Source organism: Sphaerisporangium sp. NPDC051017 (genome assembly GCF_040683095.1).
GTDB lineage: Bacteria > Actinomycetota > Actinomycetes > Streptosporangiales > Streptosporangiaceae > Sphaerisporangium.
The window spans coordinates 1-115,343 of sequence record NZ_JBFBCI010000017.1; the positions used below are offsets into that span (position 1 = coordinate 1).

The 115,343-nt window shown below is 70.6% G+C and carries 97 protein-coding genes and 1 tRNA gene (1 of these 98 running past the window's edge); 50 read left to right on the forward strand and 48 right to left on the reverse strand.

The window, feature by feature from the left end; genetic code table 11:
- Window positions 1–502: 502 nt before the first annotated feature.
- The gene (locus tag AB0M95_RS16255) at window positions 503–1,465 is read right to left on the reverse strand and encodes a LacI family DNA-binding transcriptional regulator (protein ID WP_363764579.1); all 963 of its coding nucleotides are present in this window, start codon (window positions 1,463–1,465) and stop codon (window positions 503–505) included.
- A 220-nt stretch (window positions 1,466–1,685) separates the two neighbouring features.
- On the opposite strand from AB0M95_RS16255, the gene AB0M95_RS16260 reads away from it, so the two are divergent.
- The 4 genes from AB0M95_RS16260 (at window position 1,686) to AB0M95_RS16275 (ending at window position 6,331) form a co-directional block, all read left to right on the forward strand.
- Entirely contained in the window at window positions 1,686–2,462 is a 777-nt protein-coding gene (locus AB0M95_RS16260) for a glucosamine-6-phosphate deaminase (protein WP_363764864.1), read from the forward strand.
- Window positions 2,452–3,600 carry an amidohydrolase family protein gene (locus AB0M95_RS16265; RefSeq protein WP_363764583.1) on the forward strand — a complete coding sequence of 383 codons (1,149 nt, stop codon included), beginning with the start codon at window positions 2,452–2,454 and terminating at the stop codon, window positions 3,598–3,600. The genes AB0M95_RS16260 and AB0M95_RS16265 overlap by 11 nt, the downstream gene beginning before the upstream one ends.
- 71 nt (window positions 3,601–3,671) lie before the next feature.
- On the forward strand, window positions 3,672–4,880 hold the full coding sequence (gene manD / locus AB0M95_RS16270) for a D-mannonate dehydratase ManD (RefSeq protein WP_363764586.1): 1,209 nt from the start codon (window positions 3,672–3,674) through the stop codon (window positions 4,878–4,880).
- Entirely contained in the window at window positions 4,877–6,331 is a 1,455-nt protein-coding gene (locus AB0M95_RS16275) for a mannitol dehydrogenase family protein (RefSeq protein WP_363764589.1), read from the forward strand. The genes manD and AB0M95_RS16275 overlap by 4 nt, the downstream gene beginning before the upstream one ends.
- Before the next feature lie 250 nt (window positions 6,332–6,581).
- Here AB0M95_RS16275 and AB0M95_RS16280 read toward each other — a convergent pair whose 3' ends face one another.
- Entirely contained in the window at window positions 6,582–7,784 is a 1,203-nt protein-coding gene (locus AB0M95_RS16280; RefSeq protein WP_363764592.1) for a type II toxin-antitoxin system HipA family toxin, read from the reverse strand.
- The gene (locus AB0M95_RS16285; protein WP_363764595.1) at window positions 7,774–9,381 is read right to left on the reverse strand and encodes a DUF262 domain-containing protein; all 1,608 of its coding nucleotides are present in this window, start codon (window positions 9,379–9,381) and stop codon (window positions 7,774–7,776) included. The genes AB0M95_RS16280 and AB0M95_RS16285 overlap by 11 nt, the downstream gene beginning before the upstream one ends.
- A gap of 335 nt (window positions 9,382–9,716) precedes the next feature.
- Here AB0M95_RS16285 and AB0M95_RS16290 point away from each other — a divergent pair, with 335 nt between their 5' ends.
- Genes AB0M95_RS16290 through AB0M95_RS16300 form a run of 3 tightly spaced genes read left to right on the forward strand, consistent with a single transcriptional unit; the run spans window position 9,717 to window position 12,516 of the window.
- On the forward strand, window positions 9,717–10,679 hold the full coding sequence (locus AB0M95_RS16290; protein WP_363764598.1) for a sulfotransferase: 963 nt from the start codon (window positions 9,717–9,719) through the stop codon (window positions 10,677–10,679).
- Window positions 10,676–11,719 (forward strand): glycosyltransferase family 2 protein, encoded by a 1,044-nt coding sequence (locus AB0M95_RS16295; protein ID WP_363764601.1) that lies wholly within the window; start codon window positions 10,676–10,678, stop codon window positions 11,717–11,719. Before AB0M95_RS16290 ends, AB0M95_RS16295 begins: the two co-directional genes overlap by 4 nt.
- The gene (locus AB0M95_RS16300; RefSeq protein ID WP_363764604.1) at window positions 11,719–12,516 is read left to right on the forward strand and encodes a WecB/TagA/CpsF family glycosyltransferase; all 798 of its coding nucleotides are present in this window, start codon (window positions 11,719–11,721) and stop codon (window positions 12,514–12,516) included. Before AB0M95_RS16295 ends, AB0M95_RS16300 begins: the two co-directional genes overlap by 1 nt.
- Before the next feature lie 30 nt (window positions 12,517–12,546).
- Here AB0M95_RS16300 and AB0M95_RS16305 read toward each other — a convergent pair whose 3' ends face one another.
- From AB0M95_RS16305 to AB0M95_RS16330, 6 genes are read right to left on the reverse strand one after another with little or no spacing between them, the layout of a single operon-like run.
- Window positions 12,547–13,683, reverse strand: a complete 1,137-nt coding sequence (locus AB0M95_RS16305) for a sulfotransferase (RefSeq protein WP_363764607.1) — start codon at window positions 13,681–13,683, stop codon at window positions 12,547–12,549.
- Window positions 13,680–15,266, reverse strand: a complete 1,587-nt coding sequence (locus AB0M95_RS16310; protein WP_363764610.1) for a lipopolysaccharide biosynthesis protein — start codon at window positions 15,264–15,266, stop codon at window positions 13,680–13,682. The genes AB0M95_RS16305 and AB0M95_RS16310 overlap by 4 nt, the downstream gene beginning before the upstream one ends.
- Before the next feature lie 29 nt (window positions 15,267–15,295).
- Complete coding sequence (locus AB0M95_RS16315) at window positions 15,296–16,153, reverse strand: sulfotransferase domain-containing protein (protein WP_363764613.1); 858 nt, start codon at window positions 16,151–16,153, stop codon at window positions 15,296–15,298.
- Complete coding sequence (locus AB0M95_RS16320; protein WP_363764616.1) at window positions 16,150–17,286, reverse strand: hypothetical protein; 1,137 nt, start codon at window positions 17,284–17,286, stop codon at window positions 16,150–16,152. The genes AB0M95_RS16315 and AB0M95_RS16320 overlap by 4 nt, the downstream gene beginning before the upstream one ends.
- Window positions 17,283–18,815: a hypothetical protein gene (locus tag AB0M95_RS16325; RefSeq protein ID WP_363764619.1), complete on the reverse strand. Its 1,533-nt coding sequence runs from the start codon at window positions 18,813–18,815 to the stop codon at window positions 17,283–17,285. The genes AB0M95_RS16320 and AB0M95_RS16325 overlap by 4 nt, the downstream gene beginning before the upstream one ends.
- Window positions 18,812–20,089, reverse strand: a complete 1,278-nt coding sequence (locus AB0M95_RS16330; protein WP_363764622.1) for a Wzz/FepE/Etk N-terminal domain-containing protein — start codon at window positions 20,087–20,089, stop codon at window positions 18,812–18,814. The genes AB0M95_RS16325 and AB0M95_RS16330 overlap by 4 nt, the downstream gene beginning before the upstream one ends.
- Before the next feature lie 324 nt (window positions 20,090–20,413).
- Between AB0M95_RS16330 and AB0M95_RS16335 the strand changes: the two genes are divergently transcribed.
- Complete coding sequence (locus tag AB0M95_RS16335; RefSeq protein WP_363764867.1) at window positions 20,414–21,481, forward strand: glycosyl hydrolase; 1,068 nt, start codon at window positions 20,414–20,416, stop codon at window positions 21,479–21,481.
- A gap of 49 nt (window positions 21,482–21,530) precedes the next feature.
- Here AB0M95_RS16335 and cysC read toward each other — a convergent pair whose 3' ends face one another.
- Together cysC and AB0M95_RS16345 are read right to left on the reverse strand one after the other, a co-directional pair.
- Complete coding sequence (gene cysC, locus AB0M95_RS16340) at window positions 21,531–22,790, reverse strand: adenylyl-sulfate kinase (protein WP_363764625.1); 1,260 nt, start codon at window positions 22,788–22,790, stop codon at window positions 21,531–21,533.
- A gap of 111 nt (window positions 22,791–22,901) precedes the next feature.
- On the reverse strand, window positions 22,902–23,633 hold the full coding sequence (locus AB0M95_RS16345) for a class I SAM-dependent methyltransferase (RefSeq protein ID WP_363764628.1): 732 nt from the start codon (window positions 23,631–23,633) through the stop codon (window positions 22,902–22,904).
- A gap of 387 nt (window positions 23,634–24,020) precedes the next feature.
- Between AB0M95_RS16345 and mfd the strand changes: the two genes are divergently transcribed.
- The 13 genes from mfd (at window position 24,021) to AB0M95_RS16410 (ending at window position 39,347) form a co-directional block, all read left to right on the forward strand.
- Window positions 24,021–27,596 (forward strand): transcription-repair coupling factor, encoded by a 3,576-nt coding sequence (gene mfd / locus AB0M95_RS16350; protein WP_363764631.1) that lies wholly within the window; start codon window positions 24,021–24,023, stop codon window positions 27,594–27,596.
- Window positions 27,597–27,670: 74 nt separating this feature from the next.
- Window positions 27,671–28,345 (forward strand): SurA N-terminal domain-containing protein, encoded by a 675-nt coding sequence (locus tag AB0M95_RS16355; RefSeq protein WP_363764634.1) that lies wholly within the window; start codon window positions 27,671–27,673, stop codon window positions 28,343–28,345.
- Entirely contained in the window at window positions 28,342–29,316 is a 975-nt protein-coding gene (locus tag AB0M95_RS16360) for a MazG family protein (protein ID WP_363764637.1), read from the forward strand. Before AB0M95_RS16355 ends, AB0M95_RS16360 begins: the two co-directional genes overlap by 4 nt.
- A 253-nt stretch (window positions 29,317–29,569) precedes the next feature.
- On the forward strand, window positions 29,570–30,847 hold the full coding sequence (gene eno / locus AB0M95_RS16365) for a phosphopyruvate hydratase (RefSeq protein WP_358519122.1): 1,278 nt from the start codon (window positions 29,570–29,572) through the stop codon (window positions 30,845–30,847).
- A gap of 57 nt (window positions 30,848–30,904) precedes the next feature.
- The gene (locus AB0M95_RS16370; protein ID WP_358519124.1) at window positions 30,905–31,321 is read left to right on the forward strand and encodes a septum formation initiator family protein; all 417 of its coding nucleotides are present in this window, start codon (window positions 30,905–30,907) and stop codon (window positions 31,319–31,321) included.
- Between the two features lie 129 nt (window positions 31,322–31,450).
- Window positions 31,451–32,017: a DUF501 domain-containing protein gene (locus tag AB0M95_RS16375; RefSeq protein WP_363764641.1), complete on the forward strand. Its 567-nt coding sequence runs from the start codon at window positions 31,451–31,453 to the stop codon at window positions 32,015–32,017.
- Window positions 32,014–32,949, forward strand: a complete 936-nt coding sequence (locus AB0M95_RS16380) for a Ppx/GppA phosphatase family protein (protein ID WP_363764644.1) — start codon at window positions 32,014–32,016, stop codon at window positions 32,947–32,949. Before AB0M95_RS16375 ends, AB0M95_RS16380 begins: the two co-directional genes overlap by 4 nt.
- 206 nt (window positions 32,950–33,155) lie before the next feature.
- Window positions 33,156–34,739 (forward strand): alkaline phosphatase PhoX, encoded by a 1,584-nt coding sequence (locus AB0M95_RS16385; RefSeq protein WP_363764647.1) that lies wholly within the window; start codon window positions 33,156–33,158, stop codon window positions 34,737–34,739.
- A gap of 120 nt (window positions 34,740–34,859) precedes the next feature.
- Complete coding sequence (locus tag AB0M95_RS16390) at window positions 34,860–35,654, forward strand: uracil-DNA glycosylase (RefSeq protein ID WP_363764650.1); 795 nt, start codon at window positions 34,860–34,862, stop codon at window positions 35,652–35,654.
- Between the two features lie 198 nt (window positions 35,655–35,852).
- A complete protein-coding gene (locus AB0M95_RS16395) occupies window positions 35,853–37,172 on the forward strand; it encodes an NAD(P)/FAD-dependent oxidoreductase (RefSeq protein ID WP_363764653.1) in 1,320 nt (439 codons plus the stop codon).
- A gap of 239 nt (window positions 37,173–37,411) precedes the next feature.
- Window positions 37,412–37,484 (forward strand) — tRNA-Leu (locus tag AB0M95_RS16400).
- A gap of 646 nt (window positions 37,485–38,130) precedes the next feature.
- Window positions 38,131–38,916: a Bax inhibitor-1/YccA family protein gene (locus AB0M95_RS16405; RefSeq protein ID WP_363764656.1), complete on the forward strand. Its 786-nt coding sequence runs from the start codon at window positions 38,131–38,133 to the stop codon at window positions 38,914–38,916.
- 197 nt (window positions 38,917–39,113) lie between these two features.
- Window positions 39,114–39,347, forward strand: coding sequence for a DUF4287 domain-containing protein (locus AB0M95_RS16410; protein WP_358519139.1), 234 nt, complete (start codon window positions 39,114–39,116; stop codon window positions 39,345–39,347).
- A 147-nt stretch (window positions 39,348–39,494) separates the two neighbouring features.
- Here the strand turns inward: AB0M95_RS16410 and AB0M95_RS16415 are convergent, their stop codons facing one another.
- The 3 genes from AB0M95_RS16415 to AB0M95_RS16425 form a co-directional block, all read right to left on the reverse strand.
- Complete coding sequence (locus tag AB0M95_RS16415; RefSeq protein WP_363764659.1) at window positions 39,495–40,715, reverse strand: acetyl-CoA C-acetyltransferase; 1,221 nt, start codon at window positions 40,713–40,715, stop codon at window positions 39,495–39,497.
- A gap of 156 nt (window positions 40,716–40,871) precedes the next feature.
- A complete protein-coding gene (locus AB0M95_RS16420; protein WP_363764662.1) occupies window positions 40,872–42,251 on the reverse strand; it encodes a PQQ-binding-like beta-propeller repeat protein in 1,380 nt (459 codons plus the stop codon).
- A gap of 506 nt (window positions 42,252–42,757) precedes the next feature.
- Window positions 42,758–43,324, reverse strand: coding sequence for a GDSL-type esterase/lipase family protein (locus tag AB0M95_RS16425; RefSeq protein ID WP_363764665.1), 567 nt, complete (start codon window positions 43,322–43,324; stop codon window positions 42,758–42,760).
- A gap of 302 nt (window positions 43,325–43,626) precedes the next feature.
- Here AB0M95_RS16425 and AB0M95_RS16430 point away from each other — a divergent pair, with 302 nt between their 5' ends.
- Complete coding sequence (locus AB0M95_RS16430) at window positions 43,627–45,003, forward strand: cystathionine beta-synthase (protein ID WP_363764668.1); 1,377 nt, start codon at window positions 43,627–43,629, stop codon at window positions 45,001–45,003.
- Here the strand turns inward: AB0M95_RS16430 and AB0M95_RS16435 are convergent.
- Both AB0M95_RS16435 and AB0M95_RS16440 read right to left on the reverse strand, forming a co-directional pair.
- Window positions 45,000–46,181 (reverse strand): histidine kinase, encoded by a 1,182-nt coding sequence (locus AB0M95_RS16435; protein ID WP_363764671.1) that lies wholly within the window; start codon window positions 46,179–46,181, stop codon window positions 45,000–45,002. The two genes, AB0M95_RS16430 and AB0M95_RS16435, sit on opposite strands and share 4 nt — an antisense overlap.
- A gap of 249 nt (window positions 46,182–46,430) precedes the next feature.
- Window positions 46,431–47,702 carry an MMPL family transporter gene (locus tag AB0M95_RS16440; RefSeq protein ID WP_363764674.1) on the reverse strand — a complete coding sequence of 424 codons (1,272 nt, stop codon included), beginning with the start codon at window positions 47,700–47,702 and terminating at the stop codon, window positions 46,431–46,433.
- Window positions 47,703–47,924: 222 nt separating this feature from the next.
- On the opposite strand from AB0M95_RS16440, the gene AB0M95_RS16445 reads away from it, so the two are divergent.
- Window positions 47,925–49,067: a cystathionine gamma-synthase gene (locus tag AB0M95_RS16445; RefSeq protein ID WP_363764677.1), complete on the forward strand. Its 1,143-nt coding sequence runs from the start codon at window positions 47,925–47,927 to the stop codon at window positions 49,065–49,067.
- Window positions 49,068–49,089: 22 nt separating this feature from the next.
- Here AB0M95_RS16445 and AB0M95_RS16450 read toward each other — a convergent pair whose 3' ends face one another.
- From AB0M95_RS16450 to AB0M95_RS16465, 4 genes are all read right to left on the reverse strand, one after another.
- Complete coding sequence (locus tag AB0M95_RS16450) at window positions 49,090–49,521, reverse strand: hypothetical protein (RefSeq protein ID WP_363764680.1); 432 nt, start codon at window positions 49,519–49,521, stop codon at window positions 49,090–49,092.
- A gap of 63 nt (window positions 49,522–49,584) precedes the next feature.
- Window positions 49,585–49,746: a hypothetical protein gene (locus AB0M95_RS16455; RefSeq protein ID WP_363764683.1), complete on the reverse strand. Its 162-nt coding sequence runs from the start codon at window positions 49,744–49,746 to the stop codon at window positions 49,585–49,587.
- 227 nt (window positions 49,747–49,973) lie between these two features.
- Window positions 49,974–51,923, reverse strand: a complete 1,950-nt coding sequence (locus tag AB0M95_RS16460) for a hypothetical protein (RefSeq protein WP_363764686.1) — start codon at window positions 51,921–51,923, stop codon at window positions 49,974–49,976.
- Between the two features lie 111 nt (window positions 51,924–52,034).
- Window positions 52,035–53,504 carry a sigma 54-interacting transcriptional regulator gene (locus AB0M95_RS16465; RefSeq protein ID WP_363764689.1) on the reverse strand — a complete coding sequence of 490 codons (1,470 nt, stop codon included), beginning with the start codon at window positions 53,502–53,504 and terminating at the stop codon, window positions 52,035–52,037.
- A 172-nt stretch (window positions 53,505–53,676) separates the two neighbouring features.
- Here AB0M95_RS16465 and AB0M95_RS16470 point away from each other — a divergent pair, with 172 nt between their 5' ends.
- The 5 genes from AB0M95_RS16470 to AB0M95_RS16490 all read left to right on the forward strand — a co-directional run bounded on the left by AB0M95_RS16470 (window position 53,677) and on the right by AB0M95_RS16490 (window position 58,481).
- A complete protein-coding gene (locus AB0M95_RS16470) occupies window positions 53,677–54,888 on the forward strand; it encodes an FIST N-terminal domain-containing protein (RefSeq protein ID WP_363764692.1) in 1,212 nt (403 codons plus the stop codon).
- Window positions 54,889–55,119: 231 nt separating this feature from the next.
- The gene (locus tag AB0M95_RS16475; protein WP_363764695.1) at window positions 55,120–56,328 is read left to right on the forward strand and encodes an ROK family protein; all 1,209 of its coding nucleotides are present in this window, start codon (window positions 55,120–55,122) and stop codon (window positions 56,326–56,328) included.
- Window positions 56,329–56,667: 339 nt separating this feature from the next.
- Entirely contained in the window at window positions 56,668–57,081 is a 414-nt protein-coding gene (locus tag AB0M95_RS16480) for a ribonuclease domain-containing protein (protein WP_363764698.1), read from the forward strand.
- Window positions 57,082–57,089: 8 nt separating this feature from the next.
- Window positions 57,090–57,497 carry a barstar family protein gene (locus AB0M95_RS16485; RefSeq protein WP_358519175.1) on the forward strand — a complete coding sequence of 136 codons (408 nt, stop codon included), beginning with the start codon at window positions 57,090–57,092 and terminating at the stop codon, window positions 57,495–57,497.
- Window positions 57,498–57,620: 123 nt separating this feature from the next.
- Window positions 57,621–58,481 (forward strand): hypothetical protein, encoded by an 861-nt coding sequence (locus AB0M95_RS16490; protein ID WP_363764701.1) that lies wholly within the window; start codon window positions 57,621–57,623, stop codon window positions 58,479–58,481.
- Here AB0M95_RS16490 and AB0M95_RS16495 read toward each other — a convergent pair.
- Window positions 58,459–58,914 carry a DUF488 domain-containing protein gene (locus AB0M95_RS16495; RefSeq protein ID WP_363764704.1) on the reverse strand — a complete coding sequence of 152 codons (456 nt, stop codon included), beginning with the start codon at window positions 58,912–58,914 and terminating at the stop codon, window positions 58,459–58,461. The genes AB0M95_RS16490 and AB0M95_RS16495 overlap by 23 nt on opposite strands.
- Window positions 58,915–59,164: 250 nt before the next feature.
- Between AB0M95_RS16495 and ilvA the strand changes: the two genes are divergently transcribed.
- Window positions 59,165–60,379, forward strand: a complete 1,215-nt coding sequence (gene ilvA / locus AB0M95_RS16500; protein ID WP_363764706.1) for a threonine ammonia-lyase — start codon at window positions 59,165–59,167, stop codon at window positions 60,377–60,379.
- Between the two features lie 76 nt (window positions 60,380–60,455).
- Here the strand turns inward: ilvA and AB0M95_RS16505 are convergent, their stop codons facing one another.
- Genes AB0M95_RS16505 through AB0M95_RS16515 form a run of 3 tightly spaced genes read right to left on the reverse strand, consistent with a single transcriptional unit; the run spans window position 60,456 to window position 63,269 of the window.
- Window positions 60,456–61,514 (reverse strand): UDP-N-acetylmuramate dehydrogenase, encoded by a 1,059-nt coding sequence (locus AB0M95_RS16505; protein WP_363764709.1) that lies wholly within the window; start codon window positions 61,512–61,514, stop codon window positions 60,456–60,458.
- A gap of 16 nt (window positions 61,515–61,530) precedes the next feature.
- On the reverse strand, window positions 61,531–62,565 hold the full coding sequence (locus AB0M95_RS16510; protein WP_363764711.1) for a serine hydrolase domain-containing protein: 1,035 nt from the start codon (window positions 62,563–62,565) through the stop codon (window positions 61,531–61,533).
- Between the two features lie 2 nt (window positions 62,566–62,567).
- Entirely contained in the window at window positions 62,568–63,269 is a 702-nt protein-coding gene (locus AB0M95_RS16515; protein ID WP_363764714.1) for a hypothetical protein, read from the reverse strand.
- On the opposite strand from AB0M95_RS16515, the gene AB0M95_RS16520 reads away from it, so the two are divergent.
- Window positions 63,262–63,861, forward strand: a complete 600-nt coding sequence (locus AB0M95_RS16520) for a hypothetical protein (RefSeq protein ID WP_363764717.1) — start codon at window positions 63,262–63,264, stop codon at window positions 63,859–63,861. The genes AB0M95_RS16515 and AB0M95_RS16520 overlap by 8 nt on opposite strands.
- A gap of 25 nt (window positions 63,862–63,886) precedes the next feature.
- Here the strand turns inward: AB0M95_RS16520 and AB0M95_RS16525 are convergent, their stop codons facing one another.
- From AB0M95_RS16525 to AB0M95_RS16535, 3 genes are read right to left on the reverse strand one after another with little or no spacing between them, the layout of a single operon-like run.
- On the reverse strand, window positions 63,887–64,069 hold the full coding sequence (locus tag AB0M95_RS16525) for a DUF397 domain-containing protein (RefSeq protein ID WP_363764720.1): 183 nt from the start codon (window positions 64,067–64,069) through the stop codon (window positions 63,887–63,889).
- A gap of 15 nt (window positions 64,070–64,084) precedes the next feature.
- Window positions 64,085–64,282 (reverse strand): DUF397 domain-containing protein, encoded by a 198-nt coding sequence (locus AB0M95_RS16530; RefSeq protein ID WP_363764723.1) that lies wholly within the window; start codon window positions 64,280–64,282, stop codon window positions 64,085–64,087.
- 11 nt (window positions 64,283–64,293) lie between these two features.
- Entirely contained in the window at window positions 64,294–64,851 is a 558-nt protein-coding gene (locus tag AB0M95_RS16535) for a DUF5753 domain-containing protein (protein WP_363764870.1), read from the reverse strand.
- Window positions 64,852–65,478: 627 nt separating this feature from the next.
- On the opposite strand from AB0M95_RS16535, the gene AB0M95_RS16540 reads away from it, so the two are divergent.
- On the forward strand, window positions 65,479–65,886 hold the full coding sequence (locus AB0M95_RS16540; RefSeq protein ID WP_363764726.1) for an ATP-binding protein: 408 nt from the start codon (window positions 65,479–65,481) through the stop codon (window positions 65,884–65,886).
- Between the two features lie 25 nt (window positions 65,887–65,911).
- Here the strand turns inward: AB0M95_RS16540 and AB0M95_RS16545 are convergent, their stop codons facing one another.
- The 3 genes from AB0M95_RS16545 to hppD are packed head-to-tail and all read right to left on the reverse strand — an operon-like array spanning window position 65,912 to window position 69,074.
- Window positions 65,912–67,372, reverse strand: coding sequence for a M1 family metallopeptidase (locus AB0M95_RS16545; protein WP_363764729.1), 1,461 nt, complete (start codon window positions 67,370–67,372; stop codon window positions 65,912–65,914).
- 32 nt (window positions 67,373–67,404) lie between these two features.
- Window positions 67,405–67,944 (reverse strand): RDD family protein, encoded by a 540-nt coding sequence (locus AB0M95_RS16550; RefSeq protein ID WP_363764732.1) that lies wholly within the window; start codon window positions 67,942–67,944, stop codon window positions 67,405–67,407.
- A gap of 56 nt (window positions 67,945–68,000) precedes the next feature.
- The gene (hppD, locus tag AB0M95_RS16555) at window positions 68,001–69,074 is read right to left on the reverse strand and encodes a 4-hydroxyphenylpyruvate dioxygenase (protein ID WP_363764735.1); all 1,074 of its coding nucleotides are present in this window, start codon (window positions 69,072–69,074) and stop codon (window positions 68,001–68,003) included.
- A gap of 130 nt (window positions 69,075–69,204) precedes the next feature.
- Here hppD and AB0M95_RS16560 point away from each other — a divergent pair, with 130 nt between their 5' ends.
- Both AB0M95_RS16560 and AB0M95_RS16565 read left to right on the forward strand, forming a co-directional pair.
- Window positions 69,205–69,684 carry an Lrp/AsnC family transcriptional regulator gene (locus AB0M95_RS16560; protein WP_363764737.1) on the forward strand — a complete coding sequence of 160 codons (480 nt, stop codon included), beginning with the start codon at window positions 69,205–69,207 and terminating at the stop codon, window positions 69,682–69,684.
- A gap of 339 nt (window positions 69,685–70,023) precedes the next feature.
- A complete protein-coding gene (locus AB0M95_RS16565) occupies window positions 70,024–72,111 on the forward strand; it encodes a transglycosylase domain-containing protein (protein WP_363764740.1) in 2,088 nt (695 codons plus the stop codon).
- Between the two features lie 76 nt (window positions 72,112–72,187).
- Here AB0M95_RS16565 and AB0M95_RS16570 read toward each other — a convergent pair whose 3' ends face one another.
- From AB0M95_RS16570 to AB0M95_RS16600, 7 genes are all read right to left on the reverse strand, one after another.
- Complete coding sequence (locus AB0M95_RS16570) at window positions 72,188–74,158, reverse strand: thioredoxin domain-containing protein (protein ID WP_363764743.1); 1,971 nt, start codon at window positions 74,156–74,158, stop codon at window positions 72,188–72,190.
- Window positions 74,159–74,811: 653 nt separating this feature from the next.
- On the reverse strand, window positions 74,812–75,354 hold the full coding sequence (locus tag AB0M95_RS16575) for an HNH endonuclease (protein ID WP_363764746.1): 543 nt from the start codon (window positions 75,352–75,354) through the stop codon (window positions 74,812–74,814).
- Window positions 75,355–75,448: 94 nt separating this feature from the next.
- Window positions 75,449–76,834, reverse strand: a complete 1,386-nt coding sequence (locus tag AB0M95_RS16580) for an AAA family ATPase (RefSeq protein WP_363764749.1) — start codon at window positions 76,832–76,834, stop codon at window positions 75,449–75,451.
- Window positions 76,835–77,043: 209 nt separating this feature from the next.
- Window positions 77,044–77,517: a deaminase gene (locus AB0M95_RS16585; RefSeq protein WP_363764873.1), complete on the reverse strand. Its 474-nt coding sequence runs from the start codon at window positions 77,515–77,517 to the stop codon at window positions 77,044–77,046.
- A gap of 11 nt (window positions 77,518–77,528) precedes the next feature.
- Window positions 77,529–78,227 (reverse strand): dihydrofolate reductase family protein, encoded by a 699-nt coding sequence (locus tag AB0M95_RS16590; protein WP_363764752.1) that lies wholly within the window; start codon window positions 78,225–78,227, stop codon window positions 77,529–77,531.
- 584 nt (window positions 78,228–78,811) lie between these two features.
- Window positions 78,812–83,191: an HAD-IC family P-type ATPase gene (locus AB0M95_RS16595; protein ID WP_363764755.1), complete on the reverse strand. Its 4,380-nt coding sequence runs from the start codon at window positions 83,189–83,191 to the stop codon at window positions 78,812–78,814.
- Window positions 83,192–83,276: 85 nt separating this feature from the next.
- The gene (locus AB0M95_RS16600; RefSeq protein ID WP_363764758.1) at window positions 83,277–83,894 is read right to left on the reverse strand and encodes a hypothetical protein; all 618 of its coding nucleotides are present in this window, start codon (window positions 83,892–83,894) and stop codon (window positions 83,277–83,279) included.
- A gap of 170 nt (window positions 83,895–84,064) precedes the next feature.
- On the opposite strand from AB0M95_RS16600, the gene AB0M95_RS16605 reads away from it, so the two are divergent.
- Entirely contained in the window at window positions 84,065–85,231 is a 1,167-nt protein-coding gene (locus AB0M95_RS16605) for a hypothetical protein (protein ID WP_363764761.1), read from the forward strand.
- Window positions 85,232–85,279: 48 nt separating this feature from the next.
- Here the strand turns inward: AB0M95_RS16605 and AB0M95_RS16610 are convergent, their stop codons facing one another.
- The 3 genes from AB0M95_RS16610 to mca are packed head-to-tail and all read right to left on the reverse strand — an operon-like array spanning window position 85,280 to window position 86,845.
- Window positions 85,280–85,654, reverse strand: a complete 375-nt coding sequence (locus tag AB0M95_RS16610; protein ID WP_358519814.1) for a GNAT family N-acetyltransferase — start codon at window positions 85,652–85,654, stop codon at window positions 85,280–85,282.
- The gene (locus AB0M95_RS16615) at window positions 85,651–85,914 is read right to left on the reverse strand and encodes a hypothetical protein (RefSeq protein ID WP_363764880.1); all 264 of its coding nucleotides are present in this window, start codon (window positions 85,912–85,914) and stop codon (window positions 85,651–85,653) included. Before AB0M95_RS16615 ends, AB0M95_RS16610 begins: the two co-directional genes overlap by 4 nt.
- Window positions 85,915–85,960: 46 nt before the next feature.
- On the reverse strand, window positions 85,961–86,845 hold the full coding sequence (gene mca / locus AB0M95_RS16620; protein WP_363764764.1) for a mycothiol conjugate amidase Mca: 885 nt from the start codon (window positions 86,843–86,845) through the stop codon (window positions 85,961–85,963).
- A gap of 132 nt (window positions 86,846–86,977) precedes the next feature.
- On the opposite strand from mca, the gene AB0M95_RS16625 reads away from it, so the two are divergent.
- From AB0M95_RS16625 to AB0M95_RS16635, 3 genes are all read left to right on the forward strand, one after another.
- Window positions 86,978–87,415, forward strand: a complete 438-nt coding sequence (locus tag AB0M95_RS16625) for a DUF4307 domain-containing protein (RefSeq protein ID WP_363764767.1) — start codon at window positions 86,978–86,980, stop codon at window positions 87,413–87,415.
- 90 nt (window positions 87,416–87,505) lie between these two features.
- Window positions 87,506–88,006, forward strand: a complete 501-nt coding sequence (gene greA, locus AB0M95_RS16630) for a transcription elongation factor GreA (protein WP_358519226.1) — start codon at window positions 87,506–87,508, stop codon at window positions 88,004–88,006.
- A gap of 224 nt (window positions 88,007–88,230) precedes the next feature.
- Window positions 88,231–89,559, forward strand: coding sequence for a C40 family peptidase (locus AB0M95_RS16635; protein WP_363764770.1), 1,329 nt, complete (start codon window positions 88,231–88,233; stop codon window positions 89,557–89,559).
- Between the two features lie 18 nt (window positions 89,560–89,577).
- Here the strand turns inward: AB0M95_RS16635 and AB0M95_RS16640 are convergent, their stop codons facing one another.
- On the reverse strand, window positions 89,578–90,180 hold the full coding sequence (locus AB0M95_RS16640) for a TetR family transcriptional regulator (protein ID WP_363764773.1): 603 nt from the start codon (window positions 90,178–90,180) through the stop codon (window positions 89,578–89,580).
- 64 nt (window positions 90,181–90,244) lie between these two features.
- Between AB0M95_RS16640 and AB0M95_RS16645 the strand changes: the two genes are divergently transcribed.
- From AB0M95_RS16645 to AB0M95_RS16660, 4 genes are all read left to right on the forward strand, one after another.
- Window positions 90,245–90,823, forward strand: a complete 579-nt coding sequence (locus AB0M95_RS16645) for a hypothetical protein (RefSeq protein ID WP_363764775.1) — start codon at window positions 90,245–90,247, stop codon at window positions 90,821–90,823.
- Window positions 90,824–91,192: 369 nt separating this feature from the next.
- Window positions 91,193–93,004, forward strand: coding sequence for a phosphoenolpyruvate carboxykinase (GTP) (locus AB0M95_RS16650; protein ID WP_363764778.1), 1,812 nt, complete (start codon window positions 91,193–91,195; stop codon window positions 93,002–93,004).
- Window positions 93,005–93,347: 343 nt separating this feature from the next.
- A complete protein-coding gene (locus tag AB0M95_RS16655) occupies window positions 93,348–94,109 on the forward strand; it encodes an isoprenyl transferase (protein WP_358519236.1) in 762 nt (253 codons plus the stop codon).
- Window positions 94,110–94,409: 300 nt separating this feature from the next.
- Window positions 94,410–95,681, forward strand: coding sequence for a PhoH family protein (locus AB0M95_RS16660; protein WP_358519816.1), 1,272 nt, complete (start codon window positions 94,410–94,412; stop codon window positions 95,679–95,681).
- Window positions 95,682–95,696: 15 nt separating this feature from the next.
- On the opposite strand, the gene AB0M95_RS16665 is transcribed toward AB0M95_RS16660, so the two are convergent.
- From AB0M95_RS16665 to AB0M95_RS16675, 3 genes are read right to left on the reverse strand one after another with little or no spacing between them, the layout of a single operon-like run.
- Window positions 95,697–96,251 (reverse strand): hypothetical protein, encoded by a 555-nt coding sequence (locus AB0M95_RS16665; RefSeq protein WP_363764782.1) that lies wholly within the window; start codon window positions 96,249–96,251, stop codon window positions 95,697–95,699.
- A complete protein-coding gene (locus AB0M95_RS16670; protein WP_363764785.1) occupies window positions 96,248–97,681 on the reverse strand; it encodes an ATP-binding protein in 1,434 nt (477 codons plus the stop codon). The genes AB0M95_RS16665 and AB0M95_RS16670 overlap by 4 nt, the downstream gene beginning before the upstream one ends.
- Complete coding sequence (locus AB0M95_RS16675) at window positions 97,678–98,352, reverse strand: response regulator transcription factor (RefSeq protein ID WP_363764787.1); 675 nt, start codon at window positions 98,350–98,352, stop codon at window positions 97,678–97,680. The genes AB0M95_RS16670 and AB0M95_RS16675 overlap by 4 nt, the downstream gene beginning before the upstream one ends.
- 304 nt (window positions 98,353–98,656) lie before the next feature.
- Between AB0M95_RS16675 and AB0M95_RS16680 the strand changes: the two genes are divergently transcribed.
- Window positions 98,657–99,376: a lytic transglycosylase domain-containing protein gene (locus AB0M95_RS16680; RefSeq protein WP_363764790.1), complete on the forward strand. Its 720-nt coding sequence runs from the start codon at window positions 98,657–98,659 to the stop codon at window positions 99,374–99,376.
- A gap of 126 nt (window positions 99,377–99,502) precedes the next feature.
- Window positions 99,503–101,500, forward strand: a complete 1,998-nt coding sequence (locus AB0M95_RS16685) for a glycosyltransferase family 2 protein (protein WP_363764793.1) — start codon at window positions 99,503–99,505, stop codon at window positions 101,498–101,500.
- Here the strand turns inward: AB0M95_RS16685 and AB0M95_RS16690 are convergent.
- From AB0M95_RS16690 to AB0M95_RS16705, 4 genes are all read right to left on the reverse strand, one after another.
- Window positions 101,473–102,909, reverse strand: coding sequence for a class II fumarate hydratase (locus AB0M95_RS16690; protein WP_363764796.1), 1,437 nt, complete (start codon window positions 102,907–102,909; stop codon window positions 101,473–101,475). The genes AB0M95_RS16685 and AB0M95_RS16690 overlap by 28 nt on opposite strands.
- Before the next feature lie 115 nt (window positions 102,910–103,024).
- Window positions 103,025–106,027, reverse strand: a complete 3,003-nt coding sequence (locus AB0M95_RS16695) for a protein kinase (protein WP_363764799.1) — start codon at window positions 106,025–106,027, stop codon at window positions 103,025–103,027.
- Between the two features lie 42 nt (window positions 106,028–106,069).
- Window positions 106,070–107,308: a protein kinase gene (locus tag AB0M95_RS16700; protein WP_363764802.1), complete on the reverse strand. Its 1,239-nt coding sequence runs from the start codon at window positions 107,306–107,308 to the stop codon at window positions 106,070–106,072.
- Window positions 107,309–107,388: 80 nt separating this feature from the next.
- Window positions 107,389–109,044 carry a fumarate hydratase gene (locus AB0M95_RS16705; protein ID WP_363764804.1) on the reverse strand — a complete coding sequence of 552 codons (1,656 nt, stop codon included), beginning with the start codon at window positions 109,042–109,044 and terminating at the stop codon, window positions 107,389–107,391.
- Between the two features lie 255 nt (window positions 109,045–109,299).
- Here AB0M95_RS16705 and AB0M95_RS16710 point away from each other — a divergent pair, with 255 nt between their 5' ends.
- The 7 genes from AB0M95_RS16710 to iolD all read left to right on the forward strand — a co-directional run.
- Window positions 109,300–109,611: a hypothetical protein gene (locus AB0M95_RS16710; protein WP_363764807.1), complete on the forward strand. Its 312-nt coding sequence runs from the start codon at window positions 109,300–109,302 to the stop codon at window positions 109,609–109,611.
- A 180-nt stretch (window positions 109,612–109,791) separates the two neighbouring features.
- Window positions 109,792–110,775 carry a Gfo/Idh/MocA family oxidoreductase gene (locus tag AB0M95_RS16715; RefSeq protein ID WP_363764810.1) on the forward strand — a complete coding sequence of 328 codons (984 nt, stop codon included), beginning with the start codon at window positions 109,792–109,794 and terminating at the stop codon, window positions 110,773–110,775.
- 11 nt (window positions 110,776–110,786) lie between these two features.
- Window positions 110,787–111,677 carry a TIM barrel protein gene (locus AB0M95_RS16720; protein WP_363764877.1) on the forward strand — a complete coding sequence of 297 codons (891 nt, stop codon included), beginning with the start codon at window positions 110,787–110,789 and terminating at the stop codon, window positions 111,675–111,677.
- Window positions 111,674–112,645: a 5-dehydro-2-deoxygluconokinase gene (iolC, locus tag AB0M95_RS16725; protein WP_363764813.1), complete on the forward strand. Its 972-nt coding sequence runs from the start codon at window positions 111,674–111,676 to the stop codon at window positions 112,643–112,645. The genes AB0M95_RS16720 and iolC overlap by 4 nt, the downstream gene beginning before the upstream one ends.
- Window positions 112,638–113,522, forward strand: a complete 885-nt coding sequence (locus tag AB0M95_RS16730) for a deoxyribose-phosphate aldolase (RefSeq protein WP_363764816.1) — start codon at window positions 112,638–112,640, stop codon at window positions 113,520–113,522. The genes iolC and AB0M95_RS16730 overlap by 8 nt, the downstream gene beginning before the upstream one ends.
- On the forward strand, window positions 113,522–114,367 hold the full coding sequence (gene iolB / locus AB0M95_RS16735; protein ID WP_363764819.1) for a 5-deoxy-glucuronate isomerase: 846 nt from the start codon (window positions 113,522–113,524) through the stop codon (window positions 114,365–114,367). The genes AB0M95_RS16730 and iolB overlap by 1 nt, the downstream gene beginning before the upstream one ends.
- A 4-nt stretch (window positions 114,368–114,371) precedes the next feature.
- A protein-coding gene (iolD, locus tag AB0M95_RS16740) for a 3D-(3,5/4)-trihydroxycyclohexane-1,2-dione acylhydrolase (decyclizing) (RefSeq protein ID WP_363764822.1) crosses the window boundary here: on the forward strand, window positions 114,372–115,343 show its 5' portion. Its footprint extends 870 nt past the window's final position; the window shows 972 of its 1,842 coding nt (coding positions 1–972); its start codon is at window positions 114,372–114,374; its stop codon lies beyond the right edge, outside the window.

Here is a 115,343-nt window from a genome sequence, read left to right on the forward strand (position 1 = left end):
TACGCGTCCGCGGCGTATACTTGGGTACAGAACGCCAGCCGAAGTGTTCGTCGAGATGCTCTCCGAACTTGCTTCCACCGCTTGAGACCGCCCACCAGACGGCAAAGAACCGGAGCCGATGGATCGGCTTCTTTGGTCAGCCGTCGGGCGGAATGGATTCTCTTTTCGCCTGCCCGTCGCCGGGTGAGCGCACATGGGCGGCGCGTCGGATGCACGGATCCACTGGGCGTGCCGTCATTCAAAGCCGAGTGGCATTGTCACCGCGGCGCAGATCTCGAACACGCCCTCCTCTCGGGGGAGTACGGCCTAGGCGCGGGGACGGAATACGGGCTTACGGCGGCGCGGGGAGCCGACCGCGGCGCCAGGGGTCTCGATCATGCGCGACATTGAATCGTGCAACCGGTTGTACGTCAAGGTTCGCGTAGTTCGTCCTGGCATGTCCTATGGGGGGTCCAGCAGCGGTGCCCGGCTGGCGTCCAGATGCCCGGGAGGCGGTGGGGCGTCAGGCCCGCTGTGCGGTGGTGGCGCGGACGACCAGCGAGGTGTCCAGGAGAACACGTACGTCCGCGGCCGCGCTCGTGCCCGCGATCAGGCGCTGCGCCAGGAGATCGACCGCCGTGGCGCCCGCCTCGGCGGCGCGGGCCGAGACCGTGGTCAGCGGCGGATAGGTCTGGGCGGCCATGACGTCGTCACAACCGACGACGCTGAAGTCCTGCGGGACCGAGACCTGGCGCTCGGTGAGGCCGGCCATGACACCCTGTGCGAGAAGGTCGTCGAAGGCGATGACGGCGGTGGCGCCGGATTCGAGCAGACCGGACGCCGCCTGCCTCCCGGCGTCGTAGCTGGGAATGAGGCCTGGGAGTATGACGGGCTTGACGCCCAGGCGCTCGCACGCGCGTCTGAAGGCCTTCTTCCGCTGCGTATTCGCCCAGGACCGGGTGGGTCCGCCCAGGTAGGCGACCTGCCTGTGCTGGAGCTGGGCGAGATGCTCCATCGCCTGGGTCACGCCGACCGACGTGTCGATGAGGACACGGGGGATACCCGGCAGGTCCCGGTTGACCAGCACGATCGGGCGGCGTTTGGCGTGCTCGCCGATCTGGGCGTTGGTCATCCGGCTCGCCGCGAGAATGAACCCGTCGACCTGGAGCGCGAGCTTTCCGGTCAGCATGTCCTCACGCGCCGGGTCCTCGGCCGAATTGCCGAGCAGGAGGGCCATTCCCGCGGCCTCGGCCCGCTCGGCGGCCGAGCCGATCAAGGGCGGGAAGAACGGGTTGGCGATGTCGGGCACGATCGCCGCCAAAAGCCCGTGCCGCCCGGTCGACAGGGCCTGGGCCACCGGGTTGGGCACGTAGCCGAGCTCGCGCGCGGCCTCCTGGACGCGGTTGACGGTGTCGGGGCGAAGGACCCTGGGGTTGCTGAAGGCGCGCGAGACGGTCGAACGGGAGACGCCCGCGAGTTTTGCCACGTTGGTGATCGTCGGCGCTGCGTTTCCGGACTCGGATCCGGTGGCGCGGGGAGGCATGGGGCGCAGCCTACCCATGCAACACCTCGCAAATGCAAGGTGATCAAGACATTGACGTACAACCGGTTGCACGGTTACATGACGCTCTCCGGGGACCTCCCGGGCTCTGATCTTCTGTGCCGCTCCGCGTGGAGCGGTGCTCTTCTGGCAGGAACGGTTCGTGATGCTCAGTCCCACCTCTGCCCTCAACATCCGCGTCAAGGATGATCCGATCATGGCGGGCAGGGCCGCGGCCGCGGAAGCCGCGGAGGCCCTCCGGCGAGCTCAGGCGGCGCAGGGCTCGGCGCGTGTCGTGTTCGCCGCCGCGCCCAGCCAGCGGCACCTCCTGGAGGCACTGGCCCTTGAGGAAGGGATCGACTGGTCCCGAGTGACGGCCTTTCACATGGACGAGTACATCGGCTTGGATCCGGGCGCGCCGCAGCGCTTCGGCAACTGGCTGCGGACCGCGTTCTTCGATCGTGTTCCCCTGGAGGCGGTGCATCTCATCGACCCCGATCCCGCACCCGAGGCCGCGGCCGGCGCCTACGCCCGGCTGCTGGCCGAAGGGCCGATCGACCTGGTGTGCCTGGGGATCGGGGTCAACGGGCATCTGGCCTTCAACGACCCGCCGGTGGCCGATCTCGACGACCCGCAGGAGGTGAAGGTCGTGGAACTCGACGAGATCTGCCGTCGCCAGCAGGTCGACGACGGCGGTTTTCCGGACCTCGACCAGGTGCCCCGCCGGGCGATCACGCTGACCATACCCCGCCTGCTCGCGGCCGATCGGCTGGTCGCCGTGGTGTCCGGCAAGTACAAGAGCGAGGCCGTCCGGCGCACCCTCTACGATCCCATCGGCCCCGCCTGCCCCGCGACGGCACTGCGAACCCACCCCCGGTGCACGCTCTACCTGGACGCCGACGCCGCCAGTCTGCTCCCCTCGGGAGAGAGCGATGAGGGCTGAGCGAAGCCTGAGCGGGCGGGACCCTGCCACCGGACGTCCGATGACCGTCACCGTCCGGGACGGCCTGATCTCCGCTGTCGAGGACGGCCCGAGGGGGGAGGGTCACTGGATCTCCGCGGGGCTGGTGGACCTCCAGGTCAACGGATTCGGCGGGCACGACCTCAACGCCCCCGGGCTGACCGCCGAGACCGTGATCGGCCTGGCCCGATCCCTCCAGCGCCAAGGTGTCACCACCTTCCTGCCCACGCTGATCACCGCGGAGCACGAGAAGATCAGCCACGCGCTCACCGTGATCGCGGAGGCGCGCCGGACCGATCCGCTCGCCGCCCACGCCATCCCCTACGTCCATCTGGAGGGCCCGCACATCTCCCCGCAGGAAGGCCCCCGGGGAGTGCACGACGAGCGCAACATCCGCCCGCCGTCGCCGGTCGAGTTCGACGCCTGGCAGAACGCCTGCGGCGGTCTGGTCGGTATGGTCACTCTGTCCCCGCACTACCCGGGCTCGACCACCTACATCGCCGAGCTGGTCTCCCGCGGTGTTCACGTGGCGATCGGTCACACGCACGCCGACCCCGAGCAGATTCACGCGGCGGCACGGGCCGGAGCCCGGCTCAGCACCCATCTGGGAAACGGTGCCCACGCGGTCCTGCCGCGGCACCCGAACTACCTATGGAGCCAGCTCGCCGACGACGACCTGACCGCCTGCCTGATCGCCGACGGACACCACCTGCCGCCGGACACCCTCACCGTCATGATCCGCGCCAAGGGGCTGGACCGCTCCATCCTGGTCTCGGACGCCGTCGCCGTCGCGGGTCTGCCGCCCGGTCGGTACCGGACGCCGGTCGGCGGCAGCGTCGAACTGCACGACGACGGCCGTCTGGTCGCCGCCGGAATCCCCTACCTGGCCGGAGCCGCGCGTTCCCTCGCCGACGGGGTCGCCCACACGGTGCGGGCCACCGGGCTGAGCCTCGCGCAGGCCCTGCGCCTGGCCACCGTCCAGCCCGGGAGGTTCGCCGGAGGCCGCGGACGGCTCGAGGTCGGGCAGCCCGCCGACCTCATCCGCTTCACCCACGCTCCGGGGGACCGCGAACTCGGAATCGACACCGTCTGGGTCGCGGGTCAGGACACGCCCGGCTGAACGATCCCCGCGCACCACATCGATCACAGACACGGCGCTCACGTACCCGACCGTCCAACATCCGGAGAACCATGAAGATCACCGAGGCGCGCGTCATCGTCACCTGCCCCGACCGCAACTTCGTCACCCTCAAGATCGTCACCGACGACGGGCTGACCGGCGTCGGGGACGCCACCCTCAACGGCCGCGAACTCGCCGTCGCCGCCTACCTCACCGACCATGTCGTGCCGCTTCTCATCGGCCGGGACGCCGCACGCATCGAGGACATCTGGCAGTACCTGTACCGCGGCGCCTACTGGCGGCGCGGGCCGGTGACCATGAGCGCGATCGCCGCCGTCGACACCGCGTTGTGGGACATCAAGGGCAAGGCCGCCGGGATGCCCGTCTACCAGTTGCTCGGCGGCCGCTCACGGGAGGGCGTCACGGTCTACGGCCATGCCAACGCCGAGACGGTCGACGGAATCCTGGAGGAAGTCGCCCACTACACCGCCCTCGGCTACCGGGCCGTCCGCGTGCAGACGGGCGTCCCCGGCCTGGCCTCCACCTACGGCGTCAGCGCCGACCGCATGTTCTACGAACCCGCCGACGCCGCACTGCCCACCGAGAACGTATGGTCCACTCCTCGCTATCTCGACCACGTCCCCGGGGTCTTCCAGCGGGTCCGCGAGGAGTTCGGCCCGCCCCTGCGGCTCCTGCACGACGTTCACCACAGGCTCACCCCGATCGAGGCGGCGCGGCTGGGCCAGAGCCTGGAGCCCTACCACCTGACCTGGATGGAGGACCCCGTCCCCGCGGAACTCCAGGAGGGATTCCGGCTGATCCGCCGGCACACCACCACCCCCATCGCCGTCGGCGAGGTCTTCAACACCATCTGGGACTGCAAACGACTCATCGACGAGCAGCTGATCGACTACATCCGCGCCACCGTCGTGCACGCGGGCGGCATCACCCACCTGCGCAGGATCTTCGACTACGCCGCGATCCACCACGTCCGCAGCGGCTCGCACGGCGCGACGGACCGGTCGCCGGTCTGCATGGCCGCGGCCCTGCACCTGGACGTCAGCATCCCCAACTTCGGGCTTCAGGAGTACATGCGGCACACCGAGGCGACCGACGCCGTCTTCCCGCACACCTACCGGTTCGCCGACGGCTACCTTCACCCCTCCGAAGAACCGGGCCTGGGCGTCGACATCGACGAGGAGCTCGCCGCCCGCCACCCCTACCGGCCCGCACAACTTCCCATCAACCGGCTTGAGGACGGCACGGTGCACAACTGGTGAAACGACTCAGCCTCTCCACCCTGGCGGCACTCCCCTCCGGGACGGACCTTCGCCTGCCGGACTACGACGCCGCCGATCTGCGGGTCGGGATCGTGCACCTGGGGCTGGGCGCCTTCCACCGCGCCCACCAGGCGATCTACACCGAGGACGGCCTCAGCGGCGAGAACTGGGGAATCTGCGCCTACACCCAGCGGTCGGACGCCGCGGCCGCCGCGCTGGCACCGCAAGACGGCCTGTACACCCTCATCGAACGCGGCCCCGCCCCGGCTCCGCCGCGCATCGTGGGTTCCCTGCGCGAAGCGCGGTCGGGGCCCAGCGATCCGGTGCCCGTCCCCGAGCGCATCGCCGACCCCGCCGTCCGCGTCGTCACCCTCACCGTGACGGAGAAGGGGTACCGGCTGGCCCCGACCGGCCGCCTCGACCACCAGGACCTCCAGACGGTCAGAGACGCCGCCCGCTTCGGCCTGCCAGACCATCGGTACGTCACTGTGGCCGGGCAACTGGTCGCCGGACTGCGGCTTCGCCGCGACAGGGGCTCAGGCCCGATCACCGTCGTGTCCTGCGACAATCTGCCCGCCAACGGCCAGGCCGTCCACACCATCGTCCACGATTTCTGCGCCCTGCTGCCCGGCGGGGACACCCTGCCGCAGTGGATCGAGGACAACGTCGCGTTCCCGTCGACCGTGGTCGACCGCATCGTCCCCGCCGCGACGGACGCCGACCACGCCGACGCCTGTCGTGTCACCGGTCTCGACGACAAGGCCACCGTCGTCTGCGAACCCCACCGCCAGTGGGTCATCGAGGACCGCTTCGCCGCGCCCCGGCCCGCCTGGGAGAAGGCCGGGGCGACCCTCACCGGCGATGTGCGTCCCTACGAGGCGGTCAAGCTCCGAATGCTGAACGCCGCCCACTCCACCATCGCCTACCTCGGAGCGCTCGCCGGCCACACGACCATCGCCGAAGCGGTCCAGGACCCTCCCATCGCGCACGCCGCGGCCCACCTGATGGCGGTCGACGCCGCGCCGACCCTGACTCCTCCGCCGGCCCTCGACCTGACCGCCTACCAGGACGACGTCCTGCGCCGCTTCGCCAATCCCGCCTTGGGGCACACGACCGCGCAGGTCGCGGCCGACGGCTCGGCGAAGCTGCCCATCCGCCTGCTCGGCACGATGGTGGACCGCCTCGACGCGGGCGAAGAACCCTCCTGGGCCGCGCTCGCCGTCGCCGCCTGGATGGTCTACATGGCCCGCCGCACCGACCGGCACGGCCGTCCGCTCACCGTCCGCGACCCGCTGGCGAGCGAGTTCGCCCGCACCGAGGCGCTGCTGTCCCGGCCGCCCGCTCTGGTCGAGGCGTTCCTGTCGCATCGTGGAGTGTTCCCCGAACGACTCCACGACGACAAGACCCTGCGAGACCTACTGATCCACCACACACGGCGCCTTCTCTCCTGACCCGGCACCAGATCGACGACGACGAACACCAGGAGCTCTGACGGATGAGTGACGCTCCCTCATGAACGCTCTGCCTGACCACCCCACGATGAGCGTGGCCCGGGACGCGAAGGCCCTCGGCGCTGCGTGTTCTTTGTCGGAGCGGGCGATCACGATCGTCGCGTCCAGGTCCACCGGGATCAGGGCGTCGTCCGCCCCGGGGGCGCGTTCGCCGGCGAGTGTCCACGCCCTGGCCCGGGCCGCGGCGCGGTCAGCGGCGGGTGCTCGTGATCAAGGGGAGGGAGCTGAGGCGGTGGTCCATGTGGTCGGCCACGAAAGAGGGGACCGGTAGGTCGCGTTTGGCTTGGGGCCAGGTGTCGAGCAATGCCGCGACGGTATCGGTGACGACCTGCGTCACCTGATCCACGTCGAGGCGTGCGCGTTGTGCGAGGTTGCGGAAGTTGTTCATCGTGATCAGCTTGGCGATCCGTCCGCCGTTCACCGGAAAGGCCAGTTCTTCGGCCCTGAACTCGTCATAGGACGAAACGGACACGAAGTCGTACGCCGGTGACAACCGGGTCGAGCGCCCGTTGGGATAGCGCAGCGTCCAGTTCTTGAGGTGTGCGTCCAGGTTGCCGATCACGACGATCATGGTCAGTCTGCGCACATATTCCTCGATGTCCTGTGGGCAGACGGCGTTGATGAATCGTGCCAGGCCGGTGTAGGTGGCTCTGTCGTACTTCGTGTCCACGGAGACCTCCCGGACCTGGGCGAAGTCCTCCTGATGGACACGCCCTTCCGGCAGCCGGTCGAATCGTCGGACGGCGAACGCCATCTCCTCTGCGGAGATCAGTCCGTTGGGCAGGCCGGAGAGCTCCGCTCCGGCGAGGAGCTCGATGTCGGGTACATCGACGCCGACCAGCTTCGCCCAGCCGAGCATGGAGTACTCATTGACGGGAACCTCAGGGAATCGCCGATCGGGGAGCTTGACGATCCAGTCCCCGCCCTGCCCTGACATCGGCAGGACCAGGCCCTTGCCCTCCCACCTCATGGAGAACTTGGCCTGTACACCTGCCAGCGAGAACCGTACTCTACCCAGGCTGTCGCGATCGGCTCCTTCAGCCAGCTCCGGGATGGTGGAGGTGTCGGATTCCGGCACGACACGGACGGCTCCGGGCAGATCTTCGCCCAGGAAATTGAGCACCTGGAAATCGTGCGGGTTGGATCGGCCGAGCTCGCGGCCGATCAGACCGCGCAGTCCACTACCGGGCTCGGGGAGTAGGTTGGCGAACCACTCTGGTATCGAACCGCTCGCGGTCCTGCGCTTCTCCGGGTTTACCTCAAAGCCTTGTCCCAGGATGGGGTGAATCGGCTCGATGTCGTCGTAGTCGAACCATGTGTTCCCGTCGAGGTAGCCGAGCGTGCCCACCCGGCGGTTCCCGAGGAAGACCCCGGCGGTCGCTCTATTGGTCAAGATCGTCGTCCTCGTCGAACAGAGCCGTCAGATCCGGCCCATCGCGGAAGCCGAAGAGCGCCTGACTCTGGACGTGGTCGGCTATGACCTTTCGAACGATCGCGGCGCGTCTTTCCAAGAATTGTGACTCGTGGCCGGAACGCAGCAATTCCATGGCTTCGGGGTCGAGGCAGTGGCTGGCCAGTACCCGCTCGTCGAACTTGTACCCGAACAAGAGGGAGAGGTCGGCATGATCGTGGGGTGGGTGGACGATGCGGTTCGCGATGCCTTTCCCCAGGTCGCTGGAGTCGTTGAGTATCGCCACCAGGGGAGCGCCTGCTTCGAGCAATTGAGCGGCGTCGATCGGCTCGCCGACATAGTCACCGTACACGGAAATGCGCCGCGGGCTCCGGGACAGCAGGCCAAGAACATTGACCTTCGCCTGCGCGCGGTTCAGGCGCGTCTGAGAAAGGTCGGGTCTCCATGGGGATGCCGGCGGGAGAAGGTCGAGAAGCCTTCCCGCGCTGGCGGAGGGATCAGTGTGGATCGCTCCCGCGCCTTGCCGCACACCGACGGTGTTGCCCTGGGGAGCCACGCCGAGAACAGCGCCTCGCCAGATCCATCTGCGGAGCAGTTCGGCGGCTCTGCCCTCCGGCGGGCCGAACGTCGCCATGAACCTCGCCAGCACCGGTATGAACAGGGAGTACGGAAGCAGTTTGCTGTGAGGGATATGGGCTTCGTCGCGGAGGAAGTCGATCACATGTCCGAGCGCCGCCTCGGTGTCGACGAAGCTCTGATGCCGGTCCTGGTCGTCTTCGAACTCCTCGCGGAAATCGCGGTCCACCTTCGGATCGCGGATCGCCAGGAGGCTCTGCATGAGGATCTGCTCGGACAGTTCACCGAACCCGAACGTTCTGACGCTCGTGGCCAGTGTGCGAAGGTCGCTGGGCTTCTGTTCGGTGGAGATCGAGTGCAACGCGTTGAACACTTCCGCACTCTTGAGTGGTTTGCCGAAGGTGTTCATACGATCGAAGATGTCACGCAAGGCGTTCTCGTCGTCACCGGTGACGACGTACATGGGGATCTTGTAGTCGCGTATCGCGGCGACCACTCGATCGGCCAGCGCGATCTGGTCATCGCTCAGATGCGGCCGGTCGCGAATCCAGGAGTTCGTTCTGGCGGTACTCAGGAGGAGGGCCATGGGCAACTGGTCGATCTCGGAGTGGGCGCGGCGCGGCAAGGACACGAATTTTCCGCTGCTCAGGTCAAAGTAGATTCGGAAACGCGGATCGACCGTGTCCTCGGTGGCGGTCAGCGCGGCGACCAGGCTGGTGATCCGCTGCTGCCCGTCCACGACCCAGAAAGCATCGCCGAGGGCAGGGGCCTCGATGTTCAAATGCCCGATGACGACCGTTCCGACGTCTGCGGGGCGCTGCCAGACCAGGAGATTCCCGATCGGATAGCCGCGCAGGATGCTGTCGAACAGTTCGGTGACGTCCCTTCGTTCCCACCTGTAGGAGCGTTGGAACGACGGCATTCGTATCTTTCCCTGCAATGCGAACTCGACCAGTTCGCTCGGGAGCACGCTGTCGACTTTTGGTCGGGTCACCGCCGCCATGCCGTCCTCCTCACGTCCGCTCGCCCTTCGTGGTGGACTTCCGCGACCGCCGAGCACCTGTTCGTCCTGATCGATGCTGATGTGAGAGGTTCGAACGCCTCGACATCGTCGGTGGTAAGGGAGTCGCCGACCATAATTCCGCCTGGAGGCGACTGTACCGGGGTGGCCCTGCTGATGCCGCACGGTGGATGGGCCCTCGACGGTCCGCGCGGTGCGGGCGCCGGTGAGGTGTGTAGATCCTTTACTGTTTTCACACCTGGCGATTACTCTCCGCGCTAGCGTCGACACATTCCGTGTTGGTGTTCCGTTGGGGGTCCGGGCCGGTGGGTGTTCGCGTGGTCTTCATAGGCGGGCTGGGGCGCAGTGGCACCACATTGCTGGAGCGGCTGCTGGGAGAGGTACCGGGGGTGGCGCCGCTCGGGGAGGTGGTCCATCTCTGGGAACGCGGCGTCATCGGCAAGGAGCCGTGCGGCTGCGGGGAGCCCTTCACGTCGTGTCCCTTTTGGCGCAGGGTGGGCATCCGCGCGTTCGGCGGCTGGTCGACGGGCCTGGCCGACCGCGTTCTGACGCTGCGGCGGCGCGTCGACCGCACCCGGCACATCCCGGCCCTCGCGGCCCGCCGGTGCCGGGTCGGGCTCAGCGGTTACACGCGGGCGTACTCGCGGGTGTACGAGGCGGCGGCGCAGGTCGCGGGCGGTCGTGTGGTCGTCGACTCCAGTAAGCACGCCTCTCTCGCGTTCTGCCTGCGTACGTCCCCAGTGGTCGATATGAGCGTGGTCCACGTGGTACGCGACCCGCGCGCGGTGGCGTACTCGTGGCGTAAGCAGATCACCCGGCCCGAGGACGGCACGCCGATGACGCGGTGGCCGCCCCTGTGGACGGCCGTCCACTGGTTGGTGCAGAACCTCGCGTTCGAGCTGCTGGCCCGGCGCGGCGGCACCGTCATCCGGGTCCGGTACGAGGACCTGATGGCCGACCCGCCCGCCGTGATGCAGGCGTTGCTGGCCAGGCTGGGGCTCGGCGGCGTGGAGCTGACCTTCCTTAGGCCGGGGGTGGCCGAGCTGTCGGTCGCCCACACGTGCGCGGGCAACCCCATGCGCTTCGCGGCAGGGCCGCTGGAGCTGTCCCGGGACGACAACTGGTGCGACCGCCAGCCCCGCCTGCACCGCTGGCTCGTCACCGCGCTGACCTGGCCGTTGATGCTCCAGTACGGCTACCGCCCGCGCGACCGCCGCACGCCCGAGAGCGCCTGCGCTCCGTGGCTCACGGCCGGCGTCGCCGCGCAGGAGTGCCGATGAGCGGGTTCACGGTGCCGACGTCCGGGAAGGATCCCGTGGTCGTTGCCCTGGGTGAAGACCGCGATGCCGGGTGCGTCGGCCGACGTGGCACGCCGCCGTCCCCGGACGGTCCTGGGGTGACTCCGGTCGTCGGTGTGGTGGTGCCGACCCGGGGAGACCGGCCTCAGCAGCTTCGGGCCGCGTTGCGGGCGGCGCTCGCGCAGGATTGCCGTGGCGGCGTGGACGCGGTCGTGGTGGTCGACGGTGGTGACGTCGCGGCGGTGACGGCGCAGGTGGCGGTGCAGGTGGCGGAGGTCGCCGCGCAGTGGCCTGGCCGGGTGCGCATCCTGGCGAACCGGCTCACCCCCGGCCTGCCCGGCGCGCGCAACACCGGCATCGCCGCCCTCCGCACGCCGATGGTCGCCTTCTGCGACGACGACGACGTGTGGCTGCCGGGCAAGCTGAGCGCCCAGCTCGCCGCCCTCGCGGCCGATCCGGAGGCCGAGTTCGCCGCCTGCGCCATCGAGGTCGAGTACGGCGCCCGCCGCGCCGTCCGTCTCGCCGGTACCGGGCGCGTCACCGTCCGGCACCTCACCCGCTCCCGCATGATGATGGTCCATTCCTCGACGTTCCTGTTCAGGCGCGGCTCGATCTGGCCGGACGAGAGCGCGCCCGGCGGGCAGAACGAGGACTGGGACCTCGCGCTGCGCGCCGCCGCCCGCCGTCCGATCGTCTACGTGGACCGGCCGCTGGTCCGCGTCCGCTGGGGCGGTTCCGCGTACGTCAGCCGCTGGGCCGACCGCATCGCCGGTCTCGAATGGATGCTCGCCCGCCACGCGTGCCTGGCCGCCGACCGGCGCGGCGCCGCGCGGGTCTACGGCCAGCTCGCCTTCTGCAACGCGGCACTCGGCCGCCGCCGTGAGGCCGGTCGGTGGGCCCTGCGCGCGTTCGCCGCCCGCTGGGGCGAGCCGCGCGTGCCGATCGCGCTGGCGGTGGCGCTCGGACTCGTACCCGCGCGTGCCGTGCTGAGCGCGCTGCACACCCGGGGGCACGGAATCTGATGACTTCGCAGGCTTTGGTCGACAGGTCCCGCGTCGTGATCGCGGGCCTCACGGTGGACGCGCTCACCGAGGACGAGGTGGTGCGCCACGTCGTCGCCGCCGCGCGGCGTGGGCAGGGCGGCCACGTGGTCACCCCCAACGTCGACATCTGCCGGGCCTGTGCCCGCGACCCGGAGATTCGGGCCATCGTGGCGGGCGCCGACCTCGCCGTCCCCGACGGCATGCCCCTGGTCTGGGCCTCCAAGCTGCTGGGCACGCCGGTTCCCGCGCGCATCACGGGTGCCGACCTGATCTGGTCGCTGTCGGAGGCCGCCGCGGCCAACGGGTTGTCGATCTACTTGCTGGGCGGGCCGCCGGGAATCCCGTGCAAGGCGGCCGAGGCGCTGAGCGCCCGCTACCCGGGCCTGCGCGTTGCGGGTGGCGCCGCCCCGCCGTACGGGTTCGAGAAGTCAGCCGAAGGGCTCGCGGCGGTGCGGCAGGCGCTCCTCGACGCCGACCCGGACGTGGTGTTCGTGGGTCTCGGCTTTCCCAAGCAGGACCGGCTGATCGGGTTGCTGCGGGCCGAACTGCCAGGGGCCTGGTTCGTCGGCTGTGGTGGCGCGATCTCGTTCGCGGCGGGCGTGGTGCGACGGGCGCCGCTGTGGATGCGGCGCGCGGGGCTGGAGTGGCTGTACCGCCTGTCCGCCGAGCCGGGCCGCCTCGCACGCCGGTACCTCGTGGACGATCTTCCGTTCGCGTTACGGCTGCTCGCGATTTGTCTGGTGAAGAGGCTTCTACGGCGGTGGCTCGGTTCGTAGCGCTGTGGTGGCGTAGGTTCGCCGGGTTGTTCAGCGTGCCATGGCGTCAGGCTCTTCGTCACGCCAGTGCGTGGTGAGTTCGACGATCTGGGCGATCTGGTCGGGGGTGAGCCGGTCGCGGTGGCCGACGAGGGCCTCGGCCGGGCCCATGGGACGGTACGCGGTGCGCGACAGGCCGGTCCACGTGAACGCCCGAACGACGGCGCGATCGCGGGTCCGCGCGTGGTCCGGGCCGTGGTCCGGCGGGCTCTTTGGGATGGCACTCGCGGGCGCGGGCACACCTCTGGGCGTCCGTCGCGCTGTGGGCGCGGATGATCGGCCGATCGTCCTTTCCGCTCGGGACGACCAGGTCAGGCCGCACCAGGCGTACAGGTCGCGGTAGCGGGCCACCGGGTCGGTGACGAGGTCTTCGTACGAGACCAGCCGGACGCCGGGGTGGCGTTCGGCGAGGGTTTCGGCGGTGGCCCGGGCGACGCTCCACAGCGCGCAGGTCGTGGCGAGGGTGTCGTCGGAGCCGGCCAGGGAACGCAGCGCTCGTACGTCCGGGTGGTCGCGGACCAGTAGCGGCTGGCGTAGCAGCTCGCCCAGGTCGACGCGCCAGCCGAGGCGCTGCCAGCTCGCCACGAGGGACACCGGGTCGCGGACCATCAGGACGACGCGGCAGCCGAGCCGTTCGGCGAACCATCCCGCCGAGAACAGGGCGAAGGGGTCGTCCAGCAGTGCGCGGCGGCCCCGTATCCGGCCGAGGGCGAAGGCGGAGGCGTTCTTCGCCAGGCGCGCCAGGTCGCGGGGACGGTGGTTGCGGCGCAGTTCGGCGGCGTACCTGTAGCGCAGGGCCACGGTGTCGGTGAACGCGCCCAGCCACGGGTGCTCGTCATCGGGGCAGATGTACTGGAACCTGTGGCGGACGTCGGCGTTCAGCACACCCGGGGAGCGACCTGGGGGGCGCTGCGGGTTGAGCGGCTCGTTGACGTACACCGCCTCGCCGCCCGCCGCGAGCATCTTCCCGGCCCAGCTCGTCCCGCTTCTTGGCAGCCCGGTCACGAGAATGGGCGCCTGGTCGGCAGAGGCCGAGTGCCGTGGACGCGTCCGGTCGGTGGGATCCGGGTGCCTTGTGCTCGCCTGGCCGGCGGTGGTGCTCGTCCGGTACGCGGGGGCGTCGCTCATGAGGTCGTCTCGGCTTCTTGTGGGATGGAGCTGGGGGGAGCCGAGGTGCTGTGGACGAGCCGTAGGTGCCGTGCTCCCGTGGTGTTCTGGGGAGCACGGCCTGGCGGCCCGCTGCGCCACGGGCGGAGCGACGGCAGGCTGTGAGGGCCGAAAGGGCGCAAACCGTACGTGCGGGAGATCTGGAACAGCGGGAGGAGGTTCTTGGCGAGCACCCCGGCCGACCAGCCGAGTGCGGCGCCGAGCGCTCCGTGCGACGGGACGAGGACGACGTCCAGGGTGATGGTCACCGTGATCGCGGTGAGCATGTTGGCCATGCTGGAGGCGGTGTGCCCGGCGGCGGTCAGGACGACGTCCACCATGCCGCAGGCCGTCGCCACCATCATCGTCACGCCCAGGACGACCGCCACCCCCGCGCCGCCGCCGTATCCGTCCCCGAACAGTCCGAGCAGCCACGGCGAGAGCAGGGCGTATCCCAGCCAGACCGGCCATGTGAGCACGACCAGCCAGATCGTGGCCGTCTGGTACAACCTGCGCGCCACGGGCAGGTCGCCGTCCGCCATGGCACGGATCAGGCGAGGCTGGGCCGCCTGGGCGAGGCCCTGGTTGACGAGCTGGCCGACCACTTTGAAGCGGGTCGCGGCGGTGTAGACGGCGGCCTCGGCCGGGCCGGCGAGCAGGGCCACGACGACGACGTCGAGCCGCTGGAACACGGCCTGCACGGCCCCACCGAACGCGCGCGGACCTGTGTAGCGCCAGAACTCGGACGCGGCACCGCGGGCCCGGCCGGCGCCGTCCTCGGAGGGGGGTGCGGTGTTGAGGTGGAGGGTGCCGCGGCCCTTGGTAGGAGGCACGGTGCTGCGAAGACGAACGGCGTCGACCCGGGGGCTGGTCGTGCCGGCTTGGAGATCGGGCGTCGATCCTTTTCGGTGCTTGGCCGTGGTTCTAGAGGTGTACGGTGCCCGGTGGCCTAGCCAGAGGGCGGAGAGGAGCAGGACCAGGAAGGCGGGGGCGGACCAGGCGGCCGGGAGTGCCCACGCCCGTCCGGCCGCCGCTCCCGTCATGACGACGGCCCCGACGAGGAGGAGCTGCGCTGCGGGTTGCAGGATTCCGCTGAGCAGCGTCGTGGGCCGCATCGTGCCGAAGCCGCGCGTGGCGGACACCAGCACGTCGGCGCAGACGATGACCGGGAGCGCGAGGGCGAGCGTGCGCAGGATCGTCGCGATCGTCTCCGGGGACGGGCCGGTGAGCGCGACAAGTCCGGCGACTGTGCCCGCGCCGAGATACACGAGAACGGCCGCGACGAGAGAGAGGACGACCACCGGGGTCAGGGCTGGCCGGAGGAATCGGGAAATATCGCGATAGCGCTCCCCTCGCGTCCGGGCGATGAAGTAGATCAAGCCGTTCCCGGCGTCCAGGCGCAGGATCCCCGCGACCATCAGGCACAGCGACGTCGTCGTGAACATCACGCCCGCCGACGCGGCGTCCAGTCCTCGGGCGAGCACGACCACAAGCAGCATCTGCGACCCGGCGCTGACCACCGCTCCGGCCAGCCCGGCGAGACCTCCCTTCGCCAGCGCGCCCACACCGCCGTCCTTTGTGGGTGGGCGCTGTATTAGCGGCGCCATGTGGGGGTGTCTCCTAGCCAGTCGCGGAGTTTGTGGTCCCACGGGAGGAAGTGGTCGGACAGGCTCCTTCTCAGTGAGTCGGGCATTGTGGTGGGGCGCGGGCGGGCGTTGTGGCGTTCGAAGACGGGGTCGCCGAGGCGGGGGAGCCCGAGGAACTCCAGGACCTGGTCGTATACCGGCTCAGGCGTGGTGAAGAAGCGTCCGCTGTCGATCACGAGGATGCGGCGGCGGCCGACCACGGACTCCAGCCGCGCGAGCTGTTCGGCGTACTGCCCTCGGGTGACGTACGCGTGGTGGCGGTGGGCGGTGCTCCGCGCGTACGGTTCCGCGCACAGCCGCTCGATCTCTCCTTCCAGCCGCGCCGGCTCCAGCTCGACGGCGCGCTCGAACGACGGCTCCGTCTCGAATCCGCGCGCGAGCTCGTGGGCGTGGGCCGAGTACGCCCGTTCGACCGGGTCGCGGACCAGCACGATCATCTTCGCCCCGGGCAGGTCACGCGCCATGCGGTACGGGGACAGCGGATGGAACAGGTAGTAGGGAGACGACTCGAAGGCGAGCGGTCGCGTGCCGTACCTGCGCTCCAGCCGGTAGGCGGTGGTTTTGAGGGGGAAATGCGCGCGGTACCAGGAAAGCCCCTTCTCGTATGCGATGTCGAAGTAGTGGACACCCTTGCGCAGCACGGGTTTGAGGACGAGTGGGTGCTGGGCCAGCGCCCGGTACAGGGACGTCGTGCCGCAGCGCTGCGCTCCGACGATCAGGAAGCACGGCAGCAGGCGGCCGCCCACGGTGAGCCGCCCGGCGGTGTGGGACACGGCGTGCGCGGAGCGTTTGACGGTGGGGTTCATGTCAGGACCTCCTGCAGGTCGACGAGGGGGGACAGCCACCGTGACGGCGGGCCGAGGGGGTGGTGGCCGTCCCGCTCGTGACGGTCGGCCAGGGTGATCAGGTAGCGGACGGCCGTCTCGCGGGCCTGGGCCGCTGACAGGCCGTACGGCGCGAGCGTGGGCAGGGCCTGGGCGAGGCACGCGGCGGCGGCGACATCGGGGGGCATGCGTCGTAGCGCGCGCTGGAAGAAGTGGTGGACCGCGTCGAACCCCAGCGGCACCCCGCTGCCGAACCGCTCCCAGTCCCACACGAGCAGTCGCCCGTCGGGGGAGGGAGCGATGTTCCAGGGCGAGAAGTCCCCATGCCAGCAGTGACCACCGATCAGATTCGCTCGGGTGATCGTCGTGTCGAAGGGCTCGGGTCGGACGGTCGTCGTGTTGAGAGGTTCCGTGCGGGTGGTCGCTGTGGCGGAGCCTGCTGGGTGGGGGGGTGCCGTGGCGGGAGGGGCGTGGAGGCCCAGGCCGGCGATTTCCAGGACGGCCTGGGTGAGGAGAGGGCGGGGAACGCGGTGGAGGCGGCGGATCGGGAGGGGGGAGAGGGCCAGGACCTCCAGGCCGTTCCAGGTGTCGTGGTGGAGGAGCGTGGGGGCGACCACCGTCTTCAGCGGGGTGGCCGCGAGCAGGGCGAGGGTCATGGCCTCGTGGCGGACGAGGGCGCGGGCGGGGTCCGTGTCGCCGATCTTGACGAAGGCGAGGCACTCGCCCGTGGACGCGTGGACCTCCAGGACGGGCTTGCGGTTCGCGCGCCGGGCCGGCCGGACGTGCAGGACGATCCCGACACGTTGCCCGAAGACTTCGCTCAGATGGCCCTCGATCGTGCCGGGACCGCCGGGCAGGCGGCGGCGTCCGGGCAGCCATCGCGACCGTGGGACGAGGCGCCGCGGCAGGAACCGGCTCGGCGTCAGCGCGTACACGGTCTCAGCGGTCGCAGCGGCGCCGCCGCACGTTGAGCCGGTGCCGCCGGATGCGCGGGGCCTGTCCGGGGTGCCGGTGTCGCCGTTCGGGCCGGGGTTCCGGGGGACGGTGTTCACGGGCGGGTAGAGCAGGGTGATCACCTCGTCGAGGTAGCGGAGGCGGGCATGGCGGTCTCTCATGGGTTCACCGCCGGGGCCTGTATGGGGAGGGTCGGCCGGCCGGTCATCGGCATTCCGTCCTCGAAGACCGGTGTGGCGCCCGCAGAGAGCGGCGTGCCGTCGTCGGGGATCGGTCTGCCGTTCCCCGAGAGCGGTGTGCCGTCCCCGCGGGCTGGTCCGGTGTTTCCAGGGATCAGGGTGCCGTCCCCGGGGGCCGGTCTGGCGTCGTCGTAGGCGGCGGCCGGGGGTGGGGGGTGAGCGTTGCGCCAGAGGAGGGCGTAGGAGATCAAGTACAGGCCGAGGGCCGTGACCAGTCCGTCGTAGATGAACATGTAGAGCAGTACGAGGATCATCACGAGCGTCCCCGCCTGCCCGATCGGTGTGCGGTCGTGGCGGAAGCGGCGGATGGCGCCCGCGAAGAACCCGATGTACAGCGCCGCGCCCGTGAAGCCCTGCGTGATCAGCAGCAGCCACAGTTGCCCGTCGCTGCCGAGCGGCGGGTGCCCGCACTCGGCGCACCAGTCGGTCTTGCCGGTGGTGATGGTCTGGTAGCTGCCGTACGCGTTGCGGGTGTTGCCGTACCCGATGAACGGCGAGTGGGTGGCGGCTTCCATGGTGGCCGTGACGGTGAAGGCGCGGATGCGGTTGCTGTGTGGTTTGTCCAGGCGCTGGGACACGATGTCGGTCAGCGGCCCGGCGGCGAGGACGAGCGCCCCGCACGCCAGGCCCGCGCCGACGAGGAAGCCCCGGCGCGGGCGCACGCGCACGACCACGTAGGCCGCCGAGAGGGCGAGCCCGGCCCACAGCCCCCGGTTGAGCGAATACACGATGGGGATCGCCGAGACCGCGACGACCGCGACGCACACCGCCCGCCGCGCGGGCCCGCCCCACGTCCACCAGCCGACCACGAACCAGATGAGCAGCACCGACAGGTTGCCGCCCCAGGCGTTGGCCCATTCGAAGGGGGCCTCGGGACGCGGCGCCGCGTGCCCGAGGACGTGCTGGATCTGCGCCGCCGTCGGATGGATCAGGTTGCGCACGTAGGAGTTGCCGCTGATCCAGGACGGCAGGATCGACTCGACGGGCGAGGTGAACTCGAAGCGCGGCGCGAGGACGCCGAGCAGCCCGCCCGCGACGGTGGTGAGGAACAGCACGCCGAGCATGCCCACCAGTGCCCGCTGCGGCAGTTCGCGTTCGGTGAGGTTGCCGAGGTAGAGCACCATGACGACCAGCGCGAGGTACAGGGTGAGCCGCATGGCGTACCCGAGGACGCGGCCGGTGCCGAGCTCGCCGTACGTGCCGGGGGGCGTCTCGCCGAGCATGAGGGCGCTCACCAGGTACCCGGCGATGATCAGCATCCACAGCCCCATGCCCTTCGGGACCGTGATCGGGCGGCGCCGCCAGAGGACGACCGCCATCGGGCCGGCGACGACGATGATCGACAGCCCGCCGAACCCGAGCGCCCACCAGACCGGGTAGCCGACGAGGAACGCGGCGATGGGCCAGGCGGCGGGCGCGGGCAGCCGGATGAGGCCCCGGCGAGGGGTCACGAGGCCCGGACGGTGGAATCGGGCGGGTTGCGGCGGCCGAGCCCCGGACGGGTGCCGCCGGGCGTGGCGGTGGCCGACAACAGGATCACCCCGAGCGGCGAGACCTCGGTGCGTCGTAACTGGCGGACGGCCTGCGCGAGCTGCTTGGAGCGCGCCGCGCGGCTCTCGACGACAAGCAGGGCGGCGTCCGCACGAGCCGCCTGGTCGGTGCGCACCCAGATGGGGGCGAGGCCGGTGAGCGCCAGGCGCAGATCGTCGGCGATGGGCTCGGGGTCCACGCCGGGGGTCGCGCCGCGCACGAGCAGTTCGCCGCCGTCGCGCAGGTGCCGGGCGACGGCCACGGCCAGTTCGCGCAGCTCGCGGGCGTTCCCGGCCTTGGCGAGTACGGGCAGGCCGGTGAGCCGTTCGATGTCGGCGGCCGTCCTGAGCCGGGTGTCGAGGCGGTCGCGGAGCATGGCCGCCCCGGTGCCGGCGAGCAGCCCGAGGAACAGCCCGCTGCCGAGGTAGAGCGGCGGGCGGGGCTGGGTGGGGGACGCGGGCGGGCGGGCGTCGCTGATGACGCTGCCGGGTGTGACGGCGACGGTCTTGAGCGCGTCGTACTTGAGGGTGAGCGCGTAGACCTGCCTGCTCAGGACGTTCTGCCGCTGGGCGGCGATGGTGCGCGCGGCCGAGCCGGGCGTCGTGCGGGGCAGCCCGGCGACGGTGGCCGCGAGCGCGGAGTCGACCTGGCGGAGTTTGCCGGACAGGGCCTTGAGCTGGGCGTCGATGGCGTGCTTGGCCGCCGACTCCCGGTTGGCGAGGTACCCCTTGGCGAACGCCTGCGCCCCGGCGGCGGCGGTGACCGGGTCCCCGGCGGTGTACGACACCGCCAGCACCGCCGAGTTGGGCGGGACGGTGACGGTGACACGCTCGCGGAGCGCCTCGGGGTCGCCGGCCTTGAGCGTGCGCGCGGCCCGCGCGGCGACGACGGCGGACCGGGCGATCTGGGCCTCGGTGTCGAGGTTGAGCGGCTCGCGCTGGCGCTGGGTGGTCTGGTTGGTCTGGTCCTGCACGCCGGTCGGGGAGACGAGGATCTCGGCGGTGGCGGTGTAGGACGCGGGGGACAGGGCGAGCGCGATGCCGCCGAGGCACAGGCCGGCGAGCAGGAACCCGGCGAGTGTGACGCGCCGGCGCAGCAGCATCGCCCAGAAGTCGGCGGGCTCGCGGCCGGGCGCCGGGCCTGGGACGCCGTGGACGCCGTGGACGCCGTGGACTGAGGACGCCGGGTGGCTCATGGAAGCGGCAGACCTCTCGGTGCGGGGTCGTTCATACGTATCGGGGGTTTTCGCGGCGTTTCGGCGGCCATGGAAAAGCGCCGCCAGGCCGGGAACGGATCCAGAGAACTATAGGCACAACCCAAGATTTCTCGATCGCATACGAGTGTTTTCGTGGACGACGGCCCGGCGTGCAACCCCAATATGCGGATATGTCACTCCAGGCGATGTCGCAGCTCAGAGGAGAGGGGGCGAGTTTCCGGCCGATCGGTCGCCTTTAGTGGGAAGGTGAATACCAGCCTTCTGGGGAAACGATTAAAGGGAGGTTTGGTCGTCTTGCGTAGAGTGGCGGGAATATGGTTTTTCGGCATCGGGCTCGCCGCCGGATGCGGCTTGATCGTCTACGCCGTGGCGTCGGTGAGACCATCGGAGCGGACCGTCGCGAGTGACCGTGCGCCCGGCACCGAGATGCCCGTCCCGACCGGCGCCCCCGGCTGCGTGGCCACGGCCAAGCTGATCCCGAGCTGCGGCGCGTGGTGGGGCGTCGCGCCCGACGTCTTCGGCGGCAGGCCGCCCACCGAGGCCATCGCCGCCGCCGAGCAGCGCATGGGACGCCGGGCCGACATCGTCCACGTGTACCACCGGGGCTGGGACCCGTTCCCCACCCCCCAGGAACTGCGCATCGCCAGGAAACGGCTGCTGCTGATCAACTGGAAGCCCTCCGTGCGCCGCACCTGGGCCGAGATCGCCTCCGGGGCGATCGACGACCGCATCGACCGCATCGCCGCGACGATCCGGCACAGGCTTCCCCGACGATTCTTCCTGACCATCCACCACGAGCCGGAGAACGACGTACGCGAGCAGCCCGGGTCGGGCATGACCGCCGAGGACTACGCCGCGATGTACCGCCACGTCGTGCTGCGCCTGCGCGACCAGGGCGTGCGCAACGCCGTCACGGTCATGACGTACATGGGCGCGCCCAACTGGGCCGCCAAGCCGTGGTTCGAACGGCTCTACCCCGGCGACGACGTGGTCGACTGGATCGGCCTCGACCCCTACGCCGACCACCGCGTGAACGACTTCGCCAACCTCGTGGACAAGAGGCGGGACGACCACGCCGACTGGCCCGGCTTCTACCGCTGGACGCAACAGCGGTTCCCCGGCAAGCCGATCATGATGGCCGAGTGGGGCGCGTTCGAGCGGCACGGCGACCCGGGGTTCAAGGTGTCGTTCTTCAACTCGGTCCGCCGGCAGATCCGGGGATACCCGCAGATCAAGGCACTGGTCTACTTCGACTCACCGATCGCGCCGCGCGGCGACACCCGCTTCGACTCCACCGTCGCCGCCGGGCGCGCCTTCGCCGAACTGGCCCGCGCCCCCTACTTCAGCTCGACTCCCGTCCCGGACCACTGACCTGTTCGGGACCCGCCGTGCCGGAGGCGCGGCCATAGGCGCTGCGAGGTCAGCGCACCCAGCCGCCGGAGGTGAGCAGGCCCAGCACCGAGTCCACAGCGCGGTCGACGGACATGCCGGTGGTGTCCAGCGTCAGGTCGGCGTCGTCGGGCTCCTCGTAGGGGTCCGAGATGCCGGTGAACGCCGGGATCACCCCCGCTCGCGCCTTGGCGTACAGCCCCTTGCGGTCGCGTCGCTCGCACTCGGCGAGCGGCGTGGAGACGTGGACCAGGATGAAGTCGCCGCCGACCGCCTCCACCATGTGCCGCACCTCGTCGCGGGTCGCCGCGTACGGGGCGATCGGCGCGCAGATGGCCAGCCCGCCGTGCCGGGCGACCTCGGCGGCGACGAAGCCGATCCTGCGGATGTTGAGGTCGCGGTCCTGCTTGGAGAACGTCAGCCCCGCCGACAGCAGCCGCCGCACGACGTCGCCGTCCAGGTAGGTGACCGTACGACCGCCGCGTTCGAGCAGGGTGTCGTGCAGACCCCGGGCGATCGTCGACTTGCCCGACCCCGACAGGCCGGTGAAGAAGACCACGACGCCGCGCCGGTGCGGCGGACCGGGCAGCGTAACGGGCTCGGGGTCGGCCATGTGCTCGTGGGCCCCGAACGCGGCGGCGACGTGCTCGCGCAGCTCCAGGTCGATCTCGGGCTCGCGCGGCGCGAGGGGGACGACGGCGACGGCGGTGCCCTTCGGCAGGGCGTCACGGGCCTTGAGCGCCGCGCGCACCACGGCCGGGCCGCCCTCGCCGAAGGCCAGCGGCAGCAGCAGGATCGCCGCGTCCAGCTCGCGGGCGGTCGCGGTGATCTCGTCCAGGTCGTCCAGCGGGCCGCGCATCGTCACGGCCAGCACGGGACGCTCGCCCAGCTCGGCGCGGACCTCGGCGGGGGCGCGGCGCAGGCGGGCGAAGGGGCCGTGCTCGGGCGCGCCCAGCGAGGTGACGGGGCCCGCCACCAGGCCGTCGGCGGTGCGCTCGGTCACCTTCACCACGGCGACGGCGGCGCCCTCGGGGTCGCGCAGCGTGAGCTCCTGGCCGGCCGAGACCGGATGATCGGACGGCACGGTGAGCGTGACCGCGTCGGGCCAGGGCGTGCCGTCGGTGAGCCGCCCGTTCTCGACGACCGACGCGAGGTCGGCCGAGCCGAGGAAGCCGGTCAGCGGGGCGAAGGCCCCGGACAGCAGCAACTCCAGGTCGGCGAGCTCGTGGGCGTCAGGCACCCACTCCAGGACCGGTTCGGCGCCGGCCGTCGTCTGCTCCGCGTTTGCCACAGGGCTCAGGATATTGGCGCGCCACGGCCGCCACGGCCACGGAAGGCATGGCGCGGTCGCCGCCGGCGCGTCCAAGGGGCGCCGGGCCGCTCAGATCAGGGAGGCTTGGCCTCAGATCAGGCGGGCGAAGTGGTTCTGTGGTTTGCGGATCACCAGCGTGATCTCGTCCCGCGTGGCGGGCAGCCGGTCGCCGGAGAGGCGGGCGACCAGCTTGCACGCAGCGCGGGCCAGCCTGGCGTGCGGGCCGCGCAGCGCGGGCCCCGACATCCCGGAATAATCCTCGGCGATCATGAGCCCGCGCATCAGGCAGTAGGAGTGGATGCCCTCGCGGGAGGCGACCTGCTCGTAGATCGCCGGCAGCGGGCCGACCGCGCCCGCCGGGGCGAACCTCGGCCACAGCAGCCTGCGGAACCAGGAGGGCAGGGCGCGGTCGCAGAAGCCGTACGCCGAGGCGCGGTCGCGCATTCTGATCAGCAGCAGGCCGCCGGGGCGCAGCGCGTTGACCATGCGGTCGAGCACGAGCTCGGTGTGCCGCACCCGTTCCAGCAGGAAAGCGGCGTGGACGACGTCGAACGTGCGGGGCAGCAGGGGCGCGGCGCGCAGGTCGCCGAGGAACCGCGCGTCCAGGTCGGAGCGGCGCTCCGTCGAGGCGCGCAGCACGGGCAGGTCTTCGTCGATGCCGGTGACGCGGGTCTCGATGCGCTCCAGATCGATGCCGCCGCCCCGGCCGCACCCGGCGACCAGGATGTCCAGGCGCCGGCCGAGCTGTTCCGTTCTCAGCTCGCGGATCCGGAGGCTGAACACGTCCCCTTGGGTGGCGGGCCACCATCGAACCTCTGACATGTCACTCAGGGTAGTCATTGAAACCCTTTCTGTAGTGGATTTACTTTACGAAGCGGCCACCCCGGGCCAGGGGAGGCCCGCCGCGTCCGGGGCCGTAACCGTCCGGACGGCAACCGGCAAGATCACCTTTATCGGACGGACGGGTGGTTCCCGGCATGAAGGCGCCCGGGGGAAGTAGCCTTGAGGTTGACCCCGGCGACTCGACGAACCGGGGTCGCGCGCGTCGTCGTATAGTGCACAGGGCACCCGGGTGGGTCGTCATGGGTGCCGTCTGTGGCGACCTGCTCAAGTGCGGTGCGCGAGGTGGGTCGCCGTGTGGGGTGTTCGAGTCGAGCGTCGTCCCCGGGCGAACGAGTAGGCGGGCCTGACCACGTGGGGGCATTTCTGATGAGTCTTTCCGGACTGCTCGACCTTGTCATCGCCGAACCTCAGCTCGCCGGGGCGCTGGACCGCTCCGGCGAGGACGTCAACCTGATCGCTCCGCCGGCCCTGCGTCCCTTCGCGGTCGCCGCGCTGGCCCGGCGGCGTCCCGTGCTGGCCGTCACGGCCACCGGGCGCGAGGCCGAAGACCTCGCCGCCGCCCTGACCGGCCTGGTGGGGGACGACGCCATCGCGGTCTTCCCCGCCTGGGAGACGCTGCCCCACGAGCGGCTGTCCCCCCGCAGCGACACCGTGGGCCAGCGCCTGGCCGTGCTGCGCAGACTCGCCCACCCCGTCCCCGGCGACCCGGCCGCAGGCCCGCTGAGCGTGGTCGTGGCGCCGATCCGCGCCCTGCTCCAGCCGCTCGTGACCGGTCTCGGCGACCTGACCCCCGTGCGGCTGCGCTCCGGCGACGACGCCGACCTGGAGGAGGTCGTCGAGCGGCTGGTCGCCAACGGCTACCACCGGGTCGACATGGTGGAGAAGCGCGGCGAGGTCGCGGTGCGCGGCGGCCTGCTGGACGTGTTCCCGCCCACCGAGGAACACCCGCTGCGGCTGGAGTTCTGGGGCGACACGATCGAGGAGATCCGCTGGTTCAAGGTCGCCGACCAGCGCTCGCTCGAGGTCGCCGAGGGCGGCCTGTTCGCCGCGCCCTGCCGCGAACTGCTGCTCACCGACGAGGTCCGCGCACGTGCCCGCGAGCTGGGCGAGGAGCACCCGGCGCTGAAGGAGATCCTCGACCAGCTCGCCGAGGGCATCCCCGTCGAGGGCATGGAGGCGTTCGCGCCCGTCCTGGTCGACGGCATGGACCTGCTGCTCGACCACCTGCCCGCCCGCGCGTCGATCTTCGTCTGCGATCCCGAGCGCATCCGCGGCCGCGCGGTCGAGCTCGTCCACACCAGCCAGGAGTTCCTGGAGGCGTCGTGGATCAACGCCGCCGCCGGGGGCGAGGCCCCGATCGACCTCGGCGCCGCGGCCTTCCGTGACCTGTCCGAAGTGCGCCGCCACGCCCGCGAGCTCGGCCAGCCCTGGTGGACGCTCGCGCCGTTCGCCGCCACCGACCAGGGCGGTGGGCAGGAGGCCCACCCGGCCGCGCCCGGCCCCGGCGACGAGTTGTACGGCGGCAGCGAGGTCATCGAACTGTCCGCCCGTGAGGCCCAGTCCTACCGCGGAGACACCCAGCGGGCGCTCGCCGACATCAAGGGCTGGCTCGGGGAGGGGCGCGCCGTCGTGCTGCTCAGCGAGGGCCACGGCCCCGCCGAGCGCATCGTCGAGCTGCTCAAGGGCGTGGACGTCGCCGCCCGGCTGGTCCCGTCGCTGGACTCCGCCCCCGGCAGGGACGTCGTGCACGTCACCACCGGCCGCGTCGAGCACGGCTTCGTCGGCGACTCGGTGGCCGTCCTCACCCACCTGGACCTGGTCGGGCAGAAGGCCTCGACCAAGGACATGCGCCGCCTGCCGTCCCGCCGCAGGAACATGGTCGACCCGCTCCAGCTCAAGGTCGGCGACCACGTCGTGCACGCCCAGCACGGCGTGGGCCGGTACGTCGAGATGGTGCAGCGCTCGGTGCAGGGCGCCACGCGCGAGTACCTGGTGATCGAGTACGCCAAGGGCGACCGGCTGTACGTCCCGACCGACCAGCTCGACGAGGTAACCCGGTACGTCGGCGGCGAGTCGCCCACGCTCAACCGCATGGGCGGCGCCGACTGGGCCAAGGCCAAGTCCCGGGCGCGCAAGGCCGTCAAGGAGATCGCGGGCGAGCTGATCCGCCTCTACAGCGCCCGCATGGCCTCGCCCGGCCACGCCTTCGCCGCCGACACCCCCTGGCAGCGCGAGATGGAGGACGCCTTCCCCTACGCCGAGACCGGCGACCAGCTCGAGGCCATCGACGAGGTCAAGCGCGACATGGAGCGCGCCGTCCCCATGGACCGGCTGATCTGCGGCGACGTCGGCTACGGCAAGACCGAGATCGCGGTGCGGGCCGCGTTCAAGGCCGTGCAGGACGGCAAACAGGTCGCCGTGCTCGTGCCGACCACGCTGCTCGTCCAGCAGCACCTGTCGACCTTCGGCGAGCGGTTCGCGAGCTTCCCCGTCGCGGTCAAGCCGGTGTCGCGCTTCCAGACAGACGGCGAGATCAAGGCGACGCTGGAAGGGGTCAAGGACGGCGCGGTCGACATCGTGATCGGCACGCACCGCCTGCTCAACCCCGACATCCGGTTCAAGCATCTCGGCCTGATCATCATCGACGAGGAGCAGCGCTTCGGCGTCGAGCACAAAGAGGCCATGAAGCACATGCGCACGCAGGTCGACGTGCTCGCCATGTCGGCGACGCCGATCCCGCGCACGCTGGAGATGGGCCTCACCGGCATCCGCGAGATGTCCACCATCCTCACCCCGCCGGAGGAGCGGCACCCGATCCTCACCTTCGTCGGCCCCTACGACGAGAAGCAGATCGCGGCGGCCGTGCGGCGCGAGCTGATGCGCGACGGCCAGGTGTTCTTCGTCCACAACCGCGTGTCGTCCATCAACCGGGTGGCCGGGCGGCTGCGCGAGCTGGTCCCCGAGTCCAGGGTCGCGGTGGCGCACGGGCAGATGAACGAGCAGCAGCTCGAGAAGATCATGGTGGGCTTCTGGGAGCGCGAGTTCGACGTGCTCGTCAGCACCACGATCGTCGAGTCCGGCCTGGACATCCCCAACGCCAACACGCTGATCGTCGACCGCGCCGACAACTACGGCCTCTCGCAGCTCCACCAGCTCCGCGGCCGGGTCGGGCGCGGACGCGAGCGCGGGTACGCGTACTTCCTGTACCCGCCGGAGGCGCCGCTCACCGAGACCGCGCACGAGCGCCTCGCCACCATCGCCCAGCACACCGAGATGGGCGCCGGCATGTACGTCGCGATGAAGGACCTGGAGATCCGCGGCGCCGGCAACATCCTCGGCGCCGAGCAGTCCGGCCACATCGCCGGGGTGGGTTTCGACCTGTACGTCCGCATGATGGCCGAGGCCGTGCAGGAGCAGAAGGCCAAGCTGTCCGGCGAGGAGGTCACCGAGGAGCGCGCCGACGTCAAGGTCGAGCTGCCGGTCAACGCGCACATCCCGCACGACTACGTCACCTCCGAGCGGCTGCGGCTGGAGGCCTACAAGCGGCTCGCCGCGGTCGCCTCCGACGACGACATCGCCGCGGTCCGCGAGGAGCTCGTCGACCGGTACGGACGCCCGCCGCAGGAGGTCGACAACCTGCTGGAGGTCGCCCGCTTCCGCGTCCACGCGCGCCGGGCCTCGCTGACCGACGTCGCCCTCCAGGGCCAGCACATCCGGTTCGCCCCGGTGAGGCTGAAGGAGTCGCAGCAGGTCCGTCTCGACCGGCTCTACCCCAAGTCGGTCTACAAGGTGGCCGCCGAGACGCTGCTGGTGCCCGTGCCGAAGACCAAGCCGATGGGCGGCCGTCCGTTGCGCGACCTCGAACTGCTCACCTGGTGCACCGACCTGGTCGAGGCCATGTTCCTGGAGCCCGCCAGGGCCGCGGCCGCCGGCAAACGATAGACAGGCGTGGCTCCGTGACGAGACGGTCGCCTGGTTTGAGTAGAGTAGCCCCGCGTCTGCTGAAGGGACCGCTAGTGAAGTCGATTCGTGTGCGCGCTCTGCTGGCCGTCGCGGCCGCCGCGCTGACCTGCGTCGTGCTGACCTCCTGCTCGTCGCCCGTGAGTCTCGGCTCGGCGGCGACCGTCGGCGACCAGCGCATCAGCTCCAGCGAGCTGAACACCCAGATCGCGGAGTACCAGGCGGCGCTGAAGAAGGCCAAGATCTCCGAGGAACAGCTTCAGATCCCCTCGGTGCCGCGCGCGATCCTCCTCCAGCTCGTCTACTTCCGCCAGTTCGAGCAGTTCGCCCAGCGCAACAACATCGTCGTCACCGACGGAGACGTCGACAAGTTCATCACCGAGCAGGGCGGCATGCAGCAGATCGGCCCGGCGGCGCTCAGCAAGGGCGTCCCGCCGTCCGAGACCCGCGAGTGGATCCGCGCGGCCATCGTCTACCAGAAGGGCCTGGAGCGCTTCGGCGCCAACCTGACCGACCAGGCGTCGGTGCAGCAGGCCCAGCTCAAGCTGTTCGGGCAGATGGACACGGTCCCGGTCAAGATCTCCCCGCGCTACGGCACCTGGGACACCCAGCGTGGCCTGGTCGAGGAGGCCCGGTTCGGCAAGCCCGCCGCCGGCGCCGACGCGGCAGCCCCGCAGGACCCGTCCCAGCAGCAGGCCCCCGACCAGTCGGACCCCGCGGCCGGCCAGTGACGCTCGTCGTCGTCACGACCTCGCCCCGGGTGGCGCCGGGGCTGCTGAGCGGGCGGGCGTGGGCGGTCCTCGGGTCGGGGCGGGTGCTCACCGGTTCCGCCGGCCACCCGCTGCTGCCCTACCTCGCCGAAGAGGACATCCCGGTCGAGGTCGTGACGCCCGACCCGGTGGCGCTCGCGCGCGAGAGCCTGGACGCCACGATCATCTGGCTCGCCGCGCAGGACGGCGACGAGCCGTTCATGCGCGCCGTCGGCCGCGCCGCGCTCGACATGCCCGAGCCGCCGGTCATCGAGTTGGTCCCCGGCTCCTACGACCTGCCGGGCGCGCGGTTCGTGGACATGGTCACCGTCATGGACCGCCTGCGGCGCGAGTGCCCGTGGGACGCGCGGCAGACCCACGAGTCGCTGGTGCCCTACCTCCTGGAGGAGGCCTACGAGGTCCTGGAGACCATCGAGGAGGGCGACCACGCCGCCCTGCGTGAGGAGCTCGGCGACCTGCTCTTCCAGGTGGTCTTCCATTCCCGCCTCGCCCAGGAGCGTTCCGGGGAGGACGGTGGCTTCGACGTCGACGATGTGATCCAGGACCTCGTCGACAAGCTGGTCCGTCGCCATCCGCACGTGTTCGCCGGGACCGTGGTGGAGGGCGCCGAGGAGGTCAACGCCAACTGGGACGCGATCAAGGCCGCCGAGCGCGCGGCGAAGGGCCGCGAGTCGTTGCTCGACGGCGTCCCCATGGGCCAGCCCGCGCTGTCCCTCGCCCTCGGGCTGCAGAGCCGCGCCGAGCGGGCGGGCGTCCCCGACAGCCTTTCGCGGGCGGTCGGGCAGGGCATCGGCCGTGAGCTGTTCGACCTCGTACGCCGCGCCCGCGCCGCCGGCCTCGACCCGGAGGCCGAACTACGCGCCGCCGCCCGCGACTACCGCGACCGCGTCCGCGCCTGGGAACGCTCCGCGAAGCCCGGCGAAAAAGCCTGACAGATTCGGGACGCCCCGAACCCGCCGCTCCGCAACGCCCGCCATCCCGGTTCGGGGCGCGGCGGTGTTCTGGAGTCCTCAGGCGCAAGAACGCCGCCTAAAGGGGCGTCCCGAACCCGCCGTGCCGGAGGCGCGGCCATAAGTACAGCCCGATAGGCTCGGGTGGCAAACCGTCCGCTACCACATCGCGCAACGACGGCGCGGTGAAGGGTTCCGGGGGCCCGACCCCGGGCTGACAATCTAGGAGCGCTTCGTGGCTGCCATCGAGGCCATCACCGCCCGCGAGATCCTCGACTCCCGGGGCAACCCGACGGTCGAGGTCGAGATCCTGCTCGACGACTACAGCACCGGCCGCGCCGCGGTCCCGAGCGGTGCGTCCACCGGCCAGTTCGAGGCCGTGGAGCTGCGGGACGGCGACGAGCGCTACGGCGGCAAGGGCGCCCAGAAGGCCGTGCTCAACGTCACCGACGAGATCGCCGAGGAGCTCATCGGCTACGACGCCGAAGAGCAGCGCCTCGTCGACCAGGCCATGATCGACCTCGACGGCACCCCCAACAAGAGCCGTCTCGGCGCCAACGCCATCCTCGGCGTCTCCCTCGCCCTGGCCAAGGCGGCCGCCGACAGCGCCGACCTCCCGCTGTTCCGCTACGTCGGCGGGCCGAACGCCCACGTGCTGCCGGTGCCGATGATGAACATCCTCAACGGTGGCGCGCACGCCGACAGCAATGTCGACATCCAGGAGTTCATGATCGCGCCGATCGGCGCGTCCACGTTCTCCGAGGCCGTGCGCGTCGGCGCCGAGACCTACCAGGCGCTCAAGAGCGTGCTCAAGCAGAAGGGCTACTCCACCGGCCTCGGCGACGAGGGCGGCTTCGCGCCCAGCCTGCCGAGCAACCGCGACGCCCTCGACCTGATCCTCGTCGCCATCGAGAAGGCCGGGTACACCCCGGGTGAGGACATCGCGCTCGCGCTCGACGTCGCGGCCACCGAGTTCCACTCCGGCGGCGTGTACACCCTGGACGGCAAGGGCAACTCCTCCGACGAGCTGATCGCCTTCTACGAGGACCTGGTCCGCTCCTACCCGCTGGTCTCCATCGAGGACCCGCTGGACGAGGAGGATTGGGAGGGCTGGAAGGCCATCACCGCCGCCCTCGGCGGCAAGGTGCAGCTCGTCGGCGACGACCTGTTCGTCACCAACCCCGAGCGCCTTGAGCGCGGCATCCGCGAGGGCGCCGCGAACGCGCTGCTGGTCAAGGTCAACCAGATCGGCACGCTGTCGGAGACGCTGGACGCGGTCGACCTCGCCCACCGCAACGGCTACCGCTGCATGATGAGCCACCGCTCCGGCGAGACCGAGGACACCACGATCGCCGACCTCGCCGTCGCCACCAACTGCGGCCAGATCAAGACCGGCGCCCCGGCCCGCTCGGACCGCGTCGCCAAGTACAACCAGCTCCTGCGCATCGAGGAACTGCTGGACGATGTCGCCCGCTACGCGGGTCGCGGAGCTTTTCCGCGCTTCCAGAGCTAGTTTTCTCCGTACGGCTTGCGCGGATATGCGCGCAAGCCGTACGGACCTGGGAGGAGCATGAGGAAACGACCGCAGCTGACGGGCAGGGCCGCGATCCTCGCGGTCGTGGTGTGCGCGATCGCCATGAGCCTCGCCTATCCCGTCCGCGAGTACGTCGCCCAGCGGCGCCAGATCGCCCAGCTCGAGCAGCAGCAGGCCCAGGCCCTGAAGGATCTTCAGGAGCTCGACGAGCGCGGCAGGATGCTCGCCGACCCGGCGTACATCGCGCGGCAGGCCAAGGCCCGGCTGCACTTCTGCGAGGTGGGCGAGAAGTGCATCGTCCTGCGCGACGCCTCGAAGAAGGCGCAGCGTCCGAAGCCCGGCGCGGCCCCCGCGGCGACGCCTCCCTGGTACCAGACCCTGTGGGAGTCGGTGGAGGCCGCCGACCGCGGCACCGGCCGCCGCGCCGAGCCTTCGCGCACCCCGGCCCCGTAGGGCGCCCGGACCGCGCCGGGCCACGTATCGTCTCAGGGGGCCCGGCGCGACGAGCCGAGGCGCCGGGGAACGTCCGTGAAGACCGCGCCGGGAGATCCCGGGCGGGGGAATGCTGGGGAGCAGCCGACGATGGTGGATCCGGCCGACGTGGCCGTGGTGGAGCAGCAGCTCGGCAGGCCGCCGAGGGGTGTGCGGGCCGTGGCGCACCGCTGCCCGTGCGGGCTGCCGGACGTCGTGGAGACCACTCCCCGGCTGCCGGACGGCTCGCCCTTCCCGACGCTCTTCTATCTGACCTGCCCGAAGGCGGCTTCGGCCATCGGCACGCTGGAGTCGTCCGGCGTGATGAAGCGCATGCAGGCCCGCCTCGCCGAGGATCCTGCCCTGGCCGAGGCGTACGCGCGTGCCCACGCCGGGTACGTCGAGCGGCGCGACAAGGCCGCCTCCGAGGACGGCGTCGAGCCTCTGCCCCGCGGCATGCAGAGCGCGGGCGGCATGCCCGACCGCGTGAAGTGCCTGCACGCCCTGGTGGGCCACGAGCTGGCCATGCCGGGCTCCAACCCCTTCGGCCGCGAGGCCCTCGACGCCCTGCCCGACTGGTGGTGCGACGGCCCGTGCGTCCAGTCGGGCACACCAGTCCCAGGGGCCACTCCAGAGGGCGCCCCCGCGGCCCCCAGAACCCCCCAGGAGGACGTATGACGCGCGTCGCGGCCATCGACTGCGGGACCAACTCCGTACGTCTCCTGATCGCCGACATCGACGACGGCGCCGCGCCGGTCGACGTCGAGCGGCGCATGGAGATCGTCCGCCTCGGCGAGGGCGTCGACCGCACCGGGCGGCTGGCCCCCGAGGCGCTGGAGCGCACGTTCACCGCCATGCGCGGCTACGCCAAGCTGATCGAGGACCACGGCGCCGCGCGGGTGCGCGTGGTCGCCACCAGTGCCACCCGTGACGCCGCCAACCGCGACGACTTCACCACCGGGGTCCGCGACATCTTCGGCGTCGACCCCGAGGTCGTCACCGGCGCGGAGGAGGCCCACCTGTCCTTCCTCGGCGCCACCACCGGGCTCACCGGCGCCACCACCGGGCTCACCGGCGTCGAGCACCCCGTGCTGGTCGTGGACATCGGCGGCGGTTCGACCGAGTTCGTCCTCGGCTCCTCCGACGTCGACAGCGCCCTGTCGGTCGACATCGGCTGTGTCCGCATGACCGAGCGCCACCTGGCCTCCGGCGCGACCCCCGAGGCCGTGGCGGCGGCCGTCGCCGACATCGAGGCCGCCCTCGACCGCGTCGCCGAGGCGGTCCCCGTGGGCCGCGCGCGTACGCTGATCGGCCTCGCCGGCTCGGTCACCACCGTCGCCGGCATCGCCCTCGACCTGCCCGCCTACGACCCGGCCCGCATCCACGGCGCCAGGATCGCGACCGCCCGCGTCCACGAGGTCTCCCAGCGCCTGCTCGCCATGACGCACGACGAGCGCGCGGCGATCTCCGTCATGCACCCGGGGCGGGTCGACGTCATCGGCGCCGGCGCCCTCATCCTGGACCGCATCCTCGCCCGCCACGCCTTCCCCGAGGTCCTGGTGAGCGAGCACGACATCCTCGACGGCATCGCCCGGAGCCTTCTCGGCTGAGCTCCAGCAGTTGAAGGCCCAAGCGGGCCCGGGTAAGTGGTCCCCGGCACACGGGTCACGCCGTCCGCAGGGGGGAAGGCGGGCGGGGCAGCTGTTCGCGTGTTGTTCGCCCCGTGAGCGAGTGACGGTTCAAAGGGCAGGGCGCGCCACCTCTAGGTTCTCAGAGCCGGACCGGCAGATCTTGAACGATGACCGAAGGAAACACCGTGCCCTCTCGCGTACGTACCGTCTTTGTGGGAGCGACCGCCGTGGTCGCCTCCCTGGCCCTGCCAACCGCGAGCTTTGCCGACCACGACCATGACCGGGACAAGAAGTCCTCCGTTTCGACGGGTCCCACCACGACCGTCTCGCCATACGTCCTTCCCGTCGCGAACGGCGTCAGCGTCACCTCGCTCCTGACCGTCGGGGACAAGCCGGCGGGCAATGGTTACCGGATGGTCGGCATCCCCGACGGCCTCGGGGCCTACCGGAGCGGCCGTGACCTGACCGTCTACATGAACCAGGAACTCGGCGCGACCTCCGGCATCGTTCGGGCGCACGGCCAGAAGGGCGCCTTCGTCTCCAAGCTGCGGATCGACGCGCGCACCGGCGCGGTCAAGAGCGGCTCCGACCTGATCACGTCCGTCAAGTACTGGGACTACCCCGGCCAGACGTGGGGGAGCGCCCCCGTGGCTCCGGCGGGTGCGGCCGCGGGCACGCATGTCGCCGCCTTCAACCGCTTCTGCTCCGGCGCGCTCACCGACCCGGGCCAGCTGTTCAACCGGCGGACCGGCAAGGGTTACTACGGCCGCGTCTACTTCGCCAACGAGGAGGGCGGCGACGAGAGCCGCGCCTTCGGCGTCACCGCGGACGGCCAGGCCGTCCAGCTTCCGCGCCTCGGCCTGTTCTCCTGGGAGAACACCCTGGCCGCGGAGAACAAGACCGACACCACCCTCGTGCTCGGGAACGAGGACGGCGGCTCGGGTCAGATCCGCGTCTACGCCGGGCGCAAGCAGTCTTCCGGCTCCCCGGTGGAGAAGGCCGGCCTGACCAACGGCACGCTGGGCGTCATCGACGTGGCGAGTCACGCGGTGGCCACCGACGCCGAGTTCCGCGCCAAGTACGGCAAGAACGCCCCGGTCAAGGTGACGGTCAACCAGCTCGACTGGACCGTGAACGGCAAGCAGCAGAACATCGACGCCGAGAAGGCGGGCCTGAGCCTCAACCGCATCGAGGACGGCGCCTTCGACCCGAACCGCCCCAACGACTACTACTTCGTGACGACCGCGGGCGGCGACTCCACTCCGGCCCAGGCCGGGGTGCCGCGCAACGGCGGTGGCCTGTGGCGGCTGCGGTTCGCCGACATCGAGCGTCCGGAGAAGGGCGGCACGCTGACCCTGCTGCTCGACGGCAGCGAGGCGCCGTACCTGAACATGCCCGACAACATTGCGATCGACCACGAGGGCAACCTGCTCCTGCAGGAGGACCCGGGCAACAACCCGCACATCTCTCGGGTGCTGGCGTACCGGATCAAGGACGGCGCTCTCGGCGTCCTCGCTCAGTTCGACCCCAAGCGCTTCGCCCCGAACGCCGACCCCGCTTCGTTCCTGACCACGGACGAGGAGTCGAGCGGCATCATCGACGCCAGCGACCTGCTCGGTGAGGGCACGTTCCTCCTCGACGCGCAGGTGCACACCGCCAAGGGCCTCGCTGCGGGCACCGGTCCGGGCACCGTCGAGGAGTACGTCGAGAACGGCCAGCTGCTGACCCTGACCGTGAAGTCATGGAAGTCGGTCTACGCCGCCAAGTGACGAAACGAACGGCCCTTCCCGGCATCGCCCGGGGAGGGCCGTTCCCCATTGCCGGAGTCCCGGCTCGTCGTGGCCGTGCATGGTGTGCGGGCAGCGCGCGGAGCTGGCACGATCGGACGTATGAGTCACGTTCCCCCTGGTAGTGGATGGCCGGGCGACCCGGCCACGCCGGAAACGCCTGTGGCGGCCGGGCCCGAGGACGTTCGGGGGCTGGCCCGCGAGAGCCGTGATCTCGGGGAGCTCACCGCGAGGCAGTCGGTGTGCCGGGCGTGCCCGCGGCTGGTGGAGTGGCGCGAGGAGGTCGCGGACGTCAAGCGCCGGGCGTTCGCCGGCGAGACGTACTGGGGACGGCCCGTCGCGGGGTGGGGGGACGACAAGCCGCGCGTCCTGATCGTCGGGCTGGCCCCGGCGGCGCACGGCGGCAACCGCACCGGGCGGGTGTTCACCGGCGACCGCAGCGGCGACTGGCTGTTCGCGTCCCTGTACCGCACGGGACTGGCGGCCCAGCCCACCAGCACGCACGCGGCCGACGGCCAGCGGCTGATCGGCGCGCGCCTGGTCGCCGCCGTCCGCTGCGCCCCGCCGGCCAACAAGCCGACGATCGAGGAGCGCGCCACGTGCTTCCCGTGGCTGGCCCGCGAGCTTGAGCTGGTCGCCGACCCGCTGCGCGTGATCGTCGCCCTGGGCGGCTACGCCTGGCAGGCCGTCTGGCCCGCGCTGAAGGCCGCCGCGTACACCCTTCCCAGCCGCAGGCCGCCCTTCGGCCACGGGGTGGAGGTCGAGATCGCCTACGACGGGACGCCGATCCGCCTCATCGGCTGCTACCACCCGAGCCAGCAGAACACCTTCACCGGCCGCGTCACCGACCAGATGCTGGACGCGATCTTCGCCAGGGCCGCCGAGCTGGGAGGGTAGGGCGGTGCGCCGCCCGGCCGTGGGTGAAGTGCGGCACTAGAGGAAAGTTTCACGGAACTTCACCGGCGAAACCTGGGCGATGTGCGCCTTCCAGGAAAAATCTTGGTTCTGCGCAATTATCCGATTGGCGCTGAGACCTCCTCGTGACGTAAGATTGTGAATGGTTTCACAAGCGACCATGCGCAAAGGGGCACTTACGTGGACCACAAGGCGAAGCACATCCTCATCGTCGGTGGAGGGTACGTCGGTCTCTACACGGGCCTGCGGCTCCAGCGCGGCCTGCGCAAGGAGCTCGCGTCCGGCAGCGTCCGCATCACGGTCATCGACCCGCAGTCCTACATGACCTACCAGCCCTTCCTCCCGGAGGCCGCGGCGGGCAACCTGTCCCCGCGCCACGTCGTCACGCCGCTGCGCCGGGTCCTCCCCAAGGTCCGCATCCTCAACGGCAAGGTCACCAAGGTCCATCACGAGAACAAGACCGCGACGTTCGTCCCGAACTCGGGCCCGAGCGAGGAGATCGCGTACGACGTCATCGTCATGGCGGCCGGGTCGATCTCCCGTACGCTGCCCATCCCGGGCCTCGCGGACGCCGCGATCGGCTTCAAGACGGTCGGCGAGGCCATCGCGCTGCGCAACCGCGTCCTGGCCCTGTTCGACCGGGCCGACTCGACCGAGGACGAGCAGGTGCGCCGCCGCGCGCTGACGTTCGTCGTCGTGGGCGCGGGGTTCGCGGGCGTGGAGGCGCTGGCCGAGCTTGAGGACATGGGCAGGGACGCGGTGAAGTACTACGACTCGCTCAGCGAGAAGGACCTGCGCTGGGTGCTCGTCGAGGCGAGCGACCGCATCCTGCCGGAGGTCGGCCCCGAGATGGGCCGGTGGACGCTGGAGGAACTGCGCGAGCGCGGCATCGAGGTCAAGATGGAGACGCTGCTGAAGTCCTGCGTGGGCGGCAACGTGGTGCTCTCCGACGGCGAGGAGTTCGAGTCGGCCACGATCGTCTGGACGGCCGGCGTCAAGCCGAGCCCGGTCGTGAACGCCGGTGACCTGCCGCTGGACGAGCGCGGGCGCGTCAAGACCTCGACCAAGCTGACCGTCGTGGGCGTCAAGGACGCCTTCGCGGCCGGAGACGTCGCGGGGGTGCCCGACATGACCAACCCCGGCCAGTACTGCGCGCCCAACGCCCAGCACGCCGTCCGCCAGGCCAAGGTGCTGGCCGACAACATCGTCCGTGGCATCCGGGGGCTCCCGCTCGAGGACTACCGCCACAAGTACGCGGGGTCGGTCGCGGGGCTCGGCCTGTACAAGGGCGTCGCGAACGTCTACGGGGTCAAGCTTCATGGATTGCCTGCGTGGTTCATGCACCGGACCTACCATCTGTCCCGGGTGCCTACGTTGAACCGCAAGGTCCGCGTGGTCGCCGACTGGACCCTCGCCCTCTTCTTCAAGCGGGAGACCGTCTCGCTGGGCGAGATCGAGTCGCCTCGCGAGCAGTTCAAGGCGGCCGCCGCCACAGGCTGACGGCCTCACGGTTCCGGTACGGCTCGCGCCTGCACGACTCGGGCGCGGGCCGTACTGTTCTGTGGAGGGATAACGAAGGTGACGCGGTGAATTCTGGCGAGTTGAGCGGTCTGTTGTTCATTGCCCGAGTCGCGAGGGCGCGGGGCGTATACGGTTATCTTGCGCAGTACGGAAGGAAGAGCAGAGACGTGGGCTCTGACCCGTTACGCAAGTGTGGTCCGTTACGTATGATTTACGGCGCCCCCGTAGCCCAATGGCAGAGGCAAACCCCTTAAAAGGGTTCCAGTGTGGGTTCGAGTCCCACCGGGGGCACCCCTGCCGACTATATGAAACACCCCTGATGGCAGTAACGCTCCCGAAGAGCTATATCCTTGTCGGTTTGGCGCTCGCCACGGGACATTCTGGGTAAGCCCCGAAACCCCTCAAGAGGCGGACCGCTTCCCCTCCGCCATGAATCGTTACCATTCCGTGCCGTCTCGCCGTTATCGGTTCCCGGCCCCCGCCGAGCCGCTCTCCGGCCCTACGGCGGCTCCCGCCGGCGAACGACCGCCGGGCGGTTCGGAACCGCAAACGACTTCTGGAGCGTATAGCCCGAAAGAACCGGTTTTCCGAAGAACGTAACGTAACAAGCCTCCTTATCCCCGCGAATCTCGCCACGCGTACACCGCGTCCCCTAGCATCCGCCCCCGCCCGAATCCCGCGGCGGGGCGCCAGGCCCGCCGCTTCCCGTCGGGCCTCCGCCGCAGGTGATCGAAACGCAATGTTCGGGGCGGAACTCGGGTGCGGGGCCGGTCGTTGTACCCGTTGCCGCTGGAGGTCGGTGTGTGCCGAAGTCCGGGGGCGATTCGCGCCAGGGTCTCTCCTGGCGCAATGACGGATGTAAAGCTATGCGCTACAGGCGGCACTCCCTGTGAGGCTCGACCGAACAGGCTGATCGCAGGTCGCAGTGGAGGCAGTGATGCAGAGCAGGAACCCGGTTCTCAGCAAACTGGGCCGAAACAACCAGTCCGGGGCAGGCCACGGCGTGAGCCCGCAGTACCTGCAGGACATGTACAACGCCCCGTCGTACGCACCGCCCACCGCGACGCGGCCGATGACGATCGACGACGTCGTCGTCCGGGGGTTCATCACCCTCGGCACGCTGGTGGTGGCGGCCGCGGCGGCCTGGTACCTCAACCTCGGCTGGGGCGTCGCCGCGCCCGCCGCGATCGTGGGACTGGTCCTCGGCCTGATCGTCTCGTTCCGCCAGAGCACGAACCCCGCGCTGATCCTCGGATACTCCGTCGCCTACGGCATCGCCATCGGCGTGATCAGCAAGATGTACAACTATCTGTACGAAGGCATCGTGTTCCAGGCGGTGCTCGGCACGATGGTGGCCTTCGCGGGCGTCCTCGCGGTGTACGCGCTCAAGGTCTTCCGGCCCACACCGAAGTTCACCAAGTTCGTCGTCGCGGCGGGCTTCGCCGCGGTCGGCCTGATGCTGCTGAACTGGATCGTCAGCATCTTCACCCACGGCGGCCTCGGGCTGCGCAGCGACAGCCCCATCGGCTGGATCTTCAGCGTCGCGATGATCCTGCTCGGCTGCTTCTTCCTGCTCCTCGACTTCGACTCGATCGAGCAGGGCGTCCGCGCCGGCGTCCCCGAGAAGTACTCCTGGCTGATGGCCTTCGGCCTCACGGTGAGCCTCGTCTGGCTGTACCTGGAGATCCTCCGCTTCATCAGCTATTTCTTCAACAACGACTAAGGATTTCGGTCAGGACGTCCCGCCGCCGGGCGGCGGGGCGTCGATCCCTCCGGCATGCTCACCTGAGCTTTGGGTAAGCCCACAGAACGCCACCAACGATCTACCTCGTGTAAGGGAAGCCTGGCCATTAGGGTCTTGCCATCGCGGGGCTGGTGATGCAGTGTCTAGCAAAAGAGGCTTCACTCATGGAGGTGCCCATGTCGTTGAACCACTCACCGGAGACGCAGAACAAGCTGATTGCCAGGGTTCCGGACATCACCGGACGCGCACTCCCAGAGTGGTTCCAAGCCATCGACAACGGCCCGGCGTTCCTTCGTTGTGACGAGCGGGCCAACTGGCTCGCCGACGAGCACGGGCTGACCCATGGCTACGCGGCCGCGATCGTCATCGAGCACGAGCGGCAGCGCCGTTCGCGTATGGGCTACATGTAAGCCCCTACGCCCACCCATGTGCGCCCACGTCAGCACACGACGTGGGCGCACATGTCGTGAGGGCCGGATCATCATGAAGACATGGATCTCGACAAGGCCCGTGACTTCATCCGGAACAACCACCCACGTTCAGCATGATCTGGGCGATCATCTGAGCCGCTCCAGCACCATGGCCATGCCCTGGCCGCCGCCCACGCACATCGTCTCCAGGCCGATCGACTTGTCGTGGAAACGCAGGCTGTTGATCAGCGTGGAGGTGATCCGGGCGCCCGTCATGCCGAACGGGTGCCCGACGGCGATGGCGCCTCCGTTGACGTTCAGCCGGTCCAGGTCGATCCCGAGCCCCTGGTAGGACGGGATGACCTGCGCGGCGAAGGCCTCGTTGATCTCGACCAGATCGACGTCGCCGATCGCCATCCCGGCCCGTCCGAGCGCCTGCCGGCTCGCCTCGACGGGCCCGAGGCCCATGATCTCGGGTGAGAGGCCGGTCACGCCGGTCGACACGATGCGCGCCAGGGGCGTGATGCCCAGCTCCGCGGCCTTCACGTCGCTCATCACGATCAGCGCGGCGGCGCCGTCGTTCAGCGGGCAGCAGTTGCCCGCGGTGACGGTGCCGTCGGGCCGGAAGACCGGCTTGAGCCGCGAGACCGCCTCGTAGGTCGTGCCGGCCCTCGGCCCGTCGTCCTTGCCGACGACCGTCCCGTCGGGCAGCGTGACCGGGGTGATGTCCTGCTCCCAGAAGCCGTTCGCGAGGGCCTTCTCGGCGAGGTTCTGCGACCGGACGCCGAACTCGTCCTGCTCCTGACGGGTCACGCCCTTCAACTCGGCGACGTTCTCGGCGGTCTGGCCCATGGCGATGTAGACGTCGGGCAGCAGGCCCTTCTGGCGAGGGTCGCGCCACTCGGGGCCGCCGCCCTCGGCCCGCTTGTCGGTGCGCCCCTTGGCGTCCAGGAACAGCGGGTTGGTGGTCTCGGGCAGGGTGTCGGAGTTGCCCTTGGTGAAGCGCGAGACCATCTCGACGCCCGCCGAGATGAAGATGTCCCCTTCGCCCGCCTTGATGGCGTGGAAGGCCATGCGCGTGGTCTGCAGCGACGACGAGCAGTAGCGCGTGACCGTCGTGCCCGGCACGCCGTCGAGGCCGAGCAGCACCGCCACCACGCGGGCCATGTTGAAGCCCTGCTCGCCGCCCGGCAGGCCGCAGCCCAGCATCAGGTCGTCGACGTCGTTCGGGTCGAGCTGGGGCACCTTGTCGAGCGCGGCCTTGATCATCTGAACGGTCAGGTCGTCGGGACGGATCTCCTTCAGCGACCCCTTGAAGGCTCGGCCGATGGGCGAACGTGCGGTCGCGACGATGACTGCCTCGGGCATGTGGCTCTCCTGAGTTCGTGGCCGGGCGGGGCTCCCACTGCGGAGGTTACCGCGCGGTAGGCCGGATGCCACGTCACGGGGGCCTAGAAACAGAACTATGTACGGTAAAGAGGGCCCCGGCGCGCGACCGCGGGCCCTCGGCCGCCGGAGCGGCGGTCAGCCGTACATGCCAGGGGCGGTGGCCTTCGCGTCCTCAACGGCGTTCAGCGCGCCCTTCTCGTCCCGCCAGAGGCGCCAGCCGTCCTGGCCGCCGGTGAACCACACGGGCGGCGCGCCGGACCCGGGCACGCGCTTGCCGGTCGCCAGGTCGAACTCGCACAGCGACGCCACCGAGTAGAAGCCGCCGGGAGTGCCGGCGAGCGGCAGCGGCTTGGGGTCGGTGACGCAGAACGACCAGCCGCGCCGCCCGCCCACGGGGGTGGGCCGGCCCGAGGGCAGCTCGAACGCGGCCCCGGACGCGCCGGGCTTGAGGAAGTCGAGCCGCGCCATGTCGCCGGGGAAGGCCAGCCACCAGCCCGTGCCGGGCACCTGGTCGGCGGTGATCTGGCCGAGCACCCGGCCGGACACCGGGTCGAGCCGGGCGAATCCGCCGTACTGCCCCCGCTCGTCCACCGGGCGGACCACCGGGGCGTACCCGGGGCTGCCGCTCGGGTACACGCGGACCACCGACGGCCGGAGCCAGTTGACCGTGCCGTCCGCGAGGGCGACCGAGAACAGGCCGAAGGACGACGCCTTCTTCTTGCCGGGAGGGGTGTACGGCGCGACGTACCCGACCAGGTCGCCGCCGGACGCGCCGAAGGCCCAGCCGCCGGACAGGTCGACGCCGGGGCTGAGCGCCTGCTCGACGGGGAGCCGCCAGGCGGGCTTGCCCGTCTTCACGTCGTGCGAGGCGAGGACGGGGTGCGTGGCGAGGTGGAGCATGACGACCTTTGAGGAGTCGGACCATTCGACCTCGGCGATGCCGGGCACCTTCCACAGCACCGCGCCGGTGAGCGGGTCGAGCACGACCATGCGCGCCGAGGCCAGCGCGGTGTTCTCCGACAGGCACAGGCGGCCGCCACAGGGCTGCGGGCCGAAGGTCGAGTGCACCGGACGGGTCCAGAGTTGGCGCCCGGTGCGCGCGTCACGGGCGACGAGCGTGGCGTTCCACGTGCGGCCCTTGCCGCCGGGCCCGGCCGGGGCGACCGCGGCGACGACCGCCTGGCCGGGGGTGGTCTGGCCTGGGTTGGTCTGTACGGCGGCGGGTGGCTGCACCCCCATGCCGGGCAGCCGGCCCGCGATCTCCGCCGGGTGCGCCCACAGCTTCTTCCCGCTGCTCAGGTCGAGGGCCGCGGTCTCCAGCGAGCCGTCCGGCGTCATGGAGGTGACGGTGGCCACGCCCGCGGCCACGGCGGCTCGGCTGACGGCGTTGACCTCGGCGTTGCGCCAGGTGCGATGGGTCTCCTCGGTGGCCGCCTTGCTGGTGGAGCAGCCGGTGAGGGCGAGCACCCCGGCGAGCGCCAAGGCCGGTTTCGTGAGGGGCCGGAACACGGGCATTGCACTCCAATGTGGGCAGAGTGACGACTCTGCCGCGGAGGGTGACCGTCATCAGGCGGTACGAGGCATGGCCCCCGGCCGGCGGCGAAGGATCGCGGCCCATCTTCCCTGGGGGCCGGTCGCGCGGCCGGCGACGCGGGTCGCGGTGACCTCGGTGCCGGGCTCCTCCGCGGCGATGGCCGCCGCGAGGTAAATCGATTGGGATGCCTCGCCGCGCTCGGATTGAGGCTCGGGCCACAACCCCAACGCGGCGCAAGACGCTAACGGACTGTTGGTAGCGTCTCTGATTGGCTTAGCGATCCTGTGCGTTACACAGAATCAAGGCACAACGAGCTGCCCGGTATTCACCAATCGTCTTCGTGCCCTGGTGCCGGCAACTGGAGCCGCCGGCCCGTCGAGCACGTCCCTCCGGACGCTGACCGGCCAGGCCTGCACAGCCTGACCGGGGAGGGTGCCCGACGTCGCCTGGGCGCCGGGCGTGCTGGTAACAGCATGCCACGACATGACTACGATTCGCTAATCGAATCAGAAAGCCTGCGCACCGCCGTCTTCAGATGCCCTACGGCCAGGGGGGGCTTGGTCTGGGTGGTCACGTCGTTCGCGCCGACGAAGATGACCGCGATGTCGGGGTCGGTGCGCAGGGCGCGGTCCACCTGGAAGGGCAGGTCCGCGGAGACCGCCCCGGAGCGCCCGAAGACGCTCAGCCGCACGGGCCGCTCGGCCACCGCCGCGAGGCCGCCGGCCAGCTGCACGGCGGGCGTGGTGTTCGGGTCGGTCATGCCGAGGCCCACCGACGTCGAGTCGCCCAGCATCACCATGTTGATCGGGTTGATCGGCTCGGCCGGGTTGATCGGCTCGGCCGTCCCCTCGGAGGCCCACGTGCCGTAGAGCCCGTCGGCGTCCGGCCCGTCCATGCCGTGCGGGCGCCCGACCATCTTGCGCGCGAGCAGCGCCTCGGCCATGAGCAGGCCGTACACGGCCGCTCCCAGCGCGGTCGCGCCTCCGCCTCCGAGCGCGGCCGCGGTCGCGATCCGGCGGGCCGCCTGAGCGGTCCCCGGCGTCCAGATCACCATGCCCGCTGTTCCCTTCTTTGGTCAGTATTTTACGTCGTTGTTTGGTTCCGTCCTGGTTTCAGGGGGTGCAGTGACCACGGCTTACGTGGTTCCTGGCTGGTTTTCTGGGTTGCCGCCTGTTTTGAGCACTATGATCGCGGCGGCACCGGTACGCGTGGGGCGCGACTCGCGGACGCCTGTCCCTTGAGGCGGTGGTCGTGACGGTACGGTGAGTAGTTGAACACGCTGGACGACCACCTGACCCCCTCGGAACTCCGGCATCGGTAAGCTGACAAAGCTCGGTAAATGAGGTGTTATTCCCGGTGCGCGTACACGATTCGCTGATCGAGCTGATGGGCAACACTCCGCTCGTCCGGCTGCGCAAGGTCACCGCCGGCGTGCCGGGTCAGGTTCTGGCCAAAGTGGAATATTTCAACCCCGGCGGCTCGGTGAAGGACCGCATCGCGCTGCGCATGGTGGAGGCGGCGGAACGCTCGGGCGCGCTGCGCCCCGGCGGCACGATCGTGGAGCCCACCTCGGGGAACACGGGCGTCGGCCTCGCGATCGTCGCCCAGGACAGGGGCTACCGTTGCCTGTTCGTGGTGCCGGACAAGGTCGCGCAGGACAAGATCGCGGTGCTGCGGGCGTACGGCGCCGAGGTCGTCGTCTGCCCGACGGCGGTGGCGCCCGACCACCCCGAGTCCTACTACTCGGTCTCCGACCGGCTGGCCCGCGAGATCCCGAACGCCTGGAAGCCCGACCAGTACTCCAACCCGGAGAACCCGGCGAGTCACTACCACTCGACGGGGCCCGAGATCTGGGAGCAGACCGAGGGACGCATCACCCACTTCGTCGCCGGCGTCGGCACGGGCGGCACGATCAGCGGCACCGGGCGCTACCTCAAGGAGGTCTCCGGTGGGCGCGTGCAGGTCATCGGCGCCGACCCGGAGGGCTCGGTCTACTCCGGCGGGTCCGGGCGTCCGTACCTGGTCGAGGGGGTCGGCGAGGACATCTGGCCCGCCACCTACGACACCACGGTCGCCGACCGCGTGATCGCGGTCTCCGACAAGGATTCCTTCGGCATGACCCGCCGCCTGGCCCGCGAGGAGGCGCTGCTCGTCGGCGGCTCGTGCGGCATGGCGGTCGTGGCGGCGCTCCGGGTGGCCGCCGAGGCCGGTCCCGACGCCGTCATCGTCGTCCTCCTCCCGGACGGCGGGCGCGGCTACCTGTCCAAGATCTTCAACGACGACTGGATGGCCGACTACGGTTTCCTCACCAGCCCGAGCGAGGAAGGGCTGGTCCGAGACGTGCTCGGCCGCAAGACGGCCGGCCTGCCCGAGTTCGTCCACGCCCATCCGCACGAGTCGGTGAGCACGGCCATCGCCATCATGCGCGAGTACAGCGTGTCGCAGCTCCCGGTCATGAAGGAGGAGCCGCCGGTGATGGCGGCCGAGGTCGTCGGCTCGATCGTCGAGCGCGACCTGCTGGAGGGCCTCTACCGCGGCAAGGTCTCCGGCGAGGACCCGATCCAGGACCACATGTCCGCGCCGCTGCCGATGATCGGCGCCGGCGAGCCGCTCTCGGTGGCGATCGAGGCCCTGGAGAAGGCCGACGCCACGGTCGTCCTGGACGACGGCAAGCCCGTCGGCCTGGTCACCCGCCAGGACCTCCTCGCCTACCTCGCCAGCGGCGCCGCCTAGAGGGGCGGCCCGAACCGCCGTGGCGAAGGCGCGGCCATGAGCACAGGGAACCAGGCGCGTACTTCCCAGGCGCCGTCCGGGGCGGGGCCGGCGAACATCCGGCCGCCCACGGCGGTGACCCGCTCGCTCATGCCCACCAGCCCGAACCCGCCGCCGAGCCGTGAGAAGCGCGGGTCCGAGCCCGACCGGTGGTTGCGTACGCGCAGCACGGCCCCGCCCTCGGCGTGTCTGAGGTCGGCCTGCACCCAGCGGGCGCCCGGGGCGTGCCTGCGGACGTTGGTCAGGGACTCCTGCAGGACGCGGTGCAGGGTGGTGAGCACCTCCGGGGCCAGTGACGCCTCGCTGACGCCCTGGGCGATGTCGAAGGCGACCTGCGGCCCTCCGGCGGCGAAGCGCTCGACCAGCAGGCGCAGGTCGTTGAACGTGACCCCGGGGTTGCGCGCCGCGTCGTCCTCGGCGCGCAGCACGCCGACCAGCCGGCGCATGGACGTCAGCGCCTCCGACCCGGCCCCGGCGATCGCGTCCAGTGCGGGCACGACGGCGTCGGGCCGCTGCGCCGCGACGGTCCTGGCCGCCTGGGCCTGGACGACGATGCCGGTGATGTGGTGGGCGGCGAGATCGTGCAGCTCCCTGGCCAGTTCCAGGCGTTCGGCCCTGCGGACGGCGTGGACGGTCTGCTCGCGGCGTTCGACCTGGTAGCGCAGGTAGCTGCCGATGCCCATCGCGACGGCCCAGAGGACGAACAGCATGAATCCCCACAAGACGGCCATGTTGTCGGGCGTGCGCAGGCCGCTGTTCAACTGCAGGGTGAACATCGACAGCACCGTGAGGACGACGGCGGTCCGCAGCGGGCGCACCCAGCGCAGGACGCCGACGGTCAGCAGCAGCAGGGCGCCGCTCTCGGCGAAGCCGGGGGAGCCGCGCCACCGGAGCGCGAACATGACGATCGAGACGGCCACCGAGATGGCCATCAGCAGCACGACCCCCTGGACGCGGAACCGCCGCCGCCACAGGTAGGCGCCGATGCCGACCAGCCCGATCAGGGGGACGGCGACCTGTCCGTAGCGCAGCAAGGCGGCGAGCGCGAAGTCGGCGAGCAGGAGCACCACGAGCCAGCAGACCAGCGCGATCTCGCTGATCCGCTGGATCCACCAGACGATCCGGGGGGCGTCCCTCACGGACATCGAGCGTAAACCGGACGGCGGACTACGGGATCGGCCATTCGGACGATCGGCCGATGGTCATCTCGAACTTCCTGGTGAGGCGCGACGGGTATCGCGGCGGCGATGCTGGATCGTGAATGGAGGGGAAATGACTGTCTTCGGTGTGATCCTGCTCATCCTCGGCGTGTGCTCGTTCGCCCTTCTGGCCCTGGCCGACCCCGTGCTCCTCTCGCGCGTCGGCCGCGGGGGGACGGGCGAGGACCTCTAGCGCCTCCCGGCCACGCCCGCCGCGTCCACTGCGTCCACCGGGTCCACCGGCTCCGGGGAGGGGGCCGGTGCCGGCCTCGTGGCCTCCGGGGCGGTGTCCGGCCACCACGCCCGCCCGCCCAGCGTCGCGGCCAGCCCCGGGACGATGACCAGCGCCAGCCCCGCGCCCCCGGCCGCCAGGCACAGGCCTGACAGGACGCCCGAGCCGCCCGCGGTCAGCGTTCCCGCGGCCAGCAGGGCGGCCAGGGCGGGCGGGCCCGCGTACTTGACCGCGAGCGCCGAGCCGGTCCGCGGGTCGCGACCGGCACGGGTGGCGGCGCGCACCCTGGCCAGGACGAGCACCGCCGACGCGACGCTCGTCACCAGGGAGAACATGAACACGGCGAGCTGCCGGCCCGGGTCGGCGGCGGCCGTCCCCGCGGCCCACGCGACCAGCAACCCGCCGGTGGTCACGTAGATCGGGGCGACGAGGCTCCGGAGCACGAGCGCGAGCACCAGCGCGACCAGCACCCCGGCGACCGCCATCACCGTGAAGGGCAGCGGCTCGGGCTCCAGCACCGGCCCGGTCGCCCCCATCGCGAGGATCAGCGCCGCCGTCACGGCCGTCCACGCGCCCGGCCGGGCGACGACGGCCCGTCCCAGCCGCGCGAGGGCGGTCGGCGGCCCCGTACGGCGCCGCCCAGGCCACGCCAGGGAGCCGCCCAGCACAGCCAGGACCGCCGGCACGAGGGTGAGGACGACCAGCATCTGGACCGCCGAGGTCAGCGCCAGGGACGGCCCGAGGCCGCGAGGCAGGGCGCCGAGGGGGAGGGCGGCGCAGGCGGCCATCCAGGCGGCCCCGGAGGTGGCGACGACCGCCCCCACCTGTTCGAGGGCGGTGACGACGGCCCGCGCGGGCGGCTCGGCCGCGTGCAGGCGTTCCCGGACGCGGTGGGCCAGCATCGTGGCGGACCCGGCGGCGGTGCCGTAGGCGAACACATCGGGGGCCGGGGGCAGGCCGAGGCCGATGAGCAGCCCGGCGGACAGGCAGTGGACGGCGACCGCCGCGAGCACGGCCGTGAGCGCCGCGGCCGGGGATCTGAGTACGACGATCAGGACGAGGAGCGCCAGGACCGTCCCCGCCGCTCCTCCGGGGCCGACGGGCAGGGGCCCGTAACCGCCGGGAAGGGCCTCGGGCCAGGTGACCAGCGCGGCGGCGAGCACCGCGAGCCAGGTGGCGAGCACCCAGCCGGCGCGGCGGGTGGTGAGCCCGCCGATGACGTCGAGCATCGTCTTGGTCCCGTCGTCGGCCGTCGCGGGCGGAAGCCGCCTTGACGTCCCCGACCGCGGCGATCATGTCCGTTTCATGACCGGTACGTTCACCACGATGACTCGACAATAAGGATGTTCCGCCCTCCTGCCATCGGACGATCGGCCGATCCAGGGCTCGTTCTTCCGCCGTAGGGGACCGAGCAGGGGCTCCTCCTCAGGATGGGGCGATAGCGTGGGTGCATGATAGAAGGTTTCGAGACATTGGCCGTTCACGCAGGCCAGGAGGCCGATCCGCATACCGGCGCGGTGGTGCCCCCGATCTACGCCGTGTCCACCTACAAGCAGGACGGCGTCGGCGGGCTACGGGCGGGTTATGAGTACAGCCGCTCGGCCAACCCGACCAGGACCGCGCTGGAGGAATGCCTGGCCGCCATCGAGGGCGGCACGCGCGGCCTGGCGTTCGCCTCCGGCCTCGCCGCCGAGGACACCGTGCTGCGCGCGGTCTGCGCCCCCGGCGACCACGTCATCATCCCGGACGACGCCTACGGCGGCACCTACCGCCTGTTCGCCCAGGTGCTCTCGCGCTGGGGCCTGCTCTTCGACCCGGTCCCGCTGCACGACCTGGACGCGGTGCGCGCCGCCGTCCGTCCCGAGACCAAGGCCATCTGGGTCGAGACGCCCACCAACCCGCTGCTCGGCATCGCCGACATCGAGGCGCTGGCCTCGATCGCCCAGCAAGCGGGGGCGCTGCTGATCGTGGACAACACCTTCGCCTCGCCCTACCTCCAGCAGCCGCTGGCGCTCGGCGCCGACATCGTCGTCCACTCGACCACCAAGTACGTCGGCGGGCACTCCGACGTGGTGGGCGGCGCGTTGGTGGTCCGGGACCGCGACTTCGGCGAACGCCTCGCCTACCACCAGAACGCGATGGGAGCCGTCGCCGGGCCGTTCGACGCCTGGCTGACGCTGCGGGGCGTCAAGACGCTGGCCCTGCGCATGGAGCGCCACTGCGACAACGCCGAGCGCGTCGTCGACCTGCTGCTGTCGCACCCGCGGGTCACCGAGGTGCTCTACCCCGGGCTGCCGGGCCACCCGGGCCACGAGATCGCGGCCAAGCAGATGCGGCGCTTCGGCGGCATGGTGTCGTTCCGGGTCGCCGGCGGCGAGGAGGAAGCCGTGCGGGTGTGCGACCGCACCAAGCTGTTCACGCTGGGCGAGTCGCTCGGCGGCGTCGAGTCGCTGATCGAGCACCCGGGGCGCATGACCCACGCCTCGGTGGCGGGCTCCGCGCTGGAGGTGCCGTCCGACCTGGTGCGCCTGTCGGTGGGCATCGAGACGATCGGCGACCTGCTGGCCGACCTCACCGAGGCGCTGCGCGACTAGCGGCCGCCGTCGCGTCCCGGGCTCAGGGGTTGAACCAGACCATGAGCACGAGGATCACCAGCCAGATCAGTGCCGTGATCGACGAGAGCGTGGCGATCCTGCCGGTCTGCACCTTGGCGTCGTCCTCGGGGGTCTCGCTCGACAGCACGCGTACGGCGGTGCGCTGGTCGCGTTCGATCATGACCAGCAGCACCGCCGCCACGATGAAGAGCGTCATCGAGACGGACAGGTAGGGCTTGGCCAGGGCGCTGCGGCCCAGGGCGATCCCGAACAGGAACACCGCGAGCGTCAGGACGCCGAAGACGCGCGTGGTGCGGTGCAGGTGCCGGAGCACGCCGACGTCCCGGGCGCGGATGTAGCGCGGCGTGAAGCTGGTGGCGACGGTCACCGGGCCGATCGCGAAGATCGCGAAGCCGATGTGCAGCCATAGCAGAAGCTTGTCCAGGAACGACATGCCGCCGAGGCTATCGCCTGGGTGATCAGCCAGGGAACGGTCTCGGCCCAACCGCGGGCAATCTCACGACCGGGGGACGTCGGGCCTGCCCATGGCGGACTCGGTGATCTCGTCCGCCTCGTCCTGCTTGGTCGGGTTTTGCGCGTTGAATCGGTTGTTCACGGTGAGCTCGAACATCGTGACGGTGAGGACCATCACGAGGAGGAGAGCGACCGCCGCGATCATGGCACCCTCCTTTCACGACAGGCGAAACGGTGGAACCGCCTCAGGGGGGCCGTCGTCGGCATACTGCCAATAAATATCCTCGGCGCTTGCATTTGAATAGGCAACCGATTAACGGTCGGCGGGCGCCTCGGAATGCCAGTGATTCCATCGTTCCCGGCACGCCGCAACGATAAGGGTGATTGTCCGCAAATCCGGCGTTGAGCAGGGCGGGGGCAGGGGCGGTGGCCTCAGCGGGCGCGGCGGGACCGCAGGAAGTCGCTGACGACGTACTCGCCCAGCCGGTCGGCGCTCGGCGAGAACACGCGCCCGCCGTTGCGCCGGGCGACCTCGTCCACGAACTCCTTCAGGCGTTCGTCGGTGGCCAGCATGAAGACGTTGATCGTGGCCCGGCGCCGGGTCATCTTGTCGACCTCGGAGAGCGTCAGCTCCAGCGTCTCGCGGGACGGCGGCCACTCGAACCAGTAGCGGCCGTTGCGGGTCAGGTGGGCGGTCGGCTCGCCGTCGGTGACGACGATCACCACGGGCTCGAAGTCCGGGTGCCGGTCCAGGTGGCGTCCGGCGATGAGCAGGGCGTGGTGCAGGTTGGTGCCCTGGACCATGTCCCATTCGAGGCTCGCCAGCTCCTCGGCCTGGAGCACCCGGGCGTAGTTGGAGAAACCGATGATCTGCACGGCGTCCCCAGGGAACTTCGAGGCCACCAGCGCCTGGAGCGCCAGCGCGGTCTGCTTGGCGGGCGCCCAGGTCTGGCGCAGCGCCATCGAGTACGACAGGTCGACCAGCAGGCACACTGCCGCCGCGGTCCGGCGCTCGGTCTCGGCCACCTCGAAGTCGTCCACCGACAGCGACACCCGGTCGCCCGCGCCGCCGCGCCGCACGCCGTTGACCAGCGTGCGGACGACGTCGATGGGCTGCTCGTCGCCGAACCGCCACGGGCGCGAGGAGCCCGTCAGCTCCCCGGCCGCGCCCGCGTCCCGCTGGTCGTGGTCGCCCCTGCGCCCGGCGTCCAGGGAGTCGAAGACCCGCCGCAGGGCGGTCTCGCCGAGCCGGCGCACGGCCTTGGGGGTGAGCTCCAGCTTGCCGCGCTGGCGGCGCAGGTAGCCCTGGCGCTCCAGCTCGCGCTCGATCTGCCTGAGGGCCTCCAGGTCGTCCACGGCGGACCGGCCGAGGGCACGGCGGATCGCCGCCTCGTCCACGTCGTCCAGCCGGGCCCCGGGGTAGTCCTGCTGGAGGGCCGCCTCCAGGTCGTTCAGGTCGGCGAGCTCCTCCAGGGCGGTCACGGCGTCGCCCATGCCGAGGCCCTGCTCGCCGTCCATGCGCTCGGAGGAGTCCCAGTTGAGGTCGGGGCGGCGGGCGTACAGGGACTGGCTGAGGCGGGCCATCTGCTCGGCGAGGCCCGCGTCCTGGAGGGTCTGGTCGATCAGCGCCTGCAGTTCGGCGCGCTGCTCGGGGGTCATGGAGGCGAGCATCCGCTGGGCGGCGGCGGCGCGGCGGGCGAGAATATCGATGAGTTCATCGAGGTTACGGGGATTTTCCGGAAAGAAATCCCGGTATTTCTCCATGAACTGCTCGAAATCATTTTGGGTGTGCTCGCCGCGCGCGTCCCGGTCGAGCATGTCGTTCAAATCCGACATCATCTGCCGAACCCGGTTCATCGCCTCCGGGTCTGGATTCGCCAGGGCTTCGCGCATGCCGCGGAACCGGCTGTCGAGCACCTCCCGGCGCAGCAGATCACGCAGTTCCTCGAACGTCTGCCGCGCCGCCGCCGAGCGCCACTCGTACGAGCCGAGCCGCTGGACGGCGCTCGCCGTGTCGGACGGCACCGAGTCCAGCTCGACCTCGCGCAGCCGCGCCTCGTCGGAGGGGTCGGGGAACAGCTCGGCGCGCTCCTGGCCGATGGCCTTGTCGAGCAGCGCGCGGGCGCGGTCGAGCGTGCCGGAGAGATTGCCCCGCTCGGACAGCTCGCGGCGGCGCCTGCGCACCTCGCGCAGCAGCTCGTCCAGCCCGCGCCGGTCCGGGGCGCCGGGCAGGCCGCGCCGGAGCAGATCACGAAGGGAGTCGAGGGGGGTGGAGCCCTGCAGGATCGCGTCGCCCATCTCGTCGAGCGCGGCGCGTACGTCGTACGGCGGTGCCAGCGGATCGGGTCCGTCGTGGTACTCGCCGTATCGGTATCCGCTCATCACTTGGCAGCCTAATCGTCAGATGTCCGATGTGCGATGAAGTGACCGATCCAGGGAACGCCTCGCGGGACGGCGTACCGAAGCCGGCACGCCGCCCGCGGGAAACGCGCCTCAGGTGCGGTAGACGGCCCCGCCGTCCACCTCGTCCTTGGACAGGCGCCGCATCAGGAAGAGGCCCTCCAGGGCGAACTCCAGCGCCGCGGCGGCGTGCCCCGGAGACTCGTCGCCCTCGCCCATGCCCACCGCGGACATGATCTTGGCGAGGCCGTTGACCTGGCCGATCCGCTGGAGCAGGTCGGTCGCGGTGGTCAGCTCGCCGGACTCGATCTGGACGCCCTCGGTGAACTTGTCCAGCAGCGCGGACAGGTCCATGCCCCCGAGCGTGCCCCGGAAGGTCTCGGCGACGGCCCGGCGCAGCAGGTGGGCGAGCACCTCGACCTCGCGGCCCTCCTCGCTGACCTCGAACTCGACCTTGCCGCGCAGGGTCGGGACGACGGCCGGAAGGTCGGCCACCCGGGTCACCGGACGCTCCTCGCCGGTGATCGCGGCCCGCCGTACGGCCGAGGCGGCGGCGGTCTCGGCGGCGGCGATGGCGAAGCGCGCCGAGACGCCCGAGCGCGAGTCCACCGCCGTGGACTCCCGGACCAGGCGGGTGAAGCGGGCGATGACCTCCACGATGTGGTCGGGGAGCTCGGCGCTCAGGCCCGCGCCGTCCTCGGTGGCGAGGGGGAGCCCGTTCTGGACCTTCCAGTTGAGGGCGGCCTCCTGGCGGATGAGGTCGAGCTCGTCCTCCAGCGTGATCGGGTAGTGGGTGCGGATCTCGGCCCCGAAGCGGTCCTTGAGCGGGGTGATGATCCGTCCGCGGTTGGTGTAGTCCTCGGGGTTGGCGCTGGCGATCAGCAGCACGTCCAGGGGCAGCCGCAGGTTGTAGCCGCGCACCTGGATGTCGCGCTCCTCCAGCACGTTGAGCAGGGAGACCTGGATGCGCTCGGCCAGGTCGGGCAGCTCGTTGACCGAGAAGACGCCGCGGTTGGTGCGCGGCACGAGGCCGTAGTGCACCGTCTCCGGGTCGCCGAGCGTGCGGCCCTCCGCGATCTTGATCGGGTCGACGTCGCCGATCAGGTCGCCGACGGAGGTGTCCGGCGTGGCGAGCTTCTCGCCGTACCGGTCCTCCCGGTGCCTCCAGGCGACCTCCAGGTCCTCGCCCCGCTCGGCCGCGAGCTTGACGCAGCGGACGCACGCCGGCGCGTACGGGTGGTCGTTGATCTCACACCCCTCGATCACGGGCGTCCACTCCTCGAGCAGGCCGGTGATCGTGCGGATCAGGCGCGTCTTGCCTTGGCCGCGCTCGCCGAGCAGCACCAGGTCGTGTCCCGCCAGCAGGGCCCGCTCAAGATGGGGGAGCACGGTCTCGTCGAATCCGACGATGCCCGGGAATCTGGGCTCGCCTGCGCGTAACCTGGCGAGCAGGTTCTCGCGGATCTCCGCCTTGACCGTGCGATAGGTGTGTCCACTTTCGCGCAGGTCACGCAGTGTGCGGGCCTGCGGGGTCTCACTTCGCGGTGTGGGCGATTCATGCACGGGAACGAGACTACGTCGCGGGGGAAGCTTGTGGCAGCTTATACACATTTCGGATCTTGACCATTGTGTGACGCTACGCGCGCGTCGTTACTCCCGTAGTGGGGAGAATCCGGCCAAGAGGGTCAAAACCCAGCGACACACAACGACTCGCGCGGAAGGGGAGGCGAGGCGTGTGGCAGTGCTGACGAGCCGGTTCGCGGACGGTCTCGCCGTGGGCTCCGACCTGGAAGCCGTCGCCGAGCAGGCGGTGCGCCAGGCGCTCTCCGGCCTGTCGGGTCCGCCGGACCTGGTGTGTTTCTTCATCTGCGGAGAGGACCCCGACGAGGTCTCCCGCGCCGGGCTGCGGGCCATGCGCATGGCGCCCGGGGCCCAGGTCATCGGGTGCAGCGCCACCGGCGTGATCGGCGATAGCCAGGGCGTCGAGCACACCTCGGCGGTCAGCGCCTGGGCGGCCAGCCTGGACGGCGCCCGCGTGACGACGTTCGTCCTGGAAACCCTGCGCATGGAGGACCGGTTCGTGATCATCGGTCTTCCCGACCGCGATCCGGATGACCGGGTGGCGATCCTGCTCGCCGACCCGTACAGCTTCCCCACCGACGCCTTCGTCGAGCACTCCTCCGACGTCCTCGGCGACCTGCCCCTGGTCGGAGGGCTCGCCAACGGCATGCGCGGCCAGGGCTCGGTCCGCCTGTTCGCCGGCGGCGAGATGTACACCGAGGGGGCGATCGGCGTCATGCTGAGCGGGCCCGTCAACGTGAGCACCGTCGTCAGCCAGGGCTGCCGCCCGATCGGCCCCACCATGGTCGTCACCCGCTCCGAAGACAACCTGCTGCTCGAACTCGCCGGCCAGCCCGCGCTCGCCCGCCTGGAGGACATCGTCAGCGGGCTCGACGAGGACGACCGGGAACTGGTCGCCTCCGGGCTGCAGATCGGCATCGCCATGGACGAGTACGCCGAGAGCCACGAGCGGGGCGACTTCCTGATCCGCGGCATCCTCGGCATCGACCCCGAACGCGAGGCCGTGGCCGTGGGCGACGTGCTCGACATCGGCCAGAGCGTCCGCTTCCAGGTCCGCGACGCCGCCGCGGCCGACGAGGACCTGTACGAGCTGCTCGACGCGCACGTCGAGGAGCGCGGGCGCATCGACGGGGCGCTGCTGTTCTCCTGCAACGGCCGGGGCGCCGCCATGTTCGGCAGCCCCGACCACGACGCGCTCGCGCTGCACGACACGCTCGGCCCGATCGGCATGGCCGGGTTCTTCGCGGCCGGCGAGGTCGGCCCGGTCGCCGGCCACAACCACGTCCACGGCTTCTCGGCGTCCATCCTGGTCTTCTCCAGCGGCCCGGACGGCCCCGGCGGCGAAAGGGCCGCGCGCCGCGTCTGACGCCCTGACGGTGCCGGGTTCGACGCCTTGATGACGCCGGGTCCCGTCGATGGTGCCAGGTCCGATTGATGGTGCCAGGTCCGGCGCCGTGACGCCCTGAGGGCGCGAGGGCCTGACGCCCTGGTGACCGCCGTGCTCGCCCGGCGTGTGATCCTGTACATCGCGGGCGCGCGGGTCCCGCGACGGAGTAACGGACGTTCCCGCTCCGGACGTCTGGGAGGCAGGGCTCAGGTGACGTACGACGCGGCGCACGGCGCGGGGATCACACGGAACGCGGACCCGGCGGACGGGTCCGGCGCGGTGCTGGCGGTCGACATCGGCGGGACGAAGTTCGCCGCCGCCCTGGTCGGCCCCACCGGGCAGATCATCGTGGCCGATCGCGTCGCCACCCCGCCCGGCGGCGACGCCGAGGCCCTGTGGGAGGCCCTGGCCGCGCTGGTGGACTCCGTCGTCCGGCGCGTGCCCGGCGCCGATCCGATCGGCGTGGGAATCGGCTGCGGCGGTCCGATGAGCTGGCCCGACGGCCACGTGTCCCCGCTCAACATGCCCGGATGGCGCCGCTTCCCGCTGCGCGACCGACTCGCCGCGCGCTTTCCCGGCGTCCCGGTGCGCATCCACAACGACGCGATCTGCATGGCCGCCGCCGAGCACTGGCGCGGAGCGGGCCGGGGCAGCGACAACATGCTCGGCATGGTCGTCTCGACGGGCGTCGGCGGCGGCCTCATCCTGGGCGGCCGCCTGATCGACGGCGGCACGGGCAACGCCGGGCACATCGGACACGTCATGGTGGACCCGGACGGCCCGGCCTGCGAGTGCGGCGGCCGCGGCTGCCTGGAGGCCATCAGCCGCGGCCCCGGCCTCGCCTCCTGGGCCCTCACCCAGGGCTGGATCCCGGGCTCCGGCACGGAACCCGCAGGGCCGGACGCGGCACTGGAAACGGTCACGACGCCCGGCGTGGGGGCGGCAGCGGTCGCGACGCCGGGCGTGGGGGCGGCAGCGGCCGGGACACCGCGGGTGGGGTCTGACGGGGGAGCGACGCCGGGTGTGGCGTCCGAGGGGGTGGGCGCGCCCCGAGGGCCGGTGGCCGGAGGGCTGTACGTCGAGGCGGCGCGGGCCAGCGGCCGTCAGCTCGCCCTCGACGCCGCCGCGGGCGACCCGATCGCGCGAAGCGCCTTCACCCGGGCCGGCCGCGCGCTCGGCATCGCCGTCGCCTCGGCGACCCACCTGTGCGACCTGGACCTCGTCACCATCGGCGGCGGCCTGTCCCAGGCGGGCCCGCTGCTGTTCGAGCCGCTGGAGCAGGCCCTGCGCGCGCACGTCCGCATGGAGTTCGCCGCCCGCGTCCGCGTCGTCCCCGCCGCCCTCGGCCAGGACGCCGGCCTGATCGGCGCCGCCGCCCTGATCCTCGCCGAGGACCACTACTGGACCGGCCCCGCCTGAGACCTTGTGCCGCAGGCGCCGGGACCAGGCGCCTCCGACGTCGCCAGGCCGATGTTCGGCTACTGGTCGCGGTCCGTGCGGTTCACGGCAGGGACGGCCGGCCCTCTCCCGAGGGCGATCCGTGCCGGCGGTCGCGCGCCGCCGGTCGGACACGCTGGACGCCTTATCACGGGGGCGAACGGGGTGGAATGGGCTAGTTGTGCCATGCATCCTAATTGGGCCGATTTATACCGTCATGCTGTGAAAAGTTCACCGGAGCTTTGGCGGTCTTTGCCTTTATCTGACCCGATTTGAGCGGAGATCCTGACGAGTGTCGTAACACCCCCGCAAGGAGGCTTCGTGCACACCCTGCAACGCCCCCGGCTCGCCTGGCCCGCGCGGCTCACCGTCCTGCTCGCCACCCTCATGTCCCTGACCTTCGTGGCGGGCGTCACCCCCGCCGACGCGGCGGTCTACAGCTCCTGCACCATCTCCCGCTGCTCCGACGCCCGCTACGCCGCGAGCGTCTGGTCGAGCAAGGGCTACCCGACCACCGCCGGCTGGTACACCTGGCCCGACGGCCGGTACAACTACACTGGCGGCACCTTCCAGAACCGGGAGGGTCAGCTTCCCGCCAGCGGCACCTACAACGAGTACGACGTGTACTCGCGGGCGCGCGGCGCCGCGCGTGACGCGTACCGCATCGTCGTGAACCGCAGCACCGGCGCGGTCTGGTTCTCCCCGAACCACTACACCGACTTCTACAGGCTCTAGGAACTTCCATGACATCCGCCGCACGTCCACTGCCGCACTGGCTGACGGTGTCCACCGCCCCGGCGCCCGCCGCCGGGGATCCCGGCCGGGGTCACGGCGACGTCGTGGACGGGCGCGCGTGTCGCACCCGCGCCGCCTTCTTCGAGGAGGCGGCGCGGGCTCTGCGCCTGCCCGGCTACTTCGGCCGCAACTGGGACGCCCTGGCCGACTCCTTCCGCGACCTGACCACCGCCGGCAAGGTCGCCCTGGTCATCGACCACGCCGAAGACCTCCTCGCCGACGAACCCCCCGCCCAGCTAGCCACCCTCCTCGACATCCTCGCCGAATCCGCCCAAACCGGCCTAACCACAACCCTCCACACCACCCCCGACGCCCAACCAACCCTCCACACCCGCCTCACCGCCGCCTTCAACTGACCAGACCCCTGCTCCGCGCCTCAACGATGCTGACTGGCCGTCCGCGCATGGAGCTGCGGTCAAGAGGTCGTAAAGCTAGTCTTTCTGAGTCGGCAATACAGGTGGTGTGTTGAAGGGGTGACGGTGGCGCAGCATTCCCTTTTCGGCCCGGATTTTGGAACGATCCAGCCCAAACCCGTTGATTCCCGGTATCAGCGCCTGAGAGTCCTGATCACGGTGAAGGCTGCGCCGAACCCCTCCGAAACATACGGCGAGACCGTGTGTGTCGCGGCCCTGAGTCTTGATCTCGGCAGCCCAGGCTGGATCCGACTTTATCCGATCAATTTTCGCGAACTGGACAGTGACTCCCGATTCAAGAAGTACGACATCGTCACCGTGGAGGCGAAGCCCAACACCAGCGACCCGCGGTCGGAAAGCTGGCGTCCGCGAGCGGATAGTTTCGTCGTGGAGAGGCACATCAAGGATTGGGACCGTCGCATGTCCTATGTCGATGACTATGTCGAGGGCTCGATGTGCGCTCTGATCGACGCGGCCCGAGAACGGCCGGGTGCACGCTCGCTCGCAGCGATCCGTCCCAAGGAGGTTCTCGGGCTCGACATCAAGCCTCACCCGGGGTGGACTCAGGATGAGCAGGCGAAGATCACTCGATACGTACAGCAACTCGATATCTTGGACTCCGCGCCTCTTACCGCTCTTCAAGCACCCAGATTCAAGGCGTGGTACCGCTATCGATGTCACTCGGCCAGGTGCCCCACGCATCGGCAGGGCATCTATGACTGGGAGATCGTCGCCCTGCAGCGCAGGTTCAACGACCAAGACGATGCGAGCGTCGAGCGCGTGATCCGTGAGAAATTCTGGGATCTGATGTGTTCACGGGACCGTGACACGATCTTCTACGTTGGCAACCAGCAAGCCCACCCGCGCAGCTTCATCATCCTCGGCGTCGTCTACCCAAGGCGTGCTAAGCCGAGATCTGGTAGCTGAATCGCTCGCGAACCGCCTCCAGCACCAACTGGCGGTGGCAGCGGTGTTCTTCGGCCTCGAAGCACATGACGGCCACCATGTGCCGCTGGGTGGCAAGGGCGACGCGCTCCAGGCACTCGCGGGCATCGCTGCCGTCCAGCGACTGGGCATAGACGTCGCGAGCGTCCCTGAGCTCGTCGGAGGTGCCCCCGAAGCCCGCCCGGTTCCACTTCGGGTTGCCCAGCTCTCGCATGTGTTCGTAAACGATCCCCGCATCCGCCAGTGCTGTGGACAGCGCCGTCTTGCTGAAGCCGCGCTTACGTGAGATCGGGTTGAGGCGTACGTCGATCAGCATCGTCACCCCCAGGTGACGCAGTCGCCGGACGAAGCCTTCGAGGTCAGAGCCTTCGTAGCCGACACCCGTGATTCCGCCTCGCTGATCAATCTTCAACATGATCTGCACTCTCTCACGTCAGGTAGCGGCCGTCATGTCGTTCACAGGAGGTGCCGGCGGTCGCCCGCACCTTCGAAACTGGCGCAGGTCCGCACGGATGTCGAATCGATCTCGCGCATGGGCGGAGATGTCGACCGGATGGGGATATGGCGGCTTATGTAAAGGCAGGCCCGGGAAGGCCCTCTCGCGGGGGACGAGTGGGGGTGGCCCGGTGGCGGCGGTTGATTTGAGGGAGTGGGAGACTTCGGGCATGGCACGCCCTGAGGTGACCTACGACGACGTGGTCGCCGCACGTGAGTTGCTGGACGGCGTGATCGTCCAGACACCGCTGTTGCATTCCCGGCTTCTGTCGGAGATGGTCGGCGGTCCGGTCTACCTCAAGTGCGAGAACCTCCAGCGGGCGGGCTCGTTCAAAATACGCGGCGCCTATGTCCGGATCGCCCGGCTCAGCGAGGAGGAGCGGTCGCGCGGGGTCGTGGCCGCGAGTGCGGGCAACCACGCGCAGGGGGTCGCCCTGGCGTCCGGGCTGCTCGGATGCAAGGCGATGGTCTTCATGCCGCACGGCGCGCCGCTGCCCAAGGTGGAGGCCACACGCGCGTACGGCGCCGACGTGATCTTCGCCGGGTCCACGGTGGACGAGGCGCTGGCCGCCGCGCGGCAGCACGCCGAGGAGACGGGGGCGATCTTCATCCACCCGTTCGACCACCCCGACGTCGTGGCGGGACAGGGCACGGTCGGGCTGGAGATCCTGGAGCAGCTCCCCGAGGTCGGCACGATCACGGCGGCCGTGGGCGGCGGCGGGCTCGCCGCCGGGGTCGCGCTCGCGGTGAAGTCGATGCGTCCGGGGGTGAGGATCGTCGGCGTGCAGGCCGAGCGGGCCGCCGCGTACCCGGCCTCGCTCGCCGCCGGGCACCCCGTGCTGGTGGAGCCGACCTCGACCATGGCGGACGGCATCGCGGTCGGCCGTCCCGGCGACATCACCTTCGAGATGATCCACTACCTGGTCGACAGCGTGGTCACCGTCTCGGAGGAGTCGCTGTCGCGGGCCCTGCTGCTCTGCCTGGAGCGGACGAAGCTCGTGGTCGAGCCCGCGGGCGTGGCCGGGGTCGCGGCCCTGCTGGAGCTGCCCCGCGCCTTCGAGCCGCCCGTGGTGGTGGTGCTCTCGGGCGGCAACATCGACCCGCTCCTGCTCTCGCGCGTCCTGCGCCACGGCCTGTCGGTCGCCGGGCGCTACCTCGCGTTCAGGATCCGCCTGCCCGACCGCCCCGGCGCCCTGGCCACGCTGCTCGCCCGCCTCGCCGATCTCGGCGCCAACGTCCTGGACGTCGGCCACGAACGCGTGAACCCACGCCTGCACCTGGACGAGGCCGAGGTCCTGCTCCACCTGGAGACCCGCGGCCCCGTCCACTGCGACGAGGTCCTCGCAGGCCTCCGCCGCTTCGGCTACAAACTGATCTTCAACTAGATCCTTGGCTTGGCGGATGTGAGGGGCATATAGCCGCGTTCGAGATCACGACTGTTATCCGTCCAGTAGTGGGCGGTCACGCCCAGTCGGCGCTGCTGTGCACAGGTTGTGAATCGAAGCCGAGCATTACTGGCTCAGGACGCAGGCGGATGCCGGTCGCGGTATGCACCTCAGTGGCCAGTGTTCGCAGTGCGGCAGCGAAGCCCGAGGCGGTGGCACGCTCGCGCGCCGTGAGGGTCAAGGTCCGGTGAGTGGAACAGTACACGCCGGCCGCGAGGCGGCACCCTGGGCGATACCCCGCCTGCTCGAGGAGCCACCCCGCGCTGGCACGTTGAACGCCGTGCAGGTCGCGCATCACGGGGCCGCCCGCAGCATGGATCGCCGCTGCCTGGTGGGCGCTGACAGGTGGGTTGAGGAAGACCGAGCCCGCCTGCCGCGAGTCTGGGCCGGTTTTCGGAAGGAGGAGGCCGCGGGCACGCCGGTTGGCGAGAACTCCCTCAGCCGCTTCGGCCAGTGAGGGTCGGGTGCCAAGGGGAACGCCGAGTTCTTCGGCGAGGTGGCGGTAGGCCACGGGGGCAGCGATTGCGCTGAGGCGAAGCCGCAGGGTCACAGTGAGGATGGTCCATCGCCATGGCTGGGTCTTGAAGACGCTCGTGCGGTAGCCGAAAGCACAGGCAGCTGGGAGCAGCCGGGTAGTCGTGTGCGACTGCCAGTCATAGGCGGTGATCTGGGTTAGTACATCCGATATCTGCTGACCGTAGGCGCCGCTGTTCTGGATGGGGGCGGCGCCAGTGGTTCCGGGAATGCCGCCGAGGTATTCGATCCCCGACAGGCCCTCGGCCACCGTGTAGTCGACAAGAGCGGATAGCGGCTCGCCCGCTTGGGCGGTGACCTCCACATCGCCGCCGGCGGTGAGGTGGGCCGTGATACCCCGGGTCGCCATGAGGATCACCAAGCCTGCGAGTCCCGCATCGGCGGCCAGAATGTTGCTGCCGCCGCCGAGCAGGTGCGGCCGTACGGACTCACGGTGAATGGCGTGGGCGAGATCGGGCCACGCGGTGGGATCTGTGTGGGTGAGCAGCGCTCCGGCGGGGCCGCCGAGGCGCAATGTGGTGTGGTTGGCCAGCGCACCCATCTGGGTTCCTTCGAGGTCAAGTGGCGGCAATGATTTTAAGGGCGAGTGCTCGCAGCGGGGCGATCCTCGTACGAGCGGTCCCGTGATAGACGGCGTTGGTGCAGATGACCAGGTAACGACCCGTCTCCGGAGCCAGGTAGAGGCTCGTGCCGGTGAAGCCGTGGTGATAGGCGATTTGGCCGCCCCCGGCCAAGATCCACGACAGCCCGCGTTCAAGGCCCGGCTCGATCGTGGCCTGTGGAATCAGGCTCACCCGTAGCCAACCCCCCAAACTGGAGGCGGAATCTGTGTACGCGGTGAGCAGATGTACGGCGTAGGTGGCCAGGTCCGCACCGCTGGAGAAAACGCCAGCGTGCCCCGCAACGCCGCCCAGCAGCGCGGCGTTGTCGTCGTGCGCGGCGCCCCAAATGCGCGGGGCGCCAGGGATGCGTTCTTCGGTCGGCGCGACCTGCGGCGTGCGGGCGATGGGCCCAAAGGTGGTGAACGGCATGCCGAGGGAGTTCCACAGATCGTCGGTGATCTCGTCCAGTCGCCGCCCGTTGACGTGTGCCAGGGCCAAGCCGAGCAAGATATAACCACGATTGATATACCGGTGAGCGCCGGGGGCATCTTCGAGTGGTTCGCGGCACAGGAGTTCGTAGAGCGGCGCGTCCGCGTCGCGATACTGGTCCAGACGGGTGGAGGCTCGCAAGCCTGACGTGTGTGCGAGTAGTTGACGCAGGGTCGCTTCACCGCTGGGCGCTTCGCCGTTCATCGCGGGCAGGGCGTTGCGGATGGGGGCGTCAAGATCAAGCAAGCCGAATTCGAGAGCAGACCCGATCAGGGGCCACGTTGCGACGACCTTCGTCAATGAGGCGATGTCGTATCTGGTGTGCTCGGTAGGCGTGAGGTCGCCGAGTTCGGGCGCTACTGCGCCAGCCGTTAGGACGTGCCGGTCCCCGGCGGCCGTTCCGTAGACCACGACACCGCCGGGAGTGGCGCCGAGAGCGACCACCTGGTGCAACATCTCGGCGAGCCGAGCCGTGTCGTCGGCCGTGAACGGTAGGGACATCTTTAAGCCTCCGCGTCGGTGGTGATGTCGGCGCCCAGCGCGACGAGGTTGGCCAACAACCGGCCATAGCCGCGCCGCAAGTGGTACACCCCCCGGATCGTAGAGGTCCCCTCCGCCGCCAGGGCGGCGATCAACAGCGCCGTCACAGCCCGGATGTCGGCGGCCTCCACCTGGGCGGCGGTGAGGCGTACGGGGCCACGCACGTGGATCGTCGGGCCAGTTGAGGAGATGTCCGCGCCAAAGGCACGTAGCCCCGTGACGTGGGTATCGCGGCGGGGATAGACGCGCTCGCTGATCAGCGAGGTGCCGTGCGCCTGGGTGAGCATCGCCGCCAGTTGCGGAGCGGTGTCGGTGGGCAGACCCGGATGCGGCCCCGTCGCGGCCGTCACCGCCCTCAGTGGGCCGTGCGGGACGGCTCGAACGCCTGCGTTGAAGTCGTCGCCGAGCATGATCCCCGCCTCTTGAAGGACATGGGTGAGGCCCTGGGGCAGGTCGCTGACCATGATGCCGTTCAGGTGGATGGTGCCGCCGGTCGTCGCGGCGGCCGTGATCATGGTCGCCGCCTCGATTCGGTCACCCGCGATGGTGAAGCCGCCACCCCCGATCCGGTCACTTCCGGTCACATGCAAGCCCTGCTTGTAGTCGCCGCCGTACGGGTCCGAAGTGGTCGGGCACGACGGCTTCATCATGCGGTCCATGGCCATGCAGGCACTCAAGCTCGGCCACCACGAGCAGTGTCGTGTTCTGGCCGAGACCGCTTTGAGTCGTGCGCAGGGCAAGGTGGACGCCCAGACCGAGGCTCTCTTCCGCGTCGTTCATGCTCATGCCTTGGCGAAAACCGGTCGGCGGCCTGCGGCGGTGGCCGAGGCCGATCGGGTGCGCTCCTTGCTCTACGCCGATCAGGGAAATGAAATGCAATTCTGGGCCCTTGCCTGGGGGCCGCCCGCCGGATCGGTGTTCTCTCGGGCTGCGAAAGTCTTCGAGGCACTTGGCGACCATCGGACTGCGGCCGAGCACTACGCGCGGGCCGCAGCCTCCCGGCCCGCCGGCACCTACGCGCGCATCATCGCCCTGGACCTGGTCGCCGAAGCCGAGATGCAGTTCAAGCAGGGCGGTATCGAGCAGGCCTGCGCCACCTGGGGCCGTGCCATGGACCACATGGAGGGCGTGCACTCCGTCCGTACCCGCAAGGCGGTCAAGAACATGCGGCGGGACCTGGCTCGTTTCCGGCGCCGTGGCGCGCGTTGCGCCCAGGAGCTTGACGAACGCGCGATCGGCTATCTGGCCGGCGAGTAGGGCATGGTTGTAAGATCGTCCGCTTTCAGGCATTCAGGCTGCCGATGAATTCCTGCCAAGCATTGCCGGCCAGGCGCAGGAATGGCCCGTTCGGGTGCTTAGAGTCGCGAACGGCCCTGATTCCACCGGGAAGGGACGCCACCTCAACACAGTTGTCGTTTGCTCCGCTTCGGTAGGTCTTGTGCCACACAAGCTGCTCTGACCTCACGTCTCTGTACAGGGGTCAGCCGAGATCTTCCTGCTTCAGGGCGGTGACGAACGCTTGCCACGCATTGCCGCTCAGGCGCACGAATGGTCCGCTGGGGTTCTTCGAGTCGCGGATCGCTCTGCCGCTGCCGGGGAGGGAGGCGACTTCCACGCAGTTGTCGTTCGAGGTGCTGCGAATGCTCTTGCGCCAGGTGAGCGCGGCGCTGCGATCCACTGTTCACGCCTCTATTCGTGTTGAAGTTGTTCATGAAGTTCCAACAGATGCCTCACCGATTCGTCGGGAGACAGCGCCGACGCCTGGGCCTGGCTGTAGGTGAGGGTGTAGCGCCGGATCTCTTCGGGAGTCTCCAGCCAGAGGCTGTCGGTCAGCGTGGACAGATGGACCAGGCTCGGGTCGTCGGGGGATGGAAAGTCCAGGATAACGAATGGTCCGTCCAGCGCCGGGTGCGCTCCCACGGAGTTCGGCAGGACCTGGATGGTGATATGGGGGTGACGAGCCATCTCAGCGAGGTGTTCTAGCTGGTCTCGCATGACAGCCGGACCTCCGATGTTCTTCTGGAGAGCGGCCTCATCGATCACCGCGACCAGCGTGGGCGGGTTACGACGTTTCAGAATCTCCTGACGTGCGAGCCGGGCTTGGACGTGTCGTTCGAAAACCGCTTCGTTGAGCACCTGTCCGCCACGGAATACAGCGACCATGTAATCGGCCGTTTGAAGGAGACCCGGAACGACCACGGCCTCGTAGGTTCTGATCATGGAGGCTCCCGCCTCGAAATCGGGCAGTGAACTCCGAGCCCTGCGCCTTCACTATAGCCGCATAGATCGTCGCTGAGGGTGATGGTAAGGCGACGGTAACAGGCGGGGCTCGCCATGGTGGTGATGGCCGGACGAACCCCTTGAAACGGACGACGGAGGTCCGATCCCGTGCATGCCCTTAGTAGTGCCACAACGTCCCGTTGCGTCCATGAGCCGATCGGCGTCATCGGCCGACCGGTTCTCCGGTGGGTGGCGGTCATATGAAGAGACGTGTCCATGGGACGCGGCCGCAGGGGCGGCACCGGCGTGGGGCGCCGGCCGAGGGGGGCCGTACGGCGGCGATGGGACGTCGCCGAACGTGCCGCCGCCTGTCAGATGGACCAGATCGAGGCCTCCTGGTCCGTCTGGTACGGCGTGGGCAGCAGGCGGTTCTACGCCATCGCCACGTGGCCCGTACCCGAACCGCTCATCGTGAGGGCGTGTGCTGTCGAGGAACTGCACACGCTGATGCGGGAGGCCGAGCGGGTCGCCCTCGCTTCATCCCAGACGTCTGCCCCGGCCCGGCATGCCCGGCCGTCATTTCCAGGAGCATCGATGCCAGTTACACCCGGCGGCCTCCGTACCGTCTGTTGGGATCTTCCCGACGATCTCTCAGTGATCGGCGAGACCCGCCGCCTCGTCGAGGGCACCCTCGTCGCCTGGGAACTCGGTCGACTCGCGGACGATGTGGTCCTCGTCGTCGACGAGATCTTCGCGAACGCCGTCACCTACGGCGAGCCGCCCATCAGGCTCTCGTTGTGGGCCACCCCGGCGGAGCTGTGCGTCCGGGTCACCGATCACGGGCCTGACCTGCCTCGGCATCTCGATCTCGGCATGGACGCCGTTCACGGCAGGGGCCTGCTCATCGTCGCCGCCCTGGCTGACGAGCATGGCGTCACTCCGTCCGCCGGTGGTCCCGGCAAGACCGTCTGGGCCCGCTGGTGGCACACCTCTCAGGCGTCCGGCGAGCCTTTCGGCACGTCCGTCACCCGCACGCCCGAGGAGCCGCGCGCCGCCGAGTGACGGATGGCTCTTCTCACCCGGAGGGTCAGCGCAGGGCGGGGCGTTCGGGTTTGTAGAGCCAGGCGTCGAAGAGGTCGCCGAGTTTGCGGCCGGACATCGACTCGGCGAGTTTGATGAACTCGTCGGTCGTGGTGTTGCCGTATTTGTGCTGGGTGGTCCAGGTCCTGAGCAGGTCGAAGAACTTCTGGTCGCCGATGCGCTCGCGCAGGACCTGGAGGGTCATCGCGCCGCGGATGTAGACCGAGTTGTTGAACAGGTCCTGCTTCTGGGCGATGCCCGGGGGGTACCGCCACATCGGGGCGTTCCTGGCGCTGTAGTAGTCCTCGAAGGTCTTGGCGGCGCTCAGGCCGCCGTTGTGCTCCGACCACAGCCATTCGGCGTAAGTCGCGAAGCCCTCGTTGAGCCAGAGGTCCCGCCAGCGGGTGATGCTGACGCTGTCGCCGAACCACTGGTGGGCCAGTTCGTGGGCGATGATGCTCTGGTCAGGGTCGAAGCCGCCGTACATCGGCTTGGTCTGGTTCTCCAGGGCGTAGCCGGAGGAGAAATCGTCGATCACGCCGCCTGTGGACGAGAACGGGTACGGTCCGAAGACCTTCGACCAGTAGTCGGTGACCGCGGCCGAGGTCGTGTACAGGTAGTCGAGCCGCCGGCGGAACGCCGGGTCGGTCGCGGCGTACACGGGGATGCCGCCCGGCGATCTGCCCGTCTTCACGTCGAACTTCCCGAGCGTGATCGTCGCGAGGTAGGTGGCCATCGGATGGGACTCGCGCCAGGAGAACGTGGTGGTGGGCCCGCCGTTCACCGGCCTGCCGCGCAGCTCGCCGTTGGCGATGACCGTCGTGCCGGCCGGGACGGTGATGTCGAAGTCGAAGGTCGCCTTGTCGGCGGGGTGGTCGTTGGACGGGAACCAGGTCTTGGCGCCGTTGGGCTCGCTGGTGACGAACGCGCCGTCCTTGGTGGGGATGAACCCGTATGTGCCGAGGTTGGATGAGTTGCGCACAGGGTCCGGCTTGCCGGCGTAGTCGACGGCGACCTCGAACGACGAGCCCTTCGCGATCTCCGTGGTGGGGCTCACGGTCAGCTCGTCCCCCTCGCGGGTGAAGGTCGCGGCCCTGCCGTCGACGGTCACCCTGCGGACGGTGAAGCCGTGCAGGTCGAGGTTGAACCGCGAGAGGTTATGGACGGCCTTCGCCGTGACGCTCGTCACGCCGGACAGGTTCTTGGTCGGTGGGTCGTAGGCGAGCTTGAGCCCGTAGTGGGCGACGTCGTAGCCGCCGTTGCCGTCCGTCGGGAAGTCCGGGTCGCCGATGCCCGTCGCGCCGATCGAGCCACCGGTGTCGGACGCCTGGGTGCCGCCGGGCGCGGGAGCCGCCGTGGGAGGCGTGGCGGGCATGGTCGCGCCGTTCGAGGGGGCGCAGGCACCGGTTCCGAGGAGGGTCGCCGACAGCACGGCCGTCGTCAGCCGCTTGGGCCACAAGAGCTGCATGTCCCGCAGCCTACGCGAGAAAGCGCAGGTCATCAGGCATCTACGACGATGGTAGAGGCGGCTTTGTCATGCAAAGCCTGCTTCTTTCCATCGAAGAGAATCCACAAAAGGTCCAGCAGACCGAGGCAACACACCACGCTGAAGATGCCATACAGGGCTTCTCGGACAGCGGCCTGGCCGGCCGTCACCGGCTCCTGGGTGGGGTCCTGCACGACGCGCAGCCGCATCAGCTTCTTGCCGGCCGTCTGGCCGCGCCAGAAGGCCGTCAACAGCCAGAAGTAGAGGAACCAGATCAGCCCCAGCACGAGCCCGTTGCCCGTGTGGACGGCGGTCAGGTCCCCCGTGGGCCCCCGCTCCACCGCCGTGGCGGAGAACGGCGAGGTGAGCACGCCCACGATGACCAGGTCGATCACACCCGCGACCAGCCGCCGCACCCGGCCGCCGAGCGGCGCCGCCCGGCGTCCGTACGGCGGCTCGTCGGCCCCGTAGCCGTATGGCGGGGTGTCGCCGCCGTACGTGGGCTCGCCTGGTGGCGGTCCGTCGTACGGCGGCCCGGTCCCGGGTGATCGCATGAAGCGTTGATCACCAGGCGGCGCTCACCGCAAAGCCGGGGTCGCGCAAAGAACGATCACAGGTTGCCGCGGCGGTCCTGCTCGCGCTCGATGGCCTCGAACAGCGCCTTGAAGTTGCCCTTGCCGAAGCCGAGGGAGCCGTGCCGCTCGATGAGCTCGAAGAACACCGTCGGGCGGTCCTGCACCGGCTTGGTGAAGATCTGCAGCAGGTAGCCGTCCTCGTCGCGGTCCACCAGGATGCGGTGCCGCTTGAGCTCCTCGACGGGGGCGCGCACCTCGCCGATGCGGGCGCGCAGCTCGGGGTCGTCGTAGTAGGAGTCCGGCGTGTCCAGGAACTCGACCCCGGCCTCGCGCATGCGCTCGACGGTCCGGATGATGTCGTTGGTGGCAAGGGCGATGTGCTGGACGCCCGGGCCGCCGTAGAACTCCAGGTACTCGTCGATCTGGGACTTCTTCTGGCTGACCGCCGGCTCGTTGAGCGGGAACTTCACCTTGCGGGTGCCGTCGGCGACGACCTTGGACATCAGCGCCGAGTACTCGGTCGCGATGTCGTCGCCGATGAACTCGGCCATGTTGGTGAACCCCATGACCTTCTTGTAGAAGTCCACCCATTCGTCCATCTTGCCGAGCTCGACGTTGCCCACGCAGTGGTCGATGGCCTGGAAGAGCCGCTTGTCCGGCGGCGCCACGATGGGCTCGGCGGCCACGTAGCCGGGCAGGTACGGGCCGCTGTAGTTGGCGCGGTCGATCAGCGTGTGGCGGGTCTCGCCGTACGTGGCGATGGCCGCCGTCACGACCTTGCCGTACTCGTCCTCGACGACGTGGGGCTCCTCAAGACCCCGCGCGCCCGCCTTCAGCGCGTGGGCGTAGGCGGCCTCGACGTCAGGGACGTCCAGGGCGAGGTCGACGACGCCGTCGCCGTGCCGCGCCACGTGGGAGGCGATCTCGGTGTCCGGGCGCAGGGAACCACGCAGGACGAAACGGGCGCTGCCCGAGGTCAGCACGTAGGCCGCCTCGTCGCGGCTCCCCGTCTCCGGGCCCTTGTAGGCCACCAGTCGCATGCCGAAGGTCGTCGAGTAGTAGTGGGCGGCCTGCTTTGCGTTGCCCACCGCGAAGACCACTGCATCCATGCCATGTACGGGAAATGCATCGCTCATGAGGCCAACTCTCAGATGTTGTGGCCTTTCTGTGCAAGTGTTACTAATTTTAGTGGACAAGTTGACTGGCCAAACCGCCTCATGGGCGGTAATCCTGTACAGCATGACGATCGACGGTCTGGACGTGCGCCTGATCTCCCTGCTCGCCGCCGAGCCGCGCGTCGGCATCCTGGAGGCGTCGCGCAGGCTCGGCGTCGCCCGGGGGACCGTCCAGGCGCGGCTCGACCGCATGGTCGAGAACGGCGTGATCACCGGGTTCGGGCCGGACATCGACCCGGCCGCCCTGGGGTACCAGGTGACCGCGTTCGTCACGCTGCAGATCCGGCAGATCGCCGGGCACGACCCCGTGAGCGGGCTGCTCGCCGCGATCCCCGAGGTGCTGGAGGTCCACACGATCACCGGCGGGGACGACATGCTGTGCCGGGTGGTCGCGCGCAGCAACGCCGACCTGCAACGGGTGATCGACCTGATCGTGGACGTCGAGGGCGTGATGCGCACGTCGTCGGTGATCGCGCTGGACACGCCGGTCGCGTACCGCGTGCTGCCGCTGGTGGCCGACACCCCCCGGCACACCGCTTCCTAGCCCGGCGGGGCCCACGCGCCTGGAGTCCCGGGTCCGTCGGTGGCTTTCGGGGCCCGACGTTTCGGACGAAGTCGTGGCAATCAGCAGGCGCCGTCCGTACCGATCCGGGGTAACCGGGAGCGTCTCCCATGCATCCACCTGGAAATCTGCGAGCCTGTTCATACAGAGATCGACCGGTCACTCGACGCGCCGGACATCGGTATTTATGGTTTATCGTGAACGATCCGCCCAGCTCACGGGGGTAGCTGAGCCGCAGATCGGGGGGACGCCGTGCGGGACGCAGGGAAGAAGCGCCGGCCGAGGCGCCGTCTTCTCCACCGTTTTCTCATCGCGGGTGGTGTGGCCATCCTGGGCGCCGTCGGGCTGCTGGCGCTCGCCTGGTTCCTCACGCCCATCCCCGACACGACCCAGAAGGAGGCCACCGCTCAGGGGTCTGTGTACTACTACCGCGACGGCAAGACCGTGCTGGCCTGGCAGGGGGTCAACCGCAAGAACGTCTCGATCGACAAGGTGCCCGTCCCGGTGCGTGACGCGGTCATATCCATAGAAAACCGGACTTTTTACCAGGATCGCGGCGTCTCACTCCAAGGGACGGCCCGCGCGATGTGGTCGACGTTCACCGGCAACCAGGTGCAGGGCGGCTCCACGATCACCCAGCAGCTCGTCCGGAACTACTACAGCGGGCTCGGCCAGGAGCGGTCGATCGTCCGCAAGCTCAAAGAGATCATGATCGCGCTGAAGGTCGACCAGTCCAAGCCCAAGTCCTGGGTCCTGGAGCAGTACCTCAACACGATCTACTTCGGGCGCGGCGCCTACGGCATCCAGGCCGCCGCCCAGGCGTACTTCGGCAGGGACGTCGACACGCTGACCCCGTCCCAGGGCGCCTACCTCGCGGCGGTGATCCAGCAGCCGTCGCGGTTCGCCAACCCCAAGGGCGCCGACCTGGACGCGGTCAGGGCGCGCTGGCAGACCGTCGTGAACGCGATGGTGCAGACCCGGTCGATCACTCCCGCGCAGGCCGCCGAGATGGCCTTTCCCACACTGGCCAAGCAGAAGAACCTCCTGTCGGCGACCGGCCAGAAGAGGTACATCCTCGCCCAGGTGCAGGCCGAGCTGAACCGCCGCGGATACTCGGACGAGGACATCCAGCAGGGCGGCCTGAAGATCACGACGACGTTCGACAAGAAGCTCATGGCGATCGCCGCGCGGGCCGTCACCGACACCATGCCCGACGGCACGTCCGGCAAGGTGCGCACCGGCCTCGCCGCCGTCGACCCGGACACCGGCGAGGTCGTCGCGTTCTACGGCGGCAGGGACGCGTCCAACCAGTACGACAACGCGTTCTCGGCGAAGGTCCAGGCCGGGTCCACCTTCAAGCCGTACACGCTCGCCGCGGCGCTGGAGAACGGACTCGACCTCAACACCCTCGTCGAGGGCAACTCGCCGATCCGCGTCGCCTCCGCCAAGGACCCGATCCCGAACGCCGGCGGCGCGTCCTACGGCTCGGCCATCGACCTCGTCGAGGCCACCCGCGACTCCGTGAACACCGCCTTCGTCGACCTCGCGCAGAAGGTCGGGCTGAAGAAGGTCGCCCAGGCCGCTGAGGCGGCGGGCATCCCGGCCGCTCAGATCGCCAAGCAGAAGAACTACCCGACCTTCCCGCTCGGCACGGCGTCGGTCAGCGCCGTCCAACAGGCGTCCGGTTTCGGCACGTTCGCGGCCGGCGGGATGCACCACGACGCGCACGTCATCCGCTCTGTGACCGACGCGAAGGGGCGCACCAGCAAGTTCACCGCCAAGGGCGTGCGCGCCTACAGCGAGAACACGGCCGCCGACGCGACGTACGCCCTGCGGCAGGTGGTCGAGGGCGGTACGGGCACCGCCGCGCGGCTGTACGACCGCCCGGTCGCGGGCAAGACCGGGACGAGTGACTCCTCCAGCTCCGTCTGGTTCGTCGGGTACACCCCGCAGCTGGCGGCGGCCGTGAACATGTTCCGCGACGACAACAAGACCGTCAGCGTGCCCGGGTACGGCGCGCTGTACGGCGGGTCGCTGCCGACGCAGGTCTGGCGGGCGTTCATGTCCGAGGCCATGGCCGGCAAGCCGGTGAAGGACTTCCCGGCGTCGTCCTACGAGCAGCAGTACAACAACTGGTACGGCGGCTGGGGCGACAACGGCAACGCCTGGGGGAACGGCAACGGCGGTGACGCCGGGTTCAAGAACCGCCAGAGGCCCGACAGGGCCCCGCGCGACCACCGGCCCACCACCGGCCCCAACGACTCCCCGCCGAGCGGCCCCGGCCCGTCCTCCCCACCCGACGACCACGGCGGCGGCCCCACCGCCCCCGGCCCCGGTCCCGACGACCCGGACGGGCAGATCCCGCCCCCGGACCAGCCCCCACCGGAAACCCCACCTCCACCAGCCTGACCTCTCCCGCAGGTGATGCGGAGACCCGGTCCGATCGGCCTGACCCGGCCCGCGGGTTGATGCCGCCCAGCCCCCGCTAGCCGGCCGTTAACGCGCCGAGTTCGCGGGTGAGGTCGGACGGGGTCGTCACGGGGAGGCGGCAGGTGAAGTCGCGGCAGACGTACGCCGCGGGCTCGCCGCCGACCAGGCCGCGCCCACGCATCAAGGGCACATCGCCGTCGCCCAGGGCGATCACCGTTCCCGGTACGCCCGCCATGAGCGCGGCCCGTCGCAGCGCGGCCGTCCGAGGATCGTCCACGGGACCGCTGATCGCGACCTCCGGCGGCCCCGCCAGCGCGGCCTCGGCCACGGCCAGGCCCCACCCGGCGAACCGTGCGTGCCGCTCGGCGAGCACCGACACCGCGCCGAGGGCGGACTCCGCGGCCTCGCGGTGCCGCGCCGAGCCGGTCAGCGCCGCGTACGACAGCAGCGCTCCCGCCGCCGCGAACTGCCCGGACGGGGTGGCGTTGTCGGTCGGATCCGCGGGGCGCTGGAACAGCCGCTCGCCGTCGTCCGCAGTGTCGAAGAAGCCGCCCGCGCCGTCGGGGAAACGCTCCAGCACGGTGTCCAGCAGGGCGCCGGCCCGCTCGAACCAGCGAGCCTCACCCGTGACGCCGTACAACGTCAGGAACCCCTCGGCGACGTCGGCGTAGTCCTCCAGGACACCCGCGTTGGGGCCCACCCGGCCGTCCCGCGAGGTGCGCGCCAGCCGCGACCCGTCGATGTGCACGCGGTCGAGCAGCTCGGCGGCCTCACGCGCCGCGCCGACCAGGTCGGGACGGCCGAACAGCGCCCCCGCCTCGGCCAGCCCGGCGATGACGAGGCCGTTCCAGGCCGCCACCACCTTGTCGTCCCTGCCGGGACGGACGCGGGCGGCACGGGCGGTCAGCAGCTCGGCGCGCACGTCGTCGAAGACGGCGCGGTCCGCGGGGTCGGACGGCAGGCGCAGCACCGACGTGCCGTGCTCGAAGGTGCCCTCGCCGGTCACGCCGAACATCGACGCCGCCCACGCCCCGCGCTCCTCGCCGAGGACCTCCGCGAGCTGCGCGGGCGTCCAGACGTAGAACCGGCCCTCCTCGCCCTCGCTGTCGGCGTCGAGCGCGGAGGCGAAGCCGCCCTCGGGGGTGCGCATCTCGCGCAGAAGCCACTCGGCGGTCTCCACCGCCACCCGCCGCGCCAGGGGAGACCCGCCGGACCGCCACCAGTGCGCGTAGACCCGCAGCAGCAGCGCGTTGTCGTACAGCATCTTCTCGAAGTGGGGGACCACCCACGCGGCGTCCACGCTGTACCGGGCGAAGCCGCCGCCGAGTTGGTCGTAGATGCCGCCCCTGGCCATCGCCTCCAGAGTGCGGCCCGCCATCTCCGCCGCCTCGGGGGTGCCGTGGCGGAGCAGGAACTCCAGCACCATGGACGGCGGGAACTTGGGCGCCGACCCGAACCCGCCGCGCGCGGCGTCGAAGCCGCGGGCCAGGTCGCGCACGGCCTCCGCGGTGACGCGGCGCGTGGGCGCGGGCCCCGGGGGCAGGGCCGTGACCTGGTCGAGCGCCTCGACGACCTGGGCGCCCTGCGCCAGCACGGCGTCACGCTCGCGCGCCCACGCCTGCGACACGCCCGCCAGCAGCCGCTGGAACTGCTGCCGGGGGAAGTAGGTGCCCGCGTAGAACGGGTGGCCCGCCGGGGTGGCGAACACCGTCATCGGCCAGCCGCCGTGGCCGGTCATGGCGGTGGTGGCGCTCATGTAGACCGCGTCCACATCGGGACGCTCCTCGCGGTCGACCTTGACGTTGACGAACTGCTCGTTCATCAGACGCGCCGTCTGGGCGTCCTCGAACGACTCATGCGCCATGACATGGCACCAATGGCAGGCCGAGTAGCCGATCGAGACCAGCAGCGGCACGTCGCGGCGGCGCGCCTCGGCGAAGGCCTCCTCGCCCCACGGGAACCAGTCGACCGGGTTGCCGGCGTGCTGGAGCAGGTAGGGGCTCGTCGCGTCCTTCAAGCGGTTCATCAGACCTCCCCCGCGTACGCGGCCGCGTACGTCCGGATGACCGGCGGCGCGCCCGTCACGCGCCGTGCCCGCACCGTCGTTCCAACCCTAGCCCGGGGCTCCGACGGAAAATCCCAGGCGGCTCAGGCGCTTCTCAGGTACCGGACGGGCAGTGCCCCGAGTGCGTGCGAGCCGTGTGGTGGGGGAAACGACTGTTCGGGAACGAAGAAGACGGCGCCCGCTCCATGGCGGTGCGCCGTCCTCCGAAGGTCTCGGGACCGCAGGGCGTTCAGCCGGCGGTGACCATGAGGGCAATGCCGATCAACACGACGATGGGGATCAGCCACATGACGGCCTCGATCGCGAACTCCTTGTACATCCTGGCACTACTCCCTTGCGATGATCTGTCATGCCGCGAATGGCTCTGATGCAGCTTAACCGCCTGACACCGATGCCCAGGCGACCCCCGCCCGGGCCGTCCCGCCGCCACGACCACCCCTATCCCGGAGGTGGATTGGCTCTAACCCCGAAAGGCTCGAACACTGTCGTAAGCCTTCTGGGGCCGACCGATCGCAGGCGGTATATCGGGGAGGTGACAGTTCAGCATAAAGGCTGCTGAATAGTGTGCTTGAACAGGGGCCACTTCTCGCGGAGGATATGGCCTAACTGGATGCCTACAAGAAGAGTTTCGAGTTCAGCGGAGATTTCAGCAGTGCAGTTACGACATCTTCGCCACCAAGGACGATAGGCGCGCCAGGAAGATGTGCGGACCTGTGCATGGCATCCAGAACATCAGCGAATGGCTGCTCGCACAAGGAGGAGATCACCAGATCCGCTTCCTCTTGTTCACTTCCGTCAATCAGTCGTGAATACTCTCTAACCATGGCCTTGCATCGTGGGAAGGCCATCTCCCTGCCTCGGCGGAGATCTGCACGATTGAGCTGAAAGACGTCTATGGTCGCCCGTCCCTTCAGGCTGATCGGCTCATAGATGCCATTTGACAGCAGGAGTCTGAGATGCTCGTGTGGATCTTCGGAACTTGGATCGATGAGTAGGCTGCGGCCGTTTTCGTCACACGGGTACTGGTCCCTCTTGGCATTGCTATTGCAACTGGAGCAGGCCAAGAGATGGTTTACCCACTCGAATGTGCGCAATGGGGCCACCTTGATCGGCTCGAAATGGTCGATATCCGTGCCGCGATTGTCCCCGCAGTACATGCATCGCTCGATACCAGTGGACATTGTGCGTAATAGGTCCCGTACGCGACTCCGGTCCTGAATGGCCAGCCTCCATAGATTGCGTGCGGTACTGCTATCCGCGCCGCAATTGTGCAATTTGGCCGTCTGTAGTGCCAAACGTCCCAAGAGGTTGCTGTTTGGCTGAACGCGTGAAACGCGAATCACTCTTTGCGTCCGATGCGTGAGGAACCTCGTCCACCCTCGCGGTCAATGAGCTCGTTAGCGTCTCACTCAGGGCCTGGTATTCATCGATTTCTGCAGGAGAGGCGGTGCCGGCCAGGACTTTCGTCTCAAGATTGCCAAGTCTCCTTCTCATCTCCTCCGCGCGTGTTGAGTAGGGAGTGTCCACTCCGAATAGATCCGTCAGAACGGCGTCATCTCCGCTTCCGTACACCACGCGTTCGTACAGGTCTAGATCAACCACCTTCGGAGACTCTGGCTCCTCGGGAGCGGGTAGCCGGACCAGGCCATTTGAGTCTGCGCTCTGACATATGTATGGGCTATGCGTCGTCACGAGAAATTGAACGGCAGGAAAGTGTATCTTCAGCCATTCGCCGATCTTCTTCTGCCAGCTAACATGCAGGTGGGCCTCGATCTCATCGATCAGTACCACGCCCGGGTAGGCAAGGTAATAAACGCCTTCACTTTCTTCGAGTCGAAGTCTCCCGTAGGCCAGATGCATCTGTCTGATGATGTCCACTACTAGTGCCGTGACCGTTCGGTAACCGTCACTCATCTGCCTGAGGGCAAATTCTTCACTCCCTCTTCGCACCCACAGGCCATCGGAATCCACGCGGCAGATTCGATAGCCGTCCGGTAGCATTCCGTCACCCAGCAAGGTGAGCACTGTATCCAGGAGATCTTCCGCTCCCGGCTTTTTTTCCAGTCGATACAGATGTTGCTCAACCAGCCAACTGACCCCTTCGATCAAGCTCACATCTTCATCGAAGAGAGTTCGAAGGCCCGCGTACCGTGCATGCGATTTTGTGTCATGACCGCCAAGGGCCGCAGAAGACAGTCTTCGGAATGGCCCGTATCCTGCGTAAAACCATCCGTCACCGTTGGCGAAGCGCATGTTTTTGGGTGCCCTCCTCTTGCCGCCGTAATCTGCCCATTTCGGCTCTGGGTATGAATTGCCTGGTTCATCCCATCTAAGTTCGAATGTCCATGGCCCGAAATCCAAGCCGCCATCGAAAATCTGGTCCTGTAGGACGGTTACGCGAATCCATGAATTGATGGTGCTGTGGGATCCTCGCCAACTCTCTATGTCGCGTACAAAGTATTGCCCGGTCAGGGCCAATGCTATGGCTTGGAGCAATGTGGTCTTGCCGGACCCGTTGCGTCCTGCAAGAACTGTCCAGCCCGCGTAAGTGCCACTTTCTCGGGCAAAATCTAGGTTTACTTCTCTATGTCCTTCAAACCCACGTATGCCGGAGATCTCAAGCTTCGAGACGTACACCGCTCTACCTCCGTTATGCCTATCCATCAACTGCTAACTCTAGACCCTTGAGGCGCTCAGATTCCGCATAGCTTCGACTCGCGCAGCATTGGCCGGCAGGCACTCTTCGCCAACCTGTCCGCTAGCGATGCCGGGCAAAGCCACGACCAGGTGGTACTGCTGCACCAATGGATGGGCGCACAGGCTCACCCTCGCCGGCGGAAGCGAGGTCAGGCGTTGAACAGGTGGGCGTTTACCTTGCGTGCGTCTGGGGCTAGTTCGGAGATCTCTATCACCTCTACGCCTGCCTGACGGAGGGTTTCGGTGCCGGTGCAGTAGGCGAAGAGAGTGGGCTCCTGCCAGGCGTAGACGACGCGGGGGATGCCGGCGGCGAGGATCAGGGCCGTACAGCTACGGGGGCGGGACGCGCGGGTGGTGCAGGGTTCCAGGGACGTGTAGATCGTGGCCGTGGCCAGGCGGGGGTCATCTGGGGCGAGCTTGGCCAGGGCGGCTTCCTCGGCGTGGTCGTGCGGGGCGGTCTCACGGGAGTAGCCGGTCGCGAGGACGTCGCCTTCGCCGCCGACGATGACCGATCCCACGGCGAACGCGGTGAAGGACCTGGGACAGCGGCGAGAGAGCTCTACGCACTCGTTCAGCCACCGCAGGTCGGCCTCGGTGTCGTGCTCAGGCGGGTTCGGGGTCATCGGTTCGTCGGTCATCGCGGCCGGCCGGAGGTGTGGTCGGCGGGCAGGTAGCGGAGGAGGACGACGTCGCCGATCGGGCGGGCCTCGGCCAAGGTCATGGGGTTGGCCGGGTTGCGAGGGAAGGCGCCATCGGTGACGAAGCGCGTCGCCCTGGAGTCGCCGACGAAGAAAGGGGCGATGACAAGGTGGAGTTCGTCGACCAGGCCTGAGGTCAGGAAGAGGGTGTGGACGGCCTGGCCGCCCTCGACCATGAGGCGGGTGACGCCGCGCTCCGAAAGGTCGGACAGGACGGCCGGGAGGTCGAGCGGGTCGCCGGCGTCCACGATGGTGGCGACGTGCGCCAGGCGGTCGCGGGCCTTGTCCGCGCAGGGGCTCGTGGCGTACACGATCTTCTCGACGTCGCCGAGGGAGAAGAAGCGGCGGCCCGGATCCAGGTCGCCATCGCGGGTGATGGTGACCTTCAGGGGCGTCTCGGTGAGCCCGCGGGCGACGCGGTCCGCCCGCCGGGTCGGGGAGCGTACGAGCAGCCGGGGGTCGTCGGCGCGGATCGTCCCCGCCCCCACGAGGATGGCGTCACATCCGGCTCGGACCTCGTCCACGCGGTCGAAGTCTGCCTGGTTGGACAGCGCGAGCGGCGCGTCCGAGGAGTCGTCGATGTAGCCGTCGATCGACATCGCGACCGACAGCAGGACGTACGGGTGCTTCGCCAACCGAGAACCTCCACGACGGATGCCTACCATCATGGACCTTTCCAGGGCCGGCAGAGCACGTGACCCGCTCTTCGCGCGGGACGCTGACCCCTCGAACGAGCCGGGCCGCGTGGCGTCCACGACGGTACGCCTGGGCGACCGCCGCACCAGGCGCCGGTTTCGCCGTCGTTCCTTCTCACCGCCGCGGCGCCGGTTTGGGGGCCGTGTGGGGCGGGGGTGAGGGCGCAGCCTGAGGAGCCGGGGAGTCGAGGAGCCGGCGACGTGGGGAGTCGAGGGGCTGGGGAGCCGGGGGAGCTGGTGGGCGGTGGTGGGGAGGCTGTGGTGAGCCGTCTTTTGCTGGGGCCACGGGTGGGGTGGCCCCAGGGTTAGGCGGTGGCGGTGGTGGCCTTGTCGAGCCAGGTTTGGACGAGGCGGATCACCACGGCCTCCACTACCAGCATGGCGGCCTTGGCGAGGACGGTGGCAAGGAAGCTGTACACGGTAACCTCACAGGGATTTAGGGGTGCTTCATCCATAATGCGGGATGTATGCAGTGATTTGTCCCATTTGAGGTGACTGTTTGGTGAACGTCTGGTGACTCCGCGTCAGTGGTCCCCGGACGAGCCCCCCAGCCGCGTCACAACGCCGGCCACCGTCCCGCTGGCGAGCCCGATTCCCCAGCCCACAGGCCCGATCGGCCGGCAGCCGAACATGTGGCTGAGCCCGGGCACGGAGACCACCACGAACAGGGACACCAGCGACATCGACGCCGCGAGCAGAACCGTCCGGTCCCTGCCCCCGGCCGCCAGCGTCTGCGCGAGCTGGGCCGACACCAGGCCGATCAGCCCGACCGTGTCGGCGCGCGTGGCCGTGCCCGTGACGCGGGCGAGGGCCCACGACATCGCGGCCGCCGCCGCGGTGGCCGCGGCCCGGGTGTAGATGTCCCGGGTGAGCGCGTCGCCGAGCGACGCCTCCGGTCCCTCGGACAGCAGCGTCTCGGGGCTCGTCGCGCTCGGCGGGCGTATGGCGACGGCGAGCGCGGGCAGCATGTCGGTCAGCAGGTTGACCAGCAGCAACTGGCGGGCGTTCAGGGTGTTGCGCCCGGCGACCAGGTTGGACCCGACGGTGAAGACGATCTCGCCGAGGTTGCCGCCGAGCAGGATGCCGAGCGCGTCGCGGACCGAGCTCCACATGGCACGCCCCTCGACGATGGCCTCCACGATCGTCTCGATGCGGTCGTCGGTGACGACGACGTCCGCGGAGGCGCGCGCGGCCGGGGTGGCGCGGGAGCCGAGCGCGACGCCGACGTCGGCGAGCCGGATGGCCGGGGCGTCGTTGGCGCCGTCCCCGGTCACGGCGACGACCTTGCCCGCCCGCTGGAGGCCCGCGACGATGCGCGCCTTGTGCGCGGGGGTGACCCGGGCGAAGACGGAGACGTCCGGTAGCAGCGCGGCCAGCGCGGCGTCGTCCACCCGGTCGAGCTGCGGGCCGGTCATCACGCGCAGGTCGCCTTGGAGGTTCAGCTCGGCCGCGATGGCCTCGGCCGTGCTCGGGTGGTCTCCGGTGATCATGACGACGCGGACGCCCGCGCGGGCGAGCCGCTCGACGCTGCGCGCCGCGGTGGGCCGGACCGGGTCGGCGAGCCCGAGGAAGCCGAGGAAGCACAGCCCGTCGATGCGCGATTCGTCCAGATCGCGACGGCTGGACGCGGCTCGCTCGGCGACGGCGAGCACGCGGTAGCCCTGCTGGGCGAGCCGGTCGACCTCCTTGGCGAGGGACGTGGCGGCCTCGTCGTCGAGGGGCGCCACCTGCCCGTCGCTGAGCATCGTCGTGCAGCGCGTGACCACGACCTCGGGCGCGCCCTTCACGGTGAGCACGTGCGGCTGCCCCGAACCCGGCCGCGAGGGCCGTCGCGTGCGGGTCGGCGGCGGGTCGCCGGGCTCGGTCGTGCCCAGCACGGCGTGGTAGCCCCGCGCGGACTCGAACGGCAGCTCGGCGATCCGATGCCAGCCGGGAAGCCCCTCGGTGGGGTCGACCCCGAGCTTCTCGGCTCCGTTGACGACCGCGCGGTCGGTGAGGTGCGGGACGACGCGCTCGCCGTCGAGGTTCGGGCCCGCGCGCAGCGCCGCCGCCAGGATGCGCCGGAACTCGGGCGGCAGGTTCTCGGCGGGGAGCTCCACGCGGCCGTCGGAGATGCTGCGCAGGCTGATGTGCCCCTGGGTGAGGGTGCCGGTCTTGTCGAAGCACAGCACCTCGACCCGTCCGAGCGCCTCGATGGTCGAGGGGTTGCGGACGAGCGCCTCGTGCGCCGACAGCCGTTTGGCGGCGGCGAGCTCGGCCACGGTGGCGATGAACGGCAGTCCTTCGGGGACGGCGGCGACGGCGAGGTTGACCGCCGGGGCGAGCGCTCCGGCGATGGAGGAGCGGCGCATCAGGTTGGTGGCCATCAACAGGACGCCAGACCCTATCGCGACCGGCATGATCTGCCTGCTCAGCGCGCGCAGCCGCAGCTCGACGCCGGTCGGCGGCGCCTGGGTGTCCTCGAACTCGGCGGCGCGCCGCGCCTCGGTCGCCGTGCCGGTGGCGACGACCACGGCCAGGCAGTAGCCCGCCGCCACGGTCGTCCCCTGGTAGACCATGGAGCAGCGGTCGGCCACCGCGAGCGCGGCGGTCGGCAGGACGGACTTGGCGACGAGCTGCGACTCGCCGGTCAGCGGCGCCTCGTCGACCTCCAGTCCCCGGGCCTTGAGCACCCGGCAGTCGGCGGGGACGGCGTCGCCCGAGCGCAGTTCGATGACGTCGCCGGGCACGAGGTCGTCGGCCGTGGCGGACTCCGTTCCCGACGGGCGGCGCACGCGCACGGGGATCGCGGTGGCGCCGGTCAGGCGGTGCAGCGCGCGGTCGGCGTTGTTGCGCTGGGCGCCGCCGATCAGCCCGTTGACGGCCAGCACGCCCGCGATGAGCACGGCGTCCAGGGCGGACCCCACCGACGCCGACACCCCCGCCGCGGTGGCCAGCACGGGCGTGAGCGGGTTGGCGAGCTCCTCGGCGGTCGCGCGCAGCAGGGACGGGGGCCCGGTCTTCCGCCGGGTCCGGGAGGCGTTCCTGCGGCGGACGGCTTCCTCCTGGGTGAGCCCGTGGACGGTGGAGGTCAGGCGTTCCAGCACGTCGGTGGCGGGCAGGGCGTGCCAGGGCGTGCGGTCGGGGTGCTCGGGCAGCCCGAGGCGGCCGAGGTCGCGGGCCGACCACGCGCCCGTCGCCAGCGCGACCATCGACGCGCAGTCGCCGGCGAGCTGCACCCGGCGCACCGACCCTGCGGCGGGGGCGAGCAGCGTGAGCCCGGCCCCGAGCGCGGCCCCGGCGGCGGAGACCTTCATGCCGCGCCGGCTGGCGGCCCGCGCGGGGGCGAGGGCCCGCAGCAGCAGGTAGGCGACGTCGGGCCCGCCGAACACGTCCGCGTCCCACGGCGGGCGCCCGGACTCGGCCAGCACGCCGATGCCGAGGTCGGCCTCGCGCAGCCCGCGGCGAGCGCGGTGGGCCACCACCGCGACGCCGTGCCCGTCCCGCTGGAGGGCGCGCACCGACGAGGCCAGCCGGTCGCCGCCCTCGGTGAACGCCTCGACGCCGAGCCGCCAGGGGAGGCTCGGGTCGCCGCCCGCCAGCACCACGTGGCACGTTCCACGGGCCGCGCCGACCAGCGCCTCGGCGTACGGACGCACCTCGGGGACGACGCCGACGTAGGCCACGTTCCGGCCCTCGAAGGTGACGGCGACGGGCCGGACGCCCTTGTCGCTCCAGTGCGGCGCCCCCGCCGGCATCGCGGCGAGCGGCTCGGCGGCCCAGCCGTCCCGTTCGTGGCGTGCGGTGGCGTCCGCGCCTTCGAGCATGGCGTAGATGCGGGCGTGCAGTTCGTCCACGTCCACGCCGGAGTCCAGGATGATCACTTCGTGGACGGTCCAGGTGGCGGCCGTCAGCACGTCGGCGTCGAAGACCACCGTGTCGACGCGGTCCATGCCGCGCAGCGCGTCGCGGTCCAGCACCAGGGCGTCGCGTGTCGCGGCGGCGCGGCCCACGGTGGTGACGAACGCCTCCCGGCCGAGCCTGGCGGCCCTGGGCGTCGCCGAGACGAGCATCGCGAGCGCGCGCTCCCGGTCGGCGCCGACGGCGGCGGTGACACCGTAGGACGCCAGCGCGCCGACGCTGAGCGAGTCGGCGTACCGCTCGATCGGCCCGGAGGGCAGGGGGACGGGGCGCGGGGTGGCGGCGGCCCGGATGTGGCGGTAGGAGCCCTTCTTGGCGGCGAACCGGCCCTCCATGCTCTTCCACGCCCGCACGCCCGCGCGCGCCTCGGTCAGGCGTCCGGCGGCGGCGACGGAGTCGATGACCAGTCCGAACGGCCGCAGCGCGATCGTCTGGGCCGTGAAGCGCGTGGTGGCGAACATCAGGTTCGCGGTGGGACGCCCGACGCGGCGCTCCAGCTCGCTCCGGACGCGCGGGGTGGCCTCGGCGAGTTGCAGAAGCGCGGGCAGCGCGGCGGGCGCCTTGGCCACGCGCGTGATCCGGCCGACGACCGTCATGCCCACGCCCGCGACGCTCGCGCCGAGCTCTATGAGCGCGCGGGCGTGGTGGTCGGCCCCGTGGCGCGCCGTACGCGGCACGTCATCGGCCTCCTCGGCGACGTCCATCTCGTCCACGATCGCCAGGAGCTTCCCGGTGTCGATGGACTTGGGGTCGCATGCCACGAACACGAAGCCCATCGCCCCGTTGACCTCCGCGCGCTCGGACCCGCCGATCTCGCACAGCCGTTCTTCGAGGGCGCGGGCCGCGGCGGCGCCTCCGGGGCCGCCGGCGTGGCGCAGCTCGACGCGCACGCCGCCCGCGCAGTCGTGGACCCGCCGGGTGCCGGGCAGCAGCCCCCGGACCGGTCCGGGGAGCAGAGAGGCCAGCGCTGAGACCGGACCCCTGAGTTCACGCAGCAGGAACACGACGCCTCCGGGAGCCCGGTGCCAATACAGCGATCAGACCGCGTCGGGCCCGCGGTCTGATCGTTCGATCATAAGTGTGCCCAGGTCAGGCGCTTGGACGCCTCTCCGGCGAAGTGTCGGATTTCTGGGTGGCGGCGGCGTTGCGCGACGCCGTGGCGCCGGTGCTGCGCGAGGACGTGCTCCCGGTGGCGCGCGTGGACCGGGGCGTGGTGCCGGTCGTACGTGACGCGGCCCGCGTCCCCGCGCGGGAGGTCGTCGCGCGCGTGGTGCCACGCGTGGACCTGCCGCCGGTGGTGGTGGTCCGCGCGCCGGTGGTCGTGGACGGCCGCGCCGCCGCTTCGGACGGCTTGCGCTCGGCCCCCTTGGCCGCGGCGGCGCAGGCGCGCTGGGCGATCAGCGTACCGGCCCCGATTGCGGCGGCCACGGGCCACTCCAGCAGGCCGACGGCCGCGAGCAGGCCGAGCCCGCCGTAGTAGGCGATGCGCTCGGGCGGCGGGAGGAAGGTCCTGGCGGTCTCCATGGCCCGGTTCATTTCCTGGCCGCGGCGCCGTGTCCCGCCCATCAAGCGCGGCATTCTCGGCATGTGGGGCCGGTGGACGCTCACGCTGACGACCGGCGTGTCCATACTGAACAGGTCGCCATCGTGTTCGGCCGCCGACGGCGTGCCTGTTCGACCGGTGCGTGACGTCTGGGTCACGGTCATAGCCCCCTCCTCAAGGTGCGAGGAAATACCTCATTTCACCTCCTGCCCAGCTCAAGGGCCATCACAAGGGCCTTTCATCCCGTCCTTCCAAATTCTTGGTCAAGCGGGAAGGCCGCCTCCGGGGCGCGCTTCGTGCCAACCGAGGGTGTGACGCTGTCGCGTTCGCCGCCATGAGCGTAATCTCAGAGGGCGTGAGGCTGGATCTCGACTTCGTGTGTGAGTACGCGGGCCGCCCCCCGGGCCGCCTGACCAGGCGGGACATCGCGCGGGCCCTGCTCGCCGTGCCCACCGGCCAGGCGCTGGTGGCCCTTCCCGACCTCCGCCGGGCGATGCTGGCGGCCGGTAACCCGCTGTCGGCCCGGTTCTGGGACTCGGCGAAGGCCACCCTGGCGTCCATCGAGATGGGCGTGGCCACGGTGGGGGACGTCCAGCGGTGGCTGGAGGCGACCGGCACCGAGCCGATCCTTATCACCCGCGCCTACTTCGTCTGGCCCGAGGAGGGCGAACGCGGGCCGGTGGCCTCGGAGCTGCACGACCGGCTCGTCGCCCACCTGGAGGACCAGGTCGCCGGCGGGCACATCGACCCCGACCGCCTCGCGACCGGCGACACCGCAGCCCGCGAGGTGTACGAGGACATCCAGGACCGCTGGCTGATCTCGCCCCTGCCCGACGGCCGGGTGCCCGGCTCGGCGGTCAACGACGAGCTGGAGGAAGGGCTGTTCGCCACCTGGGACGAGGAGGAGGCGTTCGCGCTCAGCGAGCTGCGGCGGGTGCTCGCCGACCTGCCCGAGCCCGACCTGCCGTCCGACGACCTGCGGGACGCCGCGCGGCGGCTGCGCGTCCTGCTCGACGAGCCCGGCTACCCCGGCTCGGTGCTCAGGGCCTGCGCCGGCATCGACGACGAGTCGCTGCCCGAGAACGACACCGAGCTGTGGCTGACGGTGGCGGCGGGCATCGCCAGCCCGGTCTCCGACCTGCAGGACGAGGACGCCCACCAGTTCTGGAACCTGCAGGCCGAGCTCAGCGAGGAGGACGCCGCGCTGGCCGCGCTGTGCACGATCCACCACGCCGACTGGCTCGCCGCCGTGACGGCGCTCGTCCGGCGCGGGCCCGGCGTCCTCGCCTCCCCGGAGCGGATCGCCCGGTTCGTCGCCGAGTCCGAGGACATCGACGTCGAGATGGACGACCCCGAGGACCTGCGGACCACCGAGGAGCTGTTCACCTCGGTGATGCCGCTGTGGAAACGACTCGGCATCGTGGACCAGCGGGGGATCCTCACCCCGCTCGGCTGGTGGGGCCTGCCGAAGGCGCTGGAACTGGCCTGGTCCCCGAGCTGAGCGTCCGAGCCCGGCTCTCGTCTGGCCCCGGGTCGTGGCCGGCGCGGGTCAGTGAGCCGGTGCGGCGGCCTCGGCCTCCGGCGGGTTCTCGGCCAGCAGGTCCTGGTACTCCGGGTGCCGCTCGATGTAGCGCGCGACGAAGGGGCAGAGCGCCACGACCTTCAGGCCGGTGTCGCGCGCGCCGTCGAGCGCCACGCGGATCAGGCGGCTGCCGAGCCCGTGGCCCTCGTACTCGTCGCCGATCTCGGTGTGCGTGAAGATCATTCGATCGGCGCGCAGGCGGTAATCGGCGAACCCGGCCAGATTTCCGTCGACCCGGATCTCGAATCGCCTGGCCTCGGCGTTGTCGGCGACTTCGACCGCATGCTCCATGGACGGCTCCCTCTCAGGTAGGACGGCCTCGGGGGTGGGACGATGCCTCAGTGGGTGCCGTCGGCCCTGCGCCCGGACCCGGACTCGCCGGGCGTGGACGCGGACTCGGGCCCCGGCGCCGGCTCGGACGCCTCGCGCTTGGCCAGATCTTCCTCGTGCGGAACCTCGATCTTGGAGATCTGGCGGTTCATCGACTTCACCAGGAAGTACAACGCGACGCCGATGGCCGCGACCACCAGGAAGCCGAGGAGCCCGGGCCCGACCGGCGCGGCCGGCGCGGCGGCGGCCGCGAGTGCGGTGAAATCTGTCACCCGTCAAGTCTGCCACCCGGTGGCCGAGCTCCCGTCAGTACCTCCGTCAGTGGCGGGCGGACGCGACCTCGTCGGTGTGGATGCCCGCGAACAGGTCCTTCTCCGGCAGCTCGGTGTCGACCAGCGAGCGGGCCAGGTGGTAGTCCTCGGTGGGCCAGACCTCGCGCTGGAGGTCGCGCGGGCACACGAACCAGGTGCCGTCCGGGTCGACCTGGGTGGCGTGGGCGAGCAGCGCCAGGTCGCGCACCTCGAAGAAGTCGCCGCAGTGGACGCGGGTGGTGACCTCCCACTTCTGCGGGCGGTCCTCCCAGCGGGAGATCCAGTCGGCGTACGGGGAGCCGATGCCGCGGTCGGTCATGGCCGTGTGCAGGGCCTCGAACCGGGCCCGGGTGAAGCCCATGTGGTAGTAGAGCTTCAGCGGCTGCCACGGCTCGCCCAGCTCCGGGTAGCGGTCCGGGTCGCCCGCCGCCTCGAAGGCCACGACCGAGATCTTGTTGGTCATGATGTGGTCGGGGTGCGGGTAGCCGCCGTCGTCGTCGTAGGTGAGGATCACCTGGGGCCTGAACTCGCGGACGGCCTTCACCAGCGGGGCCGCCGCGACCTCGACCGGCTGCAGCCCGAAGCACCCCTCGGGCAGCGGCTCGTTCTCGTCCTCGGGCAGGCCGGAGTCCACGAAGCCGAGGAAGGACTGCCGCACGCCGAGGATCTCGCGGGCCTTCTCCATCTCCTGGCGGCGCACCTCGGTGATGTTCTCGAGGATGTCGGGCCGGTCCATCTTGGGGTTCAGGATCGAGCCGCGTTCACCGCCGGTACACGTGACGACCAGCACGTCGACGCCCTCGGCGGCGTAGCGGGCCATCGTCGCGGCCCCCTTGCTCGACTCGTCGTCCGGGTGCGCGTGTACGGCCAGCAACCTCAGGGGTGCAACCACGGCTCGGTCTCCTCAAGTGTCCAGGACAGCTCTCAAGAGAGGTTATTTTCTCTTGGGGCGGCGCGGAGGGCGGTCGCCCCGCGGGGGACAATTGTCTCGTGCAACGTCCGGAGACCGCTGGGAGATTCCGCCATGTCCGAAAGAGGTACCGGTTCGCGTGCGGACGGGCCGGTGCTGGGCACCCCTGACTCCTTCAGGGAGCGTCCCGGACGAGGCGGGCGGGTCGGGCGATCCCTGTTCTTCGCGGTCGTCGCCGTCATCGTGGCCGCGGCCATGGGCGGCTGGGGCTATGTCATGATGTCCGCCAAGGGGAACCCCGAGGTGCTCACCGAGGTGATCGCCTTCGAGGTCGAGGGGCCCGGTTCGTTGACGGTGACCTTCCAGGCGCACAAGCCGGCCGACCGCGAGGCGGAGTGCCGGCTGCGGGCGACCGACACCGAGCACGTCGAGGTGGGCACCAGAAGCGTCACCCTCCCCCGCGGGCAGTCCGATGTCCGGCTGACCGAGCGCGTGCAGACAAGCGCGCGCGCGACTTCGGGCGACGTGCAGTACTGCTATCTCGTACAATGAGACTTTTGGGAAAGCGTTCGGGGGCGGGTTATTTGTTAGTCTCCCCCAATTCGAACGCTCGCAACTCTCACGAGTACGCAAGGAGAACCCGTGGTCGACTCCCGCGAAGAGAACGTCACCTGGCTGACGCAGGAGGCGTACGACCGTCTGAAGTCGGAGTTTGAGTATCTCTCGGGACCCGGGCGTGTCGACATCGCCAAGAAGATCGAAGCCGCCCGCGAAGAGGGCGACCTCAAGGAGAACGGCGGTTACCACGCCGCGAAGGAGGAGCAGGGCAAGATGGAGGGCCGCATCCTCCAGCTCCGCCAGCTTCTCGACCAGGCCAGGGTGGGCGAGGCCCCCCGGGCCGAGGGCGTTGTCGGCCCCGGTATGACCGTGACGATCCGGTTCGACGGTGACGACGACGAAGTGACGTTCCTGCTCGCCTCGCGTGAGGAGAGCGGCGCGCCGATCGACGTCTACTCGCCGAAGTCGCCGCTCGGTGCCGCGATCAACGGCAAGAAGATCGGAGAGAAGGCCACGTACACGATGCCCAACGGCAGGTCGAACACCGTCGAGATCCTCGAGGCCGTCCCCTACATCGGCGGCTGAGCGCGGGCGGGGGCGCCGTTTCTCGCGGAGTTCCGTGGCTTCCCATAGCTGCCCCGGGCCTGGCCCAGACGACCTGGCCCAGGCGACTTGGTCTAACTTGGTCCGCCGGAGCATGGCTCCGGCGGACCAAGACTGTTTAGGGTGAACTCCGGACATCGGCGACAGAGTCCGCAAGAATCAGGCATTGACCGGCTTGTGCTGAGATCAGGCTGTATGGGGGGAACGTGCTCGATCGGCGACCGCGTGGCTCGACCGTCGTCCGAAAGAGCCTCGTCCGCGTGCTGAGCGGCGTCCGTGACCAGCTCGGCGGCGCGCTCGCGGAGGTCCGCGAGGACCTGAGCTTCCACCCCGGTCTCCAGCCCACGCCGCGCCGGCTCCCGTCCCGGTGGCTGCGCCGTACGGTGCCGCTGATCGCGGTGGGGCTGGTCACCATCCTCGCCGTCGACCTGGTGGTCATCGGCGAGCTGAACAAGCGGCAGCCCGACGTGGTGGCCGCGACCGCTCCCCGCGACTCGGTGCCCCGGCGCGAGGGGTACGTCGCCGCGGCCGGCGAGCTTCCCGTCGGGCCCGCGAGGCCCACGGTGGCGCCGCTGGCCGGGCTGCGCGCGCCCGACCTGTTCGTGGTCTCGCGCCGCACGCTGCCGGGGTCCGCCGTCCGCGCCGTCAACGCGTACAAGGGCGTCAAGTCCGTCGAGGTCACCGACGCGGCCGACGTCATGATGGGCGGCAAGCGCGTGCAGACCATGGGCGTGAACCCCTCGACGTTCCGCGCCTACACCCCGCGCTCCACGGCCAGGTCGGACGCGCTGTGGAACAGCGTCGCCGCCGGGGACGTCGCGGTGTCCTTCGTGCTCGGCAGCGACGGCGGCGTGGTGCTCGGGTCGACGCTCGACGCGGGCGGCACGAAGATGCGCGTCGGCGCGTACGCGACCATGGGCATGGGCCTGATCAACGCCGTGGTCTCCCAGCAGACCGCGCGCGCCCTCGGCATCCCCGAGGGCAACGCGATGGTCGTGAGCGCGCCCGGGGTCGACCTGGAGAAGCTGCGGCTGGCGATCCTCAAGGCCCTGCCGAAGGGCACCCAGGTCGCGCTGATCAACCCGGTGCTCGCGCGTCCGACCCAGGCCCGCACCACCTGGCCGGTCAGCGCGTTCATGTCGCCCGACCAGATCCGCGTCGCGCTCACCGCCGCCGCGAGCAAGCTCGGCCGGCCGTACGTCTGGGGCGCCGAGGGGCCGGACACCTTCGACTGCTCCGGGCTCGTGCAGTGGGCGTTCGGGCAGGCCGGGGTGCGGATGCCGCGGGTCACCCACCAGCAGTGGGTGACCGGTCCGCAGATCCCGCTGGCCCAGGCCCAGCCCGGCGACCTGCTGTTCTGGCGCAGCGACCCCACCAACCCGGGGTACATCTCGCACGTCGCGATCTACTGGGGCGACGGCAAGATGCTGCAGGCGCCGCGCACCGGCGACGTCGTGAAGATCTCGCCGATCTCGACCAGGAACCTCGCCGGGGTCGTGCGGGTGAGCCCATGGGTGGCCGCCCGCGTCCGCTGACGCGCCGCCCGCGGGTGTTCAGGGCTGGAGCGGCATGCCCCGGCCCAGGAAGACCAGCACCTCGTCCATCAGCTCGGCGAGGGGCCGCGCGCCCTCCAGTTCGACCCAGCGCTCGACGGCGACGATCCAGGCGCCCATGACCGCGCCCGCGAACACGCGCACCTCCATGTCGCCGGGGGAGCGGCCGGTGCGCCGGGCGGCGACGTCGGTGAGTATCGTCATGCTGGCGATCTGGCCCTCCACCATGCGGGAGCGCAGCGCCGGGATCGACCAGATGAGCTGGATGCGCCGCAGGATCGTCTGCTCGTCCTCGGCGAAGACCTCGGTGAAGACCTCGCTCACCGCCTTCCGCACCGCCTCCAGTGGGGAGAGGGACGCGGGCTGCCGCAGGTACGCCTCGGCGATCAGGGGGTCGTAGTCGTCCTGGATGACGACGTCTTCCTTGGTGGGGAAGTAGCGGAAGAACGTGCTGGGCGAGACCTCCGCGGCCTCGGCGATCTGCTCGATCGTCGTGGCGTCGTAGCCCTGCTCGGCGAACAGCCGCATGGCGTGGTCCTGGATCGACCGCCGGGTCTTGGCCTTCTTACGCTCACGAAGGCCGGTGTGCGGAGGTGAGCTCATCTCCCAATTGTGGCGTGACCGGCGGCCATGGCGCTCCCGGCGTCTCCGATCGCTCTCACCGTCGATGACCACCGTCGCCCTGCCCCTTGATGGTGCGGTGTTGAGGTGTAATCTCGATTACATGGATACGGACGAATCAGTGATCATGTCATGGTTCACCGGGCGACTGCCCGAGCAGTGGTTCGGCGGGCGGCACGAGTTCGTCATCGACCGCGAGGAGATCGCCGTCGTCGGCACCCTGCCGGTGCCGGCCGCGGCCGAGGAGGCCACCGGGGCCGAGCGGGCGGCGCTGCTGGACGGTCACATCCAGCGCTTCCGCGAGGAGACCCGCGAGCGGCGTATCGAGATCGCACGGGAGGCCGAGCACCGCTTCCGCCGCAAGGTCTCCTGGGGGGTCTCCTGCGGCGGCGAGACAGTGATGTTCACCACCCTTTCCATCCCCGTCATGACCCGCCTGCGCCAGCAGGAGCGGCGCGTGCTCGACACGCTCGTCGCGGCGGGCGTCGCGCGCAGCCGCAGCGACGCGCTGGCGTGGTGCGTGCGGCTCGTGGGCAGCCACACCGACACCTGGCTCGCTGACCTGCGCGATGCCCTTCAACACGTGGATCGCGTGCGTTCCGAGGGTCCTGATCTGAATACGTGAATTGGACTGAACCAATGAGCCGAGAGGATTAGACCACTCGAATTGGCCTATACCAATGCGGGCCCCGGAACCCGGTGGGCAGTGCCCCCGGCGGCCGGGGCCCGCACTTTTAACCCGGTAAAGCGTGGGTAGACTGCCCGGCACCATGCGCGGCCCTCTGCCTGCTACGACACCAAGATCGGCGTGGCGGGCGGTGGCACGGCGGGTGCCCTGGAATTTCGTGCGGCGGAAACGAAAGTGAAATACGCGGGACCGATCTCCCTTTTTTGAGGGTGCTTGAACCTCCGTTTCACCGACTGGTCTACGCCAATTGGATTCGGGGCGATTCGTCGTTGAAGATGTTTGGCCTAAGAGTAAGGAGCCGGCCCAGTGGCAGTTTCCATTGATTCCATCGAGACGACCGCGCCGACCTCCTGCGCGGAGCTGGTCGCGTGGGTGCGGGAGATCGCCGAACTGACCCGTCCGGACCGCGTCGAGTGGTGCGACGGCTCGGAGGCCGAATGGACGCGGCTGACCAACCTGCTCGTCGAGCAGGGCACCTTCACCCGCCTCACCAAGCGCCCGAACAGCTTCTACGCCGCCTCCGACCCCTCCGACGTGGCGCGCGTCGAGGACCGCACGTTCATCTGCTCGGAGGACCCCGAGGATGCCGGGCCGACGAACAACTGGATCTCGCCCAAGGAGATGCGCGCGACCTTCGACGACCTGTTCAGCGGCTGCATGCGCGGGCGCACGATGTACGTCGTGCCGTTCTGCATGGGCCCGCTCGGCGGGGAGATCTCGCAGCTCGGCGTCGAGATCACCGACTCGCCGTACGTAGCCGTCTCCATGCGGATCATGACCCGCATGGGCGAGGAGGCCCTGCGGCTGATCGAGGAACGCGGGGAGTTCGTCCGCGCCGTCCACTCCGTCGGGGCACCGCTCGCGCCCGGGCAGCGGGACGTGCCGTGGCCGTGCAGCCCGACCAAGTACATCAGCCACTTCCCCGAGACCCGGGAGATCTGGTCGTACGGCTCGGGGTACGGCGGCAACGCGCTGCTCGGCAAGAAGTGCTACGCGCTGCGCATCGCGAGCGTGATGGCGCGGGACGAGGGCTGGATGGCCGAGCACATGCTCATCCTCAAGCTCACCCCGCCGTCCGGGCCGGCGCGGTACGTCGCCGCGGCCTTCCCGTCCGCCTGCGGCAAGACCAACCTCGCCATGCTGCGCCCGACGATCCCGGGCTGGAAGGTCGAGACGATCGGCGACGACATCGCCTGGATGCGCTTCGGCGAGGACGGCCGCCTGTACGCCATCAACCCCGAGGCGGGCTTCTTCGGGGTGGCGCCGGGCACCGGGCAGACGACCAACGCCAACGCCATCGCGACGCTGTGGGGCAACAGTATCTTCACCAACGTCGCGCTGACCGACGACGGCGACGTGTGGTGGGAGGGCCTCACCGACGAGCCGCCGGCGCACCTCACCGACTGGCGCGGGCGCGACTGGACCCCGGACTCGCCCGAGCCCGCCGCGCATCCGAACGCCCGCTTCACCACCCCGGCGTCCCAGGCGCCGACGATCGCCCCCGAGTGGCGCGACCCCGAGGGCGTGCCGATCTCGGCGATCCTGTTCGGCGGGCGGCGCGCGACGGCCGTCCCGCTGGTGACCGAGTCGTTCGACTGGCGGCACGGGGTGTTCCTCGGGGCGAACATCGCCTCGGAGAAGACCGCCGCCGCCGAGGGCACGGTGGGCGAGCTGCGCCGCGACCCGTTCGCGATGCTGCCGTTCTGCGGCTACAACATGGGCGACTACTTCGGCCACTGGATCAAGGTCGGCACGATGACCTCGCCGGAGAAGCTGCCGCGCCTCTACTACGTGAACTGGTTCCGCAAGGACGCCTCGGGCCGGTTCTTGTGGCCGGGCTTCGGCGAGAACATCCGCGTGCTGAAGTGGGTCGTCGAGCGCCTGAACGGCGAGGCGGACGCCGTCGAGACGCCGATCGGGCTGCTCCCGGCCGAGGGCGCGCTCGACGTCGAGGGACTCGGCCTCGGCGAGGAGCAGCTCGGGACGCTTCTGTCGGTGGACCGCGAGGTGTGGCGGCGCGAGGCGGAGCTGATCCCGGACTTCTTCGAGACGTTCGGAACCCACCTGCCCCGGGAGCTGTGGGAGGAGTACCGCTCCCTGGTCGCCCGGCTGGACTGATTTCGGGGGAGGTTTGGGGTGTTATGTCCGAGATGAGGTGGCTAGTGTAATTCTTATGCCTCATCGCGTAGGTCATCCTTGACCGTGCCACTCGGGTCGCCCGCGCCCCGTTCGCGGCTCCGCGCGCCGTCCGCGCGCGGAGGTGGCACGCGTGCGCCGCACGGACCGGACCCCGGCCTCCCTCTCCCGGTGCGACCTTTGTGGCGGCGATGTGAAGACATCGTGAAGACGCCTTCCCCGCGCGGTCCGGTGGCCGAAGCTGGGGACGGGCGAGCGCCCGGGCACGTGATAATTGCGTGTTGTCAACGTCCGGATGCGGACGGGCGGCGAAGGGGAGGCTTCCATGGGCGTGCGCGACCTCGTGTACCGGCTGTACGAGCGCCGTCTCGAGTCGAAGCTGTCCTCCGACCAGATACCCCGCCACGTGGGCGTCATCGTCGACGGCAACCGCCGCTGGGCCCGGGCGATGGGCCTGCGCGACGTCAGCCACGGCCACCAGAAGGGCGCGGACAAGATCTCCGAGCTGCTGGAGTGGTGCCGCGAGGCGGGCGTCGAGATCGTCACGGTGTGGCTGCTGTCCAGCGACAACCTCTCCCGCCCCAAGGAGGAGCTCGACCAGCTCGTCGAGATCATCGAGGACACCGTCCAGGAATGGGTCGCCGGCGGCTGGCATATCAACCCCGTGGGCGCTTTGGACCTCTTGCCCGACAGTACGGCGAGAATTCTCAAAGAAGCGAAAGAAGTGACATCACGACGTCCTGGCCTGATTGTGAACGTTGCAGTTGGGTATGGAGGAAGACGTGAGATCGCTGATGCGGTGCGCTCCCTCCTCCAGGAGCACGCCAGCAAGGGCGCGAGCATCGAGGAGCTTGCCGAGGTCCTCGACGTCGAGCACATCGCGGAGCATCTCTACACGCGCGGCCTCCCCGACCCGGATCTCCTCATCCGGACCTCGGGAGAGCAGCGGCTCTCCGGCTTCATGCTCTGGCAGAGCGCCCACTCCGAGTTCTACTTCTGCGAGGCCTACTGGCCTGACTTCCGCAGGGTCGACTTCTTGCGGGCGCTTCGCTCGTATGCCGCGCGGCACCGACGGTACGGCAATTGAAACACGCGGTGAAATACATCTATCTCAGCCGTTCACGCTGTTGGGCCGGAGAACTTCACGACGTACCGTAGACAGTAGGCAGTTCGATACGGCCTACTTCGGGAGAGGGTCCGCCTTGCGTCGCCACACGACGAGGAGGGCCGGTATCCGGCGTCGCCTCGCGGGTGCGCACGACCGGGCCCGGTCCGTTCACCACCTCATCTGGCAGGGCGCTCAATCCTGGCGCCCGGGGGAGAACGCGTGGCAGTGTCCTCGAGCAACCCGTCCACCGAATCCGGTGCGTCGTCCAGGCGCACCTACATTGTGGACACCTCTGTCCTCCTGTCCGACCCGGCGGCGATGAGCCGCTTCGCCGAACACGAAGTCGTCCTACCGATCGTCGTCATCACCGAGCTGGAGGCCAAGCGCCATCACCCGGAGCTGGGGTACTTCGCCCGCAAGGCCCTCCGCTTCCTCGACGATCTGCGGGTGCGGCACGGCAGGCTGGACGAGCCCATGCCGATCGGCGAGGGCGGCACCATCAGGGTTGAGCTCAACCACAGCGATCCCGCGATCCTCCCGGCCGGATTCCGGCTCGGCGACAACGACACCCGCATCCTGACCGTGGCACGGTCCCTCGCCGCCGAGGGCAGCGACGTCGTGCTCGTCTCCAAGGACCTCCCCATGCGGGTCAAGGCCGCCTCGATCGGCCTCTCCGCCGAGGAATACCGCGCCGACCTGGTGGTGGAGTCCGGCTGGACCGGCATGCACGAGCTCCAGGTGACGACCGATGACATCGAGGGGCTGTTCGAGAACGGCAATCTGGAGCACGAAGAGGCCCGCGAGCTGCCCACCCACACAGGCCTGCGCCTGCTGTCCGCCCGCGGCTCCGCCCTCGGGCGCGTCCTGCCCGACAAGTCCGTCCGGCTGGTGCGCGGCGACCGCGAGGTGTTCGGCCTGCACGGACGCTCGGCCGAGCAACGCATCGCCCTCGACCTGCTCATGGACCCCGAGGTCGGCATCGTCTCCCTCGGCGGGCGCGCGGGCACCGGCAAGTCGGCCCTGGCCCTGTGCGCCGGCCTGGAGGCCGTCCTGGAGCGCCGCCAGCACCGCAAGGTCATCGTCTTCCGCCCCCTCTACGCGGTCGGCGGCCAGGAACTCGGCTACCTGCCGGGCACCGAGAACGAGAAGATGGGCCCCTGGGCGCAGGCCGTGTACGACACGCTCGGCGCCGTCACCACGCCCGAGGTGATCGAGGAGGTCCTCGACCGGGGCATGCTGGAGGTCCTGCCGCTCACGCACATCCGCGGTCGCTCGCTGCACGACGCGTTCGTCATCGTGGACGAGGCCCAGTCGCTGGAGCGCGGCGTCCTGCTCACCGTGCTGTCGCGCATCGGCGCCAACTCGCGCGTCGTGCTCACCCACGACATCGCCCAGCGTGACAACCTGCGCGTGGGACGGCACGACGGCGTGGTGGCCGTGGTCGAGAAGCTCAAGGGTCACCCCCTGTTCGCCCACGTCACGCTGACCCGCTCCGAGCGCTCGCCGATCGCGGCCCTGGTGACCGAGATGCTGGAGGACATCACCCCCTGAGCCGGGGCGTCCGCGTCACGGCGGGAGGTTCACGCTGGGGGCCGCGAGATCGTGGTACTCCTTGCAGGTGTGCTCGCCGAGCGCCAGCGGCCCCTTGGGCGTCGTCTGAGTGATCTTCACGGCCCAGATCTCCTCGCGCAGCCGCGCTGTGCAGGTGATCTGGGCCATCGCCGTCCTGCCGAGCCGTCCCGGCCCGTTGACGATCACGTGCAGGCGCAGGCCCACGGGGTTCTCCGGGTCGTTGCGCACGCCGCTGTCCACCCCGTACCGGCCGACGACGCTCTGCTCCAGCCGGAAGCCCCGCAGCGCCGTCCCGAGGCCGTCCCCCGGCTGCCTGCCCACCTCGAACAGGGCCGTGACCAGATCCTCGACGGCCGGTGACGCGGTGGTCACGTTCTTCGGCGCGAGCCTTCCGTCCCGCAGCAGGTAGATCGTCGCCGCCGCGCCCCGGGCGCTGATCACCGGCGCGAGCCCGTCGTCGTCGACCCCCGTCGGGTCCACCCCGCAGGCCGCCGCCCCGGCCAGGGCCAGCGCCGCGACGGCGCACGTCAGGGCTCTCCGGGCGCTCATGGGTGGGGGATCCAGACGGTGAAGCGGGTCCCGGGGTCGCACAGCTCCACCCGGATCGTGCCGCCGTGCAGCTCGGCGTTGGCCTTGGCGATCGACAGGCCGAGCCCGCTGCCCTCGCTGCGCGCCCGTCCCGCGCCCACCTTGTAGAACCGCTCGAAGACGTGGGGCAGCGCCTCGCGCGGGATGCCCTGGCCCCGGTCGCGCACCCTGACCTCCAGCCCGCTGCGCAGGCGCCGCGCGGTGACGCTCACCGGCGGCGCGCCGTGGATGAGGGCGTTGCCCACCAGGTTGGCCACGATCACGTCGAAGCGGCGCGGGTCCAGGGAGAACGACAGCCCGCGCGCGACCTCCAGCCGCACCCGGCCCGTCCAGCCGCGGATCTCCAGGCAGTCCGCCAGCGCCACGCCCACGTCCACGTTCTCCCTGACCAGCACGGCCGTGCCCGAGTCCAGCCTGCTCGCCTCGATGAGGTGCTCGACCAGGACGCGCAGCCGGTTGATCTCGCGCACGACGATGTCCACGGCCTTGCCGGCGTCCGGGGGAAGGCGCTGCGCCTCCTCGGTCAGCATGTCGGTCACGGCGGTCATCGCGGTGAGCGGCGTGCGCAGCTCGTGGGAGACGTCGGCCACGAACCGCCGTGACATCGCCTCCAGCGCGCGCAGCTCCGACACCGTCTGCTCCAGCGCGGAGGCCGTGTCGTTGAACGTCGCGGTCAGCCCGGCCAGCTCGTCGCGGCCGTGGACGGGCAGGCGCGTGTCCAGGCGCCCAGCGCCGAGGGCCCGCGCGGCGTCGCCCAGCCTGCGCACGGGCAGCAGGACGCTGCGCGCCGACACCAGCGCGACGGTCAGCGCGATGGCCAGGGTGATCCCGGACGACTGGGCGAGCGCGGTGCGCAGCCGCGCGAGGACGCCGTCCTCCTCCTTGAGCGAGACGAAGACGAACACCGTCATCCCGGTCGGCCGCACCGCGCCCGTCTTGGTCAGCCGGTGGACCTGCGTGCCGATCAGCAGCCAGGGCTCGTTCCGGATCAGCAGCCGCTGGTGGACCAGGCGGGAGGCGGCCTTCAGGCGCAGCTCGACCGGCACGTCGTCCAGGCCGAGCGTGGTTCCGTTGCTGAGCCGCTCGCGGTCGCCGTACTTGAGGATCACCTGCCGGTCGGGACCGTCCAGCGACTCGGCCAGGTTGGCGAGGTCGTTCTCCGACACCGCCGAGGCGGGCCACAGCAGGTCGCTGGTGCCGATGGGGATCGATATGCGCTGCAGGATGTCCCGGACGTCCGAGATGGCGCCGTTCTCGGCACGTTCCAGGAGCGCGCGGCGGACGAGCTGGTACCCGATGCCCGCGACCAGCGCCGAGGCGGTCACCGCCACGAGGATGAAGGTGATGACCAGCCGCGCGCGCAGTCCCGTGGGGCGGCGGCCGACGTTCACGGCGGGCTGAAGCGATACCCGAATCCGCGGACGGTGTGGATGTACACAGGCTCGGCGGGGACGGGTTCGATCTTGGCGCGGATGCGCTGGACGCAGGCGTCGACCAGCCGCGAGTCGGCCACGTGGTTGTGGTCCCAGACGGCGCGCAGGAGGTGCCGGCGGTTGAGCACCTGGCCGGGGTGGCGGACGAGTTCGAGCAGCAGCCGCAGCTCGGTGGGGGTGAGGTGCACCTCGCGGCCGGAGAGGGTGACCTTCAGCGCGCCGCGGTCGATCACCAGGTCGCCGAAGCTGATGCGGTCGGAGGAGGCGGACTCCAGACGGCGCAGGACGGCGCGGATGCGGGCGTCCAGCACCCGGGGCTCCACCGGCTTGACGACGTAGTCGTCCGCGCCCGCCTCCAGGCCGACCACCACGTCGAGGTCGTCGCCGCGGGCGGTGAGCAGGATGATGGGGAGCGAGTCGAGCCTGCGGATGCGGCGGCACACCTCGACGCCGTCGATGCCGGGCAGCATCACGTCCAGGATGACGATCTCGGGGCGGCGGGCGCGCACATGGTCCAGGGCCTCTTCCCCGGTCGCGTAGGCCGTGACGGAGTGGCCCTGCCGCGTGAGGGCAAGCTCTAGGCCCGTACGGACGGAGGGGTCATCTTCAACCAGGAGGATGCCGGCCATCCGCACATTATTGCTGAAAGTCCGATATCCCCTTCTCTGTCATGGAACTGTGACGCGGTGCCGACGCGACCCCGACACCCGTCATGCACGCTGGGCCCTGGAATGTGTCGGCGTCCCGCCGCCCTCCGGTGCGGGGATCCGGAGGGCGGATCACGGGGGCGGTGTGAGGTAAGTCACATTATTTGCGAAAAGCGCACGTTACTGGCCAGTCAGGTCATGTAACGGTCAAATAACTTCCACGTTCCGGTTGCGAAGTACCCCCCAAGTCAAGGCAAGCTCATAGGCCGTGAGCTCAGGTCAGCAATTGCGCGACAAACGAGGCGGACCGGACGACGCAGACGTCCGTCCTCCCCGCGGCCGCGCCCGCCCGAAATCGGCGCGCGGGTCCTGGATCACCCCCAAGCGCGTCGCCGGCATCGGGCTGACCCTCGCGGTCGTCGCGGCCCTCGGCGTCTTCACGGTCAAGACCATGAAGGAGAACGAGGCCGCCGCCGCGAACCCGCTCTCACTCGACGACCTCACCCGCATGGCCAACGACCCGTTCGCGCCCGACGCCAAGACCGACGCGCTCAAGGCCGCCGCCGCGCAGGCCCAGCGGGCGCGGGCCATGAAGGACGCCCGCGAGCAGGACGGCCCCGAGTGGGACTCGGTGAAGATCGTCAAGGAGGCTCCGGGAGGCGGCGGCTTCACCCCGCAGGCGTTCCCGCCCGGCTCCAAGCCCGACCCCGGCAGCAACAAGGCCATCGGCCAGAAGATGGCCGCCGCCAAGGGCTGGACGGGCGAATGGGGCTGCCTCGAGAAGCTCTGGGACAGAGAGAGCCACTGGAACGAGCGCGCCATGAACCGCAGCAGCGGCGCGTACGGCATCCCGCAGGCCCTTCCCGGCAGCAAGATGGCGAGCGCCGGCGGCGACTGGCAGGTCAACCCGGCCACGCAGATCGCCTGGGGGCTGGGGTACATCGCGGCCCGCTACAAGTCGCCCTGCGGCGCCTGGGCGCACTCGCAGTCCACCGGCTGGTACTGACGCCTTTCCCGTGATCCACCGGCCCGCGCGTGGTGTCCAGACGGGCGCGAAACTCTTGGTCAGAGTTGTTCGAGGTTTCGGCAAGCCTGACCATCCGCCGGGGGTGTCCGGCGCACGCTTGCCCACATGGGTGTCAAGGTCAGCGTGGTCGTACCGGTATCGGAGCCGGGGCCGGACGACGACGCGTTCGACGCGTGCGTGCGCTCGCTCCTGGAGCAGACCATGCCGTCGGACGAGTACGAGGTCATCTTCGCCGACGACCGGTCCGGGGACGGCACGCGCGAGCGCCTGGACGCGGTCGCCGCCGTCCGGCCCAACGTGCGCGTCCTGCACCTGGAGCACGCCGGGACGCCGGCGCGCGGCCGCAACGTGGGCCTCGCCGTGGCGCGCGGCGAGTACGTCTACCTGCTCGGCCAGCGCGACCGGCTCGAACGCGTCGCGCTGGAGATGATGTACCGCGCGGCCGTCGAGGCCGACGCCGACATCCTCATCGGCAGGCTCGTCCGCGGCGACAACCCGCCGCAGCGGGCCTTCAGCCGCAACCGCGAGCGCGCCGACGTGCTGCGCGACCGTCTGCTCGCGCTGCCCACCGCGCACAAGCTGTTCCGCCGCGCCTTCCTCGAAGCGCGCGAGATCCGCTTTCCGGACATCGAGCCCGAACTGTCGGAGCAGGCGTTCGTCGTCGAGGCGTACCTCACGGCGAAGGTCATCGCGATCCTCGCCGACCAGATCTGCTGCCACCTCGGCCCGCCGAACGAGCGCCGGCCCGACCCGGTGGCGTACGCCGCGGGCCTGCGGGCGATCCTCGCCATCGTCGACGCGCACAGCGACCCCGGCGACCAGCGCGAGCGGCTGTACGCGCACGTGTTCCGCGCGGGCGTGCTGCGCCTTCTCGGGGGACGGCACCTGCTGTCGGCCCGCTCCGACCAGCGCGCGGCGCTCTTCGCCGAACTGCGCGCGCTGACCGCCGAACGGTTCCCCGAAGAGCTGGACCGCCATCTCCCGGTCCATCTTCGTGCCCGGGCGGTTCTGGTCAGATCCGGTGAACTCGGGCGTCTGGTGGCCCTCAGCGACGCGTCCAGGGGCATTTCCGTCCGTGCCGAGCTGCGCGAGGTGCGCTGGGACGAGGACGCCCTGATCATGGACCTCGCGGTCGAGCTCCTCGGCCCCGACGGCGCGCCCATCACCTTCCGGGCAGACGGCGACCGCCTGTACTGGACACCCCCCCTCGCCGGGCTCGACCTCCCGGCGCCGCTGGCCGACGTCACCGAGGCCGTCGCCCGCGCCCGCATGGAGGTCTACATCCGCCACCAGGACTACGGGCTGATCTTCTTCATCCCCGTCCACGGCGAGGTGTGCCGCGCGCGGGAGGGCGACCGGGTGCGCGTCTGGGCCGTCGGACGGGCCCGGCTCGACGTCGGCGCCGCCGCGCTCGGCCGCCCGCTGCGCTCGGGCGAGTGGGAGGTGCACGTGCGCATGTACGGCGGCGCCCAGCAGGCGCGCACCCGCGTCGCCGGTCGCCGCGGCGCCCAGCTGAGCTGCGTCGGCGTCCTCGCCGGACGGCCGCGCAGGCTCGTCATCCCCTGCTGGTCGGAGCAGCGGGAGCTCAGCGTGTGCGTCGAACCCCGCTCGTTCGCCGAGTCCATCGTCCTGGTCTCGCCCGGCGCCTCGGTCACCCACCGCGAGGGCAACATATTCGTCGTCCTGCCCGTCCCGTACGTCCCGCCGAGCGGCGGGCCGCCCGCGGAGCTGGTCCTGCGGCAGCACGCCGGCCGGGGACGGGTCATCACCGTGCCCGCCCTGGTCGAACCGGGCGTACCCGGACGCTTCCCCGGCCAGCTCGTCGCCAAGGTCCCCGTCCGCCGCCTTCCCAGCGAGGGGCACCTCGGCAACGGCCTGTGGACACCCCACCTGCGCGTCGACGGCAAGGAGTCGTCCCTGCGCTTCACCCTGGAGATGGCCCGCGGCCGGGCCAGGATCCAGGCGACCGGCGAACCCGCCGCGCTGGCGGTCCGCCGCTCCGCGCTCGGCAAACTGCTGTCCCACCTGCCCGGCGGCAAGTACCCCCTCCGCTTCGCCCAGGCCCTCCAGCAACGCTACCTGCCGTCCCCTCCACCGGACTGAGCGTCCTCGGGCTTCGGCGGCTCGGGAGGGGCGGTCATGGAGAGGACGTCGAGCAGGTCGTCGAGCCGGGCTTCGGTGAGCTTGCCGTTCTCGAGGTGGCCGCGTTCGATGACCACCTGCTTGATGGTCTTGCGCTCCTTGAAGGCCTGCTTGGCGATGGCGGCGGCCTCCTCGTACCCCACGTAGCGGTTGAGCGGGGTCACGATGGACGGCGAGGACTCGGCGTACTCCCGCAGGCGCTCGGTGTTGGCCGTGAGCCGGTGGACGCACTTGTCGGCCAGCAGCCGGGACACCGCCGCGAGCAGCCGCGTGGACTCCAGCACGTTGCGGGCGATGACCGGCATCATCACGTTCAGCTCGAAGGAGCCGGACGCGCCCGCGAACGTGACGGCCGCGTCATTGCCGATCACCTGGGCCGCCACCATGCACACGGCCTCGGGGATCACCGGGTTCACCTTGCCCGGCATGATCGACGAGCCGGGCTGGAGGTCGGGCAGGTTCAGCTCGCCGAGACCGGCGCGCGGGCCCGAGCCCATCCACCGCAGGTCGTTGGCGATCTTGTTGAGCGAGACCGCGACCACGCGGAGCTGCCCGGACAGCTCGACCAGCGCGTCCCGGGCGCCCTGGGCCTCGAAGTGGTCCCTGGCCTCGGTGAACGGCAGCCCGGTGGCCTCCCGGAGCTTCTCGATGACCTGCCGCGCGAAGCCGGGCGGGGTGTTGATGCCCGTCCCGACCGCCGTCCCGCCCAGGGGCAGCTCGGCCAGCCGGGGCAGCGTCGCGCGCAGGCGGGCGATGCCGTTATCGACCTGGGTCGCGTAGCCGCCGAACTCCTGGCCGAGCGTCACCGGTGTCGCGTCCATGAGGTGCGTACGCCCGGCCTTGACCGTCTTGCCGAACACGTCCGACTTCTGGCGCAGCGCCACGGCCAGGTGTTCGAGCGCCGGGATCAGCTCGTAGACCACCTCCACCATCGCGGCCACGTGGATCGACGTCGGGAACACGTCGTTGGAGGACTGTGAGGCGTTGACGTGGTCGTTCGGGTGGACCGGCCGGTCGAGGCGCTCCTCGGCGAGCGTGGCGACCACCTCGTTGGCGTTCATGTTGGACGAGGTGCCCGAGCCGGTCTGGAAGACGTCGACGGGGAACTCGTCGTTCCACTCGCCCTCGGCGACGTCGGTGGCGGCCTCCGAGATGGCCTCCGCCATGCCGGCGTCCAGCACGCCCAGCTCGCCGTTGACCTCCGCCGCGACCGCCTTGATCAGCCCGAGCGCCGCGATGTGGGCGGGTTCGAGACCGCGCCCCGATATCGGGAAGTTCTCCACGGCCCGCTGCGTCTGCGCCCGCCACTTGGCCGCCGCCGGGACGCGCACGTCGCCCATTGAGTCATGTTCGATCCGGAAATCCTCCATGACCCCAGTCTTGCCCCAAGAGCCGCAAGGTGCGCCGACCCGGGGTGGCCTGGGCCTGCTCTAGGAGCTTCTGGATGGGGTGATCCTGGCTAGGAGAGGGTGAGCCCGGCCTGCTCTAGGAGCCGCCGGGCGCGCCGGCCCGGGCCGGGCGGAAGGACGCGAGGACGGCCGCGAGCTGAGGCCAGTGCGCGTCCCACCGGGACTGAGGGGTGGACCAGTAGATCGCGTACGTCGAGCCGCCGGGCACCGCCACCCAGCGCGACAGCACGCGGACCGGGCCCGAGGCGGTGGTGTAGGTGAACTCCCAGTCGGCCACGTCCGTCCCCGGGTACGGCGTCGGGCGCGTCATGGTCAGGCGCAGCCGCTCGTACCCCGGATACGTGCCCGCCGCGAGCGCGCGTGCCTCCGCCGCCTTGGCCGTGTTCAGGATGTCGGCGCTGCTCTCCGGCGAGCGGCTGACCCGCGCCGCGCGGACGTCGCCGTCGGCGCCGAAGCCGACGCTGCGGCCCTTGACCGTGCTCTGGAACTCCTCCGGCAGGTCGATGGCGTAGCCGCTCAGGTCCTCGTAGCGGCGGAAGCCGGCGGCGGGGGCCGTGCTCGGGGTGGGCTGCTCCCCGGAAGCCGCACCCGGGGCGAGTCGCACCTCGGGGGCCGTGCCCGAGATCGGCCGCCCGTCGGGGGCCGCGCCCGGGGCGGGTTGACCTTCGGGGGCCGAGGCGCTGACGGGTTCGGTGTCGGTCGCCAGGCCCGGCGTACTCGGCCCCGTGACGGAACCGCCGTCGCCGGAGGTGCCCAGCGGACCCAAACCCTTGGCGCCCCCGGTGTCGGAGAGCGCGGCGGCGGCGAGCATGGCGATGGCCACCAGGCCGAGCAGGGCCACGACGATCAGGACGATCATCCCCACCGGGCTGTTGCCCCGTGGGGCGGCCGTCCCCTGGAAGGAGAACAGGTCGGTACCGAGGCCTCTCTCCTGGTGGACGCCTTCTGCTTGGGGGTCTTCTCCGTAGGGCATCCCGGATGCGGGGGCCGCCGAGCCCGGTGCGGGTGTCGCCGACGCCGGAGAGACGCCGGGCGCCGCAGGCGTACGCGTCCCGGGGGTGGACACAGGTCTGGACGGCGCATCGGCCTGGGAGGACGCGACGGAGGCGGCGAAGCCGGTGGGCGGGGTGGCGTCCGACGGCGCGGTCGACGTGCGTGGTGCGACCTGCATGGACGGCGCGGTGACCTGCGCGGTGACCTGCGCGGGGGCTGGCGGGCGCGTGGGCGCGTCAGAGACGGACGCGGCCGGACGGCCGTCGGCTGCGGGGCGGCCGGGAGAACCTGCCGGACGTCCGTGCGGGGTCGCGACATGCTGCGACGGCCCCGCCACCCCAGCGGTTGGCGGCGGCGAAGAGGGCCCGGACGTGCGGAACGGGATGCTCCCGGCCGTACCCGATGACGGGCCCCCGGCCGTCATGGGAGGGAGCAGGCCCACCATTGTGGCCTGGTCGTCCTCGTCCTCGTTCTCGGCACCGTCGCGGCCGTCGTCCGCCGCGCGATCGACGGCGGCGGGCGCGGGCGGGGTGGGTCCGGCGGAAGCCTTACCGGTGGTCGGACCATTCGGGGGCGTCTGGGGGTTCACGCCGGGAATGCGTAGTCCGCCCTTGGGACGGATGACCACCATCGTCTGGTTCGGATCCGGCTCCGAGCCGTCCGCGTCACGGGGCTCCCACGCGCCACCGCTCCCCGCCTCCCCGGCCGCTTCCACCGGCGTCCTGGTCCCCGAACCCGCCAGGGGCACGCCTACGGACTGGTGAGCCGGCCTCCTGCCGGCGCTGGGGTTGGGGTCCGCAGCGGAGGATGTGCCCTCGCCGTCGGCGGATGAGGCGGGCCGACGGCTTGTGGGCGGGCTCGCCTGTGAGGCCGCTGCGGGCGTGCCTGCGGGCTGGTGAGCCGGCCTCCTGCCGGCGCTGGTGTTCTGGCCCGTGCCTGCGGCGGGAGGAGGTTCCGTTGAACCGGGGCCCGGCTTCGCGGAAGTGGTGCTGGGCCTGGCTGAAGCCGGGGCGGGCTTCGCTGGGGCGGGAGTGGGGTTCGCGGGGTGGGCCGGTGGGGCCGCCGGGTTGGGGGTGGCGTTTGCCGTGGCTGCGGTGGGAGGAGTTTTCGTTGAACCGGGGGTGGGGTTCGCGGAGTCGGTGGAGAGGTTCGCCGGGCGGGCGGGTGGGGTGGGGGGTTGGTTTGTGGTGGGGGGTGGTTTGGCTGGTGTGGTGGCTGGCTTCGGCTTTGGGGTGGGGGTGTCGGTGGAGGGTGCGGGGGTGGCGGGGGTTCGGGCTATGGCGCGGAGGAGGGCGGTGGCGCGGTCGCGGGTCAGGCGCTTGGTGTGGTCCTTTTCGAGGAGGGCTTCGAGGACGGGCCGGAGGGGACCTGCCTGGGTCGCGGGGTCGGCCTGTTCCGTCATCAGGGCGGCGAGCGTCTCGCCGACCGTACGGCGTTCGTACGCGGGCCGTCCCTCGACGGCGAAGTACAGGGTGGCGCCGAGCGACCACAGGTCGGACTCGGGGCCGGTGTGGTCGCCCCGCGCGCGCTCGGGGGCCGTGTAGCCGGGGGAGCCGATCACCATGCCGGTCTCGGTGATGTTGCTGTCGCCTTCAGCCTTGGCGATGCCGAAGTCGGTGAGGACGACGCGCCCGGTCTCGGTGAGCAGGACGTTGGCGGGTTTGACGTCGCGGTGGAGGATGCCCTGGTCGTGGGCGGCGCCGAGCGCTCCGAGCAGGTCGAGCCCGATCTCGGCGACGAGCCGGGGCGGCAGCGGTCCCTCCTCGTCGAGCACCTGGTCCAGCGATCTGGCCTCGACGAGCTCCATGATGATCCAGGGGCTGCCGTCGACGACGATGGCGTCGTGGACGGTCGCCACGGAGGGGTGGGTGATCTTCGCGGCGGCCCGGCCCTCGCGGATCATGCGCTCCCGCAGCTCGTCGCGCTGCAGCTCGCTGAGCCCCGGATCGTGGCGGATCTCCTTGACGGCGACGTCGCGGCCGAGGAGGCGGTCGTGAGCCCGCCAGACGGTGCCCATCGTCCCCCGGCCGAGGGGAGCGATCAGCTCGTACCTGGAGGCGAGCAACCGCGTCTGCTGTTCCGGCATGAGTAAGAAGATAGCGATTCCGTCTTGGGAATTGCTTTCGCCTCACTTACGCATGTTTTTTGGCCACAGGCGACGCGGAAGCAGAATCTTCACAAGTGCGGACAATTGCCGCCTCATCGGGCTCGTCTCGGAGCTCGCCGGAGTGCGGCGGCGGCCCAGCGCGGGGTCGGGCGGCTTGCGGTGCGATCCCTCGGACGACCGGCGCGGCGCGCGCGGCATCGGCACCGGCCCAGCGGAGGTCGTGGTCGGCGTGGGCGCGACGAGCGGGCGCTCCGGCCGGTGGTCGGTACGGTGGTCGGCGCGGTGCTGGCCGCGATGGGACGTCTTGCGCGGCGCCGGCGCGGCGCCGTGCGGCGGACGCGACACGTTGGCAGGCGAGGACTGCGGCGCGCCGCCCATGACGGCGGCCTGCCGGTGCGGGGCCGTGCGGTGGGCCGGGCCGCCCAGGGGCTCCTCGGCCGACCCGCCCGCCGCGACGCGCGCGAGCATGAGCGAAGCCCGCATCGCGTCCAGCCGGGCCTCGGGGTCGATCTGCAGCAGCCCGCGCAGGATGGGCGCCAGCGGCCCCGCCAGCTCCATGGGGATCGGCTCGCCGCTGGTGAGCGCGGCCAGCGCCGCCGCGGCCGTCCGGCGCCCGTGCAGGCCCCGGCCCTCGACGGCGGTGTACAGGGTGGCGCCGAGCGACCACAGGTCGGCCGCCGGGCTCGCGCGGTCGCCGAGGACGCGCTCGGGCGCGATGTACCCGGCCGAGCCGAGGACGATGCCGGCCTGCGTGATGGACGCGTCGCCCTCCAGCGCGGCCAGGCCGAAGTCGGTGAGCACCACGCGGTCCTCGGTGACGAGCATGTTGCTCGGCTTCACGTCGCGGTGCAGGATGCCCTTGGCGTGGACGGCGCGCAGCGCGCCGAGCACCTGATGGCCGATCTCGGCCACCCGGCGCGCGGGAAGCGGCCCCTGCTGCTTGACGAGCTCCTCCAGCGAGCGGGCGTGCAGGAGCTCCATGACGATCCACGGCCGGTCGTCCTCGGTGATGACGTCGAAGACCGTGATGACCGAGGGGTGGGTCACCATGGCGGTCGCCCGGCCCTCGCGTTCGGTTCTCGCGCACAGCTCCGCGCGCAGGTCTTCGTCGAGGACGAGCGGGAGCCGGACCTCCTTTACCGCGACGTCGCGGTTGAGCAGCCCGTCGTGGGCGCGCCACACCGTGCCCATGCCGCCACGCCCTACGGGCTCGAGAAGCCGGTATCGCGAGGCCAGCTCGTATCCGGACGGGGCGCGCATGGGGGGCAGCTTACCGATTCGTTTATCGCCGCCTGTAGAGGCCATGCCGATTCTCTGTTGAGAGCTTCTGTCAAAAGCAGTCAGATTCTGCGGCCGATCGTGAGCACGGGGCCGGTGCTGTCCTGAAAGAAGTCGTCGCCCTTGTCGTCGACGACGATGAACGCCGGGAAGTCCTCGACTTCGATCTTCCAGACGGCCTCCATGCCCAGCTCCGGATATTCCAGGACCTCGACCTTCTTGATGCAGTCCTGAGCGAGCCGGGCCGCCGGGCCGCCGATCGAGCCGAGGTAGAAGCCCCCGTACGTCTTGCAGGCGTCGGTGACCTGCTTGGATCGGTTGCCCTTGGCCAGCATGACCAGCGAGCCGCCCGCGGCCTGGAAACGCTCGACGTAGGAGTCCATGCGGCCGGCGGTCGTCGGGCCGAAGGAGCCGGACGCGTACCCCTCGGGCGTCTTGGCCGGCCCGGCGTAGTAGACCGCGTGGTCCTTGAGGTAGTCGGGCATCGGCTCGCCCGCGTCCAGGCGCTCGGCGATCTTCGCGTGCGCGATGTCGCGGGCGACGACCAGCGGGCCGGTCAGCGAGAGCCGGGTCTTGACCGGGTAGCGGGTCAGCTCGGCGAGGATCTCGCTCATGGGCCGGTTGAGGTCGATCGCGACCACATCGTCCGACAGGTGCTCGTCGGTGGTCTCGGGCAGGAAGCGGGCCGGGTCGGTCTCCAGCTTCTCCAGGAAGACGCCCTCAGGCGTGATCTTGGCGAGGGCCTGCCGGTCGGCGCTGCACGAGACGGCGATGGCCACCGGGCACGAGGCGCCGTGCCGGGGCAGGCGGATCACCCGGACGTCGTGACAGAAGTACTTGCCGCCGAACTGCGCGCCGATGCCGAGCCGCTGCGTGAGCTCGAAGACCTTCTTCTCCATTTCGAGGTCGCGGAAGCCGTGCCCCGACGTCGAGCCCTCGGTGGGGATCGTGTCGAGGTAGCGGGCCGAGGCGTACTTGGCGGTCTTGAGCGCGAACTCGGCGCTGGTGCCGCCGACGACCACGGCGAGGTGGTACGGCGGGCAGGCGGCCGTGCCGAGCGAGCGGATCTTCTCCTCGAGGAAGGCCAGCATGCGCTTCTCGTTCAGGACCGCCTTGGTCTCCTGGTAGAGGAACGACTTGTTGGCGCTGCCGCCGCCCTTGGCCATGAACAGCAGCTTGTACTCGTCGGGGTGGCCGTGCGGGTCCTCGGCGTACAGCTCGATCTGGGCGGGGAGGTTGTCACCGGTGTTCTTCTCGTCCCACATGGTCAGCGGCGCCATCTGGGAGTAGCGCAGGTTGAGCTTGGTGTAGGCGTCGTACACGCCGCGCGAGACGTGCTCGGCGTCGGCGCCGTCGGTGAGCACGTGGCGCCCGCGCTTGCCCATGACGATGGCGGTGCCGGTGTCCTGGCACATCGGCAGCACGCCGCCGGCCGAGATGCTCGCGTTCTTGAGCAGGTCGAGGGCCACGAACCGGTCGTTGCCGCTGGCCTCGGGATCGTCGATGATCTTGCGGAGCTGGGCGAGGTGGGACGCGCGCAGGTAGTGGGAGATGTCGTGGATCGCGGTCTCGGTGAGCAGCCGGAGCGCCTCCGGGTCCACTTCGAGGAACGTACGGCCCGCCGCCTCGACCCGCCGCACGCCCTCGGCCGTGATCAGACGGTATTCCGTCTCGTCGGGGCCCAGCGGAAGAAGGTCGGTGTAGTCGAATCCGGGCATCTCGCCTGTACTCCTTCGTACTCCTGGACTCGTGGACGCCATGGGGACGGCAAGGGCTCCTCGTCCGCGATTCGTCCGCGATCGCCGCCGCCCAGTGCAGAGTACGGCCATCGCCGGGGTCTTCCTTACCCGGGGGCCTCCGCTCTTGGGGGAATCGTGGTGCGCTGCTTACGTCTTCTGGGCGCCAGGGGGCGAATACCCAAATATGCGCGTTCGATAATGAAGGTACGCGCGACATCCAAGATCGGGGGAATCATGGATCCGGGCTATATCGTCGTGGTCATCTTCGGGGTTCTCGTGGTGGCCGCCGCCCTGGGAGTCGCGCTCGTCACCATCGTCCTGAACGGCATCAAGGGCGAGCACGCGCAGTGGCCGGTGCGCCCCGAGCGCCGCGCGCCGTCCGAGAAGCGCGCGCTCACCGGCCCCGCCCGGCGCGCGGAGATCCGCGGGGACGCGGGCGGCGAGCATCCGGAGTGGACCGGCCGCGAGCTCGCGGGCGACGACCTCAGGCCGGTGGGCACGCACGAGCACAGGCGGGCCGTCCCGGGGCGGGCTCGCTGGTGGTGAACCGGCTCGGAAGGACCCGGACGTCCCGCCCGGACGGACGGCGTCCGGGCCCGGTCCGGCGCGCATCGGCTGGTGAGTTGGCCAAGACCACAGTTCATCTGAATGTCAGGACAAACTATTGACTCCGCGCACTCTGGTACCTAGAACTGGGGACGGATCGTCAAGAGCTGCGGAGGCGGTATGCGTGTGGGTCTGCTGGGTCTCGGCCGGATCGGGGCGTTCCACGCCGCGACGCTCGCCGCCCACCCCGAGGTCGGCGAGTTGGTGGTGGCGGACGCGGACGCGACCAGGGCCGAGGAGGTCGCCGCGCGGGTCGGCGCGGTCGCCGGTGACGCCTTCGACGCCGACGCCGTCGTGGTGGCCACCCCCACCTCCACGCACGCCGAGCTGATCCTGAAGGCCTGCGCGGCCGGGATCCCGGTGTTCTGCGAGAAGCCCGTCGCCCCGACCCTGGAGGAGACCGCCCGCGTTGCCGAGGCCGCGAAGGACGGCGGCGTGCTCGTCCACATCGGCTTCCAGCGGCGCTTCGACGCCGGGTACGCCGCCGCCCGCGCGGCCCTGCGCTCCGCCGAGGTCGGCGATCTGCACCGCGTCCACATGCTGACCGCCGACCCGCGCCCCCCGGCGGCCGAGTACGTCCCGCTCTCGGGCGGCATCTTCCGCGACTGCCACATCCACGACTTCGACATCCTGCGCTGGGTGACCGGCCGCGAGGTCGAGTCGGTGTTCGCCACGGGCGCCAACCGGGGGGCGGCGTTCTTCGCCGAGGCCGGCGACGTGGACACCAGCGCCGCCCTGCTCACCCTCGACGACGGCACCCTGGTCACGATGCAGGGCTCGCGGTACAACGGCGCGGGGTACGACGTGCGCATGGAGCTGGCCGGAACCCGGGGCACGATGGTCGTCGGCCTGGACGAGCGCGTGCCCCTCACCTCGGCGGAGCCCGCCGTCGACTTCCCCAAGGGCGAGCCCTGGCCCGACTTCGGCGCCCGCTTCGAGGCCGCGTACATCGCCGAGATCGGCGCCTTCCTCGCCGCCGTGCGCGACGGCGGCCCGAGCCCCTGCACCGCCGAGGACGCCCTCGCCGCCCTGCGCGTGGCGGAGGCCGCCGAGCTGTCCCGCCGCACTGGCAGGCCCGCGCGCGTCGCGGAGGTGACCGCGTGACCGCCCTGACTCTGAAGATCGCGGCCGCGCCCATCTCCTGGGGCGTGTGCGAGGTGCCCGGCTGGGGGTACCAGCTCGACCGGGAGCGCGTGCTCGGCGAGATGCGCGCGCTCGGCCTCACCGCCACCGAGCTCGGCCCCGACGGCTTCCTTCCGCCGTCCCCCGAGCACCGCCGCACGCTGCTGGACTCCTACGGGCTGCGCGGCATCGGCGGTTTCGTCCCGGTCGTCCTGCACGACCCCGGCCACGACCCGGTCCCCGAGGCCCGCGCCACGCTGCGCGCGTTCGCCGAGGGCGACGTCGAGACGGTCGTGCTCGCCGCGGCGACCGGCGCAGACGGCTACGACGCGCGCCCGGTGCTGGACGACGAGGGCTGGAAGACCCTGCTCGGCAACCTCGGGCGGCTGCTCGCCGAGGCCGCCGATTTCGGGCGGGCGATCACCCTGCACCCGCACGTCGGGACGATGATCGAGACCCGGGAGGAGGTCGACCGCGTGCTCGACGGGTCGGACATGCCGCTCTGCCTGGACACCGGCCACCTTCTCATCGGGGGCACCGACCCGCTCGACCTGGTGTCCAGGGCCGCTGCAAGAGTCGCACACGTTCACCTCAAAGACGTGGACGCCACGCTCGCCGCCCAGGTGCGCGCCGGAAAGCTCACCTACACCGAGGCCGTCCGCGCCGGCATGTACCGGCCCCTCGGACGCGGCGACGTGGACGTCGCGGGCATCGTGTCCACGCTCACCGCCGCCGGATACGACGGCTGGTACGTCATGGAGCAGGACCTGATCCTCGACGCCGAGCCCCCGGCGGGCGAGGGCCCCGAGGCCGAGGTCCGCGCGAGCCTCGCGTACCTCGCCTCCCTCGCCTCGCCCGGCTCGCCGGCGGAAGGCCGCGCATGACCGAGGTGCTCACGATCGGCAGGGTGGGCGTCGACCTCTACCCCCTGCAGATCGGCGTCTCGCTGCGCGAGGTCGAGACCTTCGGCAAGTACCTCGGCGGCAGCCCGACCAACGTGGCCGTCGCCGCCGCCCGCCTCGGCCGCGACGCCGCCGTGATCAGCCGGACGGGCGCCGACCCGTTCGGGGCGTTCGTCCACGACGCGCTGCGCTCCTACGGCGTGGACGACCGGTACGTGACCGAGGTGCCCGGGCTGCCGACGCCGGTCACGTTCTGCGAGATCCACCCGCCCGACCACTTCCCGCTGTACTTCTACCGCTTCCCCAAGGCCCCCGACCTGGAGATACACACCCACGAACTGGACGTGGCCGCGATCAGCCGCGCGGGCCTGTTCTGGGCGACGGTCACCGGCCTGTCCGAGGAGCCCTCGCGCGGCGCCCACTTCGCCGCCTGGGAGGCGCGCGGACGGGCGCCGCTCACCGTCCTCGACCTCGACTATCGCCCCATGTTCTGGTCCTCACCGGACGAGGCGGGGCGCTGGGTGCGCGAGGCCCTGCGGCACGTCACCGTGGCCGTGGGCAACCTGGACGAGTGCGAGGTCGCCACCGGCACGCGCGACCCGCGGGAGGCGGCCAAGGCGCTGCTCGGCATGGGCGTCGAGGTGGCGGTCGTCAAGCAGGGGCCGGGCGGCGTGCTGGGCATGACCGCGGAGGAGACCGTCGTGGTCCCGCCCGTGCCGGTCGAGGTGGTGAACGGCCTCGGCGCCGGCGACGCGTTCGGTGGCGCGCTGTGCGACGGCCTGCTCGCCGGGCGCGGCCTGGAACAGGCGCTGCGGTTCGCCAACGCCGCCGGGGCGATCGTCGCCGGACGGCTGGCCTGCGCCCCCGCCATGCCCACGATCGAGGAGGTCGAGGCGGTGCTGGCGCGCCTCGTCGAGGACGGCGACCACGCGAGGGGGATCGATGCGTGACGAGGACCGCGGGAGGCTCTCCGAGTACCGCGCCCGCTACCCGGAGAAGATCGCGCAGGCCGCCGCCGAGCGCCGGCGAAGGCCGCTGCTGGCCGGGCGCGACCAGCTCCTGATCATCGCGGCCGACCACGCCGCCCGGGGCGCGCTCGCCGTGCGCGGGCGTCCCATGGCGATGGCGAGCCGCGTCGACCTGCTCGACCGGCTGCGCGTCGCGCTGGCCAGGCCCGGCGTCGACGGCCTGCTCGCCACCCCCGACATCGTCGAGGACCTGCTGCTGCTCGGCGCCCTGGACGACAAGGTGGTCATCGGGTCCATGAACCGCGGCGGAATCCACGGCGCCGCGTTCGAGTTCGACGACCGCTTCACCGCCTACGACACCGACACGATCGTCCGCATGGGGCTCGACGGCGGCAAGATGCTGTGCCGCGTCGGCCTCGACTCGCCCGAGACGGCCCGTACGCTGGAGGCGTGCGCCGGGGCCGTCACGAGCCTCGCGCGGCAGGGGCTCGTCGCCATGGTGGAGCCGTTCTGGTCCCGCCGCGACGCGGGCGGCGGCATCCGGAACGACCTGTCCCCGGATGGGGTGATCCATTCCATCCACGTCGGGCAGGCGCTCGGCGCGACCTCCGCGCACACCTGGCTGAAGATCCCGGTGATCGACGAGATGGAACGGGTCATGGAGGCCACCACCCTGCCCACCCTGCTGCTCGGCGGCGACCCGACCGCCGCGCCCGACCAGGTCTACTCCTCCTGGGGCAAGGCGCTGCGGCTTCCCGGCGTGCGGGGGCTCGTGGTCGGGCGCGCGCTGCTCTACCCTCCAGACGACGATGTGGCCGCGGCCGTCGACATCGCCGCCGGTCTATTGGAGGTGTCCTGATGTCGTACATCCCCGCGGGTTCCACGGCGGCGGCTCCCTGGGCGCTGTGGATCTCCCCCGCGAGCGCCGGCTGGACGTACGCCGGGCTCCGCGCGCTCAACCTCTCCGGCGAGACGGTCGAGTTCGAGACGGGCAACGAAGAGATGCTGGTCGTGCCGCTCTCCGGCTCCTGCGTCGTCGAGTGCGACGGCGAACGCCTGGAGCTCCAGGGGCGTGAGTCGGTCTTCGCCGGCGTCACGGACTTCGCGTACCTGCCCGTCGGGGCCACGGCGCGCGTCACCGGCCGGGGCCGCTTCGGCATGCCCACCGCGCGCGCCACCCGCCGCCTGCCGGTGCGGTACGGCGCGGCGGCGGACGTCCCGGTCGAGGTGCGCGGGGCCGGGCAGGCCAGCCGCCAGGTCAACAACTTCTGCGCGCCCGAGGCGTTCGAGTGCGACAAGCTCATGGCCGTCGAGGTGCTCACCCCCGGCGGCAACTGGTCGTCCTACCCGCCGCACAAGCACGACACCCCCGGCGAGGGCGAGGCCGTGCTGGAGGAGATCTACTACTTCGAGGGCGGCCCCGGCTACCAGCGGGTGTACGGCGTGCCGGGCCGGCCGATCGACGTGCTGGCCGAGGTCGGCTGCGGCGACGTCGTCCTCGTCCCGCACGGCTACCACGGGCCGTCCATGGCGGCGCCCGGCTACGACCTGTACTACCTCAACGTCCTCGCCGGTCCCGGTGAGAAGCGGTCCATGGCCTTCTGCGACGACCCCCGCCACGCCTGGATCCGCTCCACCTGGGCGGACCAGCCCGTGGACCCCCGCGTCCCCATGACCCCGCCCGCCGAGCCCAAGGGGAGGTGACGGCATGAAGACCGTCAGGCTGACCGTGGCGCAGGCGCTCGTGCGGTTCCTCGCCGAGCAGTGGAGCGAGCGCGACGGAGTGGAGCAACGCCTCATCGCCGGCTGTTTCGGGATCTTCGGGCATGGCAACGTCGCCGGCATCGGCCAGGCGCTCGCCGAGCGCGGCGCGGGCCTCCACGACCCGCTGCCGTACTACCTGGCCAGGAACGAGCAGGCCATGGTGCACACCGCCGTCGGTTACGCCAAGACCCGCAACCGGCTGTCCACCTACGCCTGCACGACGTCCATCGGCCCCGGCGCCACCAACATGGTGACCGGAGCCGCGCTCGCGACGATCAACCGGATCCCGGTGCTGCTGCTGCCCGGCGACATCTTCGCCACCCGCGCCGCCGGAGCCGTCCTGCAGGAACTGGAGGACCCGCGGTCGTACGACGTCAGCGTCAACGACTGCCTGCGCCCGGTGTCCCGCTTCTTCGACCGGATCAACCGGCCCGAGCAGCTCCCGTCCGCCCTGATGGCGGCCATGCGCGTCCTGACCGATCCCGCCGAGACCGGCGCCGTGACGCTGGCCCTGCCGCAGGACGTCCAGGCCGAGGCGCACGACTGGCCCGCCGAGCTGTTCGAACGCCGCGTCTGGCACGTCGCCCGGCCGATCCCGGACGCCGCCTCGGTCGAGCGTGCCGTCGAGGTCGTCAAGTCGTCCCGGCGCCCGATCATCGTCGCCGGCGGCGGCGTGATCTACAGCGAGGCGTGGGGCGAGCTCACCGCGTTCGCCGAGGAGCACGGGGTGCCCGTCGGCGAGACCCAGGCGGGCAAGGGCGCGCTGCCGGACGACCACCCGTGCGCGCTCGGCGCCATCGGGCACACCGGCACCGCCGCCGCCAACACCGTCGCCCGCGAGGCCGACCTGGTGATCGGCGTCGGCACCCGCTACACCGACTTCACCACCGCCTCGCGCACCCTCTTCGGCGACGCG

What these genes read in the sequence shown, in the direction of transcription:
- AB0M95_RS16260 (WP_363764864.1), top strand. Translation starts at nt 1,686, where the DNA reads ATGCTCAGTCCCACCTCTGCCCTCAACATCCGCGTCAAGGATGATCCG.
- AB0M95_RS16265 (WP_363764583.1), top strand. Translation starts at nt 2,452, where the DNA reads ATGAGGGCTGAGCGAAGCCTGAGCGGGCGGGACCCTGCCACCGGACGT.
- manD (WP_363764586.1), top strand. Translation starts at nt 3,672, where the DNA reads ATGAAGATCACCGAGGCGCGCGTCATCGTCACCTGCCCCGACCGCAAC.
- AB0M95_RS16285 (WP_363764595.1), bottom strand. Translation starts at nt 9,381, where the DNA reads ATGGCGGCGGTGACCCGACCAAAAGTCGACAGCGTGCTCCCGAGCGAA.
- AB0M95_RS16295 (WP_363764601.1), top strand. Translation starts at nt 10,676, where the DNA reads ATGAGCGGGTTCACGGTGCCGACGTCCGGGAAGGATCCCGTGGTCGTT.
- AB0M95_RS16300 (WP_363764604.1), top strand. Translation starts at nt 11,719, where the DNA reads ATGACTTCGCAGGCTTTGGTCGACAGGTCCCGCGTCGTGATCGCGGGC.
- AB0M95_RS16305 (WP_363764607.1), bottom strand. Translation starts at nt 13,683, where the DNA reads ATGAGCGACGCCCCCGCGTACCGGACGAGCACCACCGCCGGCCAGGCG.
- AB0M95_RS16315 (WP_363764613.1), bottom strand. Translation starts at nt 16,153, where the DNA reads ATGAACCCCACCGTCAAACGCTCCGCGCACGCCGTGTCCCACACCGCC.
- AB0M95_RS16320 (WP_363764616.1), bottom strand. Translation starts at nt 17,286, where the DNA reads ATGAGAGACCGCCATGCCCGCCTCCGCTACCTCGACGAGGTGATCACC.
- AB0M95_RS16330 (WP_363764622.1), bottom strand. Translation starts at nt 20,089, where the DNA reads ATGAGCCACCCGGCGTCCTCAGTCCACGGCGTCCACGGCGTCCACGGC.
- AB0M95_RS16345 (WP_363764628.1), bottom strand. Translation starts at nt 23,633, where the DNA reads ATGTCAGAGGTTCGATGGTGGCCCGCCACCCAAGGGGACGTGTTCAGC.
- mfd (WP_363764631.1), top strand. Translation starts at nt 24,021, where the DNA reads ATGAGTCTTTCCGGACTGCTCGACCTTGTCATCGCCGAACCTCAGCTC.
- AB0M95_RS16370 (WP_358519124.1), top strand. Translation starts at nt 30,905, where the DNA reads ATGAGGAAACGACCGCAGCTGACGGGCAGGGCCGCGATCCTCGCGGTC.
- AB0M95_RS16375 (WP_363764641.1), top strand. Translation starts at nt 31,451, where the DNA reads ATGGTGGATCCGGCCGACGTGGCCGTGGTGGAGCAGCAGCTCGGCAGG.
- AB0M95_RS16380 (WP_363764644.1), top strand. Translation starts at nt 32,014, where the DNA reads ATGACGCGCGTCGCGGCCATCGACTGCGGGACCAACTCCGTACGTCTC.
- AB0M95_RS16390 (WP_363764650.1), top strand. Translation starts at nt 34,860, where the DNA reads ATGAGTCACGTTCCCCCTGGTAGTGGATGGCCGGGCGACCCGGCCACG.
- AB0M95_RS16405 (WP_363764656.1), top strand. Translation starts at nt 38,131, where the DNA reads ATGCAGAGCAGGAACCCGGTTCTCAGCAAACTGGGCCGAAACAACCAG.
- AB0M95_RS16410 (WP_358519139.1), top strand. Translation starts at nt 39,114, where the DNA reads ATGTCGTTGAACCACTCACCGGAGACGCAGAACAAGCTGATTGCCAGG.
- AB0M95_RS16415 (WP_363764659.1), bottom strand. Translation starts at nt 40,715, where the DNA reads ATGCCCGAGGCAGTCATCGTCGCGACCGCACGTTCGCCCATCGGCCGA.
- AB0M95_RS16420 (WP_363764662.1), bottom strand. Translation starts at nt 42,251, where the DNA reads ATGCCCGTGTTCCGGCCCCTCACGAAACCGGCCTTGGCGCTCGCCGGG.
- AB0M95_RS16425 (WP_363764665.1), bottom strand. Translation starts at nt 43,324, where the DNA reads ATGGTGATCTGGACGCCGGGGACCGCTCAGGCGGCCCGCCGGATCGCG.
- AB0M95_RS16440 (WP_363764674.1), bottom strand. Translation starts at nt 47,702, where the DNA reads ATGCTCGACGTCATCGGCGGGCTCACCACCCGCCGCGCCGGCTGGGTG.
- AB0M95_RS16445 (WP_363764677.1), top strand. Translation starts at nt 47,925, where the DNA reads ATGATAGAAGGTTTCGAGACATTGGCCGTTCACGCAGGCCAGGAGGCC.
- AB0M95_RS16450 (WP_363764680.1), bottom strand. Translation starts at nt 49,521, where the DNA reads ATGTCGTTCCTGGACAAGCTTCTGCTATGGCTGCACATCGGCTTCGCG.
- AB0M95_RS16455 (WP_363764683.1), bottom strand. Translation starts at nt 49,746, where the DNA reads ATGATCGCGGCGGTCGCTCTCCTCCTCGTGATGGTCCTCACCGTCACG.
- AB0M95_RS16460 (WP_363764686.1), bottom strand. Translation starts at nt 51,923, where the DNA reads ATGAGCGGATACCGATACGGCGAGTACCACGACGGACCCGATCCGCTG.
- AB0M95_RS16485 (WP_358519175.1), top strand. Translation starts at nt 57,090, where the DNA reads ATGACATCCGCCGCACGTCCACTGCCGCACTGGCTGACGGTGTCCACC.
- AB0M95_RS16495 (WP_363764704.1), bottom strand. Translation starts at nt 58,914, where the DNA reads ATGTTGAAGATTGATCAGCGAGGCGGAATCACGGGTGTCGGCTACGAA.
- ilvA (WP_363764706.1), top strand. Translation starts at nt 59,165, where the DNA reads ATGGCACGCCCTGAGGTGACCTACGACGACGTGGTCGCCGCACGTGAG.
- AB0M95_RS16505 (WP_363764709.1), bottom strand. Translation starts at nt 61,514, where the DNA reads ATGGGTGCGCTGGCCAACCACACCACATTGCGCCTCGGCGGCCCCGCC.
- AB0M95_RS16510 (WP_363764711.1), bottom strand. Translation starts at nt 62,565, where the DNA reads ATGTCCCTACCGTTCACGGCCGACGACACGGCTCGGCTCGCCGAGATG.
- AB0M95_RS16520 (WP_363764717.1), top strand. Translation starts at nt 63,262, where the DNA reads ATGGCCATGCAGGCACTCAAGCTCGGCCACCACGAGCAGTGTCGTGTT.
- AB0M95_RS16515 (WP_363764714.1), bottom strand. Translation starts at nt 63,269, where the DNA reads ATGGCCATGGACCGCATGATGAAGCCGTCGTGCCCGACCACTTCGGAC.
- AB0M95_RS16545 (WP_363764729.1), bottom strand. Translation starts at nt 67,372, where the DNA reads ATGCAGCTCTTGTGGCCCAAGCGGCTGACGACGGCCGTGCTGTCGGCG.
- AB0M95_RS16550 (WP_363764732.1), bottom strand. Translation starts at nt 67,944, where the DNA reads ATGCGATCACCCGGGACCGGGCCGCCGTACGACGGACCGCCACCAGGC.
- hppD (WP_363764735.1), bottom strand. Translation starts at nt 69,074, where the DNA reads ATGGATGCAGTGGTCTTCGCGGTGGGCAACGCAAAGCAGGCCGCCCAC.
- AB0M95_RS16560 (WP_363764737.1), top strand. Translation starts at nt 69,205, where the DNA reads ATGACGATCGACGGTCTGGACGTGCGCCTGATCTCCCTGCTCGCCGCC.
- AB0M95_RS16570 (WP_363764743.1), bottom strand. Translation starts at nt 74,158, where the DNA reads ATGAACCGCTTGAAGGACGCGACGAGCCCCTACCTGCTCCAGCACGCC.
- AB0M95_RS16575 (WP_363764746.1), bottom strand. Translation starts at nt 75,354, where the DNA reads ATGTACTGCGGGGACAATCGCGGCACGGATATCGACCATTTCGAGCCG.
- AB0M95_RS16585 (WP_363764873.1), bottom strand. Translation starts at nt 77,517, where the DNA reads ATGACCCCGAACCCGCCTGAGCACGACACCGAGGCCGACCTGCGGTGG.
- AB0M95_RS16600 (WP_363764758.1), bottom strand. Translation starts at nt 83,894, where the DNA reads ATGACCGTGACCCAGACGTCACGCACCGGTCGAACAGGCACGCCGTCG.
- AB0M95_RS16605 (WP_363764761.1), top strand. Translation starts at nt 84,065, where the DNA reads ATGAGCGTAATCTCAGAGGGCGTGAGGCTGGATCTCGACTTCGTGTGT.
- AB0M95_RS16625 (WP_363764767.1), top strand. Translation starts at nt 86,978, where the DNA reads ATGTCCGAAAGAGGTACCGGTTCGCGTGCGGACGGGCCGGTGCTGGGC.
- AB0M95_RS16640 (WP_363764773.1), bottom strand. Translation starts at nt 90,180, where the DNA reads ATGAGCTCACCTCCGCACACCGGCCTTCGTGAGCGTAAGAAGGCCAAG.
- AB0M95_RS16645 (WP_363764775.1), top strand. Translation starts at nt 90,245, where the DNA reads ATGACCACCGTCGCCCTGCCCCTTGATGGTGCGGTGTTGAGGTGTAAT.
- AB0M95_RS16655 (WP_358519236.1), top strand. Translation starts at nt 93,348, where the DNA reads ATGGGCGTGCGCGACCTCGTGTACCGGCTGTACGAGCGCCGTCTCGAG.
- AB0M95_RS16665 (WP_363764782.1), bottom strand. Translation starts at nt 96,251, where the DNA reads ATGAGCGCCCGGAGAGCCCTGACGTGCGCCGTCGCGGCGCTGGCCCTG.
- AB0M95_RS16675 (WP_363764787.1), bottom strand. Translation starts at nt 98,352, where the DNA reads ATGGCCGGCATCCTCCTGGTTGAAGATGACCCCTCCGTCCGTACGGGC.
- AB0M95_RS16685 (WP_363764793.1), top strand. Translation starts at nt 99,503, where the DNA reads ATGGGTGTCAAGGTCAGCGTGGTCGTACCGGTATCGGAGCCGGGGCCG.
- AB0M95_RS16690 (WP_363764796.1), bottom strand. Translation starts at nt 102,909, where the DNA reads ATGGAGGATTTCCGGATCGAACATGACTCAATGGGCGACGTGCGCGTC.
- AB0M95_RS16695 (WP_363764799.1), bottom strand. Translation starts at nt 106,027, where the DNA reads ATGCCGGAACAGCAGACGCGGTTGCTCGCCTCCAGGTACGAGCTGATC.
- AB0M95_RS16700 (WP_363764802.1), bottom strand. Translation starts at nt 107,308, where the DNA reads ATGCGCGCCCCGTCCGGATACGAGCTGGCCTCGCGATACCGGCTTCTC.
- AB0M95_RS16705 (WP_363764804.1), bottom strand. Translation starts at nt 109,044, where the DNA reads ATGCCCGGATTCGACTACACCGACCTTCTTCCGCTGGGCCCCGACGAG.
- AB0M95_RS16710 (WP_363764807.1), top strand. Translation starts at nt 109,300, where the DNA reads ATGGATCCGGGCTATATCGTCGTGGTCATCTTCGGGGTTCTCGTGGTG.
- AB0M95_RS16715 (WP_363764810.1), top strand. Translation starts at nt 109,792, where the DNA reads ATGCGTGTGGGTCTGCTGGGTCTCGGCCGGATCGGGGCGTTCCACGCC.
- iolC (WP_363764813.1), top strand. Translation starts at nt 111,674, where the DNA reads ATGACCGAGGTGCTCACGATCGGCAGGGTGGGCGTCGACCTCTACCCC.
- AB0M95_RS16730 (WP_363764816.1), top strand. Translation starts at nt 112,638, where the DNA reads ATGCGTGACGAGGACCGCGGGAGGCTCTCCGAGTACCGCGCCCGCTAC.
- iolB (WP_363764819.1), top strand. Translation starts at nt 113,522, where the DNA reads ATGTCGTACATCCCCGCGGGTTCCACGGCGGCGGCTCCCTGGGCGCTG.